This window comes from Kitasatospora sp. GP82 (assembly GCF_029892105.1).
In the GTDB taxonomy this organism is placed as follows: Bacteria; Actinomycetota; Actinomycetes; order Streptomycetales; family Streptomycetaceae; genus Kitasatospora.
This window is the reverse complement of record NZ_JARZAJ010000020.1, coordinates 1-115,343: the sequence shown is the minus strand read 5'-3', so window position 1 is coordinate 115,343 and position 115,343 is coordinate 1. Positions and strand designations below refer to the sequence as shown.

Annotated in this window: 70 protein-coding genes and 8 pseudogenes (1 of these 78 running past the window's edge); 42 read left to right on the top strand and 36 right to left on the bottom strand. The window is 70.7% G+C overall.

All coding sequences use genetic code 11. From position 1 onward, the window contains the following. The 7 genes from P3T39_RS22195 to P3T39_RS22165 all read left to right on the top strand — a co-directional run. On the top strand, positions 1-60 hold the 3' end of the coding sequence (locus P3T39_RS22195; RefSeq protein ID WP_280700222.1) for a DUF5132 domain-containing protein. The gene continues 297 nt to the left of window position 1, outside the view; the window shows 60 of its 357 coding nt (coding positions 298-357); its start codon lies off the left edge, out of view; its stop codon occupies positions 58-60. 175 nt (positions 61-235) lie between these two features. After that, positions 236-2,554: an ABC transporter ATP-binding protein/permease gene (locus tag P3T39_RS22190; protein WP_280700221.1), complete on the top strand. Its 2,319-nt coding sequence runs from the start codon at positions 236-238 to the stop codon at positions 2,552-2,554. Between the two features lie 109 nt (positions 2,555-2,663). Further along, positions 2,664-26,759 (top strand): non-ribosomal peptide synthase/polyketide synthase, encoded by a 24,096-nt coding sequence (locus P3T39_RS22185; RefSeq protein ID WP_280700220.1) that lies wholly within the window; start codon positions 2,664-2,666, stop codon positions 26,757-26,759. A gap of 3 nt (positions 26,760-26,762) precedes the next feature. Then, complete coding sequence (locus P3T39_RS22180) at positions 26,763-26,978, top strand: MbtH family protein (RefSeq protein ID WP_280700219.1); 216 nt, start codon at positions 26,763-26,765, stop codon at positions 26,976-26,978. Between the two features lie 10 nt (positions 26,979-26,988). After that, positions 26,989-28,248 carry a cytochrome P450 gene (locus P3T39_RS22175; RefSeq protein ID WP_280700218.1) on the top strand — a complete coding sequence of 420 codons (1,260 nt, stop codon included), beginning with the start codon at positions 26,989-26,991 and terminating at the stop codon, positions 28,246-28,248. Positions 28,249-28,295: 47 nt separating this feature from the next. Beyond that, on the top strand, positions 28,296-29,069 hold the full coding sequence (locus P3T39_RS22170; protein ID WP_280700217.1) for an SRPBCC domain-containing protein: 774 nt from the start codon (positions 28,296-28,298) through the stop codon (positions 29,067-29,069). Between the two features lie 18 nt (positions 29,070-29,087). Further along, positions 29,088-29,276 carry a hypothetical protein gene (locus P3T39_RS22165; protein WP_280700216.1) on the top strand — a complete coding sequence of 63 codons (189 nt, stop codon included), beginning with the start codon at positions 29,088-29,090 and terminating at the stop codon, positions 29,274-29,276. Positions 29,277-29,922: 646 nt separating this feature from the next. Here the strand turns inward: P3T39_RS22165 and P3T39_RS22160 are convergent. The 3 genes from P3T39_RS22160 to P3T39_RS22150 are packed head-to-tail and all read right to left on the bottom strand — an operon-like array spanning position 29,923 to position 33,576. Continuing rightward, positions 29,923-32,313 (bottom strand): ABC transporter permease, encoded by a 2,391-nt coding sequence (locus tag P3T39_RS22160; RefSeq protein ID WP_280700215.1) that lies wholly within the window; start codon positions 32,311-32,313, stop codon positions 29,923-29,925. 4 nt (positions 32,314-32,317) lie between these two features. Beyond that, positions 32,318-33,085 carry an ABC transporter ATP-binding protein gene (locus P3T39_RS22155; RefSeq protein ID WP_280700214.1) on the bottom strand — a complete coding sequence of 256 codons (768 nt, stop codon included), beginning with the start codon at positions 33,083-33,085 and terminating at the stop codon, positions 32,318-32,320. Next, a complete protein-coding gene (locus P3T39_RS22150) occupies positions 33,082-33,576 on the bottom strand; it encodes a PadR family transcriptional regulator (protein WP_280700213.1) in 495 nt (164 codons plus the stop codon). Before P3T39_RS22150 ends, P3T39_RS22155 begins: the two co-directional genes overlap by 4 nt. Positions 33,577-33,709: 133 nt before the next feature. Here P3T39_RS22150 and P3T39_RS22145 point away from each other — a divergent pair, with 133 nt between their 5' ends. From P3T39_RS22145 to katG, 7 genes and pseudogenes are all read left to right on the top strand, one after another. Next, complete coding sequence (locus P3T39_RS22145; RefSeq protein WP_280700212.1) at positions 33,710-35,014, top strand: ABC transporter substrate-binding protein; 1,305 nt, start codon at positions 33,710-33,712, stop codon at positions 35,012-35,014. 163 nt (positions 35,015-35,177) lie between these two features. Beyond that, a complete protein-coding gene (locus tag P3T39_RS22140; RefSeq protein ID WP_280700211.1) occupies positions 35,178-36,878 on the top strand; it encodes an alpha-amylase family glycosyl hydrolase in 1,701 nt (566 codons plus the stop codon). A 40-nt stretch (positions 36,879-36,918) separates the two neighbouring features. After that, positions 36,919-38,247, top strand: a complete 1,329-nt coding sequence (locus P3T39_RS22135) for an extracellular solute-binding protein (RefSeq protein WP_280700210.1) — start codon at positions 36,919-36,921, stop codon at positions 38,245-38,247. A gap of 6 nt (positions 38,248-38,253) precedes the next feature. Continuing rightward, positions 38,254-39,564 carry a sugar ABC transporter permease gene (locus tag P3T39_RS22130; RefSeq protein WP_280700209.1) on the top strand — a complete coding sequence of 437 codons (1,311 nt, stop codon included), beginning with the start codon at positions 38,254-38,256 and terminating at the stop codon, positions 39,562-39,564. Further along, positions 39,561-40,496: a carbohydrate ABC transporter permease gene (locus P3T39_RS22125; RefSeq protein ID WP_280700208.1), complete on the top strand. Its 936-nt coding sequence runs from the start codon at positions 39,561-39,563 to the stop codon at positions 40,494-40,496. Before P3T39_RS22130 ends, P3T39_RS22125 begins: the two co-directional genes overlap by 4 nt. 203 nt (positions 40,497-40,699) lie before the next feature. Continuing rightward, positions 40,700-41,122: pseudogene (locus P3T39_RS22120) on the top strand (transcriptional repressor). Between the two features lie 24 nt (positions 41,123-41,146). Beyond that, positions 41,147-43,378, top strand: a complete 2,232-nt coding sequence (katG, locus tag P3T39_RS22115; protein WP_280700207.1) for a catalase/peroxidase HPI — start codon at positions 41,147-41,149, stop codon at positions 43,376-43,378. An 83-nt stretch (positions 43,379-43,461) separates the two neighbouring features. On the opposite strand, the pseudogene P3T39_RS22110 reads toward katG, so the two are convergent. From P3T39_RS22110 to P3T39_RS22090, 5 genes and pseudogenes are all read right to left on the bottom strand, one after another. Beyond that, positions 43,462-43,650, bottom strand: a pseudogene (locus P3T39_RS22110) (universal stress protein); the annotation flags it as partial. A 167-nt stretch (positions 43,651-43,817) separates the two neighbouring features. Beyond that, entirely contained in the window at positions 43,818-45,470 is a 1,653-nt protein-coding gene (locus tag P3T39_RS22105) for an RICIN domain-containing protein (RefSeq protein WP_280700206.1), read from the bottom strand. Between the two features lie 597 nt (positions 45,471-46,067). Then, positions 46,068-47,483: a HAMP domain-containing sensor histidine kinase gene (locus P3T39_RS22100; RefSeq protein WP_280700205.1), complete on the bottom strand. Its 1,416-nt coding sequence runs from the start codon at positions 47,481-47,483 to the stop codon at positions 46,068-46,070. Then, positions 47,480-48,202 carry a response regulator transcription factor gene (locus P3T39_RS22095; protein WP_280700204.1) on the bottom strand — a complete coding sequence of 241 codons (723 nt, stop codon included), beginning with the start codon at positions 48,200-48,202 and terminating at the stop codon, positions 47,480-47,482. Before P3T39_RS22095 ends, P3T39_RS22100 begins: the two co-directional genes overlap by 4 nt. A gap of 256 nt (positions 48,203-48,458) precedes the next feature. After that, on the bottom strand, positions 48,459-48,845 hold the full coding sequence (locus P3T39_RS22090) for a hypothetical protein (protein ID WP_280700203.1): 387 nt from the start codon (positions 48,843-48,845) through the stop codon (positions 48,459-48,461). Between the two features lie 500 nt (positions 48,846-49,345). Between P3T39_RS22090 and P3T39_RS22085 the strand changes: the two genes are divergently transcribed. Next, positions 49,346-50,674, top strand: coding sequence for a hypothetical protein (locus P3T39_RS22085; protein WP_280700202.1), 1,329 nt, complete (start codon positions 49,346-49,348; stop codon positions 50,672-50,674). A gap of 27 nt (positions 50,675-50,701) precedes the next feature. After that, positions 50,702-50,965 (top strand): hypothetical protein, encoded by a 264-nt coding sequence (locus P3T39_RS22080; protein WP_280700201.1) that lies wholly within the window; start codon positions 50,702-50,704, stop codon positions 50,963-50,965. A gap of 328 nt (positions 50,966-51,293) precedes the next feature. Here P3T39_RS22080 and P3T39_RS22075 read toward each other — a convergent pair whose 3' ends face one another. The 7 genes and pseudogenes from P3T39_RS22075 to P3T39_RS22045 all read right to left on the bottom strand — a co-directional run bounded on the left by P3T39_RS22075 (position 51,294) and on the right by P3T39_RS22045 (position 61,515). Continuing rightward, positions 51,294-51,926 carry an RICIN domain-containing protein gene (locus P3T39_RS22075; protein ID WP_280700200.1) on the bottom strand — a complete coding sequence of 211 codons (633 nt, stop codon included), beginning with the start codon at positions 51,924-51,926 and terminating at the stop codon, positions 51,294-51,296. Positions 51,927-52,657: 731 nt separating this feature from the next. Beyond that, a complete protein-coding gene (locus tag P3T39_RS22070; RefSeq protein WP_280700199.1) occupies positions 52,658-53,671 on the bottom strand; it encodes a HAMP domain-containing sensor histidine kinase in 1,014 nt (337 codons plus the stop codon). Between the two features lie 966 nt (positions 53,672-54,637). Further along, entirely contained in the window at positions 54,638-56,101 is a 1,464-nt protein-coding gene (locus P3T39_RS22065) for a hypothetical protein (RefSeq protein ID WP_280700198.1), read from the bottom strand. A 577-nt stretch (positions 56,102-56,678) separates the two neighbouring features. Next, positions 56,679-57,452, bottom strand: a complete 774-nt coding sequence (locus P3T39_RS22060; RefSeq protein WP_280700197.1) for a ferric reductase-like transmembrane domain-containing protein — start codon at positions 57,450-57,452, stop codon at positions 56,679-56,681. A gap of 520 nt (positions 57,453-57,972) precedes the next feature. Then, entirely contained in the window at positions 57,973-58,863 is an 891-nt protein-coding gene (lepB, locus tag P3T39_RS22055; protein WP_280700261.1) for a signal peptidase I, read from the bottom strand. A gap of 725 nt (positions 58,864-59,588) precedes the next feature. After that, positions 59,589-60,272: pseudogene (locus P3T39_RS22050) on the bottom strand (alpha/beta hydrolase); the annotation flags it as partial. Between the two features lie 160 nt (positions 60,273-60,432). Beyond that, positions 60,433-61,515: an NYN domain-containing protein gene (locus P3T39_RS22045; RefSeq protein ID WP_280700196.1), complete on the bottom strand. Its 1,083-nt coding sequence runs from the start codon at positions 61,513-61,515 to the stop codon at positions 60,433-60,435. 162 nt (positions 61,516-61,677) lie between these two features. Here P3T39_RS22045 and P3T39_RS22040 point away from each other — a divergent pair, with 162 nt between their 5' ends. From P3T39_RS22040 to P3T39_RS22030, 4 genes and pseudogenes are all read left to right on the top strand, one after another. Beyond that, the gene (locus P3T39_RS22040) at positions 61,678-62,796 is read left to right on the top strand and encodes a histidine kinase (RefSeq protein WP_280700195.1); all 1,119 of its coding nucleotides are present in this window, start codon (positions 61,678-61,680) and stop codon (positions 62,794-62,796) included. A 13-nt stretch (positions 62,797-62,809) separates the two neighbouring features. Further along, positions 62,810-63,472 carry a response regulator transcription factor gene (locus P3T39_RS22035; protein ID WP_280700194.1) on the top strand — a complete coding sequence of 221 codons (663 nt, stop codon included), beginning with the start codon at positions 62,810-62,812 and terminating at the stop codon, positions 63,470-63,472. Positions 63,473-63,494: 22 nt separating this feature from the next. Beyond that, a pseudogene (locus tag P3T39_RS37610) lies at positions 63,495-63,713 on the top strand (putative immunity protein); the annotation flags it as partial. Between the two features lie 146 nt (positions 63,714-63,859). Then, the gene (locus tag P3T39_RS22030) at positions 63,860-65,542 is read left to right on the top strand and encodes a S53 family peptidase (RefSeq protein WP_280700193.1); all 1,683 of its coding nucleotides are present in this window, start codon (positions 63,860-63,862) and stop codon (positions 65,540-65,542) included. A gap of 290 nt (positions 65,543-65,832) precedes the next feature. Here the strand turns inward: P3T39_RS22030 and P3T39_RS22025 are convergent, their stop codons facing one another. The 4 genes from P3T39_RS22025 to P3T39_RS22010 all read right to left on the bottom strand — a co-directional run bounded on the left by P3T39_RS22025 (position 65,833) and on the right by P3T39_RS22010 (position 69,799). Beyond that, a complete protein-coding gene (locus tag P3T39_RS22025) occupies positions 65,833-66,456 on the bottom strand; it encodes a transposase (protein WP_280700192.1) in 624 nt (207 codons plus the stop codon). Positions 66,457-66,511: 55 nt separating this feature from the next. Next, positions 66,512-67,084, bottom strand: a complete 573-nt coding sequence (locus tag P3T39_RS22020) for a Rieske (2Fe-2S) protein (protein ID WP_280700191.1) — start codon at positions 67,082-67,084, stop codon at positions 66,512-66,514. A gap of 556 nt (positions 67,085-67,640) precedes the next feature. Continuing rightward, positions 67,641-67,886 carry a hypothetical protein gene (locus P3T39_RS22015; RefSeq protein ID WP_280700190.1) on the bottom strand — a complete coding sequence of 82 codons (246 nt, stop codon included), beginning with the start codon at positions 67,884-67,886 and terminating at the stop codon, positions 67,641-67,643. Continuing rightward, positions 67,883-69,799: an FAD-dependent oxidoreductase gene (locus P3T39_RS22010; protein ID WP_280700189.1), complete on the bottom strand. Its 1,917-nt coding sequence runs from the start codon at positions 69,797-69,799 to the stop codon at positions 67,883-67,885. Before P3T39_RS22010 ends, P3T39_RS22015 begins: the two co-directional genes overlap by 4 nt. A gap of 1,013 nt (positions 69,800-70,812) precedes the next feature. Here P3T39_RS22010 and P3T39_RS22005 point away from each other — a divergent pair. After that, on the top strand, positions 70,813-71,433 hold the full coding sequence (locus P3T39_RS22005) for a hypothetical protein (RefSeq protein ID WP_280700188.1): 621 nt from the start codon (positions 70,813-70,815) through the stop codon (positions 71,431-71,433). A gap of 623 nt (positions 71,434-72,056) precedes the next feature. Here the strand turns inward: P3T39_RS22005 and P3T39_RS22000 are convergent. From P3T39_RS22000 to P3T39_RS21990, 3 genes are read right to left on the bottom strand one after another with little or no spacing between them, the layout of a single operon-like run. Further along, positions 72,057-73,184, bottom strand: a complete 1,128-nt coding sequence (locus tag P3T39_RS22000) for a hypothetical protein (RefSeq protein ID WP_280700187.1) — start codon at positions 73,182-73,184, stop codon at positions 72,057-72,059. 43 nt (positions 73,185-73,227) lie between these two features. Beyond that, positions 73,228-73,428, bottom strand: coding sequence for a hypothetical protein (locus P3T39_RS21995; protein WP_280700186.1), 201 nt, complete (start codon positions 73,426-73,428; stop codon positions 73,228-73,230). Then, the gene (locus P3T39_RS21990; RefSeq protein ID WP_280700185.1) at positions 73,425-74,333 is read right to left on the bottom strand and encodes a hypothetical protein; all 909 of its coding nucleotides are present in this window, start codon (positions 74,331-74,333) and stop codon (positions 73,425-73,427) included. The genes P3T39_RS21995 and P3T39_RS21990 overlap by 4 nt, the downstream gene beginning before the upstream one ends. Positions 74,334-74,780: 447 nt before the next feature. Between P3T39_RS21990 and P3T39_RS21985 the strand changes: the two genes are divergently transcribed. The 4 genes and pseudogenes from P3T39_RS21985 to P3T39_RS21970 all read left to right on the top strand — a co-directional run bounded on the left by P3T39_RS21985 (position 74,781) and on the right by P3T39_RS21970 (position 78,098). Continuing rightward, positions 74,781-75,731, top strand: a complete 951-nt coding sequence (locus P3T39_RS21985; protein ID WP_280700184.1) for an oxygenase MpaB family protein — start codon at positions 74,781-74,783, stop codon at positions 75,729-75,731. A gap of 2 nt (positions 75,732-75,733) precedes the next feature. Then, on the top strand, positions 75,734-76,117 hold the full coding sequence (locus P3T39_RS21980; RefSeq protein WP_280700183.1) for a hypothetical protein: 384 nt from the start codon (positions 75,734-75,736) through the stop codon (positions 76,115-76,117). 500 nt (positions 76,118-76,617) lie between these two features. Further along, positions 76,618-76,728, top strand: a pseudogene (locus P3T39_RS21975) (family 1 glycosylhydrolase); the annotation flags it as partial. 233 nt (positions 76,729-76,961) lie between these two features. Beyond that, the gene (locus tag P3T39_RS21970) at positions 76,962-78,098 is read left to right on the top strand and encodes a hypothetical protein (RefSeq protein WP_280700182.1); all 1,137 of its coding nucleotides are present in this window, start codon (positions 76,962-76,964) and stop codon (positions 78,096-78,098) included. Between the two features lie 112 nt (positions 78,099-78,210). Here the strand turns inward: P3T39_RS21970 and P3T39_RS21965 are convergent, their stop codons facing one another. Beyond that, entirely contained in the window at positions 78,211-78,987 is a 777-nt protein-coding gene (locus P3T39_RS21965) for an alpha/beta family hydrolase (RefSeq protein WP_280700181.1), read from the bottom strand. Between the two features lie 245 nt (positions 78,988-79,232). Next, positions 79,233-80,633 carry a TerD family protein gene (locus tag P3T39_RS21960; protein WP_348534372.1) on the bottom strand — a complete coding sequence of 467 codons (1,401 nt, stop codon included), beginning with the start codon at positions 80,631-80,633 and terminating at the stop codon, positions 79,233-79,235. Between the two features lie 173 nt (positions 80,634-80,806). Here P3T39_RS21960 and P3T39_RS21955 point away from each other — a divergent pair, with 173 nt between their 5' ends. After that, positions 80,807-81,652: an S-methyl-5'-thioadenosine phosphorylase gene (locus P3T39_RS21955; protein WP_280700259.1), complete on the top strand. Its 846-nt coding sequence runs from the start codon at positions 80,807-80,809 to the stop codon at positions 81,650-81,652. Positions 81,653-81,658: 6 nt separating this feature from the next. Here P3T39_RS21955 and P3T39_RS21950 read toward each other — a convergent pair whose 3' ends face one another. Next, positions 81,659-82,486, bottom strand: coding sequence for a HEAT repeat domain-containing protein (locus tag P3T39_RS21950; protein WP_280700180.1), 828 nt, complete (start codon positions 82,484-82,486; stop codon positions 81,659-81,661). Between P3T39_RS21950 and P3T39_RS21945 the strand changes: the two genes are divergently transcribed. From P3T39_RS21945 to P3T39_RS21935, 3 genes are all read left to right on the top strand, one after another. After that, entirely contained in the window at positions 82,467-83,345 is an 879-nt protein-coding gene (locus tag P3T39_RS21945) for an NAD(P)-dependent oxidoreductase (RefSeq protein ID WP_280700179.1), read from the top strand. The two genes, P3T39_RS21950 and P3T39_RS21945, sit on opposite strands and share 20 nt — an antisense overlap. After that, a complete protein-coding gene (locus P3T39_RS21940) occupies positions 83,342-84,097 on the top strand; it encodes a metallophosphoesterase (protein ID WP_280700178.1) in 756 nt (251 codons plus the stop codon). The genes P3T39_RS21945 and P3T39_RS21940 overlap by 4 nt, the downstream gene beginning before the upstream one ends. A 369-nt stretch (positions 84,098-84,466) precedes the next feature. Further along, entirely contained in the window at positions 84,467-84,976 is a 510-nt protein-coding gene (locus P3T39_RS21935; protein WP_280700177.1) for a hypothetical protein, read from the top strand. 90 nt (positions 84,977-85,066) lie between these two features. On the opposite strand, the gene P3T39_RS21930 is transcribed toward P3T39_RS21935, so the two are convergent. Continuing rightward, positions 85,067-85,465, bottom strand: coding sequence for a hypothetical protein (locus P3T39_RS21930; protein ID WP_280700176.1), 399 nt, complete (start codon positions 85,463-85,465; stop codon positions 85,067-85,069). Beyond that, positions 85,465-86,874: a molybdopterin-dependent oxidoreductase gene (locus P3T39_RS21925; RefSeq protein WP_348534371.1), complete on the bottom strand. Its 1,410-nt coding sequence runs from the start codon at positions 86,872-86,874 to the stop codon at positions 85,465-85,467. The genes P3T39_RS21930 and P3T39_RS21925 overlap by 1 nt, the downstream gene beginning before the upstream one ends. Before the next feature lie 113 nt (positions 86,875-86,987). Here P3T39_RS21925 and P3T39_RS21920 point away from each other — a divergent pair, with 113 nt between their 5' ends. After that, positions 86,988-88,346, top strand: a complete 1,359-nt coding sequence (locus P3T39_RS21920; protein ID WP_280700175.1) for a glycosyltransferase 87 family protein — start codon at positions 86,988-86,990, stop codon at positions 88,344-88,346. Positions 88,347-88,824: 478 nt separating this feature from the next. On the opposite strand, the gene P3T39_RS21915 is transcribed toward P3T39_RS21920, so the two are convergent. Continuing rightward, positions 88,825-90,267 (bottom strand): hypothetical protein, encoded by a 1,443-nt coding sequence (locus P3T39_RS21915; RefSeq protein ID WP_280700174.1) that lies wholly within the window; start codon positions 90,265-90,267, stop codon positions 88,825-88,827. A 226-nt stretch (positions 90,268-90,493) separates the two neighbouring features. On the opposite strand from P3T39_RS21915, the pseudogene P3T39_RS21910 reads away from it, so the two are divergent. Then, positions 90,494-91,111, top strand: a pseudogene (locus tag P3T39_RS21910) (transposase family protein); the annotation flags it as partial. A 273-nt stretch (positions 91,112-91,384) separates the two neighbouring features. Here P3T39_RS21910 and P3T39_RS21905 read toward each other — a convergent pair. The 3 genes from P3T39_RS21905 to P3T39_RS21895 all read right to left on the bottom strand — a co-directional run bounded on the left by P3T39_RS21905 (position 91,385) and on the right by P3T39_RS21895 (position 94,631). Further along, positions 91,385-91,795 carry a hypothetical protein gene (locus P3T39_RS21905; protein WP_280700173.1) on the bottom strand — a complete coding sequence of 137 codons (411 nt, stop codon included), beginning with the start codon at positions 91,793-91,795 and terminating at the stop codon, positions 91,385-91,387. A 157-nt stretch (positions 91,796-91,952) separates the two neighbouring features. Further along, positions 91,953-93,479, bottom strand: a complete 1,527-nt coding sequence (locus tag P3T39_RS21900; protein WP_280700257.1) for an ISL3 family transposase — start codon at positions 93,477-93,479, stop codon at positions 91,953-91,955. A 246-nt stretch (positions 93,480-93,725) separates the two neighbouring features. Continuing rightward, a complete protein-coding gene (locus P3T39_RS21895; protein WP_280700172.1) occupies positions 93,726-94,631 on the bottom strand; it encodes a LysR substrate-binding domain-containing protein in 906 nt (301 codons plus the stop codon). 124 nt (positions 94,632-94,755) lie between these two features. On the opposite strand from P3T39_RS21895, the gene P3T39_RS21890 reads away from it, so the two are divergent. Beyond that, positions 94,756-96,018, top strand: a complete 1,263-nt coding sequence (locus P3T39_RS21890) for an MFS transporter (RefSeq protein ID WP_280700171.1) — start codon at positions 94,756-94,758, stop codon at positions 96,016-96,018. A 211-nt stretch (positions 96,019-96,229) separates the two neighbouring features. Here P3T39_RS21890 and P3T39_RS21885 read toward each other — a convergent pair whose 3' ends face one another. After that, on the bottom strand, positions 96,230-96,493 hold the full coding sequence (locus P3T39_RS21885; protein WP_280700170.1) for a hypothetical protein: 264 nt from the start codon (positions 96,491-96,493) through the stop codon (positions 96,230-96,232). A 180-nt stretch (positions 96,494-96,673) separates the two neighbouring features. On the opposite strand from P3T39_RS21885, the gene P3T39_RS21880 reads away from it, so the two are divergent. The 3 genes and pseudogenes from P3T39_RS21880 to P3T39_RS21870 all read left to right on the top strand — a co-directional run. After that, positions 96,674-96,988 (top strand): hypothetical protein, encoded by a 315-nt coding sequence (locus tag P3T39_RS21880; RefSeq protein ID WP_280700169.1) that lies wholly within the window; start codon positions 96,674-96,676, stop codon positions 96,986-96,988. 431 nt (positions 96,989-97,419) lie between these two features. Continuing rightward, complete coding sequence (locus P3T39_RS21875) at positions 97,420-97,872, top strand: hypothetical protein (protein WP_280700168.1); 453 nt, start codon at positions 97,420-97,422, stop codon at positions 97,870-97,872. 140 nt (positions 97,873-98,012) lie between these two features. Beyond that, positions 98,013-98,303, top strand: a pseudogene (locus P3T39_RS21870) (transposase family protein); the annotation flags it as partial. Positions 98,304-98,334: 31 nt separating this feature from the next. On the opposite strand, the gene P3T39_RS21865 reads toward P3T39_RS21870, so the two are convergent. Beyond that, positions 98,335-99,462, bottom strand: coding sequence for a WYL domain-containing protein (locus P3T39_RS21865; protein ID WP_280700167.1), 1,128 nt, complete (start codon positions 99,460-99,462; stop codon positions 98,335-98,337). Positions 99,463-99,525: 63 nt separating this feature from the next. Here P3T39_RS21865 and P3T39_RS21860 point away from each other — a divergent pair, with 63 nt between their 5' ends. Beyond that, a complete protein-coding gene (locus P3T39_RS21860; RefSeq protein ID WP_280700166.1) occupies positions 99,526-100,155 on the top strand; it encodes a TIGR03086 family metal-binding protein in 630 nt (209 codons plus the stop codon). An 87-nt stretch (positions 100,156-100,242) separates the two neighbouring features. Next, on the top strand, positions 100,243-101,088 hold the full coding sequence (locus P3T39_RS21855) for an NAD(P)H-binding protein (RefSeq protein ID WP_280700165.1): 846 nt from the start codon (positions 100,243-100,245) through the stop codon (positions 101,086-101,088). 34 nt (positions 101,089-101,122) lie between these two features. Here P3T39_RS21855 and P3T39_RS21850 read toward each other — a convergent pair whose 3' ends face one another. Together P3T39_RS21850 and P3T39_RS21845 are read right to left on the bottom strand one after the other, a co-directional pair. Further along, positions 101,123-102,355, bottom strand: a complete 1,233-nt coding sequence (locus P3T39_RS21850) for a hypothetical protein (RefSeq protein ID WP_280700164.1) — start codon at positions 102,353-102,355, stop codon at positions 101,123-101,125. A gap of 294 nt (positions 102,356-102,649) precedes the next feature. Further along, positions 102,650-103,879 carry a hypothetical protein gene (locus P3T39_RS21845; protein ID WP_280700163.1) on the bottom strand — a complete coding sequence of 410 codons (1,230 nt, stop codon included), beginning with the start codon at positions 103,877-103,879 and terminating at the stop codon, positions 102,650-102,652. A 541-nt stretch (positions 103,880-104,420) separates the two neighbouring features. On the opposite strand from P3T39_RS21845, the gene P3T39_RS21840 reads away from it, so the two are divergent. From P3T39_RS21840 to P3T39_RS21825, 4 genes are all read left to right on the top strand, one after another. After that, positions 104,421-111,575 (top strand): polymorphic toxin-type HINT domain-containing protein, encoded by a 7,155-nt coding sequence (locus tag P3T39_RS21840; RefSeq protein WP_280700162.1) that lies wholly within the window; start codon positions 104,421-104,423, stop codon positions 111,573-111,575. 40 nt (positions 111,576-111,615) lie between these two features. Further along, positions 111,616-111,897: a hypothetical protein gene (locus P3T39_RS21835; RefSeq protein ID WP_280700161.1), complete on the top strand. Its 282-nt coding sequence runs from the start codon at positions 111,616-111,618 to the stop codon at positions 111,895-111,897. A 337-nt stretch (positions 111,898-112,234) separates the two neighbouring features. Next, entirely contained in the window at positions 112,235-112,564 is a 330-nt protein-coding gene (locus P3T39_RS21830; RefSeq protein WP_280700160.1) for a hypothetical protein, read from the top strand. A 761-nt stretch (positions 112,565-113,325) separates the two neighbouring features. Beyond that, positions 113,326-113,613 carry a hypothetical protein gene (locus tag P3T39_RS21825; RefSeq protein WP_280700159.1) on the top strand — a complete coding sequence of 96 codons (288 nt, stop codon included), beginning with the start codon at positions 113,326-113,328 and terminating at the stop codon, positions 113,611-113,613. A 46-nt stretch (positions 113,614-113,659) separates the two neighbouring features. Here the strand turns inward: P3T39_RS21825 and P3T39_RS21820 are convergent. Beyond that, positions 113,660-113,830: pseudogene (locus P3T39_RS21820) on the bottom strand (tyrosine-type recombinase/integrase); the annotation flags it as partial. A 504-nt stretch (positions 113,831-114,334) separates the two neighbouring features. Here P3T39_RS21820 and P3T39_RS21815 point away from each other — a divergent pair. Beyond that, the gene (locus tag P3T39_RS21815) at positions 114,335-114,601 is read left to right on the top strand and encodes a hypothetical protein (protein WP_280700158.1); all 267 of its coding nucleotides are present in this window, start codon (positions 114,335-114,337) and stop codon (positions 114,599-114,601) included. Positions 114,602-115,343: the final 742 nt, after the last annotated feature.

Below are 115,343 nucleotides of genomic sequence, written 5' to 3'. Positions count from 1 at the left end.
GAGGACGAGGCCAGGACGCCCAAGATCCGTGCCACAGCAGGTGCCGGCAAGGCGAACTGAGCCGGGCCGGACGAGAGGTCTCCGTGTGGGCGCCTTGTTTCCCGGTGCGCCCATACGGCGGCCGATCGACTCTTTTGAACCGAACCATCCTCCCTGACCGAATTTCCGTTCCGTCGCAGTGCTCCGCCGTGTCCGCGGCGGGATTCGCGACCTCCGCAAACAGGTGATCGTACACATGCCATCTCTGCTGGGTGCCGCAGCCGGATACCGCTCCGGGGATTTGGATGTGCGCCCGCGCTCGGTCATTCCGGGTCGGCAGCGCTGGGACGTCAAGCTGGTGCTCGGACGGCCGCAGGTCGCCGAGGTGCTCGCGGCGGCCCTTCGACGGATTCCCGGCATCACCGAGGCACAGGCCAGCCCGATCACCGGAGGGGTTCTCGTTCGCCACGACGCGAGCGTGACCGCCACGGACGTCAGCCGGCTCGTCCGGCGGGCGGTCGCGTTGTTCGCGGAGAACGCCACCAGAGGCATTACCGGAAGCGCTGCCGGAGCCGGCAGTCCGGCGCCGGCGCGGCCCGCCGGGCCGCGTGCTCCGCGGGCGGAGCGCGTCGGGGTCCGCCCTGTGCTGGCCGTCACGGGCGGGGTCGCGACCGGCGTGGCGCTGGTGCGCGGGTCGGCGTTGACCAAGCAGCTGGCGGCGCTGGGCGCCGTGGCGACTGCCACCGTGGTGGTGGTCCGGCGGGCCTGGCGCAGAACCGTCGACGAAGCCCGGGCGTCGTCCGCACCCGAAGCCGCCCGCCACCCCCTGCTGGAGGTCGTCGGTCCGCACCGCCGGCGGCTCTACCGGGCCTCCGCGCTGTCGGTCGCCTGCCAGCTCTCGGAGATGGCGCTCGGCACCTTCCTCGGCTGGACTGCGCTGGTGCTCATCAAGGGCCAGGCGGCGCCGCTGGTCCGCCTCGGCCTGACCACGGCCTCTGCTCAACTCTGGGCGCTGGCCGGGTCGGTGGCCGTCGCCTGCGCCGCAGTGGCGGGGCTCGCCTACGCCTCGGGCACCCAGTGGCGCAAGCTCGGCCAGGAGGTCCAGCACGACTGGCGCAACCGGACCTACGCCCACGTGGAGCAGCTGGAGCTGCGGCACCTGGAGGGCGAGCGGACCACCAGGGTGGCCGGCGTGCTGATGGACGATGTCGGCCAGCTCGGCACCTTCTTCGCCACCTCGGCGAACGACGTGCTGCAACTGGGCAGCAGCCTGCTCATCCTGGTGCCGCTCTTCCTGCTGCTGGCGCCGCAGATCGCCTGGATCTCCTTCCTGCCCATCCCGGTCATCGCCTGGCTGTCGTTCCACTACCACGACCGGGTCGCCGCCGACTACGCCGTCTCCAGCGAGCACCGGGCCAGGCTGCACAGCCAGTTGGTCAACAACCTGGAGGCGAGCGCCACCGTCAAGAGCTTCTGCACCGAGGAGTACGAGGCGGCGCGCGTCGACCACCTCGGCGAACTCGCCCAGCGGAGCAACGAGCAGACCGACCGCAGTACCATCCGGCACGCGGAGATCGTCCGGGTCACCACCACCAGCTCGATGGCCGGCACCCTGCTGCTCGGCGGCCGGTCCGTGCTCAACGGCTCGCTGCCGTTCGAGGTGTTCAGCCCGCTGATCGGCCTGCCCCAGATGGTGCTGCTGCGGATGAACCGCCTCGGTGGCATCGTCGACCAGTACCAGCGGACGCTGGCCGCCTACGACCGCGTGCAGCGGCTGCACGCGCTGCCGGTGGAGACCGACGGCACCGGCGGGCCGCTCGACGCCGAGCAGGTCAAGGGCGAGCTCGTCCTCGACCAGGTGACCTTTGCCTACCCCGGCCGGCCGCCGGTGCTGGAGGACCTCTCGCTGACCATCGCGGCCGGCCGGACCACCGGCATCGTCGGGGCCACCGGCTCGGGGAAGACGACCATCGCCAAGCTGCTGATGCGGTTCCAGGACGCGGAGTTCGGCAGCGTCCGGCTCGACGGCCGGGAGCTGCGCGAGCTGCCCCGCCGGGGCGTCCGGGAGGCGATCGGCTTCGTCGCCCAGGACCCGTTCCTCTTCGACGGCACCATCGCCGAGAACATCCGCTACGGCAGCTTCGAGGCCCCGGAGCAGGCCGTGGTGAACGCGGCCCGGATGGCCGAGGCACACGCCTTCATCGCCTCGCTGCCGGACGGCTACGACACGATGATCGGCGAACGCGGCGCCGCCCTGTCCGGCGGCCAGCGGCAGCGCATCGCGCTGGCGCGGGCGATCCTCAAGGACTCGCCGGTCGTCATCCTGGACGAGGCCACCTCCGCCGTCGACAACGAGACCGAGGCCGCCATCCAGCGCACCCTGCGCGGCTTCGCGGCCGACCGGACGATGGTCATCATCGCCCACCGGCTGTCCACCATCCGCCACGCGGACCGGATCTACGTCATGGACAAGGGCGGCGTGGTGGCCGAACAAGGCACCCACGACGAACTGCTCGCGCAGCGCGGGCTCTACGCATCCCTCTGGCACCTCCAGGCCGGAGAACTCGCCGCCTGACCGCAGGAGTTCGCGCAACCCCCGAGTCGCCGACCGCGTGAGAGCGCCGCGGTCGGCGCGCCGCCGCGCGCCCTGCCACCAAGCCTGCCCACCCCTTTCGGAGGTACTCATGTCCCGTCGCGACGGCGACGCCCTTCCCCTGACGGCGGCCCAACGCGAGATCTGGCTCGCCGAGCAGCGATCCCGGACGGCGATTCCGGCCTATCGCATCGGCGAGTACCTGGAGGTCCACGGGCCGGTCGACCCGGAGCTGTTCGAGACCGCGCTGCGCGGGGTCGTCGACGAGATCGACGCGCTGCACGTCAGCTTCGACGAGGACGGTGACGGCCCGCGCCAGGTCGTCCGCGAGCGGTGGGAGTGGCAGCCGGTACGGGTGGACGTCAGCGGGGAGGCCGCGCCGCTCGCGGCCGCGCGGCGGTGGATGGCGCGGGACCGGGTCCGGCCGCTGGACCTCGCCCGCGACCCGCTGTTCAGCTTCGCGCTGATCACGGTGGCGGCGGACCGGTTCCTCTTCTACCAGAGCTACCACCACCTGGTGATGGACGGCTACGGCTTCTCCATGGTGGGGCGGCGGGTGGCGCAGACGTACACGGCGCTGGCGCAGGGGCGGCCGGTGCCGCCGTCCCCGTTCGGCTCGCTGGCCGAACTGGTCGGCAGTGACACGGCCTACCGCGACGGCGAGCAGTGGGCCGCCGACCGCGCCTACTGGACCGAGCGGTTCGCCGACCGTCCGGCACCGACCCGGCTCTGCGACCGGCTGCCGAGCGGCCCGGACACCGGGGTCCGGCGCACCCCGGCGGCCGGCACCCGGCGCCCCGAGGCGCTGCGCGAGGCGGCCGAGCGCACGGGCGTCCGCTGGTCCCGGGTCCTGGTCGCGGCCATGGCGCTGTACGCGCACCGGCTGACCGGGGCCCGGGAGGTGGTGCTCGGCCTCGCCGTCACCGGCCGGGCGGGCGACCCGGTGCTGATGGCGACGCCCGGTGCGGTGTCGAACGTGGTGCCGCTGCGCCTGTCGGTCCGGCCTGACCAGCCGTGGTCCGACCTGGTCGCGCAGACGGCCCGGGAGGTGCATGCCGCGCTGGCGCACCAGCGGTACCGGAGCGAGGACCTGCTGCGGGACCTCGGGCAGGCCGGCAGCATCGAGACGGCCTTCCCACTGGTCGTCAACATCATGTCGTTCGACGCCGAGCCGACGTTCGCCGGGCAGCGCGCCACGGCCCACCGCCTGCTCAGCGGCTTGGCCGGCGACCTGGCGGTCTGGGCGGCCGGCGGCCGGGACGACGACGGCCCGAGGATCGAACTCCGGGCTGCCCCGGAGGTCTACCAGGAGAGCGAACTCCTCACCCACCAGCGGCGGTTGATCGAACTGCTGGAGACCCTCGCGGACGGCGACCCGCACCAGCCGGTCGGTCGGATCGACCTGCTCGGGGCCGAGGAGCACGGTGAGCTGCTGGCCCTGGGCACCGGGCCGGCGGTCGGCGCCCCCGCGGCCGGCCTGCCGGAGCTGTTCCGGGCGCAGCTGTGCCGGACGCCGGAGGCGGTCGCGGTGGTGGCCGGCGAGGTCGCGCTGACCTACGCCGAACTCGACGCCCGCGCGAACCGGTTGGCGCAGGCGTTGATCGCCCGGGGCGCCGGGCCCGAACGGCTGGTGGCGCTGGCGCTGCCGCGCTCGGCCGAGCTGGTGGTGGCGATCCTGGCCGTGCTGAAGACCGGGGCGGCCTACCTCCCGGTCGACCCGGACCACCCGGCCGCCCGGATCGCCCACCTGCTCGACGACGCCCGTCCGGTGCTGCTGCTGACCGACACCCGGACCAGGGACCGGCTCGCGCCGCCGGGCCCGGTCGAGCCGCTGGTGCTCGACGCCCCCGAGACCGTCGCCCTGCTGGCCGGCTGCCCGGCGGACGACCCGGCGGTGGCCGCCGATCCGCGCCGGCCCGCGTACGTCGTCTACACCTCCGGCTCCACCGGGCGTCCCAAGGGCGTGGTCGCGACGTACGGCGGCCTGGCGAGCCTCTTCACCGGCCAGTGGCGGGAGCTGTTCCCGCCGCTGCTCGGCAGCCGGGCACGGGTGGCGCTGACCACCTCGGTCTCCTTCGACGCCTCCTGGGACCAGCTCTTCTGCCTTTTCGCCGGACATCAGCTGCACGTCCTGGACCTGGCGGTGTGGACCGACCCGGACGCCTTCGTCGAGTACGCCGTGCGGCACCGGATCGACTTCGTCAACGCCACCCCGGCCTACCTGCAAGTCCTGCTGGATCACGGCCTGTTGGCCGGCCAGCGGCACCGCCCCCGGGTGGTCGTGGCCGGCGGCGAGGCGGTGCCCGAGCGGCTGTGGACACAGCTGCGGGAGGCCGACGGGGTGGCCTGCTTCAACTTCTACGGGCCCACCGAGTGCACCGTCGACGCGGTCGTCGCGCCGCTGGCGTCGAGCCCGCAGCCGGTGATCGGGCGGCCGACCGCCAACACCCGGCTGTACCTGCTGGACGGCGCACTCCGGCCGGTGCCGTGCGGCACGCCGGGCGAGCTGTACGTCGCCGGTGCCGGGGTGGCGCGCGGCTACCTGAACCGGCCGGGCCTGACCGCCGCGCGGTTCGTCGCCGACCCGTACGGGCCCGCCGGCACACTTGTGTACCGCACCGGCGACCTGGCGCGCTGGGGCGCGGACGGGCAGCTGGAGTTCCTCGGCCGGGCCGACGACCAGGTGAAGATCCGGGGCTTCAGGGTCGAGCCCGGCGAGATCGAGGCCGCGCTCACCGCCCACCCGCAGGTCGCGCACGCCGCGGTCCTGGCGCACACCGACGGTGAGGCCCGGCTGGTCGCCTACCTGGTGCCGGTGCCCGGTGCCGCGCCCGCCGCCGACGACCTCCGCGCCCACCTGCGCGAACGGCTGCCGGAGCACCTGGTGCCCGCCGGCTTCGTGACGCTGGACGCCCTCCCACAGACACCCACCGGAAAGCTCGACCGCCAGGCCCTGCCGACCCCCGGGCCGACCCGCCCGGCCGTCGGCCGGGCCCCGCGGAGCGCGGCCGAGCACCTGATCGCCGGACTCTTCGCCGAGGTGCTCGGCGTGCCCGAAGTCGGCCTGGACCAGAGCTTCTTCGACCTGGGCGGCCACTCGCTGCTGGCCACCCGGCTGGTCGCCCGGGCGCGTTCGGTGCTGGGTGTGGAGCTGGCGCTGGGCGACCTGTTCGACGCGCCGACGGTGGCGGGCCTGGCCGCCGCGCTGGACGGGGCCGGCGGGGCGCGGCCGGCTCTGGTGCGGCGCGAGCGGCCCGAGACGGTGCCGCTCTCCTTCGCGCAGCGTCGGCTGTGGTTCCTCCACCACATGGAGGGCCCGAGCGCCACCTACAACGTCCCGCTGGCGCTGCGGCTGTCGGGGGAGCTGGACCAGCGGGCGCTGGAAGCCGCGCTGGCGGACGTGGTCGAGCGGCACGAGAGCCTGCGTACCGTCTTCCCGGCGGTGGACGGTGTGCCCTGCCAGCGGGTGCTGGACCTGGACGCGGCGCGGCCGCGAGTGCGGGTGACCGAGGTCGGCGAGCGGGAGCTGGCGGACCGGCTGGCCGCGGCGGCCCGGCACGGCTTCGAACTGGCGGTGGAACCGCCGCTGCGCGCCGAGCTGTTCGTGCTGGGCGCCGAAGAGCATGTGCTGCTGCTGGTGGTGCACCACATCGCCGGTGACGGCTGGTCGATGGGGCCGCTGTCGCGGGACCTGACGACCGCCTACGCGGCCCGGGCCGAGGGCGCCGAGCCCGGGTGGGCGCCGCTGCCGGTCCAGTACACCGACTACACCCTCTGGCAGCGGGAACTGCTCGGTGACGAGTCCGATCCGGGAAGCCTGCTGAACGGCCAGCTGGCCTACTGGTCCCAGCAGTTGGCGGGACTGCCCGAGCAGGTCGAGCTGCCGTTCGACCGGCCCCGGCCGGCGGCGATGTCCTTCCGGGGCGCCCAGGTGCCGGTGCGGCTCGACGCCGAGTTGCACCGGAGCCTGTGTGAACTCGCCCGCGACGGCGAGGCCAGCCTGTTCATGGTGCTCCAGGCGGGCCTGGCCGCCCTGTTGGGCAAACTCGGTGCCGGCACCGACGTCCCGGTCGGCACCCCGATCGCCGGGCGCACCGACGAGGCCGTGGACGAGCTGGTCGGCTTCTTCGTCAACACGCTGGTGCTGCGCACCGATCTGACGGGCGACCCGTCCTTCACCGAGCTGCTGGGCCGGGTGCGCGCCAACGCCCTGGCCGCGTACGCGCACCAGGACCTGCCGTTCGAGCACCTGGTGGAGGTGCTGAACCCGTCCCGGTCGCTGTCGCACCACCCCCTGTTCCAGACCATGCTCGTCCTGCAGAACGCCCCGCTCGGCGAGTTCGACCTCGCCCGGCTGCGGGTGGCGACCGGCCTGGTCCACACCGGGACGGCCAAGTGCGACCTGACCTTCATCCTCGCCGAACAGCCCGGCGCGGACGGGCTGTCGGGCGTGGTGGAGTACAGCACCGACCTGTTCGACGCGGCCACCGTGGCCGGGATCGTCGAGCGGTGGCTGCGGCTGTTGCGGGCGGTGGCCACCGACCCCGGCCGGCGGATCGGCCGGATCGACCTGCTGTCGGCCGAGGAACTGCGCGAACTGCTGCCGTCCGGCGGCGAGTCGGACGAGCGCACCCCGCAGAGCACCATCACCGCGCTGGTCGAGGAGCGGGTGCGGGCGAACCCGGCCGCGGTCGCGGTGGTGTGTGGCGAGTCCACGCTCACCTACGGCGAGTTGAACGCGCGGGCCAACCGGCTCGCGCACGCCCTGATCGCCCGGGGCGTGGGCCCGGAGCAGCTGGTGGCGCTGGCGCTGCCGCGCTCGGCCGAGCTGGTGGTGGCGGTCCTCGCGGTGCTCAAGTCCGGCGCCGCGTACGTCCCCGTGGACCCGAGCTACCCGGCCGCCCGGATCGCCTACCTGCTCGAAGACGCCCGGCCCACCCTGCTGCTGACGGTAGATCGGGTCGGTCAGCTGCCGGGCGCGGACTCCGTGGACCGGCTGCTGCTGGACGACCCGGCGACCACCGCGCTGGTGGCCGCCGGCCCGGACGGCGACCCGGGCGTCGCCGTCGATCCGCGGCATCCGGCGTACGTCATCTACACCTCCGGCTCCACCGGGAACCCCAAGGGCGTGGTGGTCCCGCACCGGAACGTGGTGCGGCTGTTCGGCGCCACCTCGGCGCTGTTCGACTTCTCCGCCGACGACGTGTGGACGCTCTTCCACTCCTACGCCTTCGACTTCTCGGTGTGGGAGCTGTGGGGCCCGCTGCTGTACGGCGGGCGGCTGGTGGTCGTGGACTACGAGACCAGCCGGTCGCCCCAGCGGTTCCTGGAGCTGCTGGCCCGCGAGGGCGTGACGGTGCTGAACCAGACGCCGTCCGCGTTCTACCAGCTGATGCAGGCGGACCAGGAGGCGCCGGAGACGGGCCGTTCGCTGGCCCTGCGCACCGTGGTGTTCGGCGGCGAGGCGCTGGAGCCCGCCCGGCTGGCGAGCTGGTACCGGCTGCATCGGGAGGACGCGCCGCGACTGGTCAACATGTACGGCATCACCGAGACCACGGTGCACGTGACCTACGCGGCGCTGGGCCGGTCCGATGCCGCGGCCGGCGCGGCCGGCGTGGTCGGGGCGGCCATCCCCGACCTGCGCGCGTACGTGCTGGACGCGCACCTGCGGCCGGTGGCCCCGGGCGTGGCCGGCGAGCTGTACGTGGCGGGCGCCGGGCTGGCGCGCGGCTACCTGAACCGGCCGGGCCTGACCGCCGGGCGGTTCGTCGCCGACCCGTTCGGGCCGGCCGGGTCGCAGATGTACCGTAGCGGGGACGTGGTGTCCCGGGCCGCCGACGGAAGCCTGCGCTTCGTCGGCCGGGCCGACCAGCAGGTGAAGGTGCGCGGCTTCAGGATCGAGCTCGGCGAGATCGAGGCGGCGCTGGCCGCGCACCCGGGAGTCGCCCAGGTCGCGGTGCTGGCCCGGCAGGACCGCGCCGATGACACCCGGCTGGTCGGATACCTGGTGCCGGCCGCGGGCGCCGTCCCGCGCTCGGCCGAGCTGCGCGAGCACCTGGCGGAGCGGTTGCCGGAGTACATGGTGCCGTCCGCGTTCGTGGTGCTGGACGTGCTGCCGCTGACCACCAACGGCAAGCTGGACCGGCGGGCGCTGCCCGCACCCGAGTTCGCCTCCCGGGGGACCGGCCGCGCGGCCCGCACACCGCAGGAGCAGATCCTGTGCGAGCTGTTCGCCGAGGTCCTCGGGGTCGCCGAGGTCGGGGTGGCGGACAGCTTCTTCGAGCTGGGCGGGCACTCGCTGCTGGCGACCCGGCTGGCCGCCCGGGTCCGCGCGACCCTCGGGGTGGAGCTGGAGCTGCGCACCCTGTTCGAGGCGCCGACCCCGGCCGCGCTCGCCGCCGCCCTCGCGGGCGCCCGGCAGGCGCAGTTGGCCCTGGTTCCGTACCCGCGGCCGGAGCGGATCCCGCTGTCGTTCGCGCAGCGGCGGCTGTGGTTCCTGCACCAGTTGGAGGGGGCCAGCGCCAACTACAACATCCCGCTGGCCTGGCGGCTGTCCGGGCCGCTCGACCGCCCGGCGTTGCAGGCCGCCCTGGCGGACGTGGTGGCCCGGCACGAGAGCCTGCGGACGGTGTTCCCGGCGGTGGACGGCATGCCGCACCAGCGGGTGCTGGACGCCGTGGCGGGGCGCCCGCCACTGCCGGTGAGCTCGACCACCGAGGCCGAGCTGGACGGCGTGCTGGCCCGGGCGCTGGCCCGGCAGTTCGACCTGGAGACCGAACTGCCCCTGCGCGCTGAGCTGTTCGAGCTGGCGCCGGACGAGCACGTGCTGCTGCTGGTGATCCACCACATCGCCGGTGACGGCTGGTCGCTTGGCCCGCTGGCCCAGGACCTCACCGCCGCGTACACGGCGCGCCGGCGCGGCGAGGAGCCGCGGTGGGAGGCGCTGCCGGTCCAGTACGCCGACTACACCCTGTGGCAGCACGAGCTGCTCGGCGACGCTGCCGACCAGGACAGCCTCTTCGCCCGGCAAGCCGCCTACTGGAAACGGCAGTTGGCCGACCTGCCGGAGCAGCTCGAGCTGCCCACCGACCGGCCCCGGCCGGAGGTCGCCTCGCATCGGGGCGGCTTCGTGCGGACCGGACTGGACGCGGAGGTGCACCGCGGCCTGCGCGAGCTCGCCCGCGCGCACGGCACCAGTCTGTTCATGGTGCTGCAGGCCGGGCTGGCGGCCCTGCTGAGCAAGCTCGGCGGGGGCGAGGACATCCCGGTCGGCAGCCTGATCGCCGGCCGCACCGACCAGGCGTTGGACGAGCTGGTCGGGTACTTCGTCAACACGCTGGTGCTGCGCACCGACACCGCCGGGGACCCGACTTTCGCGGAGCTGCTGGCCCGGGTCCGGGACACCGCGCTGGCCGGCTACGCCAACCAGGAACTGCCGTTCGAATACCTGGTCGAGGCCCTCAACCCGGTCCGGTCGCTGTCGCACCACCCGCTGTTCCAGGTGATGCTGGTGCTGCAGAACGCCCCGCGGGCCGACTTCGCCCCGCCCCGGCTGGCGGTCGGCGAGGTGAAGCTGACCACCACCACCTCCAAGCTCGACCTGATCTTCTCGATGTCCGAGCGGCACGCCGAGGACGGCGCCCCGGAGGGGATCGACGGGTTCGTCGAGTACGCCGACGACCTGTACGACCGGGCCACCGTCGAGACGATGATCGCGCGCTGGGTGCGGCTGCTCGGCGCGGCGGTCGCCGACCCGCGGCGCCGGCTCAGCCACATCGACCTGCTGACCGCCGAGGAGCGCCGCGAACTGCTCCCCGCACCGGCCGACTTCACCACTCCGGAGCCGTCCGCTGATCTGCCCGCGTTGTTCCTGGCCCGGGCCCGGCAGCGGCCGGAGGCGGTCGCCGTGGTGTCCGGCGCGACCACGCTGACGTACGGCGAGCTGAACGCCCGGGCCAACCGGCTGGCCCACGCGCTGATCCGGCGCGGGGTGGGCCCGGAGCAGCTGGTGGCGCTGGCCCTGCCGCGCTCCGCCGAGCTGGTGGTCGCCGTCCTGGCGGTGCTCAAGACCGGGGCCGCCTACCTGCCGATCGACCCCGACTACCCGGCCGCCCGGATCGCGTACCTGCTCGAAGACGCGCGGCCCGCGCTAGTGCTGACCACCCAGGCGGTCGACCTGCCCGGCACCGGCGGCCTGGACCATCTGCTGCTCGACGCCGCCGAGCTGTCCGAAATGCCCGACGAGGACCCGGGCGTCAGCATCGCGCCCGAGAACGCGGCCTACGTCATCTACACCTCCGGCTCCACCGGGAATCCCAAGGGCGTGGTGATCCCGCACCACAACGTGGTGCGGCTGTTCGACGCCACCCGGCACTGGTTCGACTTCTCCGCCGACGACGGGTGGACGCTGTTCCACTCGTACGCCTTCGACTTCTCGGTGTGGGAGATCTGGGGCGCGCTGCTGCACGGCGGCCGGCTGGTCGTGGTGCCCTTCGAGGTCAGCCGCTCGCCGGAGCGGTTCCTGCGCCTGCTCGCCGACGAGCGGGTGACCGTGCTCAACCAGACGCCCTCCGCCTTCTACCAGCTGATGCAGGCCGACCGGGAGGACCCGGAGACCGGGCGGCGGCTGGCGCTGCGCACGGTGGTCTTCGGCGGTGAGGCGCTGGAGCCGGCCCGGCTCGCCGACTGGTACCGGCGGCACCCCGAGGACGCGCCGCGGCTGGTCAACATGTACGGCATCACCGAGACCACCGTGCACGTCACCCATGCCGCGCTGGACGGCGCCCGCACCGCCGACACCGCCGGCACCATCGGCACCGCCATCCCCGACCTGCGCGCGTACGTGCTGGACGCGCACCTGAACCCGGTGCCGCCCGGTGTGGTGGGCGAGCTGTACGTGGCGGGCGCGGGCCTGGCCCGCGGCTACCTGAACCGGCCGGGCCTGACCGCCGGGCGGTTCGTCGCCGACCCGTACGGGCCCGCCGGCGCGCGTGCCTACCGCTCCGGCGACCTGGTGCGGTGGCGCGTGGACGGGACGCTGGAGTACGCGGGCCGGGCCGACGACCAGGTGAAGGTGCGCGGTTTCCGGATCGAACTCGGCGAGATCGAGGCGGCGTTGGCCGCGCACCCGCAGGTAGGCCAGGTGGCGGTGATCGCTCGGCGGGACCGGGCGGACGACACCCGCCTGATCGCCTACCTGGTGCCCGCCGCGGGGGAGACCGTCGCACCGGAGGCGTTGCGTGCTCAGCTGCGCGAGCGGCTGCCGGAGTACCTGGTGCCGGCCGCCTTCGTAGTGCTGGACCGCCTGCCGCTGACCGTCAACGGCAAGCTGGACCGGCGCGCCCTGCCCGCGCCCGAGTTCACCGGGTCGCCGGCCGGCCGGGCGCTGCGCACCCCGCAGGAGCACGTCCTCGCCGGGCTGTTCGCCCAGGTGCTGGGGGTGGCCGGGGTCGGGGCCGACGACGACTTCTTCGAGCTGGGCGGGCACTCGCTGCTGGCCACCAGGCTGGCGGCCCGGGTGCGCGCGACCCTCGGGGTGGAGTTGGAGCTGCGCACCCTGTTCGAGAGGCCCACGGTGGCCGGCCTGGCCGCCGCGCTGGGCGGGGCCGGCCGGGCCCGCCCAGCGCTGGACCGTGCGGCGTCGCCCGGCCGGGTGTCGCTGTCGTACGCGCAGCAACGGCTCTGGTTCCTGGACCAGTTGGAGGGCGCCGGCCCGATCTACAACATTCCGCTGGCCTGGCGGCTGTCGGGGCCGCTCGACCGGGCGGCGCTGGAAACGGCGCTCGGGGATGTGGTGGCACGGCACGAGACCCTGCGGACGATCTTCCCGCAGGAGGACGGCGTGCCGTACCAGCGGGTGCTGGACATCGGGGCCGTGCGCCCCGGGCTGCCGGTGAGCCGGATCACCGCGACCGGACTGGACGGCGCGCTGGTGGCGGCCGTCGCCCGCGGGTTCGACCTGGCCGCCGAACCGCCCGTGCGCGCCGAGCTGTTCGAGCTGGCGCCGGACGAGCACGTGCTGCTGGTGGTGATCCACCACATCGCGGGTGACGGCTGGTCACTGGGCCTGGTCTCCGCCGACCTGTCCACCGCGTACGCGGCGCGCCGCCAGGGCGAGGAACCGGGGTGGCAGGCGCTGCCGGTCCAGTACGCCGACTACACGCTCTGGCACGACCGGCTGCTCGGCGACCGAACCGACCCCGATAGCCTGTTCGCGCGCCAGGCGGCCTACTGGAAACAGCAGTTGGCCGACCTGCCGGAGCAGATCCCGCTGCCCGTCGACCGGCCCCGCCCCGCGACCGTCTCCTGCCGGGGCGGGCACGTCCCCGTGGAGCTGGACGCCGAGCTGCACGAGGGGCTGGTCCGGCTGGGCCGGGAGTGCGGCGCCAGCGTCTTCATGGTGCTCCAGGCGGGGCTCGCCGCGCTGCTCAGTAAGCTGGGCGCGGGCACCGACATCCCCCTCGGCAGCCTGATCGCCGGTCGCACCGACCAGGCGTTGGACGAGCTGGTCGGGTTCTTCGTCAACACGCTGGTGCTGCGCACCGACACCTCCGGGGACCCGACCTTCGCGGAGCTGCTGGCCCGGGTCCGGAAGAACGCGCTGGCCGCGTACGCCAACCAGGACCTGCCGTTCGAGTACCTGGTCGAGACCCTCAACCCGGCCCGCTCGCTGGTCCGCCAGCCGCTGTTCCAGGCCATGCTGGCCCTGCAGAACGCGCCCCGCTCCGCCTTCGAGCTGCCCGGTGTGGCCGCCGAGATCCTGCCGGTGCAGACGCCCACCGCGATGTTCGACCTCGCCTTCCACCTGCTGGAGCGCGGCGGCACCGGCGCGGCGGCCCAGGGCGTCTTCGGCTATGTCGAGTACGCCGCCGACCTGTTCGACCGGGGCACGGTGGAGACGCTGGTGGCCCGCTGGGCGCGGCTGCTGGCGGCCGTGGTCGCCGAGCCGGACCGGCCGCTGAGCCGGCTCGACGTGCTGACCGCAGAGGAGCGGCACGAGCTGCTGGTCGAGCGCAACGACACCGCGGACCATGCCCCCGCCACCACCCTGCCCGCCCTGTTCGAGGCCCAGGTCCGGGCCACTCCGCAGACCCCGGCTGTGGTGTTCGAGGACACCGTGCTGACCTACGGCGAGCTGAACGCCCGGGCCAACCGGCTGGCTCACGCGCTGATCGGGCGCGGGGTGGGGCCGGAGCGGCTCGTCGCGCTGCGGCTGCCGCGCTCCGCGGAGCTGGTGGTCGCCGTCCTCGCGGTGCTCAAGACCGGCGCCGGCTACCTGCCGATCGACCCGGACTACCCCGCCGCCCGGATCGCCTACATGCTCGACGACGCGCGGCCGGCCGTCGTGCTCGACGACCTCGCGGCCGTGCTCGACGACCTCGCGGCCGTGCTCGACGACGCGGCGGCCGGGCAGGCGACCGAGGGGCACCGGGAGACCGACCCCACCGACGCCGACCGGACCGGCGGACTGTCGCCGGACCACCCGGCCTACGTCATCTACACCTCCGGCTCGACCGGCCGGCCCAAGGCCGTGGTGATGCCCGCCGCCGGGCTGGTCAACCTGCTGCGCTGGCACCACCGCGCCATCGGCGGCGAAGTCGGCACCCGGACCGCGCAGTTCACCGCGATCAGCTTCGACGTCTCGGTGCAGGAGATGCTCTCCGCACTGCTGTTCGGCAAGACGCTGGTGGTGCCGACCGACGAGCAGCGCCGCAGCGCCGAGCTGCTGGCCCGGTGGCTGGACCGCCACCAGGTCGCGGAACTGTTCGCGCCCAACCTGGTGATCGAGGCGCTGGCCGAAGCCGCCGAGGAGCACGGCTGGGAGCTGCCGAGCCTGCGGCTGGTCGCCCAGGCCGGTGAGGCGATGCGGCTGGGCGGCGGGCTGCGCCGCTTCCAGACCCGCCGCCCCGGCCGGGAGCTGCACAACCACTACGGCCCCGCCGAGACCCACGTGGTCACCGCCTACCCGCTGCCCGCGGACCCCGCCGACTGCCCGCTGCCGGTGCCGATCGGCCGCCCGATCGCCAACACCCAGGTGTACGTGCTGGATTCGGCCCTGCGGCCGGTCGCGCCGGGGGTCACGGGCGAGCTCTATCTGGCGGGCGAGGGGCTGGCCCGCGGCTACCTCAACCGGCCCGGGCCGACTGCGGCGCGGTTCGTCGCCAACCCGTACGGCCCGGCGGGCTCGCGGATGTACCGGACCGGGGACCTGGGCCGGTGGCGCGCCGACGGCGAGTTGGAGTTCGCCGGCCGCGGCGACCACCAGGTGAAGGTGCGCGGCTTCCGGATCGAACCGGGCGAGATCGAGGCCGAGTTGGCGGTGCACCCCGGGGTGGCCCGGGCGGCGCTGCTGGCCCGCGAGGACCGGCCGGGCGATACCCGGATCGTCGCGTACGTGGTGCCGTCGGCCGGTGCCGGGGCCACCCCGGCGGCCCTGCGGGCCCACCTGCGCGAGCGGCTGCCGGAGTACATGGTGCCGGCCGCCTTCGTGCTGCTGGACGCGCTGCCGCTGACGCCGAACGGAAAGCTCGACCGCAGGGCCCTGCCCGCGGCCGAGTACGGGGCTGCGGGTGCCGGCCGAGCGCCGCGCACCCCGCAGGAGGCGATCCTGTGCGAGCTGTTCGCCGAGGTGCTGGGCCGGCCGCAGGTCGGCGTCGAGGACGGCTTCTTCGACCTGGGCGGCCACTCGTTGCTGGCGACCCGGCTGGTGTCGCGGGTGCGGGCGACCCTCGGGGTCGAACTTGAGCTGCGCAGCCTGTTCCTGACGCCGACGCCGGCCGGGCTCGCCGCCCGGCTGGAGGACGCCGGCACCGCGCGGCAGGCGCTGGTGCCCAGGCCGCGCCGCGAGCCGATGCCGCTCTCCTTCGCCCAGCAACGACTCTGGTTCCTGCACCAGTTCGGGACTCCCAGCGCCACCTATCACATGCCGCTGGCGCTGCGGCTGTCCGGCCGGCTCGACCCGAAGGCGCTGGCGGCCTCCCTGAAGGACGTGGTGACCAGGCACGAGAGCCTGCGCACCGTGTTCCCGCACACCGGCGGCATGCCGCAGCAGCGGGTGCTGGACGCCTCGGAGGTGCCCGTCCCGTTGACGGTGCGCCAGAGTGGGGAAGGGGAGCTTCCGGAGCTGCTGCGCGAGGCGGCGGTGCGCGGGTTCGACCTGACAGCGGAGATCCCGGTCCGGGCCGAGCTGTTCGCGCTGGCGCCGGACGAGCACGTGCTGCTGGTCGTGATGCACCACATCGCCGGCGACGGCTGGTCGATGAGCCCGCTCTCTCGTGACCTCGCCACCGCGTACGCCGCCCGGACCAGTGGCCGGGCACCCGACTGGGCGCCGCTGCCGGTGAGTTACGCGGACTACACGCTCTGGCAGCATGAGATCCTCGGTGACGAGTCCGATCCGGACAGCGTGTTCGCGCGCCAGGTCGGGTACTGGACCGGCGCGCTGGCCGGGCTGCCCGAGCGGATCCAACTGCCGGCCGACCGGTCCCGGCCGGCCGCCATGTCCTACCGCGGCGACCTGCTGGACATCCGGATGGACGCCGAACTGCACGCCGCGCTGGTCGAGTTGGCCCGGCGTTGCGGAGTCAGCCTGTTCATGGTGCTGCAGGCGGGGCTGGTGGCGCTGTACACCCGGCTGGGCGCAGGCACCGACATCCCGATCGGGAGCCCGGTCGCGGGCCGCACCGACGAGGCGTTGGACGAGCTGGTCGGGTTCTTCGTCAACACGCTGGTGTTGCGCACGGACACCGGTGGCGACCCGAGTTTCGAAGAGCTGCTGGGGCGGGTGCGGGAGACGGCGCTGTCCGCCTACGCGCACCAGGACGTGCCGTTCGAGCACCTGGTGGAGGTGCTGAACCCGTCCCGGTCGCTGTCGTACCACCCGCTGTACCAGACCGCGCTGGCCCTGCAGAACGCGCCGATGGGAGACTTCGAGCTGCCCGGCCTGACGGTCTCCGGGATGCCGGTGCCGACCGGGACCTCGCGGCTCGACCTGACCTTCGGTCTGGCGGAGAGCCGGGCGGTGGACGGGAGTCCGGCCGGCCTGCTCGGCGTGGTCGAGTACAGCACCGATCTCTTCGATCGCGGGACGGTCGAGACCCTGGTCGCCCGGTGGACCAGGCTGCTGGCCGCCGCCGCGGCCGCCCCCGCGCGGCCGATCAGCGCGATCGACCTGCTCGGGGCGGACGAGCGCCGCGCCCTGCTGGCGGGGTGCAACGACAGCGCACGACAGCCGGCGGACGATCACGTCCCGGCACTGTTCGAGGCCCGGGTACGGATGGCTCCGGAGGCTGTCGCCCTGGTGTCCGAGGGCGTTGAGCTGACGTACGGTCAACTGAACCAGGCGGCCAACCGGTTCGCTCATGCGCTGATCGCCCGGGGGGTGCGGCCGGAGCAGCTGGTGGCGGTGGCGCTGCCGAGGTCGGTGGCGTGGGTGGTGGCCGTCCTCGGGGTGCTGAAGGCCGGGGCCGCCTATCTGCCGGTGGATCCGACGTACCCGGCTTCGCGGATCGCGTTCATGCTGGCGGACGCGCGGCCGGCGCTGCTGGTCGACGACCCGGCCATGGTGACCGGGACGAGTGAGTACCCGGACACCGACCCGGCGGTCGGGCTGGATCCCCTGCACCCGGCGTACGTGATCTACACCTCCGGTTCGACCGGTCGGCCCAAGGGGGTGGCGGTCAGCCACGCGGGCGTGCCGAGCCTGGTGGCGGCGCAGGTCGAGCGGCTCGCGATCGGGCCGGACAGCCGGGTGCTCCAGTTCGCCTCGCCCAGCTTCGACGCGTCCTTCTGGGACCTGTGCAGCGCCCTGCTGACCGGGGCCGCCCTGGTGCTTGCCCCGGCCGAGGCGCCGCTTGCGGCGCTGACGGACCACGGGCTCGGGGTCACCCATGTGACGCTGCCGCCCTCGGCGCTCGCCGCGCTGGGCGAGGCCGAACTCACGGCCGGCACGTTGGTGGTGGCGGGTGAGGCGTGTGGGTCCGATTTGGTGGTGCGGTGGGCGCCGGGTCGGCGGATGGTCAACGCGTACGGGCCGACGGAGACGACGGTGTGCGCGACGATGAGTGGTCCGTTGTCGGCGGGGTCGGGTGTGCCGCCGATCGGTCGGCCGATCGTGAACGCGCGGGTGTATGTGCTGGATGGTCGGTTGCAGCCGGTGCCGGCGGGTGTGCCGGGTGAGTTGTATGTGGCGGGTGCGGGTCTGGCCCGGGGGTATCTGGGGCGGCCTGGGTTGACGGCGGGTCGGTTCGTGGCCTGTCCGTACGGCCCGGCGGGCTCCCGGATGTACCGCACGGGGGACTTGGTGCGGATGCGGGCGGATGGCGAGTTGGAGTTCGTCGGCCGGGCGGACGACCAGGTGAAGGTGCGTGGTTTCCGGGTCGAGCCCGGTGAGGTGGAGTCCGCGCTGCTCGCCCACCCCGCCGTGGCCCGGGCCGTCGTCCTCCCGCAGGACGACCGGCTGGTCGGCTACGTCGTGCCGCGCCCGGACGGCGAGGTCACGCCGACGCAGCTGCGCGGGCACCTGCTCGGCCGGTTGCCGGACTACCTGGTCCCGGCCGTCTTCATGGTGCTGGACGCGCTGCCGCTGACACCGAACGGCAAGCTGGACCGCCGGGCCCTGCCCGCGCCGGAGGCCACCGGGGCCGGCTTCGGCCGCAGGCCCCGCACTCCGCAGGAGCAGCTGCTCGCCGAGCTGTTCGCCGAGGTGCTCGGCGTGTCCGAGGTGGGTGCGGAGGACGGCTTCTTCGACCTCGGCGGGCACTCGCTGCTCGCCACCCGGCTGGTCGCCCGGGTGCGCTCGGTGCTCGGAGTCGAGGTCGCGTTGCGCGCGCTCTTCGAGTCGCCGACCGTGGCCGGGCTGGCGGCCAGGCTGGCCGAGGCCGGCCGGGCCCGACCGGCCCTGGGCGCACAGCGGCGGCCGGAGGCGGTACCGCTGTCCTTCGCGCAGCGGCGGCTCTGGTTCCTGCACCGGATGGAGGGCGCCGCCACCTACAACATCCCGCTGGCGCTGCGGCTGACCGGAATGCTGGACGGGGGTGCGCTGGAGCAGGCGCTGGCCGATGTCACGGCCCGGCACGAGAGCCTGCGCACGGTCTTCCCCGAGCTGGACGGCGTGCCGTGCCAGCGGGTGCTCGACCCGGCCGAGAGCCGGCCCCGGGTGCGCCGGACCGAGCTGCGCGAGGCCGAGCTGGTGCGGCACCTCGGCGAGGCGGCCCGGCAGCCGTTCGACCTGGCGGTGGAGCCGCCGCTGCGGGCCGAGCTGTTCGCGCTGGCGCCGGACGAGCACGTGCTGCTGCTCGTGATGCACCACATCGCCGGGGACGGCTGGTCCACCGGGCCGCTGTCGCGCGACCTGGCCGAGGCCTACGCGGCCAGGTGCCAGGGCCGCGGGCCCGCGTGGGCACAGCTGCCGGTGCAGTATGCCGACTACACCCTGTGGCAGCGCGAGCTGCTGGGCGACGCCGCCGATCCTGACAGCCGGTTCGCCGAACAACTCGGCTACTGGAAACGACAGTTGGCCGACCTGCCGGAACAGCTCCAGCTGCCGGCCGACCGGCCGCGCCCGGCCGTCGCGAGCTACCGGGGCGCCCACCTCGGCCTCGAACTGACCCCCGAACTGCACACCGCCCTGGTCGAGTTGGCCCGCCGCTCCGGCGCCAGTCTGTTCATGGTGCTGCTGGCGGGTCTGGCTGCCCTGTACTCGCGACTGGGGGCGGGGACGGATATCCCGATCGGGAGCCCGATCGCGGGCCGCACCGACGAGGCGCTCGACGAGCTGGTCGGGTTCTTCGTCAACACGCTGGTGCTGCGCACGGACACCGGCGGCGACCCGAGCTTCGCCGAACTGCTCGGCGGGGTAAGGGAGACGGCGCTGTCCGCCTATGCGCACCAGGACGTGCCGTTCGAGCACCTGGTGGAGGTGCTGAACCCGTCCCGGTCGCTGGCACACCACCCGCTGTTCCAGACGATCCTGGCCGTGCAGAACGCCCCGATGGGCGAGTTCGGGCTGCCCGGCGTAAGGGCCTCCGCCTTCGCGGTACCGACCGAGACCGCCAAGTTCGACCTGGGATTCAACCTCAGCGAACGGCACGCCCCGGACGGCGCCCCGGCCGGCCTCGTCGGCGCGGTCGAGTACGCCACCGATCTGTTCGACGAGGCGACGGTTGCCACCCTGGCCCGCCGCTGGACGCTGCTGCTGGAAGCCGTCGCGGCCGACCCGGACCAGCCGATCGGCGGGATCGACATCCTCGGCGACGCCGAGCGGCGTCGGCTGCTGGCGGAGGGCAACGCCACCGCACGGCCGGTTGGCGCCGACACCCTGCCGAAGGCCTTCGAGGTCCAGGTGCGCAGCACCCCGGACGCGGTCGCCCTCGTCTGCGCCGACTCGGAACTGACGTACCGTGAGCTCAATCAGGCGGCCAACCGGTTCGCTCATGCGCTGATCGCCCGGGGGGTGCGGCCGGAGCAGCTGGTGGCGGTGGCGCTGCCGAGGTCGGTGGCGTGGGTGGTGGCCGTCCTCGGGGTGCTGAAGGCCGGGGCCGCCTATCTGCCGGTGGATCCGACGTACCCCGCCTCCCGGATCTCGGCCATGCTGGCCGATGCCCGCCCGGCGGTGGTGGTCGATGATCCGTCGCTGGTCACGGAGGTCGACGGACAGCCGGACACCGACCCGGTGGTGGCCCTCGACCTGCGCCACCCGGCGTACGTGATCTACACCTCGGGTTCGACCGGCCGGCCCAAGGGCGTGGTGGTCAGCCACGCGGGTGTGGCCAGCCTGGTCGCTGCCCAGATCGAGCGGTTCGCGATCGAACCCGACAGCCGGGTGCTCCAGTTCGCCTCGCCCAGCTTCGACGCCTCGGTGTCGGAGGTCTGCACCGCCCTGCTGCGCGGTGCTGCCCTGGTGCTGCCCCCGGCGGGGGAGCCGCTTGCGGCGCTGACGGACCGCGCGCTCGGGGTCACCCATGTGACGCTGCCGCCCTCGGCGCTCGCCGCGCTGGGCGAGGCCGAACTCACGGCCGGCACGTTGGTGGTGGCGGGTGAGGCGTGTGGGTCCGATTTGGTGGTGCGGTGGGCGCCGGGTCGGCGGATGGTCAACGCGTACGGGCCGACGGAGACGACGGTGTGCGCGACGATGAGTGGTCCGTTGTCGGCGGGGTCGGGTGTGCCGCCGATCGGTCGGCCGATCGTGAACGCGCGGGTGTATGTGCTGGATGGTCGGTTGCAGCCGGTGCCGGCGGGTGTGCCGGGTGAGTTGTATGTGGCGGGTGCGGGTCTGGCCCGGGGGTATCTGGGGCGGCCTGGGTTGACGGCGGGTCGGTTTGTGGCCTGTCCGTACGGCCCGGCGGGCTCCCGGATGTACCGCACGGGGGACTTGGTGCGGATGCGGGCGGATGGCGAGTTGGAGTTCGTCGGCCGGGCGGACGACCAGGTGAAGGTGCGTGGTTTCCGGGTCGAGCCCGGTGAGGTGGAGTCCGCGCTGCTCGCCCACCCCGCCGTGGCCCGGGCCGTCGTCCTCCCGCAGGACGACCGGCTGGTCGGCTACGTCGTGGCCCGCGACGAGGCCGGCCGGGACGGCGATCGTGAGCGGGACCACGTCGGCGAGTGGCGGGACATCTACGACGCCCTGCCCATCACCGCCGAGCAGCCCGACTTCGGACACAACTTCGTCGGCTGGAACAGCAGTTACGACGCGACCCCCATCCCGGTCGAGCAGATGCGGGAGTGGCGGGACGCGACGGTCGCGCGCATCCGGGGCCTGCGCCCCCGCCGCGTGCTGGAGGTCGGCGTCGGTACGGGCCTGCTGCTCTCGCAGCTCGCGCCGGACTGCGAGACGTACTGGGCGACCGACTTCTCCGCCACCGCGATCGACGCGCTGGCCGCCCAGGTGGCCCGGCGGCCGGAGCTGGCGGAGCGCGTCGTGCTGCGGACCCGCCCTGCGCACGACACCGAGGGGCTGCCGACCGGGACGTTCGACACCATCGTGATCAACTCGGTGGTCCAGTACTTCCCCTCCGCCGACTATCTGACCGAGGTGGTCGACCGGTTGCTGCGGCTGCTCACCCCGGGCGGGGCGCTCTTCATCGGCGACGTGCGCAACCTGCGGCTGCTGCGCCCGCTGGCCACTGCCGTCCAACTGCACCGGGCCGGGGACGGTTCCGACCTCGCCGCGCTGCGCCGCGCCGTGGAACAGGCCGTCCTGCTGGAGAAGGAGCTCCTGGTCGACCCGGACTTCTTCACCGCGCTGCGGGACCGAGACACGGAGATCGCCGAGGTGGCCGTCGAGCTCAAGCGCGGCCGGTACCACAACGAGCTGACCCGCTACCGCTACGACGTCACGCTGCGCACGCGGCCCGCCGTCCCGGCGGAGCAGCCCGGCACGGTCGACCTCGCCTGGGGCCGGGACGTCGCCGGCCTGCCGGAGCTGCGCGAGCTCCTCGCCCGGCGGGCCGACGGCCTGGTCCGGGTCAGTGCGGTGCCCAACCGCCGGGTGGCGCACGAGGCCCAGCTGGCCCGGGCCGTGCAGGGCGGGGACGTGCCGCTCACGCAGCTGCGGCAGCAGCTGCCCGCCCCGGACGGCGGCGAACTGCCCGACCCGGAGGACTTCCACGCCCTCGGGGACGAGCTCGGTCGCCCGGTGGTCGTCACCTGGTCGCCCGCCGGCACCGACGCCGTGGACGTCGTCTTCGCCGGTGCGCACGGGCAGTGTCCGGCCGAGGCGTACCGGCCCACCCGCGGCCCGGGCACGGCGCTGTCCGCGCTCACCAACCGCCCCACCGGCAGCCGCGCCACCGGCGCCCTGATCGGTGAACTGCGCGACTGGCTGCACGGGCGGCTGCCCGACTACCTGGTGCCGTCGGCGTTCGTGGTGCTGGACGCGCTGCCGCTGACCGCCAACGGCAAGCTCGACCGCCGCGCGCTACCCGCCCCTGATCTGGGCTCCGCCGGGGTCGGCCGGGCGCCGCGCACCCCGCAGGAGCAGCTGCTCGCCGAGCTCTTCGCCGACGTGCTCGGGCTGGCCCGGGTCGGGGTGGCGGACAGCTTCTTCGACCTGGGCGGGCACTCGCTGCTGGCGACCCGTCTGGCCGCCCGGGTCCGGGCGGCCTTCGGCCTGGAGCTGGAGGTCCGGACGCTGTTCGAGGCGCCGACGGTGGCCGCACTGGCCGCCCGTCTGGACGGCGCCGCGGCCGCCCGGCCCGCACTGACGGCCCGCCCGCGCCCCGAACGGGTGCCACTCTCCTTCGCCCAGCGCCGCCTCTGGTTCCTGCACCGGATGGACGGGCCGAGCGCCACCTACAACATGCCGCTCGCGCTGCGCCTGGATGGCGGGCTCGACCGGTCGGCCCTGCGGGCCGCGCTCGCCGACGTTCTCGCCCGGCACGAGAGCCTGCGGACGGTCTTCGGAGAGGCGGACGGCGTGCCCCACCAGGTGGTGCTGAGCACGGCCGAGGCGGGCGCGGAGCTGCCCGTGGTCGAGCTCGACGAAGGCCTGCTGGCCGACCGGCTGGCGGAGGCGGCCCGGCGCGGCTTCGACCTGGCCGTCGAGCCGCCGATCCGGGCGGAGCTGTACGCGCTGGCCCCGGACCGGCACGTGCTGCTGGTCGTCGTGCACCACATCGCCGGGGACGGCTGGTCGATGGGCCCGCTCTCCCGCGACCTGGCGGCGGCCTACGCGGCCCGCTGCCGGGGCGAGGCGCCGCAGTGGCCCCCGCTGCCGGTGCAGTACGCCGACTACACCCTGTGGCAGCGTGACCTGCTCGGCGACGCCACCGACCAGGGCAGCCTCTTTGCTCGTCAACTCGCCTACTGGAAGCGTGAGTTGGCCGGGATCCCGGAGCGGGTCGAGCTGCCCGCCGACCGGCCCCGCCCGGCGGCGGCGTCCCAGCGCGGCGGTCGGATCGAGGTCCGGCTGGATGCGGAACTGCATGGTGCGCTGCGCGAGTTGGCCACGATGCAGGGAGCCAGCATGTTCATGGTGCTGCAGGCCGGCCTGGCTGCGCTGCTCAGCCGGCTGGGCGCCGGCCCGGACATCCCGATCGGCAGCCCGATCGCGGGCCGCACCGACCAGGCCTTGGACGAGCTCGTCGGCTTCTTCGTCAACACCCTGGTGCTGCGCACCGACACCAGCGGCGACCCCGGCTTCGCCGAACTCCTCGGCCGGGTACGGCAGAAGGCGCTGACCGCCTACGCGAACCAGGACCTGCCCTTCGAGTACCTGGTCGAAGCGGTCAACCCGGTCCGGTCGCTCTCGCACCACCCGCTCTTCCAGGTCATGCTGGCCTTGCAGAACGCGCCGGTGGGCGAGTTCACCCTGCCGGGGCTGACGACCGGATATCTCGCGGCGCCGACCGGCACCGCGCGGGTCGACCTGACGTTCAGCCTGGCCGAGCAGTACGACCCGGACGGCACTCCGGCGGGCGTGGTCGGCGCGGTCGAGTACGCCACCGACCTGTTCGACCCGGCCACCGTGGAGCTGCTGTTCGCCCGCTGGACACGGCTGCTGCACGCGGTGGCCGCCGATCCGCGAACGCCGATCGGACGGATCGAGCTGCTCTCCGCGGCTGAACGCCGACGGCTGCTGGGCGAGTTCAACGACACCGCGGCCGAACTGCCCGAGGCCGCCCTGCCGGAGCTGTTCGCCCGGCAGGTGCGGGCCACCCCGGACGCGGTGGCCGTCGTCGCGGGCGGGGTCGAGCTGACCTACCGGGAGCTCGACCAGCGCGCGGGCCGCCTCGCCCGGGCGCTGATCGGCCAGGGCGTGCGGCCGCAGACCCCGGTCGCGGTGCTGCTGGAACGGTCGGCGGAGCTGGTCGTGGCGCTCCTGGCGGTCGTCAAGGCGGGCGGGGCGTACGTGCCGCTCGATCCGCGCTTCCCGTCCGCCCGGATCGACCTGATCGTCCGGGAGACCGGCGCCGCGCTGGTACTCACGGACGACGTGCTGACCGCGCTCACCCGGGTCGAACCCGACCCCGCCGAGCCCGACCCCGCCGAGCCCGACGCCGCCGACCCCCAGGTGGACTGCGACGCACGGCAGTTGGCGTACGTGATGTACACCTCCGGCTCGACCGGGCGGCCGAAGGGCGTGGGCGTCACCCACCGCGACGTGGCGGCCCTGGCGCTCGCCCCGTGCTGGCGCGGCGGCGGTCACGAGCGGGTGCTGCTGCACTCGCCGACGGCCTTCGACTCCTCGACCTACGAGCTCTGGGTGCCGCTGCTCGGCGGCGGAACCGTCGTCGTCGCACCGCCCGGCCGACTCGACCTCGAACAGCTGCACAAGGCGGTCACGGGGCACCAGGTCACCGGGCTGTGGCTGACCGCCGGCCTGTTCCGCCTGGTCGCCGAGGACCGGCCGACCCTGCTCGCCGGGGTGCACGAGGTGTGGACCGGCGGTGACGTGGTGCCGCCGGCCGCCGTCGCCCGGGTCCTCGCGGCCTGCCCCGGCACCGCGGTGGTCAACGGCTACGGCCCGACCGAGACCACCACCTTCGCCGCCCACCACCGGGTCCACGCGCTGCCCGAACCCGGCGCGACGGTGCCGATCGGTCGGCCGATGGCGAACATGCGGGCCTACGTGCTCGACTCCGGACTGCGGCCGGTGCCCCCGGGCGTGGCCGGTGAGCTCCACCTCGCCGGGGCGGGCGTGGCCCGCGGCTACCTGGGCCAGCCCGGTCTGACGGCGCAGCGGTTCATCGCCGACCCGTTCGGCCCGTCTGGTGGCCGCCTGTACCGCACGGGCGACCTCGCCCGGTGGCTGCCGGACGGCACGCTGGAGTTCGCCGGCCGCGCCGACAGCCAGGTCAAGCTGCGCGGTTTCCGGATCGAGCCCGGCGAGATCGAGGCGGTGCTCGCCGACTGCCCCGGTGTCGGCCAGGCGGCCGTCCTGGCCCGCGAGGACCAGGCGGGCGACGCGGGGGCACCCCCGGCCGGCGGCTGGGGGAGGCTCGTCGCCTACCTGGTGCCCGCGGCCGGCGCGACGGTGCCGGTCGACGAGGTGTCCGAACGGCTGCGCCGCGAACTGCCCGAGTACATGGTGCCGTCGGCGTTCGTGGTGCTGGACGCGCTGCCGCTGACGGCCAACGGCAAGCTCGACCGGGCCGCCCTGCCCGCGCCCGAGTACGGCGCGAGCGGCACAGGACGCGGACCGCGCACCCCGCAGGAACAGCTGCTGGCCGACCTGTTCGCCGAGATCCTCGGCCGCGAGCAGGTCAGCGTCGACGAGGGCTTCTTCGACCTCGGCGGGCACTCGCTGCTGGCCGCCCGCCTGGTCTCGCGGGTCCGGGAGACCCTCGGCGTGGAGGTCGGTCTGCGCACGCTGTTCGAAGCGCCGACGGTGGCCGGGCTGGCGGAACGCCTCGCCATGACCAACCCCGAGGACGCCTACGACGTGGTGCTGCCGCTGCGGCCGACGGGCGACCACCCGCCACTGTTCTGCATCCACCCCGGCGGCGGCATCAGCTGGTCGTACTGCGGGCTGATGAACCACATCGGTCCGCGGTACCCGATCTACGCGATCCAGGCCCGTGGCCTCGCGCACCCCGAGACCCTGCCGGCGTCCTACGAGGAGATGGCGGCCGACTACGCCGACCAGATCACCAAGGTCCAGCCGGAGGGCCCCTACCGGTTGCTCGGCTGGTCCGCCGGCGGGCTCATCGCCCACGCGATCGCCTGCGAGCTCCAGTCCCGCGGCGAACGCACCGAGCTGCTGGCGATCCTGGACGCCTACCCCGTCAAGGACGTGCTCTTCGAGGAGGAGCCCGTGCCCAGCGAGCGGGACGTGCTGGTCGGCATCCTGGACTGCGACCTGGCGGAGCTCGGCGATGGAGAGCTGACCTATGCCGAGGTCGCCGAGATCCTGCGCGGGCGCGGCAGCGCGCTGGCCGGCCTGGACGAACAGCGGATCGAGGCCGTGGTCCAGATCATGATCAACAACGCGAAGCTGGCGCTCGACCACGTCCCCGGCCGGTACGACGGAGACCTGCTGCTCTTCAACTCCACCATCGACCGGGTCGAGGACTCGGCCGGCGCCGGGACCTGGCGGCCCTACGTCAGCGGCCGGATCGACTCGCACGACATCACCACCCGGCACGACCGGATGACCCAGCCAGGCTCGCTGGCCCAGATCGGGCCGATCCTGGCCGCCCGGCTCGCCGAGATCACCGGCGCCACCGCAACCACAACTCAGGAGGACTGACCCATGACCAACCCCTTCGACGACCAGGACGGCACCTTCCTGGTGCTCGTCAACCACGAGAACCAGCACTCCCTCTGGCCGCAGTTCGCCGACGTCCCTGACGGCTGGAGCGTCACCCACGGCCCCGACACGCACGCCTCCTGCCTGGAGTACGTCGAGCGGAGCTGGACCGACATGCGGCCCAAGAGCCTCGTCGACGCCATGAACGCTGAGCAGTAGAGCGGCCGTTGTGAAGCAGACCGACACCATGACCGACACCGTGGACGAGGCCCGCCCCGCGCAGGGCCCGTCCGCCCCCGGGGACCTCGCGGCGGAGCTCTACACGCCGCGGGTCCGCCGGGACCCGTACCCGCACTACGCCCGCATGCGCCGGGAGAGCCCGGTCCACCGCAGCCCCCAGGGCATCTGGTACCTCACCCGGTACGCGGAAATCGAGGAGGCGCTGGGCGACCTCAGGCTGTCCAACGACCGGGACCGGATGACCCGCGCCCTCGGCGCGCTGGGCGGCGACCTCAAGGCCCTCAGCCGGCTCACCGATCGGCTCGGCCGGGTGATGACCAACACCGACCCGCCGGACCACGCCCGGCTGCGCAAGCTGGTCAACCGGGGCTTCACCGTCCGGCGGGTGGAGGCGCTGCGCGACGGCATCCAGGCCACCGTGGACGGGCTGCTCGACCAGGTCGAGGCAGCCGGCCCGGCCTTCGACCTCATCGAGGCGGTCGCCTCCCCGCTGCCGCTCTCGGTCAGCTGCGAGCTGTTCGGGATCCCGCCCGAGGACCGCGCGCAGGTCAAGGCCTGGTTCCGCCAACTCGGCAACCTGACTGCGGACATCGAGAAGTCCGAGGCGGTGGTCGACCAGTACGAGGGGTACCTCGCCCGGCTCGTCCACCAGCGCCGGGCCGACCCCGGCGACGACCTGATCAGCGCCCTGGTCACCACCCAGGCGCAGGACGACCGGCTCACCGACGCGGAACTCCTCTCGACCTGTTTCATCCTCATCACCGCCGGCGACGAGACGACCACCCACCTGATCGGCAACGGGACCCTCGCCCTGCTGCGCCACCCCGCCGAGCTGGCCCGGCTGCGCGAGGACCCGGCGCTGATCCGGTCCGCCGTCGAGGAGTTGGCCCGCTACGACACGCCGACCCAGGCGATCCTTCGGGTCGTTGCTGAGGACGTCCAAATCGGCGGGCAGCTGCTGCGCGAGGGCGAGCTGGTGTACCTGTTCCTCGCCTCGGCCAACCGCGACCCCGACCGCTTCGACGACCCCGACCGGCTCGACCCGGGCCGCCCCGACAAACGGCACCTGAGCTTCGGCAACGGCCCGCACTTCTGCCTCGGCGGGCCGCTGGCCAAGCTCCAGGCCGAGGTGGCCGTCGGCACTCTGATCCGCCGGTTCCCGCGGCTGCGGCTGGCCGACGAGGCGGCCCTCCACTGGCGACCCAATCCGCTGCAACGGCGGCTGAGCGCCCTTCCGCTCAGCTACTGACACCTCATCGGCTAACAGAATCGTTATCGTTCAAAGGAGTTGTGACTATGGCCCGGGAGTTCCAGGTGCGCCGGGAGCAGGACCTGCCCGCCACGCCCGAGCAGGTCTGGCACGCTGTCGCCACCAGCGCCGGCAACCTCGGCTGGCTGTACCCCATGGAGATCGAGCCGCGGGTGGGCGGGGCGGTCTCCCGCGGCGACGCCACCGTCGTGGAGTGGCAGCCGCCGCGCCTGTTCGCCGTCCGGGCGACCAGGGACGGCGGGTTCTCCAACACGCTCACCTACCGGATCGAGCCGGGCGATGCCGGAGCGGCCCATCTGCGGATGGGAATCCACTGGGTGCACGAGGGCGTGGTCGACGACGGCTGGGACACCCGGGCGGACGCGGCCGAGAAGCACGTCGACTTCTACCAGCACAGCCTGGCCCAGTACCTGACGCACTTCGCCGACCGCTCCGCCGTCTATGTCAAGGCCAACCGGTCCGGACCGACCGCCGATCCGGGCGAGTTCGCCGCGCTGCGGCGACACCTCGGCCTGGCCGAGGACACGGCGGTCGGCAGCCGGCTGTCGCTCGATCTTCCTGGCGCTCCTGGCGCTCCTGGCGGCCCGGTGGACGTGGTGGTGGACTACCTCAGCCGCGACTTCGTCGGCCTGCGTGGCCCGGACGCGCTGTACCGGTTCTTCGACGGCAGCTCCTGGAACTGGCCGATCTGGCTGGGCCACCACCTGTTCGCCAAGGACGTGGACGAGCAGCGGGCCGAGCAGGCCTGGACCGACTGGCTGTGCGAGGCGTCCTCCCATGCCCCAGCCGCCGGACGATAGAAGACCGAAGGACCGTTGATGGAGACCCTCCTTTACACCGCCGAACTCATCCAGGACGGCGGCACGTACAAGCTCGTGGTGCAGGACCTGGTGCGCGACACGGTGCAGACCACCCCGATCCCCAGGGCCGCGGTGGACCGGCTGCCGGCCTTCCTGTCGACGCTCGGCGCCAAGCTCAGCTCCTCGCTGCCACGCGCCCGGCGGTAAACGGCCGCACCCCGCCTGCCGCCCGGCAGCGGCGGGCGGGGGAACGGTCAGAGCGCGGGCACGTCCGGCAGCCCGAACACCCCGGGGTTGCTGCGGATCCGGTCGCGCAGGTCCACCGGCGTCGCGCCGGGCTCGGTGGTCCAGGAGTACACCGGCTGGGGCGGGGACGGCGGCGGGGACGGTCAGTGCCAGGTCGTCCGCGTAGGCTTCGCTGTACGCGGCGCCGGTGCGGCTCGGGTCACGGGCCGGCTGGAAGGCGATGGCGATGCCGCGGGTGCCAGCCGGTACGGCGCCGGTGGCGGTCCGCTGCGGCAGAGCGGTGGCGTAACCGCTGACGGAGGCGTTGGCGCACTCGGCGTCACCGTTGGCGATCAGGTCCAGTCAACCTCGTTCGCAGCTGGCCACTCTCCGATCGCCTCAAGGCTGAGCGCGGTACGGGAACCGTGTGTTGCCCAGCCGTTGGTTCACGTCTGCCCTGACCACTACTCCACAAACGAACCATTGGAGCTTCCCCCTGGGGGTGTGGACACCAGTGCTGCGCGGCGCGTCTGAGCGAGACCGATCGCTGCTCGTAGGCGATCGGGCTGAGGTAGTCGAGGACTGAGTGCCTTCGTCCGGTGACGGCTGTCCCCCGCGCACGCCGGACTCAGCCCCGGTCGCACCCGGCACCGCCGTCCCGAGTCCGAGCGGACGGGGCGACGCGCAGCACCGGCAGGGCGGAGAGCACGGCCGCCGTCGTGGCGCCGATGGCGGCCATGGCGAGGACCGTCCAGGCGGACGGGCCATGGGCGATGCCTGCGCCGATGCCGCCCAGCTCTCCCTGTCGGTCGATGAGCCGGCGGACGAGCGGGATGCCGACGGCCGAGCCGGCGGCGACCGTGGCCAGGGCGATGGCCGTCCCCCGGGTGGCCATCACCACGGCGGACTGGCCCGGCGTCAGGCCGATCGCCCTGAGCAGCCCGAGATCCCCGCGGCGCTCGAGGAAGCCGGCAGCGGCCGTGGTCAGCAGCTCGACCAGGCAGATGAGAGCGAGCAGGACCAGGAGGCCGACCACGCAGACCCGCAGAGCGCCGGGCCGGGTCACGGGACCGGACGGGAGGCGGACGTCCACCTGCCCGGCAAGGCCGGCGCGGGCGGGAAGGTCGCGCTGGACCTCGGCCGGGTTGTGGCCGGGGCGCAGGACCAGGCGCCAGAAGTCCGGGTGCGCGGGGTCGCCGGGCCGGTCGAGGGTGTCGAAGCCGGTGGACAGGACGCGCCCGCCGTGTTCCGGTTCGAGGTCGCGTCCGACGATGTGGAGGATGCGCGGGGTGCCACCGGTGGTGAGGCGCACCCACTGGCCGACCCGGGCGCCGAGCAGGTCGAGGGCACCCTGACCGGCGACTGCCTCGTCGGTCGCGCGGATCGCACGGCCCTCGACGACGGTGTACGGATACGGTGCCTCGGTGGTACCCACGGCCCGCAGGGTGAGCGTCGCGGACTGGCCGGGCGCGAGGGCCTGGATCTCGGTGCCCGGGTAGGCGCCCTGCACAGCGGCGTCGGCGGCCAGGGCGTCGGCGAGCTGTCCGTCGCCGGGAGTCTGCTCGGTGGTGGTCCGGCGGACCGTGACGGACGGGGCCGTGACACCGCCGTCGGGTCGTGTGACGGCGTCGAGCGTGGCCCAGGTGCTCAGCGCCAGGGTGGCGGCGACGACCGGTACGGTCAGCCTGGCGGCGGTCACGAGCAAGGCCGAGCGTTGCCGCAGGACGCCACCGAGTCCGAGCACGAGGGCCGGTGGCAGACGTCGCAGCAGGCCGAGCCGGACAGGCCGGGCCGCCATGGCCGGTGGCCGCGTGCCGTCCGGCGGGGGGACGGGGGCGACCCGGGCGGCGCGCAGGGCGGGCAGTGCGGCGGCGGCCCCGACGGCCGCGAGGGCGATGGCGATGACGGCGCCGGTGGTCGCCGTACCGCCGGGAACGAGCTGATGGAGCGCGCCGGTCCCGTCGCCGAGGGCCGGGACGGCGAGTGCGGCGATCGCGGCGCCGCCGGCTCCGAGCAGGACTCCGGTGCCGGCCAGCAGCAGCTGTTCGGCGATGAACATCCGGGCGACCTGGCCGGCGGTGAAGCCGAGCGCCTTGAGCAGGGCGATGTCACCGGTCCTGGCCCTGAGCCGCCCGCCCGCCGCACCGGCCACCGCGAGGGCGGCGGAGAGCAGCGCGGCCAGGCCGCTGAGGCCGAGCAGCAGGCCGGCGAGCCGGTTGTCCTGTTGCCGTGCGGCCCGTGCGTCCAGCCAGGTGGTTATCCGGGACACCCGCTCGGCACCGAGGGCGCTGACCACGCGCTGGGCCACGTACCCGGCGTCGGAGGGCTTGGCCAGGCGCAGCCCGAGCGTCAGGCCGTGCACCGCCCGATCCGGCTGGACCAGGTCGAGTGTGGCGGGGAGAGTCCAGCCGAGGTCGTAGCCCGCCGCCGGGCTGGGGAGCTGGTCGGGGCTGTCCGCGATGCCGAGTACTCGCAGGTCGATCGGGGTGCCGTGGCTGTCGAGGACGGTCAGGCGATCCCCGGGGCGGGCCCAGGCGGCGTCGGCAGCCGACTGTTCGAGCACGATGCCGTGGACGTCGGCGGGGTCGAGCCAGGTCCCGGACCGGAGCAGCGGGCGGGGTGCACCCGGGGTGTCGCCGCGCAGGACGAGCGTGGTGCGGTCGGTGCGGTCCGCCGCGCCGGTGGGTGCGGCGGCGCCGGCGGCGCGCAGACCGACCAGGGTGGTCTCGGTGGTGTGCTGCGGTGGTGAGACCGCGAGCACGCCCGGTTCGTGGGCGAGCACGGCGGTCGACGGATCGTCGGTGCCGCTCGGGGTGGCCGCGGGCGGGCGTAGGTCGATCCTGATGTCGGGTGATCCTGCGGTCCGGAACTGCCGCTGCCACGGGTCGGCGGCGGCTCCGAGCAGCGCGCCGGCGAGCAGCAGGGCGGCGACGGTGCCGCCGGTGGCGAGGACGATCAGCAGGGCGTGAGCACGGTGCGAGCGCAGGTCGGTCCGGATCCAGCGGAGGAGGGCGCGCACCGGATCACCCGCCGAAGTCGATGACGCCGCGGACTCCGGTGGCGCTCTGCCATGCGGCCGGCGGCTCCTCCACCCGGGCGTCGTCGGCGATCCGGCCGTCGAAGAGGCTGATGACCCGGTCGGCGGTGCTCGCCGCCCGGGCGTCGTGGGTGACCAGCACGATGGTGGTGCCCTGCCGGTGGTAGCGGGCGAGCAGGGCGAGGACGTCGCGGGTGCTGCGGCTGTCGAGGTTGCCGGTCGGCTCGTCGGCGAGGAGCAGCTGCGGCCGGTTCACCAGGGCGCGGGCCAGGGCGACGCGCTGGCGTTCACCACCGGAGAGTTCCCCGGGCCCGGCCGTGGCCTTGTGGGCGAGGCCGAGGTCGTTCAGGAGTTCCCGGCGGCGTTCGCGGGCGGTGCGGCCGGGCATGCCCGCGAGTACTGCGGTCAGTTCGATGTTGTCGGCGACGGAGAAGTCGGAGAGCAGGTTGCCGCTCTGGAAGACGATGCCGTAGTGACGCCGGCGCAGCCGGGCCCACGCGGCCTCGCGGAGACGGTCGACCCGGCGGCCGTCGAGCCACAGCTCGCCCTCGTCGGGCCGGAGCAGACCGCCGAGGAGGTGCAGCAGGGTGGACTTGCCGGCGCCCGAGGGGCCGGTCACGGCGACGAACTCGCCCCGGTCGATCTGCAGGCTGATGCCGCGGACGGCGGGTATCAGGGTTGAGCCGCTGAGGTGCGAGCGCACCAGGGCGCCGGCGGCCAGCAACGGCGGCGAGGTCGGCTCCGCGCCGGTCATGTGAGCTCCTCCTGGCAACGTTCCAGCCAGTCGAGGTCGGCCTGCAGGTGCAGGACCGCTCCCTCGATCAGCAGCAGCGAGGTCCGGTTGCCGCGCTCGGTGGCGGCCAGCCTGTTGAGTCCTCGCATCATGTTGATGCAGTGCCGGCGCTGGTTGTTGATCAGCGTCAGCTGGTCGGTGAGGTCGGTGCCTTCGGCGAGGATGAGCTTCATGAAGAACTCGTCCCTGACCCTGGGCCCCTCGGTCGGCGCCTCGAACCAGTTCGCGAGTTCCTCGGTGCCCTTCTCGGTGATCTCGTAGACCTTCTTGTCCGGTCTGCCTTCCTGCGTCACCTCGGTGCCCCGGATGAGGCCGGACTTCTCCAGTCGGCTCAGGGTCACGTAGATCTGGCCGATGTTCGGCTGAGGGTACGCTGCGCCGAAGGTCTGCTCAAGGCCCTGCTTGAGCTCATACCCGTAGGCGGGCTGCCGGGCCAGCAGCTGTTGGCGCACCGGGCGTCACCTCTTCCTCTTCGCTGGTTACACCTCGGTCACACAGTACGGGCAGGTGGGTACCGGCCAGCAGGGAGGCCGTATAAAGGACGTGCGTCGGCGCCCACCCGCGCCGACGGGACGAAGGAGTTCCATGGAGAGCCGGCCGCCCACCGGGCCCGACCTGGGCCGTCGGCGCGTCACGCGCGCGCTGGTGGGCGGGGCGGTGCTCGCGACCGGGGGTGCGTCCGCCTGGTACGGCCTGGACGGACGCACGGCGGCGCCGGGCGACCCGGACGGCGTCGGGCCGGTCACGCTGGCCACCGGCCGGGACACGACGCGCTACCTGCGCGGGCTGCTGGCCGACTGGAACGACGAGCACCCGGACCAGCCGGCCGAGCTGGTCGAGCTGCCCGAGGCGGCGGACGAGGTGCACGCACAGCTTGCCGGAGAGCTGTCGGGCGGCGGCAGCCGCTTTGACGTACTCAACCTCGATGTGGTGTGGACGGCCGAGTTCGCGGCCCGGCGCTGGACCGTACCGCTGGACGAGTCGGACTTCGCGCTGGACCGCTTCCTGCCGCCGGTCGTGCGGACGGGCCGTTTCCGTGGCCGGCTGTACGCGGTGCCGTTCGTCGCCAACGCCCCCCTGCTGTACTACCGCAGTGATGTGCTGGCCGCTGCGGGCGAGCAGCCGCCCGCCACCTGGGCCGAACTGGCGCGGCAGGCGAGGACACTGGCTCCCGCCCACGGGCTGTCCGGGTACGCGGGACAGCTGAGCCCGTACGAGGGGCTCGCCGTCAACGCGCTGGAGGCCATCCGCTCGGCCGGCGGGGACCTCCTGGCCGGCGACGGATCGGTGGTGGTCGACAGCCCGCAGGCCCGGGCCGGGCTGGAGTTCCTGGCCGGGGGGCTGCGCGACGGCTGGATCCCCACCGAGGTGCTCGGCTACCGCGAGGAGGAGTCCCGCGAGGCGTTCGGCCGGGGCGGCCTGCTCTTCCTGCGGAACTGGCCGTACGTCTACCACGCGGTCGGTGAAGCCGGTTCGCCGGTCGCGGGACGCTTCGGTGTGGTGCCGTTGCCCGGTCCGAACGGGCCCGGCAGCGGTGTGCTGGGCGGGTCGGGGCTGGCGGTCAGCCGGTTCTCCCGACGGCAGCGCACCGCACGAGCGCTGATCGCGTACCTGACGAGCCGTCGGGCGCAGTACCGCGTCCTGACCGAGGGAGGGCTCCCGCCGGTCTGGGCGGATCTCTACGCGGATCCGGAGCTGACGGCCCGGTTCCCGTACCTGCCCGTGCTGCGCACGGCGGTCCTGGCGGCAGGGGCACGCCCCTGCGTTCCGCAGTACCAGCAGCTGAGCCTCGCGTTCAGTGAGACGGCGTTCGAGGTCGTGTCCGGCCGCCGGACCACCGAGGCGGCGCTGCCCCGGCTGGCCGCCGACCTGCGCGCCATCGTCGGCTGAGCCGGGCTCGGCCGCAGGATCCCCGGGATACCTAACACGAATCTATGCCCGATCCGGGCGCTCCCTCGATTACCTCTGAGAAATCTGGATGTCTCCGGGGCTTAACACGGGCCATCTCTGCCTGCTATACCTAACGCGAATGCATAACCGTTGGAGTAGCGAGATGACCACCCACACCCTCCCCGACGGCGGCACGGTCACCGTGCCGCGCGCTCGTTCACACGCCATCACCACCCCCGCCACCCGTGCCTGGTGGCGCGACGCCGTGATCTACCAGATCTACGTGCGCAGCTTCCGCGACGCCGACGGTGACGGCATCGGCGATCTCGCCGGAGTCCGGGAACAGCTGCCGTACGTGAGACGGCTGGGTGTGGACGGCGTCTGGCTCAACCCGTTCTACGTCTCCCCCCAGCACGACCACGGGTACGACATCGCCGACCACTGCGCCGTCGACCCCGTCTACGGCGACCTCGCCGAGTTCGACCGTCTGGTGACGGACTGCCGGATGCTCGGCCTGAAGCTGGTCCTGGACGTAGTCCCGAACCACTGCTCCAGCCAGCACCCGTGGTTCCAGAAGGCGCTGGCCAACGGCCCGGGCAGCCCCGAGCGGGCACGGTTCCACTTCGCCGACGGGCGCGGCGAGGGCGGGGAGCTGCCGCCCAACAACTGGCGGGCCATGTTCGGCGGCCCGGCCTGGACCCGGGTCACCGCGGCCGACGGCCGGCCCGGCCAGTGGTACCTCCACCTGTTCACCCCGGAGCAGCCGGACTTCAACTGGCGCAACCCCGACGTCGCCGCCCACTTCGAGGAGGTGCTGCGGTTCTGGCTGGACCGCGGCGTGGACGGCTTCCGGATCGACGTGGCGGCCGGGCTGTTCAAGCATCCCGAGCTGCCGGACTCGCCCGATCCGGACGTGGACGAGCGCACCCGCGACTCGGTCAACCCGCTGGCCTGGAACCAGCCGGAGGTGCACGAGGTCTGGCGTCGCTGGCGGGCGATCTGCGAGGAGTACACCGCCCGCGACGGGCACGAGCGGCTGCTGGTCGGCGAGGCGTCCGTGCCCACGCCGTCGGAGCAGGCGCTGTACGTCCGCCCCGACGAGCTGCACCAGGCCTTCTTCTTCCACCTGCTGCACGCACCATGGGACCTCGCGCACTTCCACCGGGTCATCGACGATGCCGTGCGGGACATCGCCGCCACCGGATCGACCGTCACCTGGGTGCTCAACAACCACGACCAGGTCCGTACGGCGAGCCGGTTCGCGGGTGAGGATCCCGCCGGCGGCCCCGCCCGGGCGACGGCTGCCGCCCTGCTGATGCTGGCCCTGCCCGGAGCCGCGTACCTCTACCAGGGCGAGGAGCTCGGGCTGCCCGAAGTCCTCGACCTGCCGGACGAGTTGATCACCGACCCGATCTTCCGTCGCACCGGCAGCCGGGTCGGGGTCCGCGACGGCTGCCGGATACCGCTTCCCTGGTCCGGGACCGAGGCCCCGTTCGGGTTCAGCCCGCCGGACAGCCCGGCCGCCCCCTGGCTGCCGCAGCCGCCCTCGTTCGCCGACCACACGGCCGAGCGGCAGCGGACCGACACCGCGTCCGTGTTCCAGCTGTACCGCACCGCCCTGCAGCTGCGCCGTGAGCTCCCTCAACTCGGCGAGGGCACGCTGCGGTGGCTGGAGACCCCGCCCGGCGTGCTCGCGTTCGTCCGCGGCGAGGGCCTGGTGTGCGCCGTCAACTTCGGTGACACCCCCGCGGCCGCCCCGGTCCCCGGTCCGCCCCTGCTGGCCAGCGGTCCGTGTGACGAGGGCACCCTGGCGCCCGCCACCGCCGCCTGGTGGATCGGCGCCCCCGCAACCGAACAGATCTGACGATCCATCCCCCACCCACACCATGAAGGAAGACTCGACGATGAGACTCCGCCGCACCCTTCCCGCCCTCGCCGCCTCCGTCGTCCTGGCCGCCACCGCAACCGCCTGCGGCAGCAGCGGTGGCGGCAGCGAGGGTGAGTCCACCACCCAGGAGCTCAAGGGACAGACCCTGACCGTCGCCGCCGTGTGGAGCGGTACCGAGCAGGAGAACTTCAAGAAGGTGCTGGACGCCTTCACCGCGAAGACCGGTGCCACTGTCAGCTACACCTCCACTGGCGACAACCTCTCCACGGTGGTCGGCAGCAAGATCGAGGGTGGCGACCCGATGGACGTCGTCATGGTGGCCCAGCCCGGCGTGATCAAGCAGTTCGCCGACAAGGGCTGGCTGGCGCCGCTCTCGCCCGCCGTCACCGGCGCCGCGAAGAAGAACTACGCCGGCATCTGGTCCAGCCTCGGCACCGTCAACGGCACCCAGTACGGCCTCTACTTCAAGGCCGCCGACAAGTCGACGATCTGGTACGGCACCACTGCCTTCCAGAACGCCGGAGTCCAGCCCCCGGCCACCTTCGACGACCTGCTCAAGGCCGGCCGGACGCTCTCCGACTCCGGCACCCCGGCCTTCTCGATCGCCGGTCAGGCCGGCTGGCCGCTGACCGACTGGTTCGAGAACGTCTATCTCTCCCAGGCCGGCCCCGAGCTCTACGACAAGCTGGCCAGGCACGAGATCCCCTGGACCGACCCGTCGGTCATCAAGGCCCTGACCACGCTTGGCAAGGTCTTCGGTGACCAGCAGCTCGTCGCGGGTGGCGGGCAGGGCGCGCTGCAGACCGACTTCCCCACCTCGGTCCAGCAGGTCTTCGGACCACAGCCCAAGGCCGCCATGACCTACGAGGGCGACTTCGTCGGCGGTGTCATAGCCTCCGAGCTGAAGAAGCAGGTCGGCACGGACGCCAAGGTGTTCCCCTTCCCCGCCGTGGACGGCGGCAAGGCCCCGGTGATGGGCGCGGGTGACGCGGCGGTCGTCCTCAAGGGCGCCAAACACCCCGAGGCCGCGCAGAAGTTCGTCGAGTTCCTGGCCGGCCCCGAGGCCGCGGCCGTCTGGGCCAAGGCCGGCGGGTTCATCTCGCCCAACAAGGCAGTCGACCCGTCCGTCTACCCGGACGACACCACCAGGCAGTTCGCCGAGTCGGTGATCGACGCCGGCGACGCGTTCCGCTTCGACATGTCGGACCAGGCCCCCGCCGCGTTCGGCGGCACCGCGGGCCAGGGCGAGTGGAAGGACCTCCAGGACTTCCTCGCCAACCCCTCCGACGTCCAGGGTGCCGCGGCGAAGCTCGAAGCCGACGCGGCCAAGGCGTACAAGGGCTGATCCACGATGTCACTGCGCTCACCCCGCGGGGACCGGGCATCCGGTGGCGCGCTCCGGCGCCACCGGGGCCTCGCCCTGCTCTTCGTCCTGCCCGCCCTGCTGCTGCTCGGCGCCCTCGTTGTCTATCCCATCGGCTACTCCGTGGCGCGCAGCCTCTTCGACGCCACCGGCCACCGCTTCGTCGGGCTGGACAACTACAGTGCCGCCTTCACCGACAGCGCCACCCTCACCGCCGTGCGCAACAACGCCATCTGGGTCGCCGTCGCCCCGGCACTGGTGACCGCGATCGGCCTGGTGTTCGCGGTGCTGACCGAGAAGATCCGCTGGGCCACCGCGTTCAAGCTGCTCGTCTTCATGCCTATGGCGATCTCCTTCCTCGCCGCCGGAATCATCTTCCGCATGGTGTACGACGCGGACCCGCAGCGCGGCGTGCTCAACGCCGCCGCGGTCTCCGTTCACGACACCTTCACCGACCAGCCGTCCTATCCGGGCGCCCGGCCGCGCCCCGGGGCCGGCCTGGAACGGGCCGAAGGCGGCGACGTCCAGGCGTCGGCCGCCACGGGCACCGCGCTGCTGCCGCTTGTCGGTGTACAGCCCGGCGCGCTCCCGGCCACCGCCCGGGCGGCCCGGCCCGCCGGCGGTGACGGGGTCCGCGGCACGGTGTTTCTGGACTTCGTCCCGGGCGGCGGCGGTCACCCCGGGCAGCTGGACCCCGGGAAGAAGGGCCTGCCCGGTATCGAGGTCCAACTCCGCGACGGCGCACGGACGATCGCCACCACGACCACGGCAGACGACGGCACCTTCCGGTTCTCTGCCGCTCCGTCCGCCACCACCTCGGTGGTCCTGCCTGCCGCAGACTTCGCCGCCCCCTACCGCGGCATCGACTGGCTCGGCCCCAGCTTCGTCACCCCGGCGATCATCGGTGCCTACACCTGGATCTGGGCCGGCTTCGCCATGGTCATCATCGGCGCGGGCCTGGCCAACCTGCCACGCGAGACGATCGAGGCGGCCCGGATCGACGGCGCGGGCGAATGGCAGATCTTCCGCCGCATCACCGTGCCCCAACTCGCCCCGGTCCTCGGCGTCGTGTTCATCACCATGGTCATCAACGTGATGAAGATCTTCGACCTCGTCTACATCATCGCGCCCGGGCCGGTGCAGCAGAACGCCGACGTGCTCGCGCTCCGGCTCTACCTGGTCTCGTTCGGGGGCGGCAACGACCAGGGCCTCGGCAGCGCACTCAGCGTCCTGCTACTGCTTCTCGTCGTCCCGGTCATGCTCCTCAACATCCGACGCTTCCGAGGGAGCCGATCATGACTACCACGCAGCCGGCTCCGGCCGGGCGGACCGCCGCGCCGGTCACGACCACCCCGCAGCCGGCTCCCGCCGGTCGGCCCGCCGTGCCGATCACGACCCGGCTCGCCGCCCTCACCCGCAGTGGCCTGGTCCAGGCTGTGCTGATCGTGGCGGCCGTGGCCTGGCTGGTGCCCACCGTCGGCCTGCTGATCTCATCGCTGCGGCCGAAGCAGCTCACCGCCACCGGCGGCTGGTGGACGGCACTGGCCCGGCCCGGCCAGCTCACCCTGCAGAACTACAGTGCCCTGCTGGGTGGCGGCGATGTGCCCAAGGCACTGTGGAACACCGTGCTCATCAGCGTCCCTGCCACCCTGCTGACGGTCTCCATCGCCGCAGCCGCCGGGTACGCCTTCGCCTGGATGCGCTTCCCAGGTCGGGACGGCGTCTTCCTCGCGGTGGTCGGGCTGCTGGTAGTCCCGGTCCAGGTCGGCCTCATCCCGGTCGCCAAACTCGAAGGCGCCGTCGGGCTGTTCGGCACCATCCCCGGTGTGGTGCTGTTCCACGTGGGATACGGGCTGCCGTTTGCCGTGTTCCTGATGCGCAACCACTTTCTGGAGATCCCGGCGGAACTGCTGGAGGCGGCGCGGGTGGACGGCTGCGGGGAGTGGCGGATCTTCCGCACCCTCGCTCTGCCGCTCGCCGCACCGGCCGTCGCCTCGCTGTGCATCTTCCAGTTCCTCTGGGTGTGGAACGACATGCTGGTCGCACTGATCTTCGCCGGTAACGACTCGCAACCGCTGACCGTCTACCTGCAGTCCCAGATGCGGCAGTTCGGCAGCAACCTGGACATCCTCGCATCCGGCGCGTTCCTGTCCCTCCTGGTCCCCGTGGTGGTGTTCCTCTGTTTCCAGCGGTTCTTCGTCCAGGGAGCCATGGCGGGATCCGTGAAGTGAGGCTGCTCAGGGTGCCACGGTCGTCCTCAGTCGCGGCGCCATGCACGACGATCATCAGTGTCGGCCGATACGTCGTGTCAGGCATCGCGCGTTTGATCTCGAATAAGAGTCTGACGTGCTTCTTGACTTAGATCTTGTCAACCGTAGGATCGATTTTGGTGATAGCCAAGGATGGGAATTCCCCAGTACGGCAGGAGAGAGGCGTGACGGCCACCGCCGAGGAGCTGCGCGGTGCCGGCCTGCGGGTGACGGGCGCCCGGGTCGCGCTGCTCGAGACCGTCCGTGACGGCGACCACCCCGGCTTCGAGGTGATCGCCTCCGGGGTGTGCGGTCGCGCGTGCCATATCTCCCTTCAAGTCGTCTGTGAGGCCCTCCACGCGCTCACCGCCGCGGACTCGTGCGCCGGATCGAACCAGCTGGCAGCCCGGCTCGGTTCGAAGGGAGCGTCGGGGACAACCACGTCGTGTGCCGGTCGTGCGCTGTGGCCACTGACGTCGACTGCGGGGTCGGCAAAGCCCCGCCTGACCGTGTCCGACGACCATGGCTTCTTGATCGACGAGGCCGAGGTCATCCACTGGGGCCTGTGCCTCGACCGTTCCACCGCCCGCAGTTCCTTAGCATCGTGATCCGCCAGGTCCGGAAGGATTCCCATGTCTGAGAACCATGACGCAATCGTCGTAGACGCCAAGACCGAGGGCGAAGGCGGCTGCCCTGTCGCGCACGAGCGCGCCCCGCACCCGACTCAGGGCGGCGGAAACCGCCAGTGGTGGCCCGAACGGCTCAACCTGAAGATCCTCGCCAAGAACCCCGCCGTGGCCAACCCCCTCGGCGAGGAGTTCGACTACGCCGAGGCATTCAGGACCCTCGACCTCCCGGCGGTGAAGCGGGACATCGCGGAGGCGCTGACCACCTCGCATGACTGGTGGCCCGCCGACTTCGGCCACTACGGCCCGCTCATCATCCGGATGGCATGGCACAGCGCGGGCACCTACCGGATCAGCGACGGCCGCGGCGGTGGCGGGGCCGGCCAGCAGCGCTTCGCCCCTCTCAACAGCTGGCCGGACAACGCGAGCCTGGACAAGGCCCGCCGCCTGCTGTGGCCGGTCAAGAAGAAGTACGGCCGGAGCCTCTCGTGGGCCGACCTGATGATCCTCGCCGGCAACGTCGCCCTGGAGTCGATGGGCTTCAAGACCTTCGGCTTCGGCGGCGGCCGTGCGGACGTCTGGGAGCCCGATGAGGATGTCTACTGGGGTCCCGAGACCACCTGGCTCGACGACGAGCGCTACAGCGGCGACCGGGAGCTGGAGGACCCCTTCGGCGCGGTCCAGATGGGCCTCATCTACGTCAACCCCGAGGGCCCGAACGGCAACCCGGACCCGCTCGCTGCGGCCCGCGACATCCGCGAGACGTTCCGCCGGATGGCGATGAACGACGAGGAGACGGTCGCCCTGATCGCGGGCGGTCACACCTTCGGCAAGACCCACGGCGCGGGCCCGGCGGAGAGCGTCGGCCCCGACCCCGAGGCCGCCCCGATCGAGCAGCAGGGCCTCGGCTGGAAGAACTCCTTCGGCACCGGCAAGGGTGGCGACGCGATCACCAGCGGTCTCGAGGGCGTCTGGACGAGCACCCCGATCACGTGGGACCACAGCTTCTTCGACACCCTGTTCGGCTACGAGTGGGAGCTGTTCAAGAGCCCCGCCGGCGCCAACCAGTGGCGGCCGAAGGGCGGCGCCGGGGCCGGCACCGTGCCCGACGCCCACGACGCTTCCAAGAGCCACGCCCCGACCATGCTGACGACCGACCTCTCGCTCCGGATCGACCCGGTCTACGAGCAGATCTCCCGGCGTTTCCACGAGAACCCGGCCGAGTTCGCCGACGCCTTCGCCCGCGCTTGGTTCAAGCTGACCCACCGCGACATGGGCCCGGTCGTGCGCTACCTCGGCCCGGAGGTCCCGACCGAGCCGCTGCTGTGGCAGGACCCGCTGCCCGCGGTGACGCACGAGCTCGTCGACGCCGAGGACATCGCCTACCTCAAGAGCCGGATTCTCGCCTCGGACCTGTCGGTGTCCCAGCTCGTGTCCGCCGCGTGGGCGTCGGCCTCGTCCTTCCGCGGCAGCGACAAGCGCGGCGGTGCCAACGGCGCGCGCATCCGCCTCCAGCCGCAGAGCGGGTGGGAGGTCAACGACCCCGACCAGCTGGCGACGGTGCTGCGCACCCTGACAGGGATCCAGGAGGCCTTCAACGCGGCCCGGACCGGCGGCACGCAGGTCTCGCTCGCCGACCTGATCGTGCTCGCCGGTGCTGCCGCCGTCGAGCAGGCCGCCAAGGACGCCGGCTTCGACGTCGAGGTCCCCTTCACGCCGGGTCGCGTGGACGCGTCGCAGGAGCAGACCGACGTGGAGTCGTTCTCCGCGCTCGAGCCGACCGCCGACGGGTTCCGCAACTACCTCGGGAAGGGCAACCGCCTGTCGGCCGAGTACCTGCTGATCGACCGAGCGAACCTGCTGACCCTGAGTGCCCCCGAGCTGACGGTCCTCGTCGGTGGCCTCCGAGTCCTGGGCGCGAACTACCAGCAGTCGCCGCTCGGCGTCTTCACCGCAACCCCTGGTTCTCTGACCAACGACTTCTTCGTCAACCTGCTCGACCTGGGCACGACGTGGAAGGCGACATCCGAAGACGCGAACACGTTCGAGGGTCGCGACGCGGCCACGGGCGAGGTCAAGTGGACCGGCAGCCGTGTCGACCTCGTCTTCGGGTCGAACTCCGAGCTGCGCGCGCTCGCGGAGGTCTACGCGAGCGATGACGCGAACGAGAAGTTCGTGAACGATTTCGTCGCGGCGTGGGACAAGGTGATGAACCTCGACCGGTTCGACCTCGTCTGATCGTGACGTCCGGGTCGGCCCGCGTCGGCCGACTTGGACGTCCTCAGTCCGAAGGATCTCGACATCGTCCGCCGAAGCTGTTTTCAGCACCCGCCGGATGCCGGCACGGTGACGACCGGGCAGTGGGCTCGGTGCAGCAGGCCGTGCGGGACGGAGCCGAGCCGCATCCCGGTGAAACCGCCCCGGCCTCGTCGTCCGACGACGACCGCCAGCGCATGCTCGGAGGCCGTTGCCAGTTCCTCGACAGGGTGACCGCGCAGCACCTGGCGGCTCACCGTGAGTAGTGGACATGCGGGTGTGGTCATGGGGCGGGAATAGGAAGCGGCCACCCTCTCCCTCGGCATGATCCGGTGTCGGGTGAACGAACGACCCCGGCGAGAGGCACTCTCGCCGGGGTGGGCCAACGGGCTCGGGAGGAGATCCCGTCGGGGGTACGGTGTCACCCCATGGTGAAGAGAAAGCTGTTCGAGTTGTAGTAGTTGGGAAGTTGCACGAGGACCGATCCCACGTGCGGCGGATCGTTGTCCGGCCAGTTCTGCGGGCCGAGCAGGTGCGCGGGGTAGTCACTCGACGGCACCGGTGGCAGAAGCCACAGCCGGAACGTTCCGGGGCCCGGGCCTGGGGCGAACCTCCACAGCTGCTCTGCTCGGTCCGAGTCGGACCGGCAGGACTGGAGAACGACCGTGACGACGTTTCCGCCGCCGGTGGTCCCGTCGAGGCAGTTTCCCGTGCCGGTGTTGCGGAGCTGGTAGGTGTCCCGGCCGGCAGGCAGGCGTTCCCAGCCCTGGGAGCCGCTGACCGTGCACGGCTGGAGCTGGAGGGCGGAGGTGGTCGGATCGGCGATGCCTACGCAGAGCCCCGAACTCAGGTTGATGAGCTGGAGACCGACCGGTCCGCTGGGCGACGGTGCGGCGGTGACCGCCGGGGCGGGGACGGTGGCCGAGGGCGGGGGGACCGGCGCGGCGGCGGGCAGCGTGGCTGACGCCGAGGTGGCCGGCGTGGACGCGTGGCTCGCGGTCGATGCCGAGGACGCGGTGAACGGGACGAGTGCGGTCTCGGTCGGGGGGGAGTGTGCTCCGGCGGCTTCGACTGTCGCGAGGACGACGGCGGCGACCACGAACGCTGCCGTTGCCCCGATGCCTGCCGCGACGGAGTACGCCAAGGCACGTCGGCCGCCGACCCGTGCCTCGCCCGCGTGCGGCCGGGGCGCCCGTGGTCTGCGCGCGCGCGGACGCGGTGCGGAAGGAGCTGCGGTGGCCTGCGGCGGCGGACAGGCCGTGGCAGGCGGGGCCGACGACGGCTCGCCCGACCACAGGAGCAGCGCACGAAGGAGGACGGGGCGCTGCCAGGTGTGGATGGCGGTGAGTTCCATGCGGGCACGCGCGCAGCTGGCGCAGCGGCTGAGGTGGCGGTCGACGTCCTTCGCCTCGCTCTGGGGAGAGCGTTGTACGCCGTCGGCCATCCGGACGGCCAGATGTCGGCAGGACCGGTTGCGAGCCCGTGCGATGTACGTCTGGAGGTAGGCGTCGTGGAGACGGCGTCGAGCCGCTGTCTCGGGTCGCGGCTCGATCCCGGCAAGCGGCGTTGCCGTCGGGTGCGACTGCAGGGAGTCCGGTGACTCGGCCACCTCTTCCACGTAGTGCCACAGGTCGGCCTGCTGGGACTGCGGCAGGCTCTGGAAGGCCCGGACCATGAGCGAGTCCGACTCGGCCGCCGCCTGGGCCGAGGGATCCGCCGGATTCGGGTGGGGCAGGGTCGTGAGCCATGCGGTGAAGCCGGCGGACAGCGTCGAGCCACGCTCGGTGCCGGCCCAGCCGGCGGCGGCTCGGCGCGTCGCCGCCAGCAGGTACGGGCGCCAACCTTCCGTGGGTCCTGCCCCGGTGCGGACGGCTGCTAGCGTCCGTTCGAAAGCCTCGTCCGTGAGTTTCTCCGCGGCTCGGTGCTCCGTGCAGCACTGGCGGGCATAGGCAAGCACGACGGCGCGGTGGCGGCCGGTGATCTCCTCGACCGCGGCCCGGTCCCGCTTGTGTCCGTCACGGATACGGCGTGCGAGTTCGGCATCCGCGAGTGCTGTGGCCACCGTGTCTGACATCTCTTCTCCTCGCGCATCACCCTGGGGTTACGCAGTCGAAAGGACAACACAGAGAGCGGGGTGGGCGCTGCGGCACGCACGTCGACGAACCAGGGCCCCGTGCGTGTGCGTCGCACCGGAAAGACGCCCGTGGGAAATTCCCGCCGTGAGGACCGGGTCGATGCCGGGATCGTCCGGCGCCCTGTCACGCGACTGTCGATATCTCCTGTGATCATCACTCCTACCCGTCGGTAGAGGATATTGGTCGCGCCGGACATCTGGAGTCAAGACCCTACCGGCGCATTCGTGATGAATGACCAGAGGCTTAGCTGACATATTGTCAACATGGTTGTTCTTGTGCTGATTTCGACTCCTTCTCGCCGTGATCGTTGACACGAACTCGAGTTGTCGAGGGATGATGGGCGACTGTTCCACGAGACATCGTGGACGTGGGACCGGAGCCCGGGTGGGCAGAGGGCTGCTGACGACATGACGGGTCATCGGGAGGATCGAAGACCGGCTCCCGGCCGCCAAGCCGCCCCGGGCGAATGGCGTGAAGGCGCGGCGACGGAGGCGGACCCGCCCGCGCCCGGCTGCTCGTCCGGCAGGGGCTCAGGCCTACTGGCTGAGGCGTCGGGTCTCCGCGGCCCGCCGATGCCGGTGGCGCCAGCGCCCGCCGAGGGTGCGGCGCGGATCCGAGGCCAGGCCGAGCTCCACCTCCACCCGCGCCCCTCCCAACTCGCTGCGCAGCACCCGCACGTGGCCTCGGGTCGATTCTGCAGCACTGCGGGCGATGTCCAGCCCGAGGCCGGTGGACCCGCCTGTGCTGACGCCGCGGGACAGCGCGTTGGCCGGGTCCTCGATACCGGGTCCGGCGTCCTCGACCACCAGGACTACGCTCTGTGCCGTCCGCTGCACGCTCACCGCGAAGCCGGCCCGCTGGGGTGTGTGCCGGAAGACGTTGCCCACCAAGGCGTCGACGACGGCGGTGAGGTCGTCCTCCCGCAGTCGTACGGGCGTCGGTTCGTCGGTCGCCTCGAACGTGCACAGTCGGCCCTGCTGCTCGGCCAGCACCGACCAGAAACTGACCCGGTGCCTGGCCAGGTCGGACACCTGACACGCCTCGTTGAACCGCTGACCGGGGCGGGCGGTCCCGGCCTCCAGCGGCCCCGAGCCGCGGTCGGCGCTCATCGACCTTGTGGACAGGGGAGTCCGGGCGGCAAGGATGATCGAGTCCAGTTCGGACTCCAGGTGGTGGATCGCGGCGGTCATCCGGGGGGCGCCCTGGACCGGGCCGATCCGTTCGGCCGCGAGCTGCAGCGCCGTCAGGGGAGTCCTCAGCCGATGGGACAGATCGGCGACCAACTCACGTTCTGTCGCCAGGAGCTGTGTGATGTGGTCGGCCATGCTGTTGAAAGCCAGGCCGGCGGCGCGGAGCTCCGGGGGCCCTGTCGGCTCCACCCGGACATCCAGTTCGCCGGCGCCGAGGGCGGCCGAGGCCTCGGAGAGCCTGCGGGAGGCGCGCACCACGCGCGCCGCGAGACGGTCGGCCACCAGGACGGAGCCGAGCACCAGCGAGGCGGCCAGGAGGGACATGACGGTCCAGGCTCTGGCCACCCCACGGCTCAGCTCGGCCTGCGGGACGAACTCCTCGACGACCGCCACCCGGTCCTGGTCCAGGAGCACAGGTTGCAGGTACTCCCATCCGCCGAGGATGTCACCGGTCACGGGCTCCCGATCGCGGACGGCGCGGTCAACCATCGCCGAGGACGCGCGGGCGGTTCCGATGACCTGGCCGTCCGGCAGATGGATGGCGAGCCGCTCGGTCGTGTCCAACCGGGCGACGACGCGTTCCAGGTCCGTCGGCCGGGCGGAGAACGCCAGGGCGGGTACCGCCGCCGCGGCCCGCTGTTCGGCGACAACGGTTGCCTGGGTCTTCACCTGGGTGCGCAGCAGCAGGGCGAGGGGGACCAGGAAGGCGACAGCGACCATGGAGGTTGCCACCAGAGCGACCATGGCGAGGGTGGCTCTCATGAGGGCGATACCAGCTTCACACCGACACCCCGCACGGTGTGCAGGTAGCGGGGCCGGGACGCCCGTTCGCCCAGCTTTCGGCGCAGGCAGGACAGGTGCACGTCGACGGTCTGCTCCTCCACGTACGGTTGGCGCCACACCTCGGCGAGGAGCTGTCGCTTGGAGACGACCCGTCCGGCGTTCCGGGCCAGGAAGGCCAGCAGGTCGAACTCGCGGCGCGTCAGGCCCACTTCCCGGCCGGCGAGATGGACGGTTCGTGCCAGCGGGTCGATCCGCAACTCGCCGGTGACCATGGGGGCATGGCTCGCATCGGGCGCGCCGCACGGCGCACCGACGTCGCCGGGCGCGCCGGTGAGAGTGGCGGAGCGTCGCAGCACGGCGGTCAGGCGGGCTACGAGCTGCCCGCCGGAGAAGGGCTTGACCAGGTAGTCGTCGGCTCCCGCGTTGAGCAGTTTGATGATCTCCGACTCGTCGTCGCGGGCGGTGGCCACCAGGACCGGGACCTGGGACAGGCCGCGGATCATCCGTAGCGCGTCGGCGCCGTCCAGGTCGGGCAGGCCCAGGTCGAGCACGACCGCGTCCGGCTGCCACTGGGTGATCTCGCGCAGCGCACCGAAGCCGTCGGGAGAACTACGCACCAGAAGTCCATGGCTGGTGAGGACCTCTATCAGGGAAGTTCGAATCGCGGGATCGTCTTCGACGACGAGGACGGACGTCATGGCGCACACCGTAGCCGACTTCTCGAGCAGGTCCAGAGCGTCTCCAACCGATAGGAGCGGCCAGCCCGTTCACGGTGTTGTCGGGGTCGCGCCGGGCCGTGGCGCTCGCTGCCCCGGACCAACCGGCCCAGGGGCCGGGAAGCATCGGACGGAAGCTCAGCGGAACCTTAGGGGTTCATGAAGGGATCCTGCTCGCGACGGTTTGGGCGCCGTGCCACTCATACGATCACTGACGTCGTCCCGGCGCGTGGGTGGCTCACGCCGGGGCCGGCGTCGCGTGTCGGGCTGCCTGCGCGGCGTACTCCGCCGCCGGCGCAGGCCCGGTCGGTCGCCCTGCGGCACCGATGGCCTGGCGGGAGTGCTCGACGGCTGCGCGGACCGGAAGCACCGCCGGGGTGTTCTTGACTGGGGTGTCCTTGTCGGAGTCGACCTCGCCGCGCCGGGTCTGGTTGGCCTCCGGGCGCCTGCTCAGCTGATGGCTCGCCGCCTCGTCGAGGCTGACGGGGCGTTGCAGCTTAGCGGCCAACTTGCTTGCCAGGCGGCCTAGTTCGGCGACGTCGCTCCAGTCCAGCTGGAGTACGAGGCGGAGTTCGGCGCCCCCATCGGTGCTGGCCAGGAGCGACGGTTTGGTCAGATCGTTCACGGGATCATCCTCACGGTGTCAGGCGGGCCGTGGGAACACGGTGCCAACGGCGGGCGGCGCTGTCTGGCGGATTCCGGTGGAGGGCCGGTCTCGGCCCCTCCCGACGGCCGGGTGAGCCCGAGCCTAGGCCGAGCCGATCTCGTGGAGAACCACGGCCCGGAAACTTTCGCCACCGCTAAGGAGGCCCTCAGGTCCTGCTTCGCCACCGGATCGGTGCCGTCGATGAGTGGAACCTTATGTGTTGGTTAGGGGCTTTCACGGCATGGGTTTTCAGCCCCGGAGAGTCCGTACGATCGGTGCCGTCGGCGATCCTTTCCGAACCGCGAACCGGCATTCTCCCGCGGTTTCCCGCCGCATGCACCAGCAGCGACCGGCCAGCCACCAACCGTGGCCCAGCGCCTCGCCTCCTGCCGCGCGTTCCAGGCAGCCGCCGCTCGAACAGAGGAATTCGCATGATTCGAAAGTCAGGCAAACACCACTCGTCGGCCGGGCGTCGCCGGGTGACCAGAGCCAGCCTCACCTTCGGCGGCATCCTCGCCGTCGGCGCGTCCCTGCTCAGCGTCTCCTTCGCTGACACCGTTCCCGTCGCCCCGCCGGGCGCCCGGGCCAACCCGAACTGCACCCTTGCCGTGCCGGCTGACCCGCTCACCGCTCGCGGCCTGGCAGCTCCTTACACCCTGACTGCCACCGACCCCGAGAAGGGCCCCTGCCGCGAGTCCAATTCCGGCCAGGCGGCGTTCGTCCAGGCCACCGTGCTCGACCCGGCCAGCGGTGCGGTCTCCGTCTACAACCCCCTGGTAGTCGACAAGGGGAGCGAGCCCGCCGTCAGCCCCGTGGTCCCCGCACTGCCGGTGGACGCGGTGGTCGGCATCTGGTTCAGCTTCAACGGAGCCGCCCTCAAGCTGACGGGCCAGACCGCCGCCGGGAAGTGCATCGGGCCGTCCCCGACGCAGCCGCGCGGTCAGTTCGCCTCCTGCAACGCCCCCGCGTTCTTCACGGCAGCCGCCTCCGCCCAGCACACGGGCAGGCTCACCGTGCCACGGCTGGGCACCGCCCGTGACGGAGAGCCGTGCCCGACCGTCCGCGACACGGGCTTGGTCGGACATGACCGCAGCGGCAACGTCACCACCGAGTACGTGACGACCGCGGACGGCAGGACGGCTCAGAAGACTGCCGACAACACTGGCAGGCTGCACAGCGGAAGCCTGATCCACGCAGCCGTCGCACCGCTCGCCGCCCGCGACAACTACCTGCTCGTCCACTTCGAGGACCCGGCGCTCGGCTGCACCCCGTGGACCGTCCCCGATCTCGCCGACCCCGGCAACAAGGTCACCGCACTCGCCCTCGACGAACTCCAGGCAGCCAACTTCCAGCCCTCGCCCATCGCGCTGGTTCCCGTCAAGAGCCCCATGGGGGCCGAGGCCAACCAGCAGAGCCCGGCCACGACCGGTCCCTCCCCCGCGGGAGGAGAGCCGCCCACGGTCGGCGGTGCCGCGAAGGGCGATCTCAAGGCGTACTGCATGAACCTCGCCACCTTCGGCACCCAACGCATCAACCTGGACAAGGAGTTCACCGTCAGCGCGCCGTCCCCGCAGGCCGGCCGGAGCCTCTTCGACTTCCTCACCCGGCGCCTCGCCGCGTCGCTCACCAGCCTCGGCTGCCCGCAAGCGGGTGCCCCGAGCCCCACCACCGTGCCGACCGGCGCCCCGAGCCCCACCGCCACGCCGGCCACCACCCCGAGTCGGACCACCACCCCGAGTCGAACCACCACGCCGACCACCGTTCCGATGCCGAGTCCCTCCACCACGGTCTTCGGCAACCACTGGTAGGCCGGCAGGTCCCTGCTGGGTCTGCCCGTGCACGGCAACCAGAACTGCACGTTGAGCGTGCCGGCCAGTCCGCTCAGCCCCCAGGGTCTGGCGACCCCCTACACCCTGACGGCCACGGACCCCACGCAGGGCCCCTGCCATGGGGCCAACCCCAACCAGTCGGTGTTCGTCCAGGCCACAGTGATCGACAACAACGCGTACACCAGTGCGGCCTCCGTCTACAACCTGCTGGTCATCGACAGCGGAACGCCGCCAAGGCCGCCACACTCAAGGGCGGCACCACGCTCCTGAACGGGAGCGACAACCTGCTGCTGGTCAACTTCGAGGACCCGGCGCTCGGCTGCACCCCCTGGACCCGCCCCCGACCTCGCCGACCCCGGCCACAACACGACCTCACTCGCCCTCAATGAGCTCCAGGCGAACCGGATACCCAACATCAAGGGCGGGTTCGATCCTCCGCTCGCCTTCGTCCTCCTGAACGACCCCATGGTCCTCGACAACGGCCGGCAGAGTCCCAGCCGTCAGCAGACAGTGCAGGCGCGAGGGTGTCCAGCTCGGTCGTCACAACCGAGCTGGACACCCTCGCGCCGTCTCTTGGTGGCGGACCTGATCGGCCGGGCTACCCGCAGGTCCACAGCTGCAGCGGAGCGCCGTTGTTCCTGTACCCGTTGAGCACATCCAGGCACAGGCCGGACGGGGTGTTGATCAGGCTTCCGTCCGACTGAGCCGTCCACTTCTGGCTTTCGGAACCGGTGCATGAGCGGACCATCACCCGAGTACCGGGGTGGGCGTCCGAGGCGGGGGCCAGGCAGAGTCCGGTGCCCTGAGTGCGCAGTTCCGCAGTGGCAGTGGCGATCCACTGCTGGCTCGGACGGCCGTCGCAGGACCAGATTCCCACACTGTTGTCAGCGGTGTTGACGTTGAGGCAGTGGCCCGATCCCGGATCGACCAGCACGGCTGGGACGGAGTGAGTGTAGGTGGCCGTCGGTGCGGGCTGGCTGATGGGTGTGCTGTCGGCCGGTTGTGTGGACGGAACCGATGATGGTGTGGCCGCCGAGGGAGAGGCCGGCGCACTGGGAGCGACCGGCGGGGGACTCGCGGCGAAAGACGCCATCGCCGCAGGCAAGGTGAAGTCGGTCTCGGGGGTGGGAGCGTCGGACATGGCGATGGCCGTCCCGCCCGGCCCGGTAGTGGCCGGCGCAGTCAGCGCGACGAGTTGGACCGACACCACCGCTGCTGCGATCAGTGCCACGGCGGTCATGGTGCCGACAGCCCACGGAAACCGCCGAGTGCCGTCGCCTGTCAGCGAGATTCGGCGGCGGGTGCCCCTACCTCGGCTGTCCGTGCTCTCCTCCTCGGTCGGCTCGGCCGGGCGAAAGGCTCCGTCGAACGCGAGAATCGCGGTCTCCAACTCCGACGCGGCTTCATCGGGTGTGCTATGGCCGGACACGTAGGGTGGGAGGCACGGCTGTTCATGGGTGTCCATGTCCGCCCGGCCGTCGTCGCGGTGTTCGCAATGGTGTTCCAGCTCTGGTTCTGCCTGGCCACATCGTGGGCAAAAGTGTGCACCTGTCATGACACAACTCCTTATCGTCGGCAATGGAACGCACGGTGCCGATGGACGACATGCCGATGCGTTGATCTGGTGGTCCGCCTGGGCTGCCGGCGTGGAGGCGGCGAACGACGCGTCCGGAGGGGGCGGCGCCCGCCGTGATCGCGTCACCGACCGCTCGACAAGCGGGTGAAGGTCCCCGCTTAGAGCGGCATGGTGCCCGGCCTTGACCAGCGGTCCCGACGGTTCTTGGCGGGCGGGGCGGCCGAAGCCGTCGACCGCCCCGGGCGAGTATCTGACGACGGAGCAGGCGTTCAGCCGCCCGTGATCAGCTTGCCGCTGCCGACCTTGACCGCGACCGGGGCCGGTACAGAGGTGGCGAGACCGTTGGCGACCGATCCGTCGCCGATCTTTGTCTCCGCTTTCTCCGACTACCCGCCGATGCTCTTGGCGGGTGCCTTTCGCCGGTGCCGTTCGGGTGGCTCGCCGCTCAGATGTCCGCAGAGGCCGGCAGCCGGCAGGACGATCTCGAAGCAGCAACCGCCGCTGACGTTGCGTACGCTGGCTCGCCCGGCATGCGCCTCCACGATTCCCCGGACGATCGCCAGGCCCAGCCCGGCCCGGCCGTCCATGTACGAAGCGGCCACCGCTCCGGCGGTGTTCACGACGCCGGTGGGACGGGACGAGACCGCAGTCCGGGTGCCGCCGCCTCGCCATCCGGTGTCGAACACCCTCGCCAGTTCGTGTTCCGGTATGCCGCCGCACTCGTCCGTGACGGAGAGCACCACTTCGCGTGCCTCCCGGTGGGCGGCGACCGCCACGACGCCTTCGGCCGGGGTGTGGCGGATGGCGTTGGTCAGCAGGTTGGCCAACACCCTGGCGATCTCCCGGTCGTCCACGTGGACGGGGGCCGGTTCGACGTGTCCGTCCAGCAGCCGTACGCCGCGCTCGCGGGCCAGGGGAGAGGCTCCGACGATGGCGTCGCCGACCAGGTCGTAGACCGAGACCCGCGAGGGTGAGAGGCTCAGCGCGCCGGTCTGCATACGGGAGAGCTCGAAGAGGTCGTCGACCATGCGGGTGAGGCGGAGCACCTCGGTGCGGATCTGGCCGTAGTAGCGGTGCGGGTCTTCGGCGACCCCGTCCTCCAGCGCCTCGGCCATCGCGCGCAGCCCGGCCAGTGGTGCGCGCAGGTCGTGTGAGAGCCAGGAGATGAGCTCGCGTCGGGACGATTCCAGGGCCTGTTCCCGCTGTCGGGCCTCAGCCGGTCGTGCGCCGTCGGCGTTGACCTTCGCAGGCTCGCGCTCCATCGGCCCGGCCGGGCTCGCGGGCCGGGCACCGCTGTCGGCCGCCGGTTTCCGGCCAGGCAGTGCGGCGCTCGGGGGCGCCAGCAGTGCGGCGCGGTCGGTGGGGACGGCCTGGCGCGAGGTGGCGTGGTCGAGGCTCACGGTCGTCGTCCGTTCACGGGTCGGGGTCGGGTTCTGAGCGCTGGTCCGAGCGGGGCGGGGGCGCCTGCGGTGACGCGTGGCCGGCCGCGTCGCCTCGTCCCGCCGGTGCGGCCGGGCGGTGCCGGTCGCACGGGCATGCACTCCTGCGCTCCGGAAGCCGACAGTCTGCTGAACGACCAAGGCGCCGACGGGCCCAGAAGGTGCGTGGGCCGGTGTGCGGAGCCCGGTTGCGGCGTGATCGCCGATGCGTTCCCCGACGCCGTGTCAGACCCGAGTCGGGAAACCGCTCGTCCTTCGGGTAGGACGCTACGAGTGAGGGCGAACCAGGCCGCCTTCCCCGGGGGTTCCGTCCGAAATCCCCAGAGGCCCTGGGAAAGGGCGTGAACGATCTGCAGGCCACGGCCGCTCTCCGCGAGGGCGAGGACGGGGTCGTCGAGCTCCTCGCCGTCGTCAGCAGAAGTGGGAGGACCGTCAGCCCCCATGGACAGGGCCGGGTACTGGGGGTCGCTGTCATGGACCTCGACGACAATGGCGGCCTCGGTGAGTATCAGCTTCAGACTGCAGGGAGTAGTGGCATGACAGTGCGCGTTGGCGGTGAGTTCGCTCGCCATGACCAGGGCGTCCTGGAGCGTGTCCGGGGGAACACCCAGGTCGGTCAGGGCGTCGTGCAGACGGCTCCGGGCCTGGGCCGTGGGGTTCGGCTCGTCAGCGCCCCAGGCATACAGGGTGCGGTGGGAGTAGCCGAGGCGGTGGTCTGTTGACATCCCATGACCTCTCTCTACGGGGCGGCCTGATCGGTGGCGAGGCCGTCTCCGTGGGCACAGCGGGTGTCACGGCCGGGGCGGCGTCCGGTCGGCTGTCTCGCTGGGCCGACGCCGCGCTCGGACCTTCGAACGGCCGGAGCGCGGCGCGGGTGACGGATCGGTCAGGCGGTTGGGTGGGATGGGCCCGTCAGCGGCCGGGGTCCTACTGCGTGCAGCAGGCGGGGGGTGAGGTGCTGGGCTCGGCGGGGATCGTCGGCATCGCGGTCGTGCTGGGTGTGGCGGTGGGCATCGCGGTCGTGCTGGGTGTGGCGGTGGGCACGGTGCTCGTGCTGGGTGTGGCGGTGGGCATCGCGGTCGTGCTGGGTGTGGCGGTGGGCACGGTGCTCGTGCTGGGTGTGGCGGTGGGCACGGTGCTCGTGCTGGGTGTGGCGGTGGGCACGGTGCTCGTGCTCGGGGTCGGCGGTGGGGGGGCTTGCCGGCAGCCGAGGCTGGTGAGCGAGGCAGCGAGGCGCTGGGTGAGGAAGTCGAAGAGGCTCTGACCGGCGGCCGGGGACGGGGCCTTGGCGGTGAACGGTTGGTCGAGGTTGATGCGTTGGGCTCCCACAGTGGCGAGGTCGGCGCAGTACGCCTTGGGATCGCCGTTGGCGGCCGCACTGATCGTGGGCTGGTCCACGCCCGCGCGGTAGAGGTTGGCCTTCCGTAGGCTCTGCTTGTTGTTCTCGGCCACCATGGGGTCGTTGAGCGGGACCAGCGCGATCGGAGCCGTCTGGAACTTGGCTGCCTGGAGTTCGTTGAGTGCGAGCGAGGTGACCTTGCTGCCGGGGTCGGCTAGGTTGGGGGCCGTCCACGGGGTGCAGCCCAGCGCCGGGTCCACGAAGTCGACCAGCAGCAGGTTATCGCTGCCGTTGAGCAGCGCGGTGGTGTTCCGCATCCTCCGTCCGCTGCCCATGGCGGCGGAGTTCTTCGCGGTCTTCTGGGCGGTCCTGCCCCGTGCCGTGGCCAGGTACTCGGCCGTGACGTTGTCGCTCTGGTCCTGGTCGACGAGGCCGAAGTCGCGGGTGGTCGGGCAGGCCTTGCCGTCGCGGCCGATGCCCAGGGGCGGGACGGTGAGTTTTCCCGCCCTCTCCGCCGTGTTGGCCGCGGTGAAGAAGGCCGGGGCGTTGCAGTACGCGAACTGGCCGAAGGCCTGCCCCTTCGGGGTGCCGCCAATGCACCTGCCGGCGCGGGTCTGGCCCAGCAGGGAGAGCGTGTTGCCGTTGTATCCGAACCAGATGCCCACCACGGCGTTCGTCGGCAGGGTCGGCAGGACGGGCGCTATGGCCGGGGTGGTTCCCTGGTCGATGACCAGGGGGTTGTAGACGGAGACGGCGCCGCTGGCCGGGTCGAGCACGGTGGCCTGAACGAACGCCGACTGGTTGGGATCGGACTCGTGGCACGTTCCTTGGGCCGGATTGGTGGCCGTCAACTTGTAGGGCGTGGCCAGGCCTTGGGCCGTGAGTGGATCGGCCGGCACCGTGAGGGAGCAGTTCGGGTTGGGCTGGGCCGCCGGTGTGGTGGCGGCGAAGGACACGCCCAGAAGGGCGGCGCCCGCGGTGAGAACGGCACCGAGGCCGAGGCTGAGTGCGACAGCCCGCCGTCGGCCACGGGAACGATGCCTGATGGACATCCGCGGCGATGTCATATGGGGTTCCTCCACTGGGAAGACGATGTGTTGACTTCTTGTCGTGTCGATGCCGGAGAAAGGGTGTCGGGGGCTCTGCCGGACGCCCTTTGCAACGGTTGCCCGACACTGCTGTTGTCGGGGGTCGGTGCCTTGCCGGGGCATGGGAGGAGCCGTCGGCATGGCCTGGAGGCAGGGGCCCGTCGTGACCGCCATCACGGTGGCGACGAAAGGCCGGCGGACGTTCTTTCGTGCGGGCAGCGGTGACGTCCAGTCCGCTGCCGTGCAGCCATTCGGTGCGCGGCACGCTGCCCAGTCCCAGCACGACGAAGTCGGCGTCGATCACCTCGCCGTCGTCCAGCCGGAGGCGCAGTCCGGAGCCGGTGTCGGTCCACCCGGTGATCTTCGTGCTGAGCCGGCTGGGTGCCGGTCACCCTCTCCGTCCCCACTTCCAGGAGCAGTTGAGTCGTGATCGGCCACTGTTCCGGCGTGTGGTAGGCCCCCTGCAGCGGCTGGTGTTCCCGCGGGCGTTCTTCGTCCTGCGGCCACCAGGGTTCGTTCGACCATGCACCTGGGGTGGTCATCAGCGTGTACCCCAATCACTCGGGAAGGACCGCTGGCTGAGCCTTGACCGGGAGGGGAGGGCTCGGATCAAGAAGGCCAGTAGGCAGGACAGGAATCCTGCCGCGATTCCGATTGCGACGAGGTTGACGTGGCGCGGTTCCGGATGGACGGTGAAGATGTGCAGCCAGATCAATCCGAAAGCAACGTAGGCGAGTTGGTGAAACTTCAGCCACCGCCTGTATCCGAGCCGTTGTTGCAGCCATACGGAGCATCCGACCGTGATGGCCAGTTCCGTGCCTAGGACGCCGAGGCCGACGGGAATTCGTTGCTGGCCGCCGGTGAACGGGATGAGGAGGCTGGCGGTGTCGATGTCCCACACGGGCTGGTACGCGAAGGTCACGCCGTGAAGGGCTCCGAAGATCAACGCTGAGAGGGCGATGGTCATGTGCGCCCCGTACACCGTGCCGCGGTTGACGTTGCGCTGGAAGTAGCGCATGCGGAGCACGATGCCGAGGACGACCGTGGTCACCATCAGCACATAGGAGATGACCGCGGCCAGTCGAGCGATCTTGTGGACGCCCATGTCGTACGGTATCTGCTTGTCGTAGGCGTCCAGGGGGGAACCCGGTACGGGAGTCGCGGCCACTGCCGGTTGCATCGCAAACATGGATACCACCACGGCAAGAAGAACTACCGCCAGTACCAGGAGGACTTTGCCGAATCGCGCGCGGATACCGCTCGACAGATTGCCCTCGACTTCGACGGGGGGCAGTATGTCGGAAATCTGGGTCATGGATTTCTGGCTCCGTTGTTTCCTGCGCGTACGCCGAGGCGGGGGAAGTGGTATCGACGCGCCGGCCCTGCTCGCCGACTCGTGCCCAGAACCCGGGGCGACCGGGGAGAGTCGGTCCGTCGGGGGAGGGCTGGCACCGATCGTAGGGTCACTTTGATACGGGAACGCGGGAATGCAAGAGCCTCTAACCAACCCATAAGGTTGTGCTGACCTCAGCAGCCGGCGGTTGCCCGGGGCCACGCGGCGGCGCCGGGCAACCGCCGATGGCGGGGTCGGCGGTCCCGTGTGGTCGGCGAGAGGGTACGCCTGCCGAGAAGGGGTCGGTCCGGGCCAGCGGCTCTGTCGCAGACCGGTGGTGACGGTACGTCAGGTCGGGGACTGCGGTGGCGGAGTGGGGAGGATTTGACGGGCGGCGTTGTCGGTCGCGAGGACCGGCGCCACCGGCGCGACGATCAGCGTCGGTGCTTGTGACACGGTCCCCTCCTGCTCGACGACAGCGTGAGCCCGCTGCTCGGCATGCTCACCCGGTGGGCAGATCGCGCCGCAGAGATGCCCGCCATCGTCGGACGGGGAACGGGACAATGCCCAACACGCCCAAGGCGGGGTGGTGCTGTGCCGGGAGCGGATTGCGGCCGGCGGATTGCTGACCGTACCCAAGTCCGGCGGCGGCAGGCAGCGAAGAGAGTGAGGCCGGCGCACCGAGTTGCTGGATACGCGAGACCGGCCAGGCGATCGCAACCGCTCGGCCCACCACGTTCGCCAGCGGAACGGTCCCCTGGCCGGGATTCCTCATGTGATAGCGCGAGTCGGCGGACACGTCGCGGTGGTCGCCCATCACCCACAGTCGACCGCTGGGCACGGTTACGTTGAAGGGCTGCCGGGACGGCGCATTGCCTGGCCCGAGATAGGGCTCGTCCACCGCGACGCCGTTGACGGTGACCCTGCCGCGGCCGTCGCAGCAGGCCACGGTATCGCCGCCGACCCCGATCACCCGCTTGATCAGATCCTGCTTGTTGTCGGAGGGCAGCAGACCGACGAAGGAGAAGGCCTCCTTCGCGCCGCGCAGCACCGGTCCGTCGGAGGCGTTCTGCGGACCGGCTTCCAGCCAGCCGCCGGGATCCTTGAACACCACCACGTCACCACGCTGCGGCTGGCTGCCGAGCCACGGAGTGAACTTGTCCACTATGACCCGGTCGCCGATGTCGATCGTGTTCTGCATCGAACCGGAGGGAATCACGAAAAGCTGCACCAGGAAGGTCTTCAGCAGCAGAGCCATCGCCAGTGCCACCACCGTGATCATCGGCAGCTCACGCATGAGGGATCGGTTCCTCCGGCGCGCCGCGCGCCGTGCAGTCCTGCGCCGCTCTGCACGCCCCCGAACGGCACGTGACCCGGACGCCATCCCGTACATCGCACCGGAGGGGAAGCTCTCGGCACCGAGCCCGTGCCTACCTCTGGTCTCCGTGGCCACCGGTACCCCCTCTCGCGGAGAGCCCGGCCGAGCGCTCCGGGCTGGTCCACCCACCAGGCGGGAAGACAACCTCCTCGACCTCGGCCGGTGCGCCCGACCTGGAGCAGCTGTGTCCCATGTGTCGACCCAACTCCCTTGAACCGAAACAGAATTCCGCAGAATGACGATTCTTCGGCCTGCCCGCGTGCGGGGCCTGCATCCGCTGTGGAGCCAGCGTCACTGCCGGCGCCGGCGCTCTTGTCGCCGCCGTCCGGGCCAGGCAGCGCACTGCCTCGCGAGCACCGACGGCGGCAGTGGAAGCGCCTATCGGGGCATCCGCGGAGGCTCGTGCGTTCTCGTCGCGCAGATCTTAGCCGCCCGATCCGATCCCGCCAGCCCCCGCGTGTGGCGGGGGCCGGCCTTCGACTGTCCGTCCCTGCGGTCCGCTAGGCCGGCACGCTGGCCACGCCCGGGGCGAGGAACGGCTTGCCGTTCACCTGCTGGGACACGCCGCCGCGGTCCAGGTAGGGGGTGAACCGCCCGGCCTGAGAGAGCATCGCCACCGAGGGATCGACACCGACCACCAGCGATGCCTGACGCCAGCGTGCCAGAGCGGCACGGAATGTGGTCCTGTGCTGGTGTCATTGAACGCTAATGCCACGGGTTACCTGGGGAGACGGTGTGGGCTACAAGAGGCTCGGGCTGCGGAAGAAGTTCCGGATATCGTCAATCAGCAGGTCGGGCTCCTCCATCGCGGCGAAGTGGCCTCCCCGGTCGAACTCCGTCCACCGGACGATGTTGTTGCTGCGCGCAGCGATGTGGCGCAGGGCGATGAAGTTCTCTTCTGGGAACAATGCCACTGCGGTAGGGGTGCCGGAGGGTTCCAGCGGCGTGCCCCAGTAGTCTGCGTGGGCCCGCTCGTAGTAGAGGCGGGCGGACGATCCAGCCGTGCCGGTGAGCCAGTACAGCATGACGTTGGTGAGAAGGTGGTCGCGGTCGACGGCATACTCGGGCCGGTCACGTGAGTCGGTCCACTCTTTGAACTTCTCCGCGATCCAGGCCAATTGGCCGATCGGGGAATCGGTCAGGGCGTAGGCGAGGGTCTGCGGGCGGGTGGACTGGATGTCGGCGTAGCCTTGCCGGTCGCGGTTCCACGACTGTGTCCGTCCCCAGGACGCCCAGGCGCGCTCGCGCTCTGCGGGGCTGAGCTGGGCGAGTTCCTCCTCGGTGGGCTCGGAGGTCGCCGCGGCGCCAGGGATCAGGTTCAGGTGTACGCCGATGACCTGTTCGGGGTGGATGCGGCCGAGTTCGCGGGAGATGGCCGAGCCCCAGTCGCCGCCCTGTACCCCGTAGTGCCGGTACCCGGCCCGCCCCGGCAGGTGCGACAGTCAGTTGAGCACCTGGTCGGTGCCCGAGGTGGCCTGGGGGTCGGACGGCGTGGCGGTGGCCGCCGAGGCGGCCGGGGCCGCCACCACAAGGGGGGCGGCCGGAGCGTCGATATCAGTGCGGCGCGAGCTTTCTGAAATATGATCAGACCCGCACGGGTTCGACGGTTGCGGCCCCGCGCCCGCATTGGCGGCAGGTGCTCCGGCGACGCAGGTGGTACGCGAGAGTGGCGGCCCCGAGGGCAGCGCCCCAGACGATCCACAGGATGCCCGGGCCGGTCGTCCCCCAGGTGTCGGCGGTGAGGGGCACCCGGGCCATCATCAGGCCGCCGGGGATCAGCACCACCGCCACGATCGAGGCGGGCACGATCGCGGTGGCCGGGTGCACCGGCTTGCCCGCCTTCCACCAGACCCAGCGCGGCCAGACCTCACCCCAGCGGGCCACCAGACCGTGGGTGAGCACCGAGCCGCCCAGCGAGGCGAGGCCGAGGCAGAGCCCGATGGTCAGCAGGTTCGGGGTGCGCTGCATGTCCTTCTCGAACGAGCTGGTGATCCCGAGCGGGTAGCCGAGGTACCAGGCCAGCCGGGTGATCTCGTACGGCAGCGTCGACACCACCGCGACCCGGACGGCCCACCGGCCCCAGCGCAGCGCGGACTCGGGGCTGGCCCACTGCCCGGCGGCGCGGTCGCCCCGGCCGCAGCGCAGGCACAGCCCCCCGGTGCGGCGCTGGTAGGCGAGCGTCGCGGCGGCCCAGAGCAGACCGCCGAAGAAGATGATGACCAGGTTGTCGCGGTGCCAGAAGAGCACGTTGCCGATGGTGTGCTGTGGCCCCGGCACCCCCGTGAAGGCGAACACCAGCAGCACCGGCCAGAGCGCCAGGATGCCGATCAGCGTGTAGTCCGGGAGCACCAGCGCGAGCGTGACCGCCTGCAGCCAGCCGAAGCCGAGCAGCGCGTACCGGGCCCGTCCGTGCCCGTGGCCCCGGGCCATCAGCACCCCGGCCACCGCCCCGGCCAGCCCGAGCACCGCGATCACCGGCGCGACCACCTCCGCCCGGCTCGGCTCCAGGATCGACAGCGTGGACCGCTCCGGGGAAACCCGGGCGAACGGGTACCCGCCCCCGCCGAGCGCCCAGTACAGCCCGGCCGCTCCGTACAGCAGCGACCACAGGGCCGCCACGTAACCGGACCAGTCCGGCCAGTGCCGAAACCAGCGAAACATGCGCATCTGCCTGACTCCTCGTCGTGTTGCTCCGTCTGCCCTTCCAGCCTCGGGCTCGGGGCACTGGCCGAGTCAGGTGCCGATCGGCACTGATCGGGCCGTCAGAACGGCGTGCCCGTGCCGATCGGCAGGGGTGGGGGCGCGGACGGGCGCGGATAGGCTCGGGGCATGCTTCCTCCCACCGCCCGTACGCGGGTCGGCCTCGGCGCGGCTGTCGCACTGCTGTTCGCAGGAGCGGCGCTCGCGCCGATCCTTGGGCCGTTGGTGGCACTGCCCGCCGCTCTGGCGGCCGCCGGGGCGGTGCTGGCCCTGGCTCTCCGGGCCCGCCTGGCCGCCCCCGCCGCCGGGGTGGTGTCGCTGCTGGCGACCGTCGCCGTCCGGCTGCGTGGCGCGCAGCCGCTGAGCGGTACGTCCTCGGTCGTACTGCTGGAGGTCGGCTCGCTGCTGCTGCTCGTCGTGCTGGCCGTCCGGGCCGGGCAGGGCAGGGCGGCGGTGCCCGCCGGGGTGGCGGCCTCCTGCTGGTTCCTGCGGTTCGGGCCACCGGGCATGACGGCCCTTCCGGCGGTCGGCTTCTGGGCGGTGATCGCGCTGCTGGCCGCCGCGGGCGGCGGGTACCTGCGCTCGCTCGATCAGGCGCGCGCCCGCTCGGTCGCCGAGGCCCGCCGCAGCCAGCGCCTCGAACTGGCCCGGGATCTGCACGACTTCGTCGCCCACGACGTCAGTGAGATGCTCGCGCTGGCCCAGGCTGGCCGGTACGTCACCGAGGCGGACGGGCCGGCGGCCGAGATGTTCGGGCGGATCGAGCACGCCGCGCTGCAGGCGCTGGCCGCGATGGACCGTACCGTCCACATGCTGCACGACGAGCCGCCCACGCCGGACCGCAAGCCGCTGCCGACCCTCGCCGACCTGCCCGAGCTCGCCGAGCGGTTCGCCGCCGCCCAGGGCGCCGCCGTCCGCCTCGACGTCGACCCGCAGCTCGCACAGCGGCTGCCCCGCGAGATCAGCGCGACGGCCTACCGGGTGGCGGTCGAGTCGCTCACCAACGTACGGCGGCACGCGCCGGGCACCGGCGCCGTCCACCTGACGGTCCGCCGGGCCGCCGGGCCCGCGCTGGAGATCGCCGTCAGCAACGAGGCCGGGGGCACCCCTGCCGTACGGGAGCGGAGCAGCGGCCTGGGCCTCGTCCAGCTCGCCGAGCGGGTCGAGGCCCTCGGCGGGACGCTGACCGCCGGGCCGCTCACGCCGGGCGGCTGGCGGACCTCGGCCGTCCTGCCGCTGAACGGCTGACATGATGTCACCCATGTCCACTCGCATACTGATCGCCGACGATCAGGCCGGCATCCGCAGCGCATTCCGGATCATCCTCGACGCCCAGCCGGACATGACCGTCGTCGCGGAGGCGGCCGACGGCGTCGCCGCCATCGAGCAGGCCCGGAGGCTTCGGCCCGACGTCGTGCTCGCGGACATCCGGATGCCGCGCTGCGACGGGCTCGAAGTCACCCGGGCGCTGGCCGGGCCGGAGGTGGCCGATCCACTGCGGGTGGTCGTGGTGACCACCTTCGACCTGGACGAGTACGTGCACACCGCCCTGCGTAACGGCGCCTGCGGCTTCCTGCTCAAGCGCTCCAGCCCCACCCTGCTGGCGGAGGCCGTCCGCTCCGCGATGTCCGGCGACACCCTGATCAGCCCCCAGATCACCGTCCGCCTGCTGCGCGAGCTCAACCCCCCACCCGCCCCGCCCTCGCCCGCCGCGCAGCTGACCCCCCGCGAGGCCGAGATCGCCCGCCTGGTCGCCCGAGGCGACACCAACTCCGAGATCGCCGAGGCCCTCTTCATCTCCCCCGGCACCGTCAAGAACCACCTCGCCGCCATCCAACGCCGCCTCGGCGCCCGCAACCGCGTAGGTATCGCCGCCTGGGCCTGGTCCACCGGTCAGGCGGCCCTGGACCAGCGCCAGGGCTGACCGTTCACCTGCGGATGACGCCCAGGCGGCGGTGGTGGCGCATGTCGCCGCACACGAGCTTGGCGCTGCGGCCTACGCGATCAAGGCCGTGCGTGCGGCGGCCCCCGGACGGGAGGGTGAGAGCGCCGGCAGGCTCGAGTGCCGTTGGCAGCGCGAACAGCTCCCGGATGTGATTCGTGAACTTGTCCTAGATGATCAGCGGTTGCGAAACGCAATCTGCTGGTCGGTCTTCGACTGTTGACGGGCGTGACGGCTTGTCTGCACTGCCACCTTGGAATCGATCATCTAGCGGTATATCTGGGTTAAGTCCCCTCTAAGAGGCTTTCCGTGAGGCTCATCGATGCGTTCCCAAATCCGGAAGACGCCCCCTATTCTTCGGAGGAGCCTGTGCGATCCCGCTCGCTCGCCCTGTCCGCTGCCCTGGCCGCGCTTTCGCTGGCCGCGGTGTCCATGAGCGCCAATGCCGCGCTGGCGCCCCAGGCCGCGACCGCCCGAGTGGCGCTGCCGGACACCATGTCCCCAGCCCTGTCCCTCTCCCGGAAACAGGGCTCCCTCGCCGCCGCCCAGCCGCTCGCGGTCTCCGTCAACCTCAAGCTGCGCAACACCAGCGCCCTCGACCAGTTCCTCAAGGCGGTATCGGCCCCGGGCGATCCGCAGTTCGGAAGGTATCTGACGCCGAACCAGTTCATGGCCGCGTACGGCCCGACCCAGGACGACGTGGACAAGGTCACCGGCTTCCTCAAGTCCCAGGGCCTGACCGTGACCGGGGTGAGTGCCAATCGGCAGGTGGTCAATGCCAGTGGCGCGGCCGACCGGATCGCCAGGGCCTTTGGAACCCACGAGAGCATGTACGTCGACGGCGTGCAGAACCGGACGTTCTACGCCAACGACTCTGCCGCCTCGGTGCCGTCCGCCCTGGCCAACGTCGTCGGGGGGATCATCGGTCTGGACAACCACACCAACCGCACGACCCGAATAGCCAAGCCGGACGCCTCGACCCCGGCTGCCACCCCCAGGGGCTACGGCCCGGCCCAGTACGACGGCGCCTACAACCTCGGCAAGCTCGGTGCGAACGGTACCGGTACCACGGTCGCCCTCTGGGAGTTCGACGGCTACCGCGCGTCCGATCTGACCACCTACGACCGCCAGTTCGGCCTGGTCGGACCAGTCGTGCGGACCGTCCCGGTGGACGGCGCCAGTTATGACTCCCGGCCCGGCCCGGGTCAGGGCGAGGTCGAGCTGGACAGTGAGATCGTGCGCGGTGTCGCCCCCAAGGCCACACAGCTGATCTACGAGGCGCCCAACAGCGACCAAGGCGAGGTCGACATGGCTGCGAAGATCGTCGCTGACAACAGGGCTTCGGTCATCTCGATCTCCTGGGGCTCGTGCGAGCCGGACACCACCACGTCGATCACGACCGCCGTGGACAACTCCTTCAAGCAGGCCGCTGCCCAGGGCATTTCCGTCTTCTCGGCCTCCGGCGACGACGGCTCGCGCGACTGCAGCCGTTCCGCCAGCGGCTCCGGCGTGACGGCGGTCGACTTTCCGGCCTCCAGTCCGCACAACACGGGCGTGGGCGGCACCAACCTCGGGGTGAACGGCAACGCCCACTCCGCGGAGCGAGCTTGGAGCACTTCGGGCGGAGGTAGCTCCAAGGTCTTCGGCAAGCCGAGCTGGCAGGCCGGCACCGGCGTCAACACCACTGCGCGCACCGTCCCGGACGTCGCCTCCAACGCCGACCCCGACAGTGGCTTCGCGATCTTCACCCAGGGCCAGGCCGGCCCGAGCTGGCAGATATTCGGCGGCACCTCGGCGGCCGCTCCGCTGTGGGCCGGTTTCACCGCGCTGTACAACCAGAAGGCCAAGGCCGCGGGTCAGGCAGTGCTCGGTGAGGCGAACCCCAGACTGTACGCACTGGCCCGCTCCGGCAACCACGGCTCGGCGTTCCATGACGTCACCTCCGGCGCCAACCAGGACTTCCGGGCCAAGGCCGGCTACGACCGCGTCACCGGCTGGGGCACCCCGGTCGCTGATCAGCTGGCCAACGACCTGCTCTCCACCCGCCACTGAACCGGCGCGACCCGGTCGGTGGTGCGCCTACCGGCGACCTCGCTGGCAGGCGCACCACCGGCACCACCCACCACCGACCCGTGCAGCCGACTCATCGATCGGCCGGACCCTCGCTGCTCCCGGAGGGTCCGGCCCGGTCTCGTAGTTGAGGTGCAGGTGATTTCCGCCGGGTCGACGTGCCCTGCTCCGCGGCGGGCACGTCGACGGCCGTCGTCCGCGCCGGCCGGAGACCAGGGCCTCACGGCCGCCAGCCTGCCATGCCGCCCACCACTCGACGACCGACTCGGCTCTCACACCCAAGAGTTCAGCCACCTCGCGCCGCTCCCGTCCCGCCCGAACGGCCCGCATCCGCAAGGCCTCCTGCGCGTCCGGCGACAACCGCTGCGCGTCCCCCACCGGATCCCGAGGATGCTCGTGACCAGCCGATAGACGGTGGTGTCGCGGTCCGTTCGGCCGAGGGTGTAATCGATGACGCGGACCCGGGTCGGGTCGGCGCGGCGGTTCTTGTTCCGGGCCGCGAAGATCTGCGAGAGGTAGGAGCCGTCCTCCGTCACGGCCAGGACCGGCAGGACTGCATCGCTCTTGGCGCGCCACAGCAGGTCGGCGCCGGTCGCGGTCGCCGCCCGCCACAGGTCGAGACCGCGAAAGCCGCGGTCACCCAGCAGGAGCATCCCGGGCGTCAGGGACGCGAACAACTCCTGGGCGAGCGCGGTCTCGTGGACGGTGAGTGGTGCGACGTGGGCCGCGAACACGGCGTGGGTGCCGCACTCGACCAGCGCGGCGGCCCGCGCCTGCGGATACGCACTCCACCCCTGTCCCCGGCAGGTCCCCGGCCGGCCGGGGAACTCCGCGCTCGCCGAGGTGTCGGGAAGGTCGACGGCACCACTTTGACCCTCCCGACACCTCAGCAGCATCGGCGCCCCTGCGCCGGGGCCGGCGCCGGCTGCTACCCGGCGCCGGGGGAGACGGTCAGCCTCCGATGACCAGCTTCCCGTTGTCGACCTTGACCGGGACCGAGGGTAGCGGAGAGGAGGCTGGTCCCTCGGCGACCGAGCCATCGGCGATCTTGAAGGCGCTGCCGTGGCAGGGGCACTTGATGAGTCCGCCGGAGACGCTGGAGACGGTGCAGCCCTTGTGAGTGCACACGGCGCTGAAGGCCTTGTACTGTCCAGCGGACGCCTGGGTGACGACGACCTTGGCGGCGGGGAAGACCATGCCACCGCCGACCGGCACGTCCATCGCCTGGCCGAGGATGGTACCGCCGCTGGACATCGACGGATCTGCAGCACCGCTGGACGCGGGCGAGCCGGCGGCGTCATCGGACGCTGAGGAACCCATGGCGGTGGGAGTGGAGGCGTCGTCGGTTCCCATCGCGGCGGATCCCGTCGACGCGGGCGACGAACAGCCGCACAGGGCCAGTGCGGCTGCACCGCCGATACCGGCCGTTCCGCAGAGCATGGCACGGCGGGTGGGTGCAGTCTGCTGCGCTTGAGCAGTTGTGCTCTCGGGCATGGAGATCGCTTTCTCGAAGTTGGCGGTCATGAGGAGCGCCAGGACGGTTGCGGTAGGCGAACTGGCAAGAGAGGAGAAGAGAATGAGCTGTTGGCGTACTGTCCGGTGGCGAGTCGACCGGCGAGGGCGTGGCCAGTAGGTGCTCGCGGCCGCGGGAAGGCCATTGCGTGACCTCTCGGACTGGGGACAGGGCTGGAACGCGGGCGACTCGGGACGACGCGCCGGGTGTGAGCAACTCGGTGCCGAGAGGCGGGCGTTGCGAGGTGCCCGTGGGCGCCTTGCAAACTTTGTCGCGGGAGGGGGCAGCCCCGGCGGGAGTTGCCGGAACCGGCTGAACTTGACTATATGGGCAGCCGGCGGTGAACGACCGGTGCCGCCGCACCCCCTCATGAACGGATAAGGCTGCGTTCACCCGCCACTTCGTCACCAGGACGCAGTCTCCGGCTCCGGCGCGGTTGCGTCCTCTTCCTCGCTCCTCCGGCGCGTTCGGGGACGGGGCGCCGGAACACGGTGGCGCCCGCCGGGGCGAGGCCCGATCTGTCGTCCGCCCGGACCAGCGATCGGGAGCCGGGGCCACCAGTGCTCGTCAGGTGTTCTGGTCGTCCGGCGGTTGCGGCGCGACACTGCTGTCGCCAGGCGTCGGTGCCTTGCTGGGGGGCATCGGCGGCGCGGCCAGCATGGCCAGGAGGTAGAGGCCCGTGGCGACGACCATCACGGTGGCGATGAAGCGCCAACGGACGTTCCTTCTTGCCGGCAGGCTGAGCAGGTGCGGCAGTTGACCACCGGACTTCCGGGAGGAGTTCCGTCTGCGACGGGATGCTCGGCGGCTCATCGGCGCCTCCTTGTATTCGGTGTCGGGGTCTGTGCAAGCGGGCCGGTGTGGCCGATGCGGTCGCGGTAGTCCAGCAGTTGTCGCGGCATGTCGAAGGCCACGGCGGCCACCAGCTGGGTGCCCTGCGGCGTGTCGCGCTTGTAGGCGGCGACGAAGCTCTCGGAGCGGAGCGAGCCCTCGACGATCTCCATCCGCTCTCCCAGCGCGGGCATGCCGACCGCCTGCAGCCGGGTTCCGTGCTGCTCGGACCAGAAGCGCGGGACCGGGGTGAACATCTCGGCCTCTGTGGGTCCTTGGAGCAGGGAGTCGGCGGCGTGTTGACCCATCTCGACCGCGTGGATCAGGTGTTCCACCCGTCGGGCCGTGGAGTCGAACCTCTCGTTGGGCCACCGCGCCACATCGCCTGCTGCGACGATGCCGGGTACCGGACGGCCGGTCAGATCCACGGCATGGCAGGTGGTGTCGCAGAGCACGCCGTCGGTGACGTCCAGGCCGCTGCCGTGCAGCCATTCGGTGCGCGGCACGCTGCCCAGTCCCAGGACGACGAAGTCGGCGTCGATCATCTCGCCGTCGTCCAGTCGCAGGCGCAGTCCTGAGCCGGTGTCGGACCACTCGCTGATTTTCGTGCTGAGCCGGACATCGACCCCGGCCCGGGCCTGGATGCGCCCGACCACTTCGCCCAGTTTGCTGCCCAGCACCCTGCGCAGGAGCGGAGCGCTGTGCACGACCAGGGTGACGTCCATGCCCTGGTCGCGTGCGGTGCAGGCGAGTTCGCAGCCGACGAAGCCGCCGCCGAGGATCACCACATGGTGGGCTCGGGCCGCGTGCATGGCCTGCTGGATCGCGGCCGCGTCCGTCAGGGTCCGCACTGTGCGAATCCGGTCGCTGACGACGGGCGTCTGCGGCAGCCGCTTGGCGTCGACGCCGGTGGCGATCACCAGGCCGTCGTAGGGAAGCCGTTCACCGCCCCGGAGTTCCAGAGTCTTCTTCTCGGCGTTCAGTCCGATCATATGGGTGCCGAGCAGCCAGTGGGCATCGAGGGAGTCGTCGGCTCGGAAGGTGAGATCCTCGCTGCCCAGCTCACCGGCCAGGAACTGCTTCGACAGAGGCGGTCGACTGTAGGGCCGGCGCAGTTCCTCACCGACCAGGACAAGTTCGCCGTCGAAGCCGCGCTCGCGCAGTCTGCTCGCGGCGCTGAGCCCGGCCAGACCGCCCCCGGCGACCACGATCCGGCGGTAGCCGTCCCGGCTCGCCGTGGCGCTGCGGGAGCGGCGGCCCGGGGTGGGCGCCGCGCCGCCGCTGATGGCGATGGCCTGCATCGGGCAGCAGCGGACCGCCTGCCGTGCCTTGGCCGCGAACCTCGCCGCTACGTTGCCGGTGTAGTGCAGTGAGCCACCCTCGGAGATGCGGAAGACCTCGGGGGCCTCCTGCTGGCAGATGCCGTAGATGTGGCAGCGGTTGTTGTCCACGCTGACCTTCACCGGCTCGCTCTCGCTGACGAGTTTGGGAAGGAACTCCTCGGGGGCGAACTCCAGCCATGGCACCAGCTCTGCCCCGGATTCCAGTTCCAGTCCGGGTTCGAGCTCCTGCTGCTCCGGCGCGAGCCGAGCGGCTGGCAGCGGGTCACCCTGGAGTGATTGCACGTCCTGGACGTGATAGCGCTCCGCCGGGGGCTGGACCGGCGGCTGCACCAGCGGTGAGGGCCACCTCACCATCCGGGTGGACGCCTCGGCGACCACTGTCCCGATCGGGGGCATCGGGTACGCGGGCACCGGGCCGAGCTCGGAGTACGGCACGGGCGCCTGATAGCCGACGGGTACGTACGAGAGCATCGGGTTGGTGAGCGGCATCTGGTGGACGGACGCCGACAGGTGGGGTGCCGGAAGGTAAAGGGGCTGCGTGTCGTACGGCATGCTGCTGGTGGGCTGGTGAGGACCGGTCCACCAGGGAGGCCACGCGCCGACGGGGACGGGCACGGGCGAGCCGGCATCGATCACGCTCCCCGCTACGCCCTGTGGCAGCAGTTGAGCCGTGGTCGGCTCGTATCCCTGCCACGTCCCGTTGTGTTCCGGCCCGGGCGTGGTCTGCGGTGGCCACTGCTCGTGCGGCTGGGAGGTTTCCCGCAGAGGCTGTTGTTCCGGTGCCTGAAAGGTCTCCTGCAGGGGCCGTTGTTCCTGGTGACGTGGTTCGTCCTGCGGCCACCATGCTTCGTTGGACCATGCGGCCGGGATATTCATAGGGGTGGTGTCCAAATCGCTCGGGAAGGGCCCCTGGCGGAGCCTTGACGGAGAGAGGCGCCCGGATCAGGAAAGCCGGCAGGCAGGTTAGGGTGCCTGCCGCGACCCCGATCGCGACGAAACATCGGTGGGACACTGTGTCGGCAATGGATTTCAGTTCCGCTGCTCTCTGCGGACGTGCCCGGAGGGTTAGTGGCACCGGCACATCCACCGTTCCTTGCTCGGTTTCCGTGGAAATCCGGGAAAGTGGGAGAGAGAGCCGGCCCTCCGGGGCAGAGGAGGACCGGCTGATCCGATCGTAGGGTCATTTTGACGCGGGAACCCGTGAGTACAAGCGCCGCTAATCAACGCATAAGGTTGCGCTGACCCGTCGGGAGGCTGGTGGTTCACCGGCTCGAAAGGCGACGTCCACGTCGACTTCACCACCCAACGCCGCACCCCGAAGGCCTCCTACGCCTGGTACCGCGACCTGATCTTATGCACTGGCCCTTGGAACGCAGGCGGCAGGCCTTGCCGCCTTCGCGGGCCGTGGCGCCCGGCTGCTGTGGCGGCGCCCCGGCCGAGCCGGGCAGTACCTGACAGCGCGGCCCACCGCAGAGCAGCCGCCTCGCGAAGGGCGACGGCTCGGCGTCCGGCTCACGGCCGTCGCGATCACCGCGGCCGCAGTTGCGGTCACGACGGCGGTCACCGTGCAGTCCTCCGGTTCGACCGCCTCACACAACCAGGCCCCGGAGTTGATGCTGGACCAGTCGGTCGGTACGCCCTCGCCGTCAGTCGCACTGCTCGAGGTCCAGGCATGGGCCGCGGTCGGGGGGCTGGACCGCCTCGACGAACTCTACGTCGCGGAGCGTGACTACGTCTCCGCGTTCAACGCCGTCGTGGACGCCACCTCCGACGCGCAGTTCGACGCGGCACCGGGCAAGCTGGGTGCCACCTGCGACGGCCTCGCCCGGGCGACACAGCGGGCCGACGCGTTCCTCACCATCCCGGTCCCGGAAGGAAAGCAGCTGTGGTCACAACTACTCACCCGATACGATGAGTTGACTACCGCTTGCCGGAATCTCGGCGCCCAGCCGACCAGGCGCATCGCGGCGAACCGCTGCTCCCGGCGGGCCGCGGAGAGCCTGGTCGCGGTGCCGATGAACATGAGCACCGGGAAGATCAGCGCAGCGGCCACGACCGAGAGGATGCGGTCCATGGTGTCGGACCTGGTACCGACCGCGCAGTCGGAGCACGAGCTGGGCACGGTGGTCATCAGGGCGGTGACCTGTCGGGCATCGGGCAGCGCCGAGACCTGGTCCGGACGCTGACCGATGACGGCGACCAGCGATTCCGGGGCCGGCAGTGCCGCGTCGCCGATCTCGCCGAGCATCGTCCCGGGGAAACGGTCGCCGAGTTCGGCGCCACCATTGGCGTCGTTGCTGAAACCTTCGAACCCCACCGCCTCTGCGTCTACCTGCACCACCTCGCGGCGGCGTACGCCACGTCCTACGAGCACTGCCCGGTCCTCAAGGCCCCCAACCCGAGAGGTCACGGCGACCTGGTTGTTGCTGTGCCGGCTCACCGGCCTGACCCTCCGGCAGGGCATGGACATCCGTGGGATCGGAACACCCGAGGGCCGCGATCAACAGCAGGATCGGCCGCGTGCAGAGCCACGACCAGCGACTCCTCGAGGCGCAGCCCCGGAAGGTGCCGCCTCCTCGAGCGTGCGGCCTGTCTGTGTGCACGCCTCGGCGGCTTCCAAGGTCGTCGCATGAGCGGTCAGGCCGGAGGAACGCCCGATCCGTTGGGCCAGACGGTGCGTCACCTTATGGGTGACGTGCTCTGGAACGGCATGCTGGCGGAGGCGTACGAGCGCCGCCGAGCGGCTTCCCCGTTCGCGATGGTGCGGTGCGGACCGCCATCGCGGGACGAGGAAGCCACGCAGCCGCGACTACCGCTCCCCGTTCCCGTCACGGGTGTTCAGGCAGAGTGCCCAGACGTCCGTGTAGGTGTTCGGGGAGGGGGACCCCCCGGCGTGGACGGAAACCGTCCAGGAGGCGGGCTCGGTGGTTCCGTCACCGACCGGCGTGCCGGCGGAGTCGCTGGGGAAGCTGCCGGTGAGGTGGGTTCCGCCGGACCCGGCCTTGGTGAAGTCGGTCGTCGTCACGTTGCCGCCGCTGGCGGCGGCGCCCCCGCTGACCAGTTGCCACGCGTCGCGCCCGTTCCCGTGGCGGCGGTCCCCGGCAGGGGAGGCGCAGCCGACCGTGGCCGTCTGGCGGGTGCCGGCCGTGGTCGGGCCGCTCACCTCGCCGAAACGGACCTTCGTGGCGAGGCCCCTGACGTTGACGTGGTCTCCGGTGCAGATCGCGTAGGCGTAGGTGGTGTTGCCGCTGTCGCGTCCGCCGCCGATGCCCCCGACGGCGGTCCAGGAGTCGGGGTTGGTCTCGCCGTCCGCTGCGGCCTTCTGGCCGAAGTCGTGGGCGGCGTCGTTGAAGGTGGGGAAGCTTGCGATCGGCTTGAGGCTTCCGACGCTGGCGGGGGTGGTGCGGGCGCCGCCGCCGATCAGGACCGTGTCCTTGGGGCAGGTCGCCACGACGAGTTTCGCCGTCTGCGAGGCGGAGGGGCCGGCGATCTTGTTCATGACGACCTGGGTGTGCCTGATCCGGTGGCTGGAGAGGCACATGGCGTAGGGCGTGGAGGAGAAGGCGAGGCTGGAATTGCTCCCGCTTCCGCCGAACGCGAGCCAGTGCGTGACGTCCTGTCCGACGACCCCGGGGGAGCCGGTGAACTCGGTGAGGCCGTCCGCGCTGGGCGTGACGCCCATCACGTGGTTGCCGTTCCCCGCCCGGTCGTCGCCGGTGGTCTGGTCGATCCCGCCGCCGGAGACGAGACCGTGTTCGCAGTCCGCGTGGGACGAGACGCCGGTGAAGGGGGTGGCGGGGCCCATGGTGGCTCCGGGGGACGTGACGGTGACGGTCGCGGCGTTGGCGTACGCGAGCGACGGCACCGCCAGGACGAGCAGGGCGCCCGGCACGAGCACCTTTCCCAGGGTGGCGGTCCGAAGGAACCTCTTCGTCATCGACTGCTGCCTTTCTGATGGATCGATCGGTGGCGTGGGCGGCTCAGACGCCGTCGTTGGCGCAGAGCGCCCAGACGTCGGAGTGAGTGGTCGTGGACGCCGTTCCGCCGGTGTGCGTGAAAGCCGTCCAGGATGCCGCCGTGGTGGTCCCGCTGCTGACGGGATTGCCGCTGGAGTCGCTGGGGAAGCTCCCGTTGAGGTGGTCGCCGGCTGAGCCCGGTCCGGTGAAGTCGGTGGTGGTCACATTGCCTCCGCTGACGGAGGCGCCCCCGCTGACCAGGTTCCCGTCCCCGCTGCCGCAGCCGACGGTGGTGTTCTGGCCGGTGCTCCCGGTGTTCGGGCCGTTCGCTCGCTGAACCGGACCTTCACGGTGACGCCGCCGACGCTGATGCCGGTGCCGCTGCAGATCGCGTAGGCATAGGTCTGGTTACTGGCGTTGGTGCTGTTGTCCCAGCCCACGGCGGTCCAGGAGTCGGGGTTGGTCTCCCCGTCGGCGGCGGCCTTCTTGCCGAAGTCGTGGGCGGAGTTGTTGAAGGTGGGGAAGCTTGCGATCGCCTTGAGGTTTCCGGTGTTGCTCGGTGTGACGAGGGCGCCGCCACCGAGCAGGGCCGTGTTGGCCGGGCAGGTCGCCGTCACGAGGCCCACCGTCGTCGCGGTGGTGGGCGTGTTGGCCTTGTTCATGACGACCTGGGTGTGGTTGATCAGGTTGCTGGTCAGGCACATCGCGTAAGGGGTGGTGGAGAACGAGGAGTTGATCTGGCCTCCGCTGCCGCCCTTCGCGATCCAGTACGTCACGTCGGTGCCGACGACCCCGGCCGAGCCGGTGTATTCGGCGCTGCCGTCGGGGCTGGGCTCGGTGCCCAGCACGTGGTTGCCGTTCACCCCCGTGCCCGTCCCGGTGGCCTGGTTGATCCCGCCGCCGGAGACGAGCCCGCTGGTGCAGTTGGCGCTGGTCGAGACCGAGGAGTCGATGGTGGTGGGACCGAGGGTGGCCCCGGGGGTCTGCACCGTGACGCTTACGGTGTTGGCGTACGCGGCGCCCGGCGCCGCCAGGACCAGGAGGGCGCCGATGGCCAGCGCCTTCCCTGCGGCGACATGCCGCCGAGGCTCAACGTCCGCTGCCTGCTTCGTCGATGTGTGCAGGTTCATGCCGGATCCTCCGTGTCGGGTTGATCGAGGTCGGACCCGATTGAAGCCCGACCCGGGCGTGCGGACTACTGGTGACCGGCACATTGCGAAGCGCCCGTGACTGGGTGATCGGACAGTGGAGGTCGCGCGGCCAAGCCGTCGGAGGCGGGGGAGGGGGAGGGGGCACGTCCGCTGGAGTGGTGTGTCGACGGCCACTCCTCGCTCGCCGACGGCTGCACATCCACGCGGAAACGGGACGCCTGACCCGGCAGCTCCCGGTCGGCGGGGAAGACCTGGGCCGGATCGACGAGGAGCCTCCCGCAGGCGCAGACCGAGGCCCGGCGCCTGCGGGAGGAGAGCCAAGCTCTCGCTGGGCAACTCCTGCACTCGGACGAACAGCTGCGCTGCTCCCGCACCGATACGGGCCCTCGTCGGTACTGTGGTGGCCCGGGGTGACGAGGGGCGGGCATGGTGGGGTCAGGAACCGGTGTAACCGGGCGCCGCTCGCCGCTCGCCGCGCTGCGCGCCCGGCTGCTGGCCGAGATCAACGCCACCGTGCACGGGCAGGACCTGCACCTGGAGCGCTACGACCGCCCGGCCGGGGACCCCGGCCTCTTCGGCCCGGCCAGCGTGGTGTGGCGGGTGCACGGACACCCGGCCGGGATGCTGGTGGGCGGCTTCGCGGCCCTGCTGCTGCAGTCCCTGCACCCGCTGGCGATGGCCGCCGTCGACGCGCACTCCGACTTCCGGGCCGACCCGACCGGGCGGCTCAATCGGACGGCCCGTTTCGTCACCACCACCACGCTCGGCTCGACGGCCGCGGCCGAGCAGGCGATAGCCGGCGTACGGAAGATCCACCTGCGGATCCACGGCACCGCACCGGACGGCCGCCCCTACCGGGCCGACGATCCGGAACTGCTCACCTGGGTGCACGCCGCTGAGGTGCACTGCTTTCTGACCGGTTACCAGACCTTCTCCGCCACCCCGCTGAGCGCCGCCGAGTGCGACAGCTACTACGCCGAGGTGGCGCGCGTCGCCGAACGGCTGGGCGCCGCCGCCATACCCCGGTCCCGCGCCGAGGTGGTGGCCTACCTGGCCCGGATCCGGCCTGAGCTGCGGGTCACGCCGCCCGCCCTTGAGGTGCTCCGGCTGCTGCGCGGCTTCGGCCGTAGCCGTCGCGAGCGCCTTGCCGTCCGGGTGCTGACGAACGCTTCGATCGACCTGCTTCCGGACTGGGCCAGGGCCGAACTCGCCGTACACCGACCCTGGTTGGTCCGCGCGGCCTGGGACCGCCCGGTGGCGCGGGCCGGCGGCCGGATCATGGTCTGGGCCTGCGGTCCCTCCCGGATCCGCGCCGCCGCGTACGCGCGGGCCACCCCCACGACCAGCGCCACCGCCGAACCACAGGAGACCAGTTGAGGATGGAGTCAGTGAGCCACGGCAGTCACGAGGGGGACCTGGACAGCAGGCTCGTCATGGCCGTGCGGGAGCGGAACGCCGACAAGGTGCGGCGGCTGCTGGAGACCGGCGCCGACCCTGACGCGGCCGGTGCGGACGGTCTCCCGGTGCCGTGTGCCGCCGTGGTGGCCTACGACGACACGATCGCCGACGCGCTGGTCGACGGCGGCGCGGACCCGGACCGGACGCTGCCGGACGGGACCACCCCGCTGCTGCGGGCCGATGCTCCCTTCACACCGGAGGGCACCGCCGCGCTGCTCGCCCTCGCCGGCGGTTCCGACTCCGCGGTGCGCGTGGCCGCCGGCACCGTACTGGGCTACAAGGGCGATCTCAATCTGCTCTCCTGACGCCGCCACCGCGGCCTGGGCATTCGTCCTCGCCCCCGTTCCCCGTCGGCTGGGCGTACCGGGGGTTAGCCCTACCTGGAGCTGGGCGGGCAGCAGGATCGCCCCGGGTGGTCGCATCCGGACGTGCTGGGTCCGGCATATTCCGCTGGTTTCCCAACGATTCCGGAGGAGTTGGCTCGTGCGTGAGCAGGCATGGCAAAGGTCTCGTTCTTCCAGGTGGCAGCGGGGCGGTCGGCTCGGACGGCGTCGAACATGGCGCTGCGGGCGTCGCCGTAGCCGTGCCCGGTGGGATCGGTCAGAGCCGCTGGCAGCCAGGCGTCGAAGGTTTGTCACCGTGTGGCTGTTGGCGTGCGCCAACCTGCACGCCAACAGCCACAGGCGCTTACGGGCACCGGCAAGCAAGGACGGCATCGGTATCCCTGGAGGCGCAGCCGCTGACTGTCGCACCGCAATCGCCGCTGCGCTTGGCGGGGCGGACAAGGTGACAGGGTGTTCGACGGGCCGAGGGTTACCACCAGCGCTTCGGGCCTGTGCACCTCGGCTTCGCGGCTCAGCGGCGCACACCGAAGGCGTCCTGTGCCTGGTACCGCGACCTGATCGCGGCTCAGCGGGCCTCGTATGGAACGCGAGGAAGGCTCATGTTTTCCGGGGTGGTGAGGGCGGACGGTGAGTCCGGTGACATCGGCGGGGAGTGACGCAGCGTGATCAGCCTTTGGCGGATGCCGCCGAGCGCGCGGCGGCCCGGCGGACCTAACGTGGCGTCCCGGGGGACAGCTCTGCGTCATTCCCGCGGGCCGAGGGCCGCTGTTCGGGCTGCCCGGCCTGCCCTCCAGGAGGCAAGTACATGAGACTTCGGGCGAGTTCGAGCGCGCTGGCCGCTGCTGCGGCACTGGTCGTCGGCCTGGTGGCCGCCGCCATTCCGGCCGGGGCCACCGGCACCGGAGGCGGCCACCAGCCGTTCCTGGACCGGTTGCACACCGTATCCACGGTTTCCAGCACCGTTCCGGAGAACGGTGACCAGAACCCGTACGGCACGTTCGTGGTCCGGGAGAGCGTCGGAGATCTGCACCGGGGCAACGTCCTGGTCAGCAACTTCAACAACTCGGGGCCCTCGGGTGGCCAGCAGGGCACCGGCACCACCCTGGTCCAGATCAGCCCGGCCGGGGCGAAGACCACGTTCGCCACTGTCGACCCGGCGAATCTGCCCGGCCCGTGCCCCGGCGGGGTCGGGCTCACCACCGCGCTGACGGTCCTTCCCGGCGGCTGGGTCGTGGTCGGCAGCCTGCCCACCGACGCCTCGGGCACTCCGCAGGCCGGCTGCCTGCTGGTCCTCGACAGCCATGGCACGGTGCGCGAGACGATCACGGGCGACGGCATCAACGGCCCGTGGGACATGACCGCCGTCAGCCACGGCGACCGGAGCGAGCTGTTCGTGACCAATGTGCTGAACGGCACGGTCGCCGGTGGCGGCAACGAGGTCGACGAGGGCACCGTGCTGCGGATCACCCTGTACCGCGAGGGCGACGCCCCGCCCCGGCGGGTGGCCACCACCGTGATCGGATCCGGTTTCCCCGAGAAGACCGACCCGGCGGCCCTGGTGGTCGGTCCGACCGGCGTCGCCCTCGATCACGACGGGACGCTCTTCGTCGCCGACACCGTCCTGAGCCGGATCACGGCCATCCCGCGCGCGCTGACCCGGAAGGACAGCGACGGCATCGGACGGGTGATCAGCACGGGCGGAAACCTGAACGGACCGCTCGGCATGGCCCTCGCGCCCGGCGGCGACATCCTGACGGTCAACGGTGGGGACGGCAATATCGTGGAGACCACGCCGAAGGGCGACCAGGTGGCGGTCAAGCAGATCAACTCCGAGGGCACCCCGCCCGGCGCGGGCGTGCTCTTCGGCCTCGCGGTGGATCCGGACCGCGACGCGGTCTACTTCGTCAACGACGCGGACAACGAGCTCGACGTCCTGCACTGAGAGCGGGAACCGCGACGAGGCGGTGCACCGGCCGTGGGCGCCGGTGCACCGCCTTCTCCTGCGGTCGCCGTCCTGCGGTTGCCGTCCTGCGGCCACCGCTGTGCGTCCATCGCTATGCGGTCATCGTCGGGGCGGGGAGGCGGGGGACCGGCGGGGTGGTGATCCTCCTGGGCAGGGCGAGTTCGAGCCCGCCGGGATCGTCGCCCTTCAGGGCCAGCGCAGCCGCCGCCGCGCCGGGCATCGGGCGCAGGCCGAGCAGCGCGCTCGTGAACCCGGCGGTTGCGCGGTGCCAGTCCGAGGCGCGGTGCAACAGGGTGTGGCCCGAACCGTGGACGGTGTATCCGGCGACCTGGGCGCCCGCCGTACGGGCCCGGGCCGCGAAGCGCCGGGTCTCGGCGGGATCGGTGACCCGGTCGCGGTCGCCGTGCAGGGTGAGCAGCTGACGGTCCTTCAGATGCAGGTGCGGGTCCTCGTCGGGGCACCACGGCGCGAGTGCGACCACACCGGTCACGCAGGGGTGGGCAGCTGCGCGGAGCGCGGCCCGGCCGCCCATCGAGTGGCCGATCAGCACGGTCGGGACCGGGCCGAGTTCCTCGGCGAGGTCCCCGAGCGCGGCGGTGGCATCCCTGGCGGCGTCGGCCCGTTCACCGTTCCACCCCCGGTGCCGGTAGCGCACCACGCCGACGGCGACCTGGGCGCCGGCCGTAGCCCTGGCCACCGCTCGCACGAAGCCGCCCATCCGCAGCCCCGGCAGGTTCACCGGCCCCGGCCTGGCCTCGTTCTCCACCTCGCCGCCGTGCAGCACCAACACGGCGGCCACCGGTGCGGTGAGCCGCACCCGCCACGCCAGAGGCCGGTGTCCGTACGCCGCTGAGCTGCCTGTCGCCATCTCCACCCTTGCCCGTCCGGTCCCGCGCGCGGGACGGTCGCTGTCCCGCGTTCGGGACGGCCACTGTACGCCGAACGGTGGATGGGAGCGGCGAGTTCCGGAACGCGAGGGTTCGGCGCCGTTGGTGCTCCTCCGGTCGTGCCTGCCCCGCCCGGATCCGCTCCAGGCACTCATCGGAGTCGACTGCACTGTCCAGGCTGATGGGTCACTTGCCGGCGAGCACTCCAAGTCCGCCTGCATCCGCTCTACTTGCGTCCGGTGGACCACTGGAGGTTCCAGCCGTAGGCGAGATCTATCATCTCGTGGTTCGACTGGTGCTCGGTGCGCTGGAAGTAGCGTCCCTGGCGGTGGACCACCAGTTCCCTGCCGTTGTTCTCCAGCAGCGCGACGACGCAGCTGGTCGCGGGGAACTCGCAGCTGTCGAGCGCCAGTTCAATGGTCGGGCCGCCGGCGGGGAAGAGGGTGGCCAGGCCGTTCAGCCCGGTCAGCGGGAGCTGGTCGTAGGAGTACACGAAGACCAGCAGGCGGCGGATCGCGGCGGAGTGGTCGAGGTTGATCCAGAGGTCCTCGCCGTCGGCGAGCGAGCCGGTGCGGTCGTCATTGGCCAGCTGGACGTACGGTGGCTCGTACAGGTTGCCGAAGCGCTGGGCGATGGCCTGCACGATTCCCTTGCTGCCGTCGTGGAGTTCCCAGAGGCAGGCCAGGTCGAGGTCCCGCCCACTGGGTGCCTGGGCCGGGAGGGCGGCGCGCAGCTTCTTGGCCAGCCAACCGCCGCCGCCCTGACGGTGCGAGGCGCCGGGGGCCTGCGTGCCGTTGGCGGAGGTCCAGTTGAGGTTGACCCGCAGCATGCCGCCGGTGGTGCCGTGCTTGGTCAGGGAGACCATCGGGTTCTTGGCGGTGAGGTAGACCTTGCTGAGGCTGACGGGTGCGGGTGCGGGTGCGGGTGCGGGTGCCGGTGCGGGCGGCGCGGCCGGTGCGAGCGGGGGCGGGAGAAGGTAGTCGGCTTCCGCAGGCGCAGGCGCAGGCGCAGGCGCAGGCGTCGGGGGTACGGGGAGTGCAGGCGGGGCAGCAGCGGGGATGTGGTCGACGGCCGGCGTGGGTTCCTCGTCGACCTGGATGCCGTAGTCGGTGGCCAGCCCCGCCAGCCCGCTGTCGTACCCCTGCCCGACTGCGCGGAACTTCCAGCCACCGCCCCGCCGGTACAGCTCCCCGAGCACGAAGGCCGTCTCGCTGCTCGCGCCGGTGTCCTCGAAACGGGCCAGCTCCTCACCGGAGACCGTGTCGAGTATCCGCAGATGAAGACCGGGCAACCGTCCGAACGGGCCGCCGTCACTGGAGGCCGCCAGCACCACGGTCTCCACCTCGTGGTCCAGCGTCTCCAGCGCCACCGTCAGCGTGTCCACCACGCCGTCGGAGACCGGACCGTCGGAGGCCGGCTGCTTTCCGAGGTGACGCACCGAACCGGAGCTGTCCTGCGGCTGGTTGTAGAAGACGAAGTCGGCGTCCGAGCGGACCCGTCCGCCCGCCAGCAGCAGCGCGGAGGCGTCCGCGTCGGGGACCCCCGGCCCGCCGCGCCAGCGCAGCTCCACCCGGACTCCGGTCGTGGCCAGCGCGATGTTCGCGCCCTTCGCTATCAGCATCAGCATCAGCAGTCCGTTCCGCTCCGATGGTGGGCAAGGGCGGACATACCCTCGCAGGTCCACCCTAGAAGGCGGCAGCCGTCGTACATCCGTAAGACCCACGATCGCCGGTCCTGACGGCGTTGGATCCTAAGGTGGGAGCAGGACGAGACCGAAAGGCAGTCACCGTGGCTGACACCATGACAGGCAGCGCCCGCAACCTGCGCGCCGAGCTCGGCGTGATCGGGGGCTCCGGCCTCTACGCGCTGCTGGACGACGTGACCGAGATCGCCGTCGAGACCCCTTACGGGCCACCCAGCGACTCGCTCTTCGTCGGTGAGGTGGCCGGGCGCAGCGTCGCCTTCCTGCCCAGGCACGGGCGCGGGCACAGCCTGCCGCCGCATCGGATCAACTACCGCGCCAACCTCTGGGCGCTGCACTCGCTCGGCGTGCGCCAGGTGCTCGGACCGTGCGCGGTCGGCGGGCTGCGCCCCGAGTACGGCCCCGGCACGCTGGTCCTCCCCGACCAGTTCGTGGACCGCACCTCGGGGCGGGAGCAGACCTTCTACGACGGCCTGCCGCTGCCGGACGGCGGCGTCCCCGAGGTCGTGCACGTCTCGATGGCCGACCCGTACTGCCCCGACGGCCGCAGCTCGGCGCTGGCCGCCGCCCGGGACAGCGCCTGGGAGCCGGTGGACGGCGGCACCCTGGTGGTGGTCCAGGGCCCGCGCTTCTCGACCCGTGCCGAGTCCCGCTGGTTCACCGGCAACGGCTGGTCGGTGATCGGTATGACCGGTCACCCGGAGGCCGCGCTCGCCCGTGAACTCGGGCTCTGCTACACCTCGTTGGCCCTGGTGACCGACCTCGACGCGGGTGTGGAGAGCGGCGAGGGCGTCACCCATGCCGAGGTGCTCGAGGTCTTCGCCCGCAACGTCGACCGGCTGCGCACCGTGCTGTTCAAGGCACTTGAGGGGCTGCCGGCCTCCCGGGACTGCATCTGCTCGCATGCGCTGGACGGCCTGGAGACCGGACTCCCCGGTATCTGAGCCCGTTCACCCAGGGCTCCTCGGCCGGTCGGCGGCGACCAGTTCGGCAGCGTGTGCGGGGTCGCCGCCTGCCCGCCCGAGCAGTGCCTCGACGTCGTAACCGGATGATCCGAAGGCGGCGTCGAGGCCGAGGGACATGCCGTGGTCGAAGCGCTCCATGTACACGGCGGCGGCCAGGTCGGGGCGGAGCCGGTCGAGCGTGCACACCAGGTCCCAGGCGAAGGCGTCCAGCCGTTCGCGCTGCACCGGGTCGCAGGCGTTCACTGCGGCAGTGACCCCCGCGCCGTCGGGCTCGTACTCCAGCAGGGCCGGCAGCAGTTCGGGAACGCCCATGATCTGCGCCGCGGTGAAGGTGAGGACGTGCGCGCCCTCGGGGCTGCCGAGCAGTTCCACCAGCAGCGGGACGGCACTCGGGTCGCGTCTGCGGGCCAGTCCGCGGATGCCCTCCTCGCGGGCATCCGCATTCTCGTCGGTGGTCCGCTCCCACAGCGCGGCCCGGATCCCGGGGCTGTCGACCTCGGCCTGGAAGCCCAGCGTGAACGTCGCCCAGTCGCGGACCCGGGGGTCGTCGTCGCGGGACAGCCTGACGAGTGCGCGAATGTCCGGCCCGTCCGCCACGCCGGTGGCGACCCCCGCAAAGGACCCGGCCGCCCGCCGGCGGACCTCGGCGTCGGGATGCCCGGCGAGGGCGACGAGGACGGGGACGGCGCGCTGGTCGTACTGGACCAGGAATTCGGCATGGAACCGGATCTTCCTCCTGCTCCGGTGATCCTCTACGTTCGAGGGCGAAAGCCCGGACGAAGGGAGCACGAGCGTGGAACGGATCGCTGTCATCGGGCTCGGCGCGATGGGCGCGCCGATCGCCCGCCGGTTGCTGGCCAACGGCCGCCGGATCACCGTCTGGAATCGCTCGCCGCAGCGGGCGGCGGCATTGCGGGAGACGGGCGCTGCGGTCGGGTCGAGTCCGGCGGATGCGGCACGCGGGGCCGAGGCGGTGATCGTGATGGTCGCCGACCCGCAAGCACTGCTGGCGGTGACCGAGGGCGAGCACGGGATCGCCGCCGGAGTCGGACCGGAAGCGGTGGTCGTGCAGATGTCCACGGTGTCGCCCTCGTCGGTGACCCGTCTCGCGAAGGCGCTGCCCGCGGGTACGGGACTGCTGGACGCGCCGGTGCTCGGCAGTGTGGCCGAGGCCGCGTCAGGAGGTCTGCGGATCCTGGTCGGTGGCCCGCAAGCCCTGGTCGAACGGTGCTCGCCCCTGCTGGAGCAGCTGGGTTCACCGCTGCACGTCGGGGAATTGGGCGCCGGCACGGCGGCGAAACTCGTCGCCAACAACGCACTCTTCGGTGTGCTGGGTGTGCTGGGCGAATCCCTCGCGCTGGGTGGCGCACTGGGGCTGTCGTGGGAGTCCCTGCACGAGGTGCTGGGCGTGACGCCGTTGGCGGAGCAGGCGGCGCGTCGACGCGGCGCGATCGAGGCCGGAGTTCACCCGGCGCGCTTCGCGCTCGCCCTGGCCCGCAAGGACGCCGACCTCGTCGCCGACGCGGTCGGTGACGGCCGGCCCGGCCTCGGCCTGACCGCCGCCGTCCGGGACTGGCTCTCCGACGCCGAGCGCGCGGGACGCGGCGGCCAGGACTACTCGGCCGTCCTCACTCACATCCTGCACACCGCGACGAAGGGACCCCGGCGATGATCGTGATCGCGCACCTCAGCGACCTCCACATCGACGGCGGGCAGCGCAGCATCGAGCGCACCCGGGCCGTCATGGACTACCTCGAAGAGCTCCCCTACGACCTGGATGCCGTCCTGGTCAGTGGTGACATCGCCGACCACGCCCTGCCCGCCGAGTACGAGCAGGCCCGCCGACTGCTGGCCTCCCGGCACCCGGTCCTGGTCTGCCCGGGCAACCACGACGAGCGCGCCGCGTTCCGGCGCTGTCTGCTCGGGCAGCCGGGATCGACGGCACCGGTCAACCAGGTGTACCGCACCGCCGACTTCGTGATCGCACTGTGCGACTCCTCAGTGCCGGGCAAGGACGATGGCTTCCTCGACGACCAGACGCTGGCGTGGCTGGAGGACACCCTGGCCCAGGCTCCGGCCCGGGTGCCCGTACTGGTCGGGTTCCACCACCCGCCGACCCCGCTGCACGTCCCCTTCGTCGACGGCATCCGCCAGTTCGGAGCAGAGCGGCTGGCCGCGATCGCGGACCGCCACCCCAACCTCGCGGCCTTCCTTTGCGGGCACGCCCACACCCCGGCGGCGACCACCTTCGCCGGACGGCCGCTGCTGGTGGCACCAGGAGTCGTGTCCACGCTCCGGCTCCCCTGGGAACACCGGGCCCACCCCGAGGACCACGTCCACCTCGACCAGCCTCCCGCGCTCGCCTTCCACATCCTGGACGACGAGGGACGGCTGACCACCCACTACCGGTGCGTCAGCGACTGATCACGTGGTGACGGACCTCGAGACCGTGCCGAGGCTCGACCGCCTTGCTGCGGCGAGCTGCATATGTGTGGTCAAACGGTGGGAGTCGACGCGAACGGCAGGGAGGTGAGGTCGGCCTGGAACTTCGCATACCGAGCTGCGGTGATCTGCCGGATCACCACGATCGCCAAGGCCGCCGCGACAACGTTGGCCAAAAGACAAGGCCGACGAGGGCGCTCGATGGTTGCCGGCGGCCTGCGAATGAGCGAGGGGGAGCACAGGGAGTGATGTAACCGTTGGGAGTCGTGCGCTTGCGAACCGTAGTCGGGCGGGTGAGGCTGGCGGTCGCCGCCCCCCAGCGGCCTCGGATCACAGAGCAAAGGTCATTTCATGCGCACCAAGCGGATAATCGCGGCATTCGCCGGCGTCGTCCTCACCGGAGCCCTTGCCACCACCATCCACGCGAATGCGGCCACCGCGCCGACCCACCAGGTCGCCGTCCAGCGGGCGGACCAGACGAAATCACTCCAGCAGATCCACCAGCTCGGCCTCCTCGGCGACCTCACCAGCGCGGTCGACGCCGTGGCGCGCTCCGCCAAGGCCAACCCCCGGCCCAGCGCGGCCGACCTCCAGTCCCAGGTGGACAGGGCGAAGGCGGCCGCCGCCGCCCTGCAGGCCGAGCTCCAGAAACCGGCCAATGCCACCAAGCAGGGCATGGCGACGCGCAGCCTCGCGTCCGACCTCGCCAAGCTGAATGCCGACCTCGCCACGCTGGCCAGCGATCTCCAGGCCAACCCCACCGCAGTCCCCGGGGACCTGGCCGCGATCGCCGCCGACCTCGTTGCCATCGTCGGCGACGTCACCGGCGTTCTGGACGCCCCGGCCGCTGCCACGCACTGACCGTATGCTCCCGCGTCCGCCCCGCCATCCGGCGAGGCGGACGTCGCGCTGCCGGCGGTGGAACAGGTTCAGGCCCTTGCCCCTGAAGGCCTAAGGCTTGCGCCGTCGCAGGGTCCGCGAGCAGAGGGCTGCGAGCGCGGCGACGGCTGCCGTCGCGGCCAGGACCAGAAGCCAGTTGCGCAGATAGGGGAGCGGCAGGACGGAGGCGTTGCCGCCGTTGTGACCGTCACGGAGGATGAGGGGCAGCGCGACAGCGGTGACTGCCGCTGCGACGACCAGCCAGCCGCGCAGCACCGGTCCGCGCACAAAGGAGGCCCCCAGCACACAGAGCAGCGGCACCCAGAGCCCGTCGTGGAGCACCAGCCCGCCGACCAGCCAGATCAGTACGTCCAGCGGGTCGCGGATGTAGCTGTCGTGCAGCAGCCCGTACACCCCGTACCCGATCAGACCGACCCCGACCGCGACGGTGGCCACCCGCAGGGTCCGCATCACAGCACCTCCATTCGGACGACCCACTTGGTCTGCAGCACCCCGGGCCGGTTGGGGGCGATGATCCGTGCCGGGTAGCCGTGATCGGCCGTCAGCACCTGGCCGTTCACCCGCACCGCCAGCAGCGTCAGTGGATCCTGCGCGTACGCTGCGGGCATTTCCATGATCCGGTACGGCCCGTCGGCCTCCAGTGAGGTCACCCGCACCCGCGCGGTGGCCGGGGCGCCCGCGCGAGCCAGCAGGTCCTTGATGCGAACCCCCGTCCAGTGCGCCGAGGCGCTCCAGCCTTCCACGCAGGAGATCGGCAGACGTGACTGGTGCTGGGGGAGGGCGAGCAGCTGATCCATCGTCAGTTCGTACGGCTGCGGGCCGTCGACGCGCAGGCGCCAGTCGGCCGGGGCGACGGTGGTGCCCGCCTCGGCGGCCGTGCGGGTGATCGGGAGGCCGAGTTCGCCGATGTCGGGACGACGCGGAGCCAGCAGGTCGAAGTGACGCAGCCAGGGCACGGTCTGCCCGGCCGTGGTGACGGTGACGGCGGCCACCGCTGCTGTCACGGACCCGAGGAACGCCCGGCGCTGTCGAAACTCCGGGCTGACGCGCCGCCAGTGCTGGCCGATCATCGGACCCTTGGCGGCCACGTGCAGCAGCAGGCCGCCGGTCGCCACCCAGGCCAGCCAGAAGTGGGTCTGCCGGAACGGGAACGGCCACGGGTACCACTCGATGATGTTGAGCAGCCCCGTGAACAGCTCCAGCAGCATCGTGGAGACCAGGATCGCGATACCGAGCCGCTCCAGCGCGTGCAGCACGCTGCGCGCAGGCGGCCACTCGAAGAGGCGGGGGTAGACGGTCCAGAGTTTCGCGCCGAGCAGCGGGATGGCGGCGATGCCCGAGATGACGTGCAGCCCCTGGGTGACGCGGTAGCCGTCGACCGGGCGGCTCGGCAGATGGTCACGCAGCCAGGTCGGCGGCTGCTGGAGAACATGGCTGAGCAGGCCCGTCAGGAAGCAGACCAGCAGTGCTGCGCCCAGCCAGCGGCCGATCACCACCGTGGTGCGCGGCTCGTGCAGCGCGGAGGTGAACGTCCCCTCACGCAGCGGTCCTTGGCGCAGGATCTGCGGCGGTGTCGGGAGGGGGAGGTCGTACGGGCGGCGCCGGGCTGTCCGGTGCGGCTCGGGGTTGGCGGGCTCAGCCGGTTCGGAAGGACCGGAGGGTTCGGCAGGTTCGGACCGCTTGGCGGGTTGCGGGGGTTGCGGGGGTTGCGGGGGTTGCGCGGGCTTGGCGCTGTCCGGCGGTTGGGGCTGTGCCTCGGGTGGCTCCGGCGATACGGGTGGCTCTGCTGGTGCAGGTCGTGCAGGTGGTTCGGGCTTGGCGGGGCCGGTGGGTTCGCTGTCGGGAGTTTCTGGGTCCACGACTCCATGAGAGCGCCTGAAGGCCCTGCCGACCGGCCTCGACGTGCTTACGGAAGTCGAACGGCGGTTAGCCGTTACGTCGGAGCGGTGCGACGCGGTGGCAGGCTGAACTCGTGCCCACCACCCGTCTGACCTCCCGTTGTGCCACCGTGCCCGCCGCCCTCGCGCTGGGCGTCCTGGTTGCCGCCCTGGCCCGTACCGTCACCGGAGGCGGAACGCTCGGCAACCCCCGCCCGCTGTACGGCTGGTACCTCGCCGACCTCGCCCTGTTCGCGATCGCGATGGCCCTGCTGCGCCGGGTGCCCTCACGGCACGTCGCCCCGCTGGTGCTGGCCGGCAGCCTGGCCGTTGCCGCCACCGGCCTGCTCGCCCCGCCCCGTACCAGCGACGACGCGTACCGCTACGTCTGGGACGGCCGTGTCCAGGCCGCCGGGATCTCCCCGTACACCTACGCTCCGGACGCCCCGGCCCTGGTCGGGCTCCGCGATCCGGCGCTCTTCCCTGCCGACAGCGCCTGCACCGCCTGGAACGAGCACCGGACCGTCGCCGGCGCCTGTACCCACATCAACCGGCCGGGTGTGCACACCATCTACCCGCCCGTCGCCGAAATCTGGTTCCTGGGGCTCCACGCGGCTCACGGAACGGTACGCACCGTCCAGGTGGGCGGCGCACTGCTCGCCGTCACGACCACCGGGGCCCTGCTGCTGATCCGTCGTCAGAACTGGCGCGCGGGGCTGTGGGGTTGGTTCCCCGGCATCGCGATCTGGTCCGTCAACGATGCCCACGTGGACACGCTCGGCGCCCTGCTGCTGGTCCTCGGCCTCGCTCTGGCGGTGCGAAGGCATGCCGTTGCCGGGGGAGTCGCACTGGGCGCGGCCATCGCCACCAAGCTGATCCCCGCACTCGCGCTGCCCGGCGCCATGTCGGGGCTGCTCGCCCGGCGCCCTCGGTTTCGGGACCTGCTGCTGCCCGCGACCGCGCTGCTCACCGTCGCGCTCGTGTACGTTCCGTACGTCGTCGCCTCCGGCGCGGGGGTGATCGGCTACCTGCCCGGCTACCTCCGCGAGGAGGGCTACGAGGACGCCACCATCGACCGTTTCGGCCTGCTGCGCCTGGTGGTTCCGGCGAACTGGGCGCCGTACGCGGCGGCACTGGTGCTGACGGCCGTCGTCCTGTACGTCCTGCGGCGGGGAGATCCGGCCAGGCCCTGGAGCGGCGCGCTGCTCGTCACCGGTACCGCCTTGCTGCTGGTCGCACCCGCCTACCCCTGGTACGGCCTGCTGGTCGTCGCACTGGTTGCGCTCGACGGGCGCTGGGAGTGGCTCGCCGTCCCGGCCGCCGCGCAGGCGCTCTACCTCTTCGGCAGCGACACCCAGCAACCCGCCTATCTCGCGGCCCTCGTGGTCGTCCTGCTCGGCACCGCCCTGCGTCGCTCCGGGGGGTTGGCGAAGAAGATCCGATCAGCGCGATGAAATGACGCTCCGTCAAGGAGCGTTTCGCGGTTCACCTGATGACGAGGTCAGTTCCTGACATGGCGCAAGAGCGACGGCGTCCTGCGCGGCGGGACCCTCGTAATTCCGCTCGCACCACAGTCGGCGCGCGGTGCGTCAGAGGCCGAAGGCACCGCCTTGGATGAGGATGAGCAGGCCGATAGCGATCAGGACGACGGGCAGCAGGACGTGGCCCCAGCGCGCGGGAGCTTCTTGGCGTGCCGACCCGCCGCCGGTGGGCGGCCAGCAGCCGAGCCAGGCACTCCACCACGTGGCGCGGGACGTCGAGCGTGGCAACACAGGTGACCGACGTGAAGCCTCTGGTTCAGCAGACGATCTTGTGAGAGAGACTGTCCTACCAGGGGCTTCACGTCTGTCCGGCACCAGGGCTGCCATGTCCGGTCCGCACCGAAGCGTGCGGTTCACCTGGCTTCGCGAAGATCATTTTGCTGAGAAAACCTCAGTTGGTGCACGAGTCGGGGCGCACGGGGCTGTCAACGCAGTTGGTCGGGTGGTTGCTGCGGATGGTGGAATCCTGGAAGACGCGGAGCGCCTTGTTGGTCCACACGCCGCCCGCGTTAGTTCCGGAAGTGCCGGTGCCTGCGGTGTTGCGGACGACCTCGGTCCGGGTGAGCAGCAGATTGCCGTTAACACCGGTTCCGCCGCCGTCGCCGCCGATGTTGTAGATGCCGCCGCCTTCCCCACCGACGGCGGTGGCCCGGTTGTCGGTGACCTCAACCTCGTCCAGCGCCAGCGTGCCATTGTTCCAGAACCCGCCGCCCTGACCCGGGCTGCCGGTCACGGCGTTGTCGCTAACCCGGGTGTGGCTCACCGTGGCGGCGGTGCCGGAGTCGTCAAAGACGCCGCCGCCTTGGCCGCTGGCCTGGTTCCCTGTGATCCGACTATTTTTGACTGTGAGTTCGAATGCGTTGAAGATGCCGCCGCCTCTCCGGTCGTTGGCCCGGTTGCCCGTGACCTGGACGTCGTCCAGCACCGCCGAAACAGCCCAGATGCCACCCCCGTCTCTCCCCGCGGTGTTGTTCTCGACGCGAGTGCGACGCAAGACCGTCCTGATCTCAAGATCCAGGCCGCCTGCGCTACCCCTCGACGTATTGCCCGTAATGACACTGTCGTCGAACTCGGGAGAGCCGCCGTTGACATGGACGGCACCACCGTCACCTGCGGTGTTGCTGTGGAAGGTGGTGTGGGTGATCTCGGCGGTACCGCCGTCGATGCGCAACGCTCCGCCTGAGACACTTGCGCTGTTGGAGGTCAGCTCGCTGCCCTTCGTAAGGTTAAGGGCGCCGTTGCTGTAGATGCCCCCGCCATCGCGGTTGCTTGAGTTGTCGGTGACGGTGCTGTGGACGAGGACCGTGCGGCCGAGGTTGCTGATCCCTCCCCCCTGCCCCACGTTGGTGTTACCGGTCACGGTGCTGTCAGTCAGGCGTAGAGTGCCGCCGGCGTCCACCCGGACGCCCGCTCCCGTGTCGCTGAAGTCGGTCAGGTTGCCGCCTTTGATGGTGAGATCCTTCGCGGTCAGGTCCCCTGCGGGACCGGTGGGACCGGTGAGCGGGGGTCCAGCGATCTCGAAGATGCGGAAGGGGGTTGCCATCGGGTCCCGCTGGATGGTGGCGTCGTTGCCATCGATGGTGATGCGGCTGGTAATCACCGGCAGGCCATTGCTGTCGTTGTCCGGAGCCTTGAGGGTGTAGGTGCAGTGGTGGGCGAGCTCCAGCGTGCCGCCACCGGCGGCGTTCGCCCGATTGATCGCTCCTTTGAGAGCGTCGGCATCGCAACGCACCTGCTTGCTGTAGTCCGGGGGAGCGGCGGTGGGGGCAGCGGTGAAGGCCGTGGTGGCAGCCACGGTCATGGCGACACCAGCAACAGCACGGAATGCGGGCATGGAGGGGCTCCTACTTTCTGGTCGGCAGGCGCACCGGTCCGAGGGCCTCGTATCGGCGCACCCGCATACCTACGCGACCTTCCGAAACTATGCATCAACGGATTCTTATCCCCGTAGCCACGCTCTCTGCTCGCCCGCCCGGGCGGCGAGCAGACGCCGAAAGGCTGTCTCCCTGAGCGGCGAGACAGGGCGCTCGTTGTACCGCAGTGAAGTACGGAAACCGCTGAGGTTTTCCCAGGCCACCGGCTACCGCTACCTGCACGAGGGCATCGACGTCCTCGCCGACCAGGCCCCGGACCTGTACGAAGTCCTGAACCGCTGTCAACGCGAAGGCATGACGCACGTCGTCCTGGACGGCACGCTGATCGAATCCGACCGCCTGGCCGGCGTCCGCGAGAACGGCAACGACCTGTGGTTCTCCCAGAAGCACAAGGCGTTCGGCGGCAACATCCAGTTCCTCGCCGCCCCGGACGGCACCCCACTGTGGGTCTCCGACGTCGAGCCCGGCTCCACCCCCGACATCACTGCCGCCCGTATCCACGCCCTGCCCGCCCTCTACAAGACGGCGAAAGACGGCCTGCCCACCCTGGCCGACAAGGGCTACACCGGCGCGGGCATCGGCATCCGCATCCCCGTCCGCCGGCCAAAGGGCAAGTCCGAACAGGCACTTCACGTCGACACCCGCATGTTCAACACCCTGCTGCGGCACGTCCGAGCCCTCGGCGAGCGCACCGCCGCCGAACTCAAGCAGCGATGGCGCACCCTGCAGCACGTCACGCTCAGCCCCAGCCGGATCGGCGACATCACCCGTGCCGCCCTCGTCCTCAACGGAATCTGGAAGTGATCACCGTTGAGAACACTCACTGGGCGGCCAGATGGAGCAGTGCATCCGGCCCGAGCGGTGGCCGGATGCAACGAGTGGGGCCGGACGAAGGGTCTGGCGCAAGTTGTGTGACGGCGGTTGCAGAGCGTCAGCCCCGTGCCGTGATGATGGGCGGCCGTGTAATCGTTCCTCCGCATGATCTTGTCCGGTGGCACGGCGAACAGTCGGACCAGCGCACGGGCTAACCCCGAAAGGCCACAAGCAAGATCGCAGCCAAGGTCTCCCAATCCCGTATCAGCTGGTAGTGAGTAGTGCAGCGAGAATGACCAGCACATCCGCACAGGCCATCCAGAGGGCGGCCCTACTGGCGAACCCGGCCCAGCCTGGCTTGAACAGTCTGTGACTCAGAAGGGCGAGAAGAGCTGCGGCGAACGGGATAACCGCCAAGATGATTGCCGCGAGGCCCCGCTCGTGAATCTGCTGGAGAGTTTGGCCTGGCACCTGCGCCAATTCGTCCGGCGCGAAGTGAGCAGTAAGGAGGTAGCTCCCTCTCGCAACTAGGAGGAACTGCGCAATTCCACCGACGACCAGCACCACCGTCAGTACGGGCACGGCCGCCCACACATTGCGTCTAGCTTCAGGCACGGTAGTCTCCCCACTCCTTCGATCCATGATGAGTCTGGCGCATCTCACGTTCTTGAACAAGTTCAAAATGAGGTGATTGGCACACTCTCAGCGGCAGGCCCGACCCACGACACCACACGCGTCACCACCGCCCAGCTCGCCTTGCTGCGGTCCGACGTCGGGTGCCCCGTGATCGACCGCGCGATGCAAAGGTTGCGCGTGCGGGGGCTACAGAGCGTCAGGCCAGAAGTACGCGCTTGCGCAGGAGCGGGAAGCCGGCGCGTCCGAACATTTGTCGTTTCAGCATCTTGATCCGGTTGACGGCTCCTTCGACGTGGCCGGAGTTCCAGTGGCTGGTGAGTCCGGCCTCGACGGCGCCGCGGTCGACGTTGAGGCCGGCGGCGAAGCTGCTGATCCCGGGCAGGGCGGAGGACGTGGCTTCGGTGATCCAGTCAGTGAGGTGTTCCCCTTCCAGGAGGGTGAGCATGCAGGCGAAGGCGGTGACCAGGCAGGCGGCGGTGTCCAGTTCGGGGCAGTGCGCCAGGACGGCCTTGCGCTGGACTTCCTCGTCGTGGGTGAGGCCTGCCGGGTGGCGGGTGAGCCAGCCGGTGACCTGCCGGAACGTGGGCGCCGGGGGCGGTGGCGGCATGCTGTCCGGATCGGCCAGGGCGTCCTGCTTCCAGACGGCGAGGATCGTGTAGCTGCCGCGATAGCCCCGCTGTTTGATCTCTTCCAGCAGGGCCAGGCCGGTGATCTTCCCTCCGGTCTCCTCCCAGCGCTGGGCCAGGTAGGCCTTGAAGGGATCGAGCTTGCTCGCCCGCGGGCGCTGCCCCTTCACCATGTCCTGCCAGTGCTTCGCTCGCGCATATCGCTGCACGGTGTGGCGACCCCAGCCCAGGTGGCGGGCAACCTCACGCAGGCCCATGCCACGTGCCAGCAACTGGTGGACAAGTGCGTGGTGTTCGCGGCGGCGGTCGGCCATCCGCCCGGTCGGGTCGACCGGCCCGGCCGTGTCGCTGCCGGTGGGCGTCGGGGTCTCCCACTGGGGCTCGGGTTCCGGTTCGACGGCGGGGAGGCTGTTCAGGCAGGGCCGGTGGTCCATGACGGTGCGCTCGACGGCGCGGACCAGGTTGGCCCACAGGTGGTACCGGTCGGCGACCTGCCGGGCCTGCGGCGCCGCGGTGTCGGCGGCCTCCGCGTAGGCGCTCGCGCGGTCCCGGCAGATCACCTCGATCTGCGGGTGTCCGGCCAGCCAGGGCGCGAGCGTTGCCGCGTCGCGCTCGGGAAGCAGGTCCAGGACCCGGTGGGTGACCGCGTCGGTGATGACAGTGCCGTCGATATGGCCCTTTCGCAGGGCGAAGTCGTCGACCCCGACCGCCGTCGGCGTACCGACGACAGGGTCGGGCAGCTCCATCACCCGTCGCAGCAGTGTGCTGCGGCTGGCGCGGATGCCCAGCAATGCGGCCATCCGCGCCCCGGCACGGCCAGCCAGCGCCAGGCCCAGGTCGGCAACGGACTTGCGCTGCCGTTCGGTGACCTGGCCGTGACGGCGTGTCAGTCCAACGACCTGCTCGGCAAACGTGCGCCGCGGACACGATGCATCCGGGCAGGTGAACCGCCGCACCCGCAAGGCGAGAACCACCGGGCGCCCGCAACTGGGCAGATCCGACGGATAGCGCAGGTAGGAGCCGTGGACTCGCTTCGACCACTCCCCGCAGCAAGGGCAGGAGGCACCAGGCGCGGCTACCCGGGCCTCGACCCGCACCACCGCACCGGACACTTCAACACCGACCACCTCCAACTCCGGCAACGACGGGAACAGCAACTCACAGAGCCATGACCACGATTGCGACACAAGAGCCGACCGTCAGCCATTCGCGGCAGCAGGCCGCCGAGTTTCGGACGATCTTCAGACCCCACCGACCCGCAGAATCCGTCACCCAGCGTCACCGATCACAAAACCTGGGCCAGACCCCGGACGAACCCGGAACGGTGGGGCCGAAAAAGGGGTTCAGGCACGGATTTCGTGAAGTCGATCGTGCCACTGGTCCACCACTTCCAGCAGCGCGCGCACAGCGGCGCTTGGCCGCCTCATCGTCGAGGTGGCGACCGACAGCGTCCAGCGCAATGGGTGGTCAGACACCCTCAGCGTCCGCAGTTCGGGATCAGCGGGCGCGACGAAGTCGGGCAGGAGCGCCACGCCGAAGCCGTTGCGTACATACTGCGCGCCCGTCGTGATCTCCGTTACCTCCAGTGCCACCTGGCGTTGGATGCCGGCTGCCGCGAACGCCTGGTCGGCCACCGTCCGGTTCCCGTAGCCGACGGGGAAGTCGATGAACGACTCCTCTGCCAGCCGGGCCAGCGGAACCTCGTCCTGGTCGGCCAGAAGGTGGTCGGCGCGGACGACCACGACCAAGCTGACCGACAGCAGGTCACGCGGTGTGATTCCCGGGGGCGGGCTCCCGGGCAGCAGGAGGAAGGCGACGTCCAACTCCCCATCCTGGAGTGCCTTGGCCAGCCCCGCCGATCCACTCGGCGACACACGCAGGCGCACCTTCACCTCGGGGTGTTCCGCATGAAAGCGACCGAGGAGCGAGGGGAGGTCGACAGCCGCCACGGAGATCAGAGTCCCCACGGTGATGCTGCCGCGGAGCCCGCCGCGCACCTCGTCCACGGCATCGCGCGCCGCCTGCGCCGCGTCGAGGGTCGCACGGGCATGCGGCAGCAGCGCGGCGCCGGCGTCGGTGAGGGCGACGCGCTGGGAGGTGCGCTCCAGCAGGCGGATGCCGAGTTCGCGTTCCAGGGCTTTGATCGACGCCGAGACGCCGGACTGGACGACGTGGAGCCGTTGGGAGGCGCGGGTGAAGTTGAGCTCTTCGGCGACCGCGACGAAGCACTCCAGGTGGCGAAGCTCCATGGCCCGATTATCTCAAATCGTGATGGCGGCAAGCAAGAATGATCGTTAGACGTGATCGTCCGGCGGGAGCGAGACTCGGTGTCGCAGACCCGGGATCCTTCACGATGATCAGGAGCTGATTGGCTTGTCGACCCAGACCCCCTACCGTCCGCGTCCCGAGAACGCGGTCTTACCCGCCATCGCCTGCGAACCTCGCACCCGTCGGCGGGTGGGCCCCCTTCCGCACGGTCCGGGCTTCTGGTTCGTCGCGGCCGCCTTCCTCATCGCGATGGCCTTCTCCGCGGCGCCGACTCCCCTCTACGTTCTCTACCAGCACCGTGACCACTTCTCGGCGTTCGTCGTCTCGGTCGTCTTCGCGGCCTACGCGGTGGGTGTCATCATCAGCCTGTTCCTCGCCGGTCACATCTCCGACTGGCTGGGACGCCGCCGGGTCCTGCTCCCGGCGCTGCTGCTCGAGGTACTCGCCGCTCTGTTGTTCCTGCTCTGGCCGACGCTGACCGGTCTGATCGCGGCACGACTGGTGACCGGCCTGGGCATCGGCATGATCACCGCGACGGCCACCGCACACCTGGGCGAGCTCCACGCTGTGGCCCGTCCGGGGGCTCACCGCGCCCGCGCCGACCTGACGTCCACCGCGGCGAACCTTGGCGGTTTGGGCCTCGGACCGCTGGTCTCCGGGCTGCTCGCTCAGTTCGTCGCGGACCCGCTTCGCACGCCGTACGTCGTCTTCATCGCCCTGCTGCTGCTCAGCGCAGTCGGCGTTGCCCTTGTCCCGGAAACCGTCCAACTCGGCGACGAGCGCCCGGCCTACCGCCCGCAGCGCGTCTCGCTCCCCCCGGAAGACCGTGCGCGCTTCCTCCCCTCGGCCGTCGCCGCCTTCGCCGCCTTCGCGATCCTCGGCCTGTTCAGCTCGCTCGCCCCCGGATTCGTCGCGGTCACGATGCACCATCCGTCCCGGGCCCTCGCCGGCCTGGTCGCCCTTACCGCCTTCGGCACGGCGGCCGCAGCGCAGATGCTGCTCGGCCGGGCTACGGTCAGGCATCAGCTCGTCGTCGGCCTCACGTCGACCTCGGCCGGCCTCGTCACGGTCAGTGCGGCAGCGTGGCTGCCGAGCCTGCCGCTGTTCCTGGCCGGCGGAGCGGCGGCCGGGGCAGGAGCCGGCATCCTGCTCAAGGGAGCGATCTCGACGGTGGCCGACCTCGCTGCCCCCGCGGCGCGCGGCGAGACCCTCGCGGGACTCTTCCTCTGCGGCTACGTCGGACTGACCCTTCCAGTCCTCGGAATCGGCATCGCGACGCTGTACGTCTCCAGTCAGATCGCGCTCCTTGGATTCGCCCTCGCGGTCCTGACACTGATCACGGCGGTCGGCCGCCGACTGCTCGCGTAGCCGGGGCAGCACGACGGCCGCAGTCGAGCGTTCGACCCCCACACGCGGCCCCTGGACGGGTCACCCGCCGCCACTGCGGCTGGGGACCCGTCTGGCAAGATCATCATCCGTTGCTCGCATGTGCGAATCAGGCTTCGACGCCAACGGGGGGCTGGTGGCCTTCGGCCTGCGGCTCGCGGATCTCAACGATCAAAGCTCCCCTGGAGCCATGTCAGGCCCAGCTGCTGACCAGGACGGCGCCGACCCGCACGGAGTCGGTATCACGACGGTCCACCACCAAGGTCGCGGAACCGGGCAGGGAGCTTCCCGCATGGAACTCGATGCCAGTCACCCTGACCTGACGGCCAGTCGACACGTCGTGGAGCGTCATGCCGCCCTTGACCAGGCCGGACTCGACGCTACCTGCCACAAGGACGCCCGTACGACCTTTCAGGTCGAAGATGTTCTCCACCGAGAATCGGGCTTCGGTAACCATGCGAGGCTCCAGGTCGGAGGATTGGGCGGTCCGGCCCGGTCCACCCGGGGAATGTACAGGCGACTCTAAAGTGTTGATGGGCCGGTCGGGCCAGTCGAAAGATCCGGATCACCGGACCAGGCCGGGCAGTTCACGCCCGCCTGCGCGTGGGGCGGGTTGGCAGCGTGATCCACTGAGGCCATGAGTCTGTCGGTCGATGTCTTCATCACCGGGGAGAACGGCGCCGTCCGCTACCTCAAGTCGGCCCGGAATCCGGACAGCACGGCCAGGGACTCGACGCGGTCGGTATCTCCTTGCAAGCTCATCCACACGGCCAAGTACCGTGCCGCGCACGGCGAGGAGATTACCGCCGTCTTCGCCGAAGCCGTCCAGTACGCCGACCGGCGCACCGCTCTGCGCGAGTGGGCCACCCTCGCCGCACACGCCGTGCGGCCGCGCACCCGGCTCAGCTCACGCGACCCCGCAGGCAGGATCAGGTCGACCGGGAGCGTCTGATTCAACGGCGTAACCCGATTGGACAGGGCACGGCGCTTATCTGCCCGACACAGACCACAAGACCTGGGTGAACCAGTGGAAGGCGACCCTCACGCCCTTCGGGGGCCGCCAGTCCGCCGGCCACCAGCGGTCAAGTGACCAGGGGATTTACACCGTTGACTGATCAGGCAGTCCCCACAACCAGGGCCCCGAGGCCAAGGAACAAGCTCAGGAATGTCCCGTAACTGAGCTTTGAACCGGTTGTCTCCGGCTTCTGACTGTCCGTCAGCCATCGGCACGATCGAGAGGTGGCTCCTGTGGGGGATCGAGATCGTCCGTGCGGCCGACGTCCCATCGTCGGGGTTCGGCGACGGTGGAGTCATGCCGATCAAGCTTTCCTGGGCGACACCGAGCGTCCGGTCCCGGGCTGGGCGCTCCGACTCGCCAGGGCCTTGCCGTTCGTCGTGCTGCCGCACTGTCTGTGGCGCCTGCCGTTTGCCTTCGACTTCACGATGGGGACCGTCCAGCCCGCGGGGCCCCTCCCGTGGTGGGCCCCGGGTTACGTCCTCGGACTCAGTCTGCTTACCGAGGGGCTGGCCCTGCTCTGCACCGGCTTGGTCAGCGGGTGGGGTGAGGTTGTCCCGGTCTGGGTGCCGTTGATCGGCGGCCGGAGGGTCGCGCCACTCGCCGCGATCATTCCGGCGACCCTGGGCGGACTGGGCCTGGTCGCCCTGTGGGACAGCATGCCGCTCGCCTGGTTCGGTCTACTGGGCTTTCACGAGGTCGCCTTCGGCAACGGGTGGTGGATGGTCCTGGCGCGTGTGTGTATCAGCCCGGTGATGTTGTGGGGTCCGATCGTGCTCGCTCTTGCCTACGCCTACTACCGACGTCGCCGAGCTGTCTGACCCCCGTTGGTCCGGAGCGTCGGCACCCTGCTGCCGAACCGTCCGGGGGGAGCGCGCGGCTGGACAAATCTGCAACCTGCCATGGCGGCCACAGCCGCCCGGCAACCAGGTCAGGTAGGCGTAAATATGATGATCTTGATGTGGCTGGTGTGATGACAGCGTCGGAACAGTCCTGGACCGCCCTATTCACCGGGCTGAGCCCGCGTGACTTCCGCAAACTGATGACGGTGATGCGACGCGAGGGTGCCGGTTCGGTGCGTCCGGGCCGACCGTGGAGCCTGTCCTTGGAGGACCGGGTGCTGCTGGTCGCGGCCTACTGACGAACGAACCTGACGCTGCGACAGCTCGCTCCGTTGTTCGGTGTGTCCAGGTCGGCGGCGGACCGCATCACCGACCACGTCAGCCCACTGCTCGCACTCGACCCGCCGAAGGCCCGGGTCAAGGTGTTCTCCGGGGTGCCGATCACCTGTGAACCTCCGCCGAATGCCACCAGGTCGGCTGCAGGCCTGTCCATGGTGGACCGGATGCGGTTCTCGTTCTCGGTCCGCTGGGCTGCGGTGATCCTCGCTCAGGCGACGGCGACGGCGACGGCGACGGCGCGGGGAGGGTCGCGGCCGGGGTCGTCGGATCATCGCCGGTTTTCGCCGGTGTCCCGTAGACGGCGGCGAGCTCGACCGCCAGGTGCGCGAGCCGCTCCCTGGCTTCTGGGGGGTCGAGGACCTCGACACGCGCTCCCAGCCCGGCCAGTTGCGCCGCGAGAACCTCTGGTGACGGCCCGTCCACCTCTATCTCCGTCCACTCGCCGGGACGCGGTCGGGCGATCCGCAGCCGGCCGCCGAACAGCCGCTGCAGGATTGCCTCGGTACCCGGTTCGGCCCGGGCCCGCACGGTCGCCGCGTGCATGCGGTCCTCCATCCGTGCGGCGAGGGAACGCCAGGCCGTGGCGAGGTCGAAATCGTCCGGCCGTACGACGGGATCGCCGGTCGCCTCCACGGAGGTGACGCGGCTGAGCCGGAAGATCCGCAGGCCGCGGTCGGTGCCGGCGACGAGGTAGCCGACGCCGGCCTTGGACGCGAGGCCGAGCGGATGGACCGTCCGTTCGTCCGAGGGCTTGCCGGGCCCGGCGTACCCGAGCCGGATCTGTGTCCCCTCCACCACGGCGCGCTGGAGGGCGTCGAGGTGGGGCGCCTCGGCGGTGACGGCGGTGCGCGACCAGTCCGTGCCGTCGGTGACACCGGCGCGCGATGCGGCCTCGGCGTCCGAACGCAAGGTCACCGGCAGGGCGCGTACCAGCTTGCGCAGTGCCGTCCGCAGCTCGGGCGTGGTGGATGACGGTCCCGCGACGAGGAACAGCGCCCGGATCTCGTCGGCGGTCAGCCCGGTGAGGTCGGTTCGGGCTCCGCCGACCAGCGACCAGCCGCCGCCCCGGCCGCGCTGCGAGTAGACGGGAATGCCGGCGGTCGCCAGCGCCTCCAGGTCGCGTCGCGCCGTACGTTCGGACACCTCTAGTTCCGTGGCCACCTCTGCGACGGTCACTCGTCCGCGTGTCTGCAGGAACAGCAGCGTCGCCACCAGACGATCAGCTCTCATACCGATCATTCTCTTCCGGAAACTGGCCAGAGGATGGCCTGTTTGGCTTTCAGGATGGGGGTCATGACCGAAACCGCGAACATCGCCGGGACGCTGACCGCCGTCACCTCCACACTCGCAACCGCCGCCGACCCCCGTCCGGGCTTCGCGAAGGCCGTCGCCCTGGCCGGGCGCACGCTTGCCGCCGTCCGTGCCGACCAGTTCGACGGGCCGACGCCCTGCACCGAGTACACGGTCCGACAGATGTCCGGCCATCTCGTCGCCGTCCTGCGCAGGGTCGCCGTGATCGGGCGCGGCGGTGACCCCTTGAGCGTCCCGGCCCTCGCGGACGACGTCGCCGACGGCGACTGGGCGGCGGTGTGGGACGCGGCCGCTCGTGAGGTCGAGGCCGTGTGGTCGGAGCCCGCGATCCTGGGCCGACCGCTACTCCTGCCCTTCGGCACCCTGCCGGGTTCGGCCGCCATCGTCGTCTACACCACTGAGTTCACCCTGCACACCTGGGACTTGGCCACCGCGACCGGCCAGCGCCCCTTGTGGGACCCGGCGGTGCTGGCGGTCTCCCTTGCGGCCATGCGCCGCGCCGTTCCGGCCGAACCGCGTGGCGGCCGGGTGCCGTTCGCCGCAGCGGTGGACGTCGATGCGGACGCGCCGGACATCGACCGGCTCGTGGCGTGGTACGGCCGACGGCCGTGAGCCGGAAGGCACGGCAGCGCCAACCAATGTGAATGACCACAGTGCATATGTGAATGACCACAGTGCATATCGGAATGGGAGCTGATCATGATCGTGACAACAGGAGCCACCGGGAACGTCGGCCGGCCGCTCGTACAGGCACTCGCGGCAGCCGGTGAGCAGGTGACGGTGGTGTCCCGAGGGGTCTCGGGCGTGGCCGTGCCCGAGGGTGTCCGGCACTGGCAGGCGGACCTGGCCGCCCCCGAGAGCCTTCGGCCCGTTTTCGACGGCGCCGACGCGCTGTTCCTCCACGACACCGGCGTCGGTGCGTACCTGCTGCGCCCACGGGACATCCTCGACGCCGCGAAGGCCGGCGGAGTCGGACGGATCGTGTTGCTGTCCTCCCAAGGAGTCGCGACCCGACCGCAGTCGTCCTCCCACGGGGGCACGGGACGGGCCTTCGAGGACGCCGTCCGGCAGTCGGGCATGGACTGGACGATCCTGCGGCCTGGTGGCTTCGACTCCAACGCGTACGCCTGGATCGAGTCGGTCCGCGCCCGACGGACCGTCGCCGCGCCGTTCGGTGACGTCGGCCTGCCGGCCGTCGACCCGGCCGACATCGGCGAGGTCGCTGCCGCAGCCCTGCGCGAGGACGGTCACGCCGGGCAGGTCTACGAGTTGACCGGGCCCGCCCTCAGCACGCCCCGGCAACGAGCCGAGGCGATCGGCGACGCACTTGGCGAGCCGATCCGGTTCATCGAGCAGACCCGCGACGAGGCCCGCGCACAGATGCTGCGGTTCATGCCCGAGCCCGTGGTCGAGACCACCCTCGACATCCTCGGCGAACCCAACCCCGCCGAGCAGCGGATCAGTCCCGCCGTCGAGCAGGTCCTCGGCCGCGCACCGCGCACCTTCGCCCAGTGGGTTGCACGGAACATCGCGGCCTTCGGATAACCGACCCAACGACGCTCGGGCCCTGCTCATCCTTTCAACGGCGAAGGAGCCGTTCCTGTGTTCGGGCACGGGCACGGACGGGGTAGGCCCCCGACGCGGCTGAACGCGCTGGGGGCCTACTCCGATGTCGGTTCTGTTGGCGCGTCAGGTCCCAGGCAGCGGGGCGAGAGACACCGGGGCGTAGCTGGAGACGCTCCAGCGCTGTGCCGGGATGTTGTAACAGTCCCAGATCTGCACCGGGTTCGCATTGCTGGTTGCAGCGTTGGTGTTGTCGATGCACTTGACGGGGTTGGTGCCGCTCTGGATCGAGGTTCGCGGCGTCGGAAGCGGCCATGCCGAACTTCCACTCCGCCCTGCCCCCGCCGATGTTGGACGGCCAGAGCTGAAGGCCGCTGGCGTTGGTGCCGTCCTGCGAGATGACCACACCACCGGAGGCGGTTGCCTTGGCCCACGCGGTCACGGTGAACGACTGGGTCGTGTCGATGATCGAGCCGCCCGCCGTCATGGTGGAGCTGGAGCCGTTGAACGCCGCGACGGTGGCCGGCTTGCCGTTGACGGTGTCGGAGCCGAACGCGGCGCCCTGGACGGTCAGCGGATGCTGACCCGTGGTGTCCGCGGCCGTCGTGCTTCCGGCCACGTCATTGAGGCGCCAGTGGCCCAGCGGCGCGCGGAGATCGGCGAGCGTGGCACGCGCGCTGAAGTTGTTGACCGCGGTGTGGGGTGTGCCGTCGACGCTCTGGCCGGGCCAGACGACGAGTTTGCCGTCGGCGGTGACTGCCCACAGATCGGGGATGCCGTCACCGGTGATGTCGCCCGAGGAGCCGACTGTCGGGAAAGTGGCCGGGTAGACCCCGCCGGTGTTCGCGATGGTACCCGTCGTCGGGTCGGCGAGGGCGGAGTAGTTGACGGTGCCGTCCGCGTTCTTGGTGAGCGGATAGGCGTGGATGGTGCCGGCCACCTTGTCACGGGCCCACAGGGTGGGCTGGTTGTTGCCGTTGGCCGGGCCGGGACCGATCAGGTCGTAGTTGCCCCACGTGTTGGCAGTGGAGACCTCACGGTCGACGGGCTTGAGCAGCCGGGCGGTGGAGGCGCCCGGCGGGAAGAGCCACAGCTGGCCGTTGATCACCGCGAGCAGTGAGGTCTGGGTGAGGACGGTGGTGCCGTTCGGGCCGGCGGTGTTCTCGCCGTCGGGGGTGCCGAGGGCGAGGATCTGGGTAGTGGTGGACCAGTCGGTTCCGCCGAAGTCGGCAGGGCAGGTGATGGTCACTCCGTTGACGTTCTGACAGGTGACGGCGGAGTTGCTGGATGTGCCGGACTTGTAGAACGACGTCCGGACATTGAAGTTGCCGTGCCCGTCGTTCTCGTACAGGTACAGGTACAGCTGCGGATCACCCTTGGGGTGGACGATCAGGTCGTCGACCGCCTTGCCGCCGAGCAGCGACGCACGATGGGTGACCTGGACGCCGTTCCAGCCAGTGGTGCTGCTCGCAGGCGCGGCGGTGAAGGTGCCCGCGTCGCTGTTGTCGCATGGCGTCGTCGTTCTCGTCGCCGGCCGCGAGCATCAGAGTCCAGTTGCTCCATCGGGATGCAACAGCTGTCTTGATGATGCTGGTGACGTCGAGGTTGACCGCACCGGTGCCGGTGAAGGACGGCGATGAGGATACGTAGCCGCAGTGCGGGCCTGGCGAACTGTCGGTTCCACAGGGCTGGTTGTTCCAGGTCGTGCCCGACCCGATGCCACCGCTGTCGTACGCCTGCACGACCGTCGACCCACTGGGGTTCGATGCGGATGTGGCTTGCAGGGAAAGAGTGGAGTCGTGAACGACCGGGCCGGAGGGGCCCCGGACGGCGGGTTGAGGAGCGCCGACGGCGTGCCGATCTGGTAGTGGACCCGCTCGCGGCCGATGCCGGTGCAGTCACTGTAGTCGCAGTAGCCGAGCCCGAGATCGCTCATACCGCTGGTGTACGTGTAGTCGGAGTGGAACTCCTGGACTTCGGCGTAGGCCTGCGTCTGGCCGGTGACACCGATCGTGGGATCGAGGTACCAGGGGCCGGTGCCCTTGCCGAAGGTCTGCGGGTCCGGGGTGAGAGTCAGGCTGCTGTTGTCGGCAGTGATACCCATCGGGGCCTGATGAGCCTGCTCGCCCGGCGCCTCGGCGCTGGAGGCGGGCTTGGCGGCCGTCGGGACGGTGTGCGGCGAGGCCGCCAGCGAACGGCTCCTGACCGCCGGCCGTGCACCGGGCGCAGCAGGGGCTGGTATAGCGGAGTCCCACTGGAGCGGCGGCGGCGCGGCCAGCCGGACCTTGCCGTCGTTGTCCCTGACGGTGAGGTTGCCGGCTACATCTGCTGAGACGTTCAGGCCCTCGGCCTTGACCGGGAAACGCAGACTCTTCAGCTGCGGGTCCGCAGCTGCTGCTGTGTGCACGATGATGACATCGCGCCAGCCCCCCGTTGGCAGCGCGGTGACCCGAAGGTCCACATCCGGCAGCACGTTGGCGTAGGTCGCGCTGGAGCCTTCGAGGGTCGGCGCGGGCAGCGTGAAAGGTGGGCTGACCGCAAGTCTCTTGCCGTCAGCCGTGGTGACGGTGGCCATCGGACTGCTGCCGCCGCCCGAAATCGTCAGGCCTGTGGAGCTGACGGCCGGGCTCAGCGTACCGTCACCGTTCTTGTGCAGCGTTGCGTCCAGATCCGCCCACGCCCCACCGCGCTTGGTGCGTACGGGCTGGATGTGGTCGGTGGTGGTCAGCGTCCCGTCCGGGTTGACTTGTGTAATAGCCGTCTCGGTGGTCAACGCATCGACTACCGCAATATTTGGCCCGATTTCGTCATGATTCCTTATTTTCTCTCAACAGCCCACCGTGAGCAGGCATTCGAGGCGGAAGGATGGCCGGTCACTTGATCCCTCGTCAAACCGCTTTGACGACACGTTGCATGTGGGCCGGGGTGATTGATCCCGTTACGAGTCGTAAGCGGCGTGCCGGGCTTCGCACCTCGCGGCCCTTTGGCGAACGCCGCCGGATCGGACATCAGTTGAGTGTCTGCGCTGCGAGCCCGGACTGGTTCGGGGCCTGACGGTGCACAAGGCCGTGGAGATGGTCAGGATGTCCGGGTTCAAGCCGCCCGGAAGGCCCCGGGAGGGCTTCTGATAAGAAGTCAGATTGCGTCGTACCGAGATGTCCTGATAGATCATCGTATCGACAGCAAAGCTCAAGCAAAGCATTGATCGTAAGCACATTGGTGCTGGTGCTGTGCCCGTGCAGCCATTTAAGGTCGCCTCGGCAATCGCTCGATTGTGCGATTGTGAATCTTGTGTGACATGCGGGAGATGCTTCGTGGGGGCTTGGCACCGGCAGACGCCGGTTGGTAGATGGTTGTCGGGAAGACACCGATGGCTGGGGCTTTTCAGCCTTCTGGCGGTGTTGACGACGATGCTGGCGGCTCCATCGGCCGAGGCGTTGGCCGCGCGGCGGCCGCACGGGAAGGTATGGACGCCCAAGACGCCGCTGGCGGGACAGAAATCCGTCAAGGGCAAGAACCTCGTGCCGGCGAAGCCGAAGGCTCCGGCGTTCCCGGTGCCGAAGGACTTCAAGCCGTCCGCGCCGTTGGTTCCTGTGGCGGCCGGATCGGCGTCGGTGACGCTGAACAGTGGACAGGCGATCCAGGCCGGGCGACTTCCCGTGAAGCTGGCGGCGGGGGAGGGGAGTTCCGCGCACGCCGTACAGGTCGCTGTGACCGGTGCGGACAAGGGCAAGGCCGCAGGTGTGGCCGGCCCGGTCGTGGCTCTGACGGATACGCAGGCCGCCGGCTCAGCAGGACACAGTGTCAAGGTCGCGCTGGATCTCAAGGCCCTCCAGGGCATCGGTTGGGCGGACCGGGCACGTCTGGTGGCTCTGCCGGCATGTGCGCTGACCACACCTGACAAGATCGGGTGTCAGAAGCAGACCCCGGTGGCCTCCAGCGTGGATCCGGAGACAGGGGTGCTGACCGCGGAGGTCACGCTCCCCGCAGTCAGGGACTCGTCCACGGCGGTGCAGGGTTCCCTGTCGGCTCGTGGCGGTTCCGGCGGGCTCCAGGATTTCGCCCAGAGCTCGGCGACCGCCTCGCCGACGATGGTCCTGGCAGCGACCGCGTCGTCCGACGGCACGATGGGCGGCTATTCCGCCTCACCGCTGTCGCCGTCGACGAAGTGGGGCGCCGGCTCCAACATCGGGGACTTCTCCTACTCGTACCCGATCCAGACTCCAGCCTCGATGGGCGGCGCGACGCCGTCGGTGTCGCTGTCGTACGACTCCTCGACCGTGGACGGCAAGACATCGGCACAGAACGCGCAGGCGTCCTGGGCCGGCGAGGGCTGGGACTACCAGCCCGGGTTCATCGAGCGTTCCTACCAGGGCTGCAACACGGACGGCATCACCAACTCCGGGGACGAATGCTGGGCGGGCCAGAACGCCAGGCTCAGTCTCGGCGGTCACTCCGGCCCCCTGGTGCGCGACGACACCACCGGTGCCTGGCACATCCAGGGCGATGACGGCACGAAGATCGAGCAGCTGTCGGGTGCGGCGAACGAGGCCCGCAACGGCGAATACTGGCGCATCACCACGACCGACGGTACGCAGTACTACTTCGGTCTGAACCACCTGCCGGGTGGCAATCAGAGCGACAAGGCGGCGGACTCGGTGGAGTACATGCCGGTGTACTCGCCGAAGAGCGGGGACGACTGCTACAACTCCTCCACCGGCACGGGTTCCTGGTGCCAGGAGGGCTGGCGGTGGAACCTCGACTACGTCGTGGACCCGCACCAGAACCTGACCAACTACCTGTACCAGCATGACCTGAACTACTACAGCCGTGGCGGCAGACAGAACAACGGCAGCGGAACGCTGACGAAGTACATCCGCTCGGCCGAGCTGAGGCAGATCGGCTACGGCCAGCGGCTGCCCGACCAGATAGCCGCGAATGGGGCGGCGAACGCCGCGGCGAAGGTGCTGTTCGCCGTGGCCGAGCGGTGCACCGCCTCGGGCAGCGTGACGTGTACGACCGCGCAGCGCACCACCGCGAACCAGGCGAACTGGCCGGACTCTCCGCTGGACCAGGCCTGTGCCTCAAGCGGCACCTGTACGAACTACTCGCCGACTTTCTGGTCGCCGCTCATGCTGTCGCAGATCAGTACGCAGGTACTGGTGGGCAGCTCGTACACGACGGTGGACTCATGGGCGCTGAACCACACCTTCCCCGACCCGGGCGACGGCACGAAGCCGTCGTTGTGGCTCGCCTCGATCCAGCACACGGGTACGGACGGCCAGACAGCGGTGACGCTGCCGAAGGTGAGCTTCACGGCGCGTGAGCTGGCGAACCGGGTGGACGGCCTGGTGCCCGCGGCGCCGGCGTTCTACCGGCCGCGGATCCAGCAGATCACCACGGAGACCGGCGGGCAGATCAACGTGGTGTACGCCGCGCCGGAATGCTCCAGGGTGAACCAGCACATGCCGGCGTCCGAGGACTCCAACACGATGGCGTGTATGCCGGTGCACTGGTACCTGCCCGGCTCCTCCTCCACCACGCCGGTCAACGACTGGTTCAACAAGTACCTGGTGACGGAGGTGAGCGAGCAGGACGCGATCACCGGGACGTCACTGATCAAGGTCACCGACTACACCTACGGTGGAGGCGCCGCCTGGCACCGCGACGACGCCGAGTTCACCGACCCCAAGACCCGCACCTGGGACGACTTCCGCGGCTACCAGACGGTCACCACGACCACCGGTACTGGGAATTCGGGTGAGGCACCGAAGACACAGCAGGTCAGCACGTACCTGCGGGGCATGAACGGCGATCACCTCGCCGACGGCACCAGCCGCAGCGTCTCGGCCTCGTTCACCCCCTACCCCGGGGCGAGCCCGGTCACGGCCACGGATGACGACTGGCGCTCGGGCAGCCTCCTCGGCGGTCAGACGTTCACCCAGGCCGGCGGCTCGGCCGTGGGCGCTTCGGCGACCGTCACCGCCAACCCGGTGACGACCGCGACGCACCACCAGCAGAACGGCATGCCGGACCTGGTCGCCCGCTACGACAGCACCAGCACCACCGAGAGCTCGTGGTCCCGGCTGTCCAGCGGCACATGGCGGACCGCCGACACCGTGTCCACCACGGATCCCGCCAACGGGAACCGGCTGGTCCAGTCGGACGACCAGGGCGACGGCACGAGTGCCGTACCCGAGGTCTGTACCACCACCGGCTACGCCACGGGCAGCAACCCGATGATGCTGGGGCTGGTGTCCGAGGTGCGCTCGGTCGCGGGTGCGTGCGGTACCACGTTGAACGCGACGAACACGGTCAAGGACACCCGCACGCTGTACGACGGCCAGCCATTCGGCCAGACCGGCGGCACGGGTGATCCGACCAGCACGCAGGCGATCAACTCCTACGACGGCAGTGGCCAGGCGCAGTTCGCGACGCTGACCACCTCCTCGTTCGATGCCTACGGCCGTACCGTCTCGACCACGGGTCCTGACGGCGCGACGACCAGCACGACGTTCTCTCCGGCGACCGGTGCCCTGCCGACGAAGGCCACGCTGACCGGTCCGATGGGCGCGTCCTGGGCGACCTCGAAGACCTTCGACCCAGGCCGCGGGCTTCCTCTGGTGTCCACCGACGCGAACGGGAACGCGACAACCGAGCAGTACGACGGCCTGGGCCGGCTGACTGCGGTATGGCGGCCGGACCGGGCGACCAACCTCAGCCCGAACATCAAGTTCTCCTACTCCGTCAACGGAGTGACCGCCCCCACGGTTGTCACGTCGCAGACGATCAACGAGGACGGCAGCTACCAGACCACCAACGAGCTGTACGACGGTCTCGGCCGCGTGCGTCAGACGCAGAGCAGCGCGATCGGTGTCCTTGCCGGCCGTCTGATCACGGACACGGTGTACGACTCGCACGGCTGGGCCACCAAGACGTCGCAGCCCTACTACGACAGCGCCAACCAGCCGAACGGGGCGATCTACGCGCCGCAGGACTCGCAGGTCCCGGCGCAGACCTGGACCTCCTACGACGGCATGGGCCGTCCGTTGACCCAGGCGTTCATGTCCTACGCCCAGCCGCAGTGGTCCTCCACCACCGCGTATCCAGGCGCGGACCGCGTCGATGTCACCCCGCCCCAGGGCGGCAGCGCGACCAGCACCTTCACCGACGTGCGCGGACGTACCACCGCCCTGTGGCAGTACCACGGTGGCACAGCCACGGGCAACGCGGCCGACGCGGACGTCACCACGTACAACTACACCCCGGGCGGGAACCCGTCGTCGCGCACCGACTCGTCGGGCAACACGTGGACGTACGCGTACGACCTGCGAGGCCGTCAGACCTCGGTGACCGATCCGGACACCGGTACGACGAGCACCACGTACGACGTCGCTTCGCAGATCGCCGCCACCACGGACGCCAAGGGCAACACGCTGGCGTACAGCTACGACGTTCTCGGGCGTAAGACCGGGACATATGCGGCCAGTGTGGCGCCGGCGAACCAGCTCGCGGGCTGGACGTACGACACCGTGCCGAACGCCAAGGGCTATCCCGCCTCCGCCACCCGCTACGTGGGTGGGGCGGCGGGCAAGGCGTACACGCAGGCCGTCACCGGCTACGACACCATGTACCGGCCGACCGGCACCAGCGTCACCATCCCCTCCGCCGAAGGCGCACTGGCAGGTACCTACACCACGGCCAACCAGTACACGCCGGTGCTCGGCACGCTGCTGCACACCGATCTGCCGGCGGTGGGCGGTCTGCCCGCCGAAGGCATCGACTACCTGTACAGCAGTACCGGTCTGCTGCTCGCCTCCGGCGGCAACAACGCCCTGGTCACCGACGTCCAGTACGACGCCCTGGGCCGGCCCACCCGCACGACTGTCGGCGACTACGGCACCCAGGTCGTCTCGACCCAGCAGTACGACTGGGCGACGGGCCGGGTGGTCACGTCCTCCCTGGACCGGCAGACCGGTAACACGTCGCTGGACCAGAGCAGTTACACCTACAACCCCGCCGGTCAGATCACTTCGGTGACCGACCTGCAGAACGCCTCCGTCACCGACAACCAGTGCTTCACCTACGACTACCTGGGCCGGCTCACCACCGCCTGGACCGACACCGCGGGCAGCAGCACCAAGGCCGCACCGTCCGTCCCCGGCATCGGCGGATGCACCAACACCAGCCCCACCAGCGGTGTGAAGGCCCCTGCCAAGACCACCGTCGGCGGACCGGCGCCGTACTGGCAGTCCTACACCTACGACAACACCGGCAACCGCACCTCCCTGGTGCAGCACGACGTCACCGGCAACACCGCCAACGACATCACCACCACCCAGACCTTCGGCGCCGCGAAGTCGGTCAACACACCGACCAGCGCTCCGAACAGCGGCGGTGGCACCGGCGGCCCGCACGCCCTGCTGTCCACCTCGACGAAGTCGGCCGGCGGCACTAAGGCGGCCACCTACCAGTACGACGCGATGGGCAACACCACCAGCGTCACCGACACCACCGGCACCACCACTCTGGCCTGGAACGGTGAGGACAAACTCGACTCGATCACCAAGTCCGGGCAGTCCCAGGGCACGTCGTACCTGTACGACGCGGACGGCAACCAGCTGATCCGCCGCGACCCGGGCAAGACCACGCTGAACATCGGCGCGGACGAGCTCACCCTGGACAGCGCATCCGGATCGATGTCCGACGTGCGGTACTACGACGCACCGGGCGGCCTCACCATTACCCGCGTCACCGCGGCGACCGGTGGCGGCCAGCTGGTCTACCAGGCCGCCGACCCGCACGGCACCAACAGCGTCCAGATCGCCACCGACGCGAGCCAAAGCGTCACCCGCCGCCCCACCGACCCCTTCGGCAACCCCCGCGGCACCCAGCCCGACCCCACAACCTGGGCCGGCGACAAGGGCTTCGTCGGCGGTACCAAGGACGACGCCACCGGCCTCACCAACCTCGGAGCCCGCGAATACCAACCCACCACCGGGCGCTTCCTCAATCCCGATCCGCTTCTCGACGCCGCCAATCCGCAACAGTGGAACGGCTACGCCTACAGCGGTAACGAACCGACGAACAGCAGCGACGCCAGCGGTCTGATCCAGATCCGGGACCCCCACTGTGACGACTGCATGGTGGTCAACAAACGGGGCGACGACACTGCGGTGTCCTTCGGAAACGACCCAACGACCTACACCATTCATTCGGAGTCGACAAGCAGCAGCAACGGCGCAGGGCACGGAGGAAGCGGCAACGGACGCGGCACCAAAAAGTGTGGCGGCTGGCTGTCGGTCTCGGGTATCAGCTGCCACGCCAGCAACGGAGCCACACGGGTACGCAACTTCACCACCGACCATCCCATAGTCCGAGCCCTCGTCATCACGGCGATCGAGACCGCAGCCGGTGCCCTCTGCTACGGCGGCGGAGCAGCCGGTGCCCTCGAGACCGGCGGCGCCACCGCGGTAGCTGCCGCAGCCGGATGCGGCGCCGCCGTCGGCGTCATCGGAGCAGGACTCAATAATTTCCTCGACGGCAGCGCCGACCACTCGACAGCAGGCCAACTCAAGGCCGTAGCGGGCGGAGCCATCGAAGGCGCCGCGTCAGGGGCCCTGGGCGGTGCCATCGCTGAAGGCGCGCCGACACTTGCACGAGCAGCCGCGTGCAGCAACAGCTTCCCCGCCGGCACCAAAATCCTCCTCGCCGACGGAACCACCAAACCGATCGACCAACTGGCCACCGGCGACACGGTCACCGCGACAGACCCGCAGACCGGCACCACCGGCGGCGAGCACGTCACACAGACCATCATCACCCCCGACGACAAGGACTTCACCGACCTCAGACTGACCACCACAGGCGAACCAGAGCCGCCGACGGCAACCGGCAGCACCCCGTCGTCGACCGCCAACCTCACGTCCACCCAGCACCACCCGTACTGGGACATCACCACCCAACGGTGGACCGCCGCGGCAGATCTCCACACAGGCGACCAGCTCCGGACAACCGACGGCGCCACGGTCACCGTCGAATCGGTCCGCAACTACCACACCGAACCGACCACCGCCTACAACCTCACCATTGACCAGCTCCACACGTACTATGTGCTGGCAGGAGGCACGTCGGTACTCGTCCACAACTCATCGTGCACTTTGCTCCCCTCGACGCATTCCGACGAGTATGCCGTTCTCGGGCGCCTAGGGGACACCGAGGTGGCTAAGAGCTGGCCAAACCACGAGGTATTGGACCTGCCCGAAGGCACGTGGAAGCCCGAGAAGAATGACACGTGGATCCAAGGGATCATTGGTAAGAGGCAGAAGGTCTACGTTGCGTCCCCGAAAACGGAGGAGAACTTGCTCAGGGCCAGTGGGAAGGGCGAGTCAGTCTTTGCGCGAGAGTTGAGGCAGCTTCGCCATGCCGGGTACTATAGGTCGGGCGACTACCTGCTTCCGCCTGAATAGATGATTCGGCTGCCGATTCCGGCTTCACATGAGGATTAAAATGGCGATCACCGAGCGCTTGGCAGCGAAAATCCTTCGAGAGTTCGGATCTGATGCCGAGACGGTGTGCTCCATGCTAGGGGATTCCGAGGTCAGGATTTTCGGTCCGGGTGGCGTATCGGAACGGATTCTGGCGGCTGTAATAATCGTTTCCGGTGGCGATGTGGACCGATTTTTGCAAGCGCTGAGGTTGATGGAGGTGGACTGGCGAGATCTGCTTTGGGATGCTGACCTTGAAGGGGATGACTGGCTGGAGCGTGTGGATGCTTACTGTCGCAGTTGAATAGCCTCGATCTTTCGTGACGGTCCGCCGGTTCATCCGGCGGGCCGTTTCGGCCCGTCGGGGTGGGGGCGGGCAGGCTGGTTCACCACATTTGACCTCTCCGATGCGGACGCAGCAATTAGGTACGCTAAGAAGTCCTATTGGGGCAGCGGTGGACAAGGTGATTACGATCTTAGGCGCAATAGTTGCTTGGTCTATTGCTCGCGAGTTGCAAATGCGGGAGGTGGCGATATGCCGACCGGCGCTGGAGCGCTAATGCGGTGGGCGAGAGAGGCATTCGATGGCGAATAAGAAGCATCATCTTCCGCGAGAAAACATGTGAGATGTGCGCCTGGCCATGACTGACATGCTTACACATCAGCCATACTTGGGATTTGCGGTCGATGATCTTGCTGTGCGCGCGATTGCTGGAGAGCTGCGTTTCAACTGGTGGTATGGCGAGGTAGTGAAGAAGGGATCGGTCAAGCTCTCGTGCGATCCGGCTGATCTGGCGATTGAGTACGCCGAATTGATCGATGAATTGATGGAATCTTGGGAGCCGTGGAAGTGTGGCGTGATGCCTGATAGTGACTTCACGGAGACTCTTAGATCTTCCGTAGTGAAAGTTGAGAAATGGCTTGATAGTGCACCTCGTGCCCCCTGGCTAAATGCTGATAAAAAAGAATAATCGGCTCATCTGCTCCAGGCTTGAGAGTGGCCCGTTTTTCGCCGGGATCGGCGGACTCTAGGGGCATGGCCCCGCATGGCCAGTTTGCTCAGGCTGCGAGAAGTTTATGCAGGCGCTCGGTTGGGCTTTCCCGGCCGAGCGTTTTGCATTTTCGGCGCGAAGGTGAAAAGTTCACGGAGCTTGAGTTGTTCCCAATCCAGGGGTCCCGGACGGAGCTGGTGTTCGACGTAACCCTCTCCGGGCGCCTCAGATGCCCAATGGAGGCGTCGCCATCGCCGGTTCGGTCCGAATCCAGATGCACCGAAGCGTAGGCTGTGTACAACCCGCCGTTGACCAGCTCCATACGTACTATGTGCTGGCGGGTGGCACTCCGGTACTCGTTCACAATTCCCAATGCACGGTTCTTCCTTCGAAATCCACGGATGAGTACGCTGTCATAGGGCGGAAAGGGAAGAACGCCGAGGAGGGTGACGTCGATGTTGCAGTAGATTGGGAAGATCACGAGGTGCTCAGGCTCTCTAAGTTGACTATTGAGCAGAACGATCAATGGATTCAAGGCGCAATAGATAGTCGACAGAAGGTTTATATAGCAAGTTCGGAGTGGGGGAATCTTAAATCTCCCAGCGGAAGAGAAACGATATTCTCCAGAGAGTTGGGGCAATTGCGGAATGCTGGATATACTCGCGACGGAGATTACCTGCTCCGTCCCCAGCAAGGGTGCAAATTTTCATCTCACAACTTTCTGATCATGATGGAGTCATATGCCTGTTACTCAGCGGCTCGCATGGAAGATTGAACAGGTTTTCCCTGCCGACTCGGCAGCCGTAATTTTGATTCTCAACGACCTGAAGGTTGAATCGTTCGACGGCAATGCCGGCGAGCGTATCCTGGCTGGTGTCATCTTGGTATCCAGGGGTGACACCGACAGGCTGGTTATGGCCCTGGAGATTCTGGAGGGGGACTGGCGAGATCTGCTGATGGACGCTGGCCTAGCATCGGAAGACTGGGAATCGAAATTGGACGCATTCCTTGGCCCAGGAGAGAGATGATTTAAGGCCGGGGCACTGACGTCCCAGGACGCCAGAGGATGATGGCGACGAGTTCGACGCCCTCTTCCCGGAGGAGGGTGGCGGTGGAGTGCCGGAGGTCGTGGAAGCGGATGCGGCGGAGGTCGGCCTTGCGAAGGAGCGTGGTGAAGGTCCGGGTGAGGTTGGGCGAGTCGTTCGCTCTGCCTTGCTGCGTGATGAACGCGTACCCGTTCTGCTGCTATCCGAGGGCCTGTTGAGAGAATCCGCCTGAATCCTCAGATCTACTCGCTGTAGACATTTGGCCCTTGAGTTCGGTCATAGAGGCTCTGCCCCGATTCCGGGGACAGAGCCTCTGTTCGTGGGAAGGGAAATCCGCTGCGGGCGAGTTCTAGACCCCTTCCCGAGCTGGGACGACTGCTCGGCACGGGCCGGGTTGTGGTTGTCCAACGGCGGATTCGGGACGCGTTCGGGACGCAAGGATAGGAACAGACCGGCAAAGGCGAAGGGATGCCGACACGGTATACCTGCTCTGACCTGCAAAAACGTCATGGATGAGCATTGATCGACAAGGGTCGTCAAGACCCGCAAAGGACTCATAATCCGTCGGCCGTGGGTTCGAGTCTCACCCGCCCCACCTGTACAGGGCTGTGACCTGCGGAAGGGATTGTCCTGAAGGTTGTGTGTCTGGCCTGGTGTGACCCGAGTTGGCATGAGATTGGTTCTCTGCCGGGAAGGATCACAGATGGGCAGCAAGGACGAACCGGGCCCCGTTGAGAGCGAGCACCAGGTGCGGACGGGGGCGGAGTTGGCGCGGTTCGCTGAGAAGAACCGGGATTTGGCCGAGGAGTTGGTGGAATGGGCCCGACGGAACGGGCTCCAGTTGGTGGGCGAGAGCGGTCTGCTCACCGGGCTGGTGAAGCTGGTCCTGGAGGGTGCGCTGGAGGCCGAGATGGCCGAGCACCTGCCTTGGTGTTTCACGAGGGCTTCAGGTCTTGGTGACGGAGTGTGAGACAAGAACGCCTCAGTCCCTCGTGAAACACTGAGGCCTACCCAGGTCGGGGCCCGCGTCGGGCAAGGCCAGGGGGCTGCGGGGCAGAACGGCGGGCAGGCAGGAACCTGCCCCGTCGCCGGGCCAGCGTACGGCCCCCTGGCCATGTCCGACCCCAACCCGGGCAGGGCACCGCGCAAAGCCCGCTCCATCGCCCTCACTGCCACCCGCCGCAAACTCCCAGTGGTGTAGACCTCTGACGGCAATGCTGACGGCAACAGGGCCGGACGGCAACGCACTTCCATCATCACCGGCCGGCCCTGCCCGCCGATGGGAACCCAAACGGCTACGCTTCGGCCGTGCTGAAGATCCCCGCCTCGGCCTGGACGCCAGCCGTCGAGCCACACGGCGAGGTCCGCGACGGCGTGATCACCAGCGCGTTCGACCGCCTACACGCCTTGCCAGCCCCCGGCTGACCAGCGACACCGCCCCATCCCGACGAGCACTTGGCAACTTCCGGAGCCGTGGAACCCGGCGCCCACCCGACGTGACAGCCGGGCCCTCGCCATACCCACAGGCAGGAACACCCAGCCCGCACAGCAGAAACGGCCTGCCAGCCAAGCTGACGAGCCGTCATGCAAGATCGAGGTTAGGGACAATACCAGTGACTTAGTAGTCCCGGGCTCGCCTGACCGTGACGGGTGGGTTGATCGGGGCGGTCTTGTGGTGTGGCGCGATGGTGACTGCTTCGACCGGGTCTCGG

Bases quoted from the DNA above. Each gene is read 5' to 3' on its own strand.
- P3T39_RS21825 (WP_280700159.1), top strand. From the start codon at position 113,326: ATGCCTGTTACTCAGCGGCTCGCATGGAAGATTGAACAGGTTTTCCCT.
- P3T39_RS21935 (WP_280700177.1), top strand. From the start codon at position 84,467: ATGCGCACCAAGCGGATAATCGCGGCATTCGCCGGCGTCGTCCTCACC.
- P3T39_RS21815 (WP_280700158.1), top strand. From the start codon at position 114,335: ATGGGCAGCAAGGACGAACCGGGCCCCGTTGAGAGCGAGCACCAGGTG.
- P3T39_RS21895 (WP_280700172.1), bottom strand. From the start codon at position 94,631: ATGGAGCTTCGCCACCTGGAGTGCTTCGTCGCGGTCGCCGAAGAGCTC.
- P3T39_RS22135 (WP_280700210.1), top strand. From the start codon at position 36,919: ATGAGACTCCGCCGCACCCTTCCCGCCCTCGCCGCCTCCGTCGTCCTG.
- P3T39_RS22095 (WP_280700204.1), bottom strand. From the start codon at position 48,202: ATGACGTCCGTCCTCGTCGTCGAAGACGATCCCGCGATTCGAACTTCC.
- P3T39_RS21915 (WP_280700174.1), bottom strand. From the start codon at position 90,267: ATGCCCGCATTCCGTGCTGTTGCTGGTGTCGCCATGACCGTGGCTGCC.
- P3T39_RS21940 (WP_280700178.1), top strand. From the start codon at position 83,342: ATGATCGTGATCGCGCACCTCAGCGACCTCCACATCGACGGCGGGCAG.
- P3T39_RS22025 (WP_280700192.1), bottom strand. From the start codon at position 66,456: ATGCTGCTGAGGTGTCGGGAGGGTCAAAGTGGTGCCGTCGACCTTCCC.
- P3T39_RS22045 (WP_280700196.1), bottom strand. From the start codon at position 61,515: ATGCGCATGTTTCGCTGGTTTCGGCACTGGCCGGACTGGTCCGGTTAC.
- P3T39_RS22180 (WP_280700219.1), top strand. From the start codon at position 26,763: ATGACCAACCCCTTCGACGACCAGGACGGCACCTTCCTGGTGCTCGTC.
- P3T39_RS22165 (WP_280700216.1), top strand. From the start codon at position 29,088: ATGGAGACCCTCCTTTACACCGCCGAACTCATCCAGGACGGCGGCACG.
- P3T39_RS22040 (WP_280700195.1), top strand. From the start codon at position 61,678: ATGCTTCCTCCCACCGCCCGTACGCGGGTCGGCCTCGGCGCGGCTGTC.
- P3T39_RS22170 (WP_280700217.1), top strand. From the start codon at position 28,296: ATGGCCCGGGAGTTCCAGGTGCGCCGGGAGCAGGACCTGCCCGCCACG.
- P3T39_RS22105 (WP_280700206.1), bottom strand. From the start codon at position 45,470: ATGTCAGACACGGTGGCCACAGCACTCGCGGATGCCGAACTCGCACGC.
- P3T39_RS21980 (WP_280700183.1), top strand. From the start codon at position 75,734: ATGGAGTCAGTGAGCCACGGCAGTCACGAGGGGGACCTGGACAGCAGG.
- P3T39_RS22065 (WP_280700198.1), bottom strand. From the start codon at position 56,101: ATGTCCATCAGGCATCGTTCCCGTGGCCGACGGCGGGCTGTCGCACTC.
- P3T39_RS21990 (WP_280700185.1), bottom strand. From the start codon at position 74,333: ATGAACCTGCACACATCGACGAAGCAGGCAGCGGACGTTGAGCCTCGG.
- P3T39_RS22020 (WP_280700191.1), bottom strand. From the start codon at position 67,084: ATGACCGCCAACTTCGAGAAAGCGATCTCCATGCCCGAGAGCACAACT.
- P3T39_RS21955 (WP_280700259.1), top strand. From the start codon at position 80,807: ATGACAGGCAGCGCCCGCAACCTGCGCGCCGAGCTCGGCGTGATCGGG.
- P3T39_RS22060 (WP_280700197.1), bottom strand. From the start codon at position 57,452: ATGACCCAGATTTCCGACATACTGCCCCCCGTCGAAGTCGAGGGCAAT.
- lepB (WP_280700261.1), bottom strand. From the start codon at position 58,863: ATGTACGGGATGGCGTCCGGGTCACGTGCCGTTCGGGGGCGTGCAGAG.
- P3T39_RS21950 (WP_280700180.1), bottom strand. From the start codon at position 82,486: ATGACAGCGATCCGTTCCACGCTCGTGCTCCCTTCGTCCGGGCTTTCG.
- P3T39_RS21855 (WP_280700165.1), top strand. From the start codon at position 100,243: ATGATCGTGACAACAGGAGCCACCGGGAACGTCGGCCGGCCGCTCGTA.
- P3T39_RS21880 (WP_280700169.1), top strand. From the start codon at position 96,674: ATGAGTCTGTCGGTCGATGTCTTCATCACCGGGGAGAACGGCGCCGTC.
- P3T39_RS22145 (WP_280700212.1), top strand. From the start codon at position 33,710: ATGGAGAGCCGGCCGCCCACCGGGCCCGACCTGGGCCGTCGGCGCGTC.
- P3T39_RS21985 (WP_280700184.1), top strand. From the start codon at position 74,781: ATGGTGGGGTCAGGAACCGGTGTAACCGGGCGCCGCTCGCCGCTCGCC.
- P3T39_RS22130 (WP_280700209.1), top strand. From the start codon at position 38,254: ATGTCACTGCGCTCACCCCGCGGGGACCGGGCATCCGGTGGCGCGCTC.
- P3T39_RS22015 (WP_280700190.1), bottom strand. From the start codon at position 67,886: ATGAGCCGCCGAGCATCCCGTCGCAGACGGAACTCCTCCCGGAAGTCC.
- P3T39_RS21885 (WP_280700170.1), bottom strand. From the start codon at position 96,493: ATGGTTACCGAAGCCCGATTCTCGGTGGAGAACATCTTCGACCTGAAA.
- P3T39_RS21860 (WP_280700166.1), top strand. From the start codon at position 99,526: ATGACCGAAACCGCGAACATCGCCGGGACGCTGACCGCCGTCACCTCC.
- P3T39_RS22190 (WP_280700221.1), top strand. From the start codon at position 236: ATGCCATCTCTGCTGGGTGCCGCAGCCGGATACCGCTCCGGGGATTTG.
- P3T39_RS21865 (WP_280700167.1), bottom strand. From the start codon at position 99,462: ATGAGAGCTGATCGTCTGGTGGCGACGCTGCTGTTCCTGCAGACACGC.
- P3T39_RS21965 (WP_280700181.1), bottom strand. From the start codon at position 78,987: ATGGCGACAGGCAGCTCAGCGGCGTACGGACACCGGCCTCTGGCGTGG.
- P3T39_RS21835 (WP_280700161.1), top strand. From the start codon at position 111,616: ATGGCGATCACCGAGCGCTTGGCAGCGAAAATCCTTCGAGAGTTCGGA.
- P3T39_RS22010 (WP_280700189.1), bottom strand. From the start codon at position 69,799: ATGCCGTACGACACGCAGCCCCTTTACCTTCCGGCACCCCACCTGTCG.
- P3T39_RS22140 (WP_280700211.1), top strand. From the start codon at position 35,178: ATGACCACCCACACCCTCCCCGACGGCGGCACGGTCACCGTGCCGCGC.
- P3T39_RS21930 (WP_280700176.1), bottom strand. From the start codon at position 85,465: ATGCGGACCCTGCGGGTGGCCACCGTCGCGGTCGGGGTCGGTCTGATC.
- P3T39_RS22125 (WP_280700208.1), top strand. From the start codon at position 39,561: ATGACTACCACGCAGCCGGCTCCGGCCGGGCGGACCGCCGCGCCGGTC.
- P3T39_RS22100 (WP_280700205.1), bottom strand. From the start codon at position 47,483: ATGAGAGCCACCCTCGCCATGGTCGCTCTGGTGGCAACCTCCATGGTC.
- P3T39_RS21830 (WP_280700160.1), top strand. From the start codon at position 112,235: ATGACTGACATGCTTACACATCAGCCATACTTGGGATTTGCGGTCGAT.
- P3T39_RS22035 (WP_280700194.1), top strand. From the start codon at position 62,810: ATGTCCACTCGCATACTGATCGCCGACGATCAGGCCGGCATCCGCAGC.
- P3T39_RS22155 (WP_280700214.1), bottom strand. From the start codon at position 33,085: ATGACCGGCGCGGAGCCGACCTCGCCGCCGTTGCTGGCCGCCGGCGCC.
- P3T39_RS21970 (WP_280700182.1), top strand. From the start codon at position 76,962: ATGAGACTTCGGGCGAGTTCGAGCGCGCTGGCCGCTGCTGCGGCACTG.
- P3T39_RS22185 (WP_280700220.1), top strand. From the start codon at position 2,664: ATGTCCCGTCGCGACGGCGACGCCCTTCCCCTGACGGCGGCCCAACGC.
- P3T39_RS21960 (WP_348534372.1), bottom strand. From the start codon at position 80,633: ATGCTGATGCTGATAGCGAAGGGCGCGAACATCGCGCTGGCCACGACC.
- katG (WP_280700207.1), top strand. From the start codon at position 41,147: ATGTCTGAGAACCATGACGCAATCGTCGTAGACGCCAAGACCGAGGGC.
- P3T39_RS22000 (WP_280700187.1), bottom strand. From the start codon at position 73,184: ATGACGAAGAGGTTCCTTCGGACCGCCACCCTGGGAAAGGTGCTCGTG.